Source organism: Christiangramia fulva (genome assembly GCF_003024155.1).
Lineage (GTDB): Bacteria > Bacteroidota > Bacteroidia > Flavobacteriales > Flavobacteriaceae > Christiangramia > Christiangramia fulva.
Genome location: NZ_CP028136.1, coordinates 1,440,438 through 1,555,780, shown reverse-complemented (window position 1 = coordinate 1,555,780; position 115,343 = coordinate 1,440,438). Strand labels below are relative to the sequence as shown.

At 40.9% G+C, this 115,343-nt stretch carries 108 protein-coding genes, 1 tRNA gene and 1 riboswitch (2 of these 110 cut by a window edge); of the genes, 52 read left to right on the top strand and 57 right to left on the bottom strand.

The features are described 5' to 3' along the window. The 4 genes from C7S20_RS07175 to C7S20_RS07160 form a co-directional block, all read right to left on the bottom strand. Nucleotides 1–276, bottom strand: the 5' end (the start) of a protein-coding gene (locus tag C7S20_RS07175) for an efflux RND transporter periplasmic adaptor subunit (RefSeq protein ID WP_107011845.1). The gene continues 825 nt to the left of window position 1, outside the view; only the first 276 of its 1,101 coding nucleotides appear in the window; the start codon lies at nt 274–276; its stop codon lies off the left edge, out of view. Between the two features lies 1 nt (nt 277). After that, nucleotides 278–3,388: an efflux RND transporter permease subunit gene (locus tag C7S20_RS07170; protein ID WP_107011844.1), complete on the bottom strand. Its 3,111-nt coding sequence runs from the start codon at nt 3,386–3,388 to the stop codon at nt 278–280. Between the two features lie 178 nt (nt 3,389–3,566). Further along, nucleotides 3,567–3,986: a hypothetical protein gene (locus C7S20_RS07165; protein WP_107011843.1), complete on the bottom strand. Its 420-nt coding sequence runs from the start codon at nt 3,984–3,986 to the stop codon at nt 3,567–3,569. Nucleotides 3,987–4,167: 181 nt separating this feature from the next. Continuing rightward, on the bottom strand, nt 4,168–4,317 hold the full coding sequence (locus C7S20_RS07160; protein ID WP_107011842.1) for an Arm DNA-binding domain-containing protein: 150 nt from the start codon (nt 4,315–4,317) through the stop codon (nt 4,168–4,170). Between the two features lie 40 nt (nt 4,318–4,357). Next, nucleotides 4,358–4,455: riboswitch (SAM-I-IV-variant riboswitch) on the top strand. Nucleotides 4,456–4,496: 41 nt separating this feature from the next. Between C7S20_RS07160 and C7S20_RS07155 the strand changes: the two genes are divergently transcribed. Continuing rightward, nucleotides 4,497–4,985: a hypothetical protein gene (locus C7S20_RS07155; RefSeq protein ID WP_107011841.1), complete on the top strand. Its 489-nt coding sequence runs from the start codon at nt 4,497–4,499 to the stop codon at nt 4,983–4,985. Nucleotides 4,986–5,170: 185 nt separating this feature from the next. Here C7S20_RS07155 and C7S20_RS07150 read toward each other — a convergent pair. From C7S20_RS07150 to C7S20_RS07130, 5 genes are all read right to left on the bottom strand, one after another. Further along, nucleotides 5,171–5,244 (bottom strand) — tRNA-Asp (locus C7S20_RS07150). Between the two features lie 86 nt (nt 5,245–5,330). Beyond that, nucleotides 5,331–6,260, bottom strand: a complete 930-nt coding sequence (locus C7S20_RS07145; protein ID WP_107011840.1) for a DUF58 domain-containing protein — start codon at nt 6,258–6,260, stop codon at nt 5,331–5,333. An 86-nt stretch (nt 6,261–6,346) separates the two neighbouring features. Further along, nucleotides 6,347–6,715 (bottom strand): thioredoxin, encoded by a 369-nt coding sequence (gene trxA / locus C7S20_RS07140; protein ID WP_227009153.1) that lies wholly within the window; start codon nt 6,713–6,715, stop codon nt 6,347–6,349. A gap of 223 nt (nt 6,716–6,938) precedes the next feature. After that, nucleotides 6,939–11,324 (bottom strand): DNA polymerase III subunit alpha, encoded by a 4,386-nt coding sequence (dnaE, locus tag C7S20_RS07135; RefSeq protein ID WP_107014132.1) that lies wholly within the window; start codon nt 11,322–11,324, stop codon nt 6,939–6,941. Between the two features lie 265 nt (nt 11,325–11,589). Beyond that, the gene (locus tag C7S20_RS07130) at nt 11,590–12,036 is read right to left on the bottom strand and encodes a ferritin-like domain-containing protein (RefSeq protein WP_107011838.1); all 447 of its coding nucleotides are present in this window, start codon (nt 12,034–12,036) and stop codon (nt 11,590–11,592) included. 272 nt (nt 12,037–12,308) lie between these two features. Between C7S20_RS07130 and C7S20_RS07125 the strand changes: the two genes are divergently transcribed. Then, entirely contained in the window at nt 12,309–12,896 is a 588-nt protein-coding gene (locus tag C7S20_RS07125; protein ID WP_107011837.1) for a 30S ribosomal protein S16, read from the top strand. A gap of 13 nt (nt 12,897–12,909) precedes the next feature. Continuing rightward, nucleotides 12,910–13,437: a ribosome maturation factor RimM gene (rimM, locus tag C7S20_RS07120; protein ID WP_107011836.1), complete on the top strand. Its 528-nt coding sequence runs from the start codon at nt 12,910–12,912 to the stop codon at nt 13,435–13,437. A gap of 11 nt (nt 13,438–13,448) precedes the next feature. Here rimM and ald read toward each other — a convergent pair whose 3' ends face one another. The 5 genes from ald to ahcY all read right to left on the bottom strand — a co-directional run bounded on the left by ald (nt 13,449) and on the right by ahcY (nt 22,534). Continuing rightward, on the bottom strand, nt 13,449–14,549 hold the full coding sequence (gene ald, locus C7S20_RS07115; RefSeq protein ID WP_107011835.1) for an alanine dehydrogenase: 1,101 nt from the start codon (nt 14,547–14,549) through the stop codon (nt 13,449–13,451). A gap of 105 nt (nt 14,550–14,654) precedes the next feature. Then, nucleotides 14,655–17,939: a leucine--tRNA ligase gene (gene leuS, locus C7S20_RS07110; protein ID WP_107014131.1), complete on the bottom strand. Its 3,285-nt coding sequence runs from the start codon at nt 17,937–17,939 to the stop codon at nt 14,655–14,657. A gap of 716 nt (nt 17,940–18,655) precedes the next feature. Beyond that, nucleotides 18,656–19,141: a DUF4440 domain-containing protein gene (locus tag C7S20_RS07100; protein ID WP_159039890.1), complete on the bottom strand. Its 486-nt coding sequence runs from the start codon at nt 19,139–19,141 to the stop codon at nt 18,656–18,658. Nucleotides 19,142–19,315: 174 nt separating this feature from the next. After that, on the bottom strand, nt 19,316–21,109 hold the full coding sequence (locus C7S20_RS07095; protein WP_107011832.1) for a DUF885 domain-containing protein: 1,794 nt from the start codon (nt 21,107–21,109) through the stop codon (nt 19,316–19,318). Nucleotides 21,110–21,217: 108 nt separating this feature from the next. Next, on the bottom strand, nt 21,218–22,534 hold the full coding sequence (gene ahcY, locus C7S20_RS07090; protein ID WP_107011831.1) for an adenosylhomocysteinase: 1,317 nt from the start codon (nt 22,532–22,534) through the stop codon (nt 21,218–21,220). A gap of 63 nt (nt 22,535–22,597) precedes the next feature. Between ahcY and C7S20_RS07085 the strand changes: the two genes are divergently transcribed. The 10 genes from C7S20_RS07085 (at nt 22,598) to C7S20_RS07040 (ending at nt 30,506) form a co-directional block, all read left to right on the top strand. Then, nucleotides 22,598–23,245 (top strand): 4'-phosphopantetheinyl transferase family protein, encoded by a 648-nt coding sequence (locus tag C7S20_RS07085; protein ID WP_107011830.1) that lies wholly within the window; start codon nt 22,598–22,600, stop codon nt 23,243–23,245. Further along, nucleotides 23,242–23,958, top strand: a complete 717-nt coding sequence (locus C7S20_RS07080; protein ID WP_107011829.1) for a phosphoglycerol geranylgeranyltransferase — start codon at nt 23,242–23,244, stop codon at nt 23,956–23,958. Before C7S20_RS07085 ends, C7S20_RS07080 begins: the two co-directional genes overlap by 4 nt. A 138-nt stretch (nt 23,959–24,096) precedes the next feature. Then, on the top strand, nt 24,097–24,483 hold the full coding sequence (locus C7S20_RS07075; RefSeq protein WP_107011828.1) for a VOC family protein: 387 nt from the start codon (nt 24,097–24,099) through the stop codon (nt 24,481–24,483). A 170-nt stretch (nt 24,484–24,653) separates the two neighbouring features. After that, complete coding sequence (locus tag C7S20_RS07070; RefSeq protein ID WP_107011827.1) at nt 24,654–24,914, top strand: YkoF family thiamine/hydroxymethylpyrimidine-binding protein; 261 nt, start codon at nt 24,654–24,656, stop codon at nt 24,912–24,914. Beyond that, nucleotides 24,898–25,530, top strand: a complete 633-nt coding sequence (pnuC, locus tag C7S20_RS07065; protein WP_193510797.1) for a nicotinamide riboside transporter PnuC — start codon at nt 24,898–24,900, stop codon at nt 25,528–25,530. The genes C7S20_RS07070 and pnuC overlap by 17 nt, the downstream gene beginning before the upstream one ends. Beyond that, nucleotides 25,491–26,063, top strand: coding sequence for an AAA family ATPase (locus C7S20_RS07060; RefSeq protein WP_107011826.1), 573 nt, complete (start codon nt 25,491–25,493; stop codon nt 26,061–26,063). The genes pnuC and C7S20_RS07060 overlap by 40 nt, the downstream gene beginning before the upstream one ends. Then, nucleotides 26,060–27,595: a DUF4301 family protein gene (locus C7S20_RS07055; protein ID WP_107011825.1), complete on the top strand. Its 1,536-nt coding sequence runs from the start codon at nt 26,060–26,062 to the stop codon at nt 27,593–27,595. The genes C7S20_RS07060 and C7S20_RS07055 overlap by 4 nt, the downstream gene beginning before the upstream one ends. Before the next feature lies 1 nt (nt 27,596). After that, a complete protein-coding gene (arfB, locus tag C7S20_RS07050) occupies nt 27,597–27,998 on the top strand; it encodes an alternative ribosome rescue aminoacyl-tRNA hydrolase ArfB (RefSeq protein ID WP_107011824.1) in 402 nt (133 codons plus the stop codon). 487 nt (nt 27,999–28,485) lie between these two features. Further along, nucleotides 28,486–28,818 (top strand): hypothetical protein, encoded by a 333-nt coding sequence (locus tag C7S20_RS07045; RefSeq protein ID WP_107011823.1) that lies wholly within the window; start codon nt 28,486–28,488, stop codon nt 28,816–28,818. A gap of 329 nt (nt 28,819–29,147) precedes the next feature. After that, nucleotides 29,148–30,506, top strand: coding sequence for a sigma-54-dependent transcriptional regulator (locus C7S20_RS07040; RefSeq protein ID WP_107011822.1), 1,359 nt, complete (start codon nt 29,148–29,150; stop codon nt 30,504–30,506). Here C7S20_RS07040 and C7S20_RS07035 read toward each other — a convergent pair. Beyond that, the gene (locus C7S20_RS07035) at nt 30,496–32,940 is read right to left on the bottom strand and encodes a hybrid sensor histidine kinase/response regulator (protein ID WP_227009117.1); all 2,445 of its coding nucleotides are present in this window, start codon (nt 32,938–32,940) and stop codon (nt 30,496–30,498) included. The genes C7S20_RS07040 and C7S20_RS07035 overlap by 11 nt on opposite strands. 284 nt (nt 32,941–33,224) lie before the next feature. On the opposite strand from C7S20_RS07035, the gene C7S20_RS07030 reads away from it, so the two are divergent. Further along, on the top strand, nt 33,225–35,606 hold the full coding sequence (locus C7S20_RS07030) for a TonB-dependent receptor (protein ID WP_107011821.1): 2,382 nt from the start codon (nt 33,225–33,227) through the stop codon (nt 35,604–35,606). A 57-nt stretch (nt 35,607–35,663) separates the two neighbouring features. Here the strand turns inward: C7S20_RS07030 and C7S20_RS07025 are convergent, their stop codons facing one another. After that, nucleotides 35,664–36,089 (bottom strand): Rieske (2Fe-2S) protein, encoded by a 426-nt coding sequence (locus C7S20_RS07025; RefSeq protein WP_107014128.1) that lies wholly within the window; start codon nt 36,087–36,089, stop codon nt 35,664–35,666. A 258-nt stretch (nt 36,090–36,347) separates the two neighbouring features. Between C7S20_RS07025 and greA the strand changes: the two genes are divergently transcribed. From greA to C7S20_RS07010, 3 genes are all read left to right on the top strand, one after another. After that, a complete protein-coding gene (gene greA, locus C7S20_RS07020) occupies nt 36,348–36,824 on the top strand; it encodes a transcription elongation factor GreA (RefSeq protein WP_107011820.1) in 477 nt (158 codons plus the stop codon). Nucleotides 36,825–36,923: 99 nt separating this feature from the next. Beyond that, nucleotides 36,924–37,319 (top strand): HIT family protein, encoded by a 396-nt coding sequence (locus C7S20_RS07015; protein WP_107011819.1) that lies wholly within the window; start codon nt 36,924–36,926, stop codon nt 37,317–37,319. Then, a complete protein-coding gene (locus C7S20_RS07010) occupies nt 37,316–37,729 on the top strand; it encodes an acyl-CoA thioesterase (protein WP_107011818.1) in 414 nt (137 codons plus the stop codon). The genes C7S20_RS07015 and C7S20_RS07010 overlap by 4 nt, the downstream gene beginning before the upstream one ends. Here C7S20_RS07010 and C7S20_RS07005 read toward each other — a convergent pair. Beyond that, entirely contained in the window at nt 37,716–38,873 is a 1,158-nt protein-coding gene (locus tag C7S20_RS07005; protein WP_107011817.1) for a sensor histidine kinase, read from the bottom strand. The two genes, C7S20_RS07010 and C7S20_RS07005, sit on opposite strands and share 14 nt — an antisense overlap. A 116-nt stretch (nt 38,874–38,989) precedes the next feature. On the opposite strand from C7S20_RS07005, the gene C7S20_RS07000 reads away from it, so the two are divergent. The 3 genes from C7S20_RS07000 to aat all read left to right on the top strand — a co-directional run bounded on the left by C7S20_RS07000 (nt 38,990) and on the right by aat (nt 40,950). Further along, nucleotides 38,990–39,862: a flavin reductase family protein gene (locus C7S20_RS07000; protein ID WP_107014127.1), complete on the top strand. Its 873-nt coding sequence runs from the start codon at nt 38,990–38,992 to the stop codon at nt 39,860–39,862. Nucleotides 39,863–39,869: 7 nt separating this feature from the next. Next, on the top strand, nt 39,870–40,244 hold the full coding sequence (locus C7S20_RS06995) for a DUF3127 domain-containing protein (protein ID WP_107011816.1): 375 nt from the start codon (nt 39,870–39,872) through the stop codon (nt 40,242–40,244). 67 nt (nt 40,245–40,311) lie between these two features. Continuing rightward, a complete protein-coding gene (gene aat, locus C7S20_RS06990; protein WP_107011815.1) occupies nt 40,312–40,950 on the top strand; it encodes a leucyl/phenylalanyl-tRNA--protein transferase in 639 nt (212 codons plus the stop codon). A 2-nt stretch (nt 40,951–40,952) separates the two neighbouring features. Here aat and C7S20_RS06985 read toward each other — a convergent pair whose 3' ends face one another. From C7S20_RS06985 to C7S20_RS06960, 6 genes are read right to left on the bottom strand one after another with little or no spacing between them, the layout of a single operon-like run. Then, nucleotides 40,953–41,549 carry a DNA-3-methyladenine glycosylase I gene (locus C7S20_RS06985; protein ID WP_107011814.1) on the bottom strand — a complete coding sequence of 199 codons (597 nt, stop codon included), beginning with the start codon at nt 41,547–41,549 and terminating at the stop codon, nt 40,953–40,955. 4 nt (nt 41,550–41,553) lie between these two features. Beyond that, complete coding sequence (locus C7S20_RS06980; RefSeq protein ID WP_107011813.1) at nt 41,554–42,264, bottom strand: energy transducer TonB; 711 nt, start codon at nt 42,262–42,264, stop codon at nt 41,554–41,556. Nucleotides 42,265–42,286: 22 nt separating this feature from the next. Next, nucleotides 42,287–42,988, bottom strand: coding sequence for a tRNA pseudouridine(55) synthase TruB (truB, locus tag C7S20_RS06975; RefSeq protein ID WP_107011812.1), 702 nt, complete (start codon nt 42,986–42,988; stop codon nt 42,287–42,289). Between the two features lie 3 nt (nt 42,989–42,991). Continuing rightward, complete coding sequence (locus tag C7S20_RS06970; RefSeq protein WP_107011811.1) at nt 42,992–43,774, bottom strand: undecaprenyl-diphosphate phosphatase; 783 nt, start codon at nt 43,772–43,774, stop codon at nt 42,992–42,994. After that, the gene (locus tag C7S20_RS06965) at nt 43,775–44,035 is read right to left on the bottom strand and encodes a DUF3098 domain-containing protein (RefSeq protein WP_107011810.1); all 261 of its coding nucleotides are present in this window, start codon (nt 44,033–44,035) and stop codon (nt 43,775–43,777) included. Between the two features lie 35 nt (nt 44,036–44,070). After that, on the bottom strand, nt 44,071–44,949 hold the full coding sequence (locus C7S20_RS06960) for a cell division protein FtsX (protein ID WP_107011809.1): 879 nt from the start codon (nt 44,947–44,949) through the stop codon (nt 44,071–44,073). A 176-nt stretch (nt 44,950–45,125) separates the two neighbouring features. Between C7S20_RS06960 and C7S20_RS06955 the strand changes: the two genes are divergently transcribed. After that, on the top strand, nt 45,126–45,560 hold the full coding sequence (locus C7S20_RS06955) for a retropepsin-like aspartic protease (protein WP_107011808.1): 435 nt from the start codon (nt 45,126–45,128) through the stop codon (nt 45,558–45,560). 237 nt (nt 45,561–45,797) lie between these two features. Here the strand turns inward: C7S20_RS06955 and odhB are convergent, their stop codons facing one another. The 3 genes from odhB to C7S20_RS06940 form a co-directional block, all read right to left on the bottom strand. Continuing rightward, nucleotides 45,798–47,099 carry a 2-oxoglutarate dehydrogenase complex dihydrolipoyllysine-residue succinyltransferase gene (gene odhB, locus C7S20_RS06950; RefSeq protein WP_107011807.1) on the bottom strand — a complete coding sequence of 434 codons (1,302 nt, stop codon included), beginning with the start codon at nt 47,097–47,099 and terminating at the stop codon, nt 45,798–45,800. A 51-nt stretch (nt 47,100–47,150) separates the two neighbouring features. Beyond that, on the bottom strand, nt 47,151–49,928 hold the full coding sequence (locus C7S20_RS06945) for a 2-oxoglutarate dehydrogenase E1 component (RefSeq protein WP_107011806.1): 2,778 nt from the start codon (nt 49,926–49,928) through the stop codon (nt 47,151–47,153). A gap of 166 nt (nt 49,929–50,094) precedes the next feature. Further along, nucleotides 50,095–51,069, bottom strand: coding sequence for a polyprenyl synthetase family protein (locus C7S20_RS06940; protein WP_107011805.1), 975 nt, complete (start codon nt 51,067–51,069; stop codon nt 50,095–50,097). Nucleotides 51,070–51,209: 140 nt separating this feature from the next. Between C7S20_RS06940 and C7S20_RS06935 the strand changes: the two genes are divergently transcribed. Genes C7S20_RS06935 through C7S20_RS06920 form a run of 4 tightly spaced genes read left to right on the top strand, consistent with a single transcriptional unit; the run spans nt 51,210 to nt 57,812 of the window. Next, nucleotides 51,210–51,815 carry a TetR/AcrR family transcriptional regulator gene (locus tag C7S20_RS06935; protein ID WP_107014126.1) on the top strand — a complete coding sequence of 202 codons (606 nt, stop codon included), beginning with the start codon at nt 51,210–51,212 and terminating at the stop codon, nt 51,813–51,815. Beyond that, nucleotides 51,805–53,175: a TolC family protein gene (locus tag C7S20_RS06930; RefSeq protein WP_107011804.1), complete on the top strand. Its 1,371-nt coding sequence runs from the start codon at nt 51,805–51,807 to the stop codon at nt 53,173–53,175. Before C7S20_RS06935 ends, C7S20_RS06930 begins: the two co-directional genes overlap by 11 nt. A 22-nt stretch (nt 53,176–53,197) precedes the next feature. Further along, entirely contained in the window at nt 53,198–54,367 is a 1,170-nt protein-coding gene (locus C7S20_RS06925; protein ID WP_107014125.1) for an efflux RND transporter periplasmic adaptor subunit, read from the top strand. Beyond that, nucleotides 54,360–57,812, top strand: a complete 3,453-nt coding sequence (locus tag C7S20_RS06920; protein ID WP_107011803.1) for an efflux RND transporter permease subunit — start codon at nt 54,360–54,362, stop codon at nt 57,810–57,812. The genes C7S20_RS06925 and C7S20_RS06920 overlap by 8 nt, the downstream gene beginning before the upstream one ends. A gap of 75 nt (nt 57,813–57,887) precedes the next feature. Here C7S20_RS06920 and C7S20_RS06915 read toward each other — a convergent pair whose 3' ends face one another. Further along, nucleotides 57,888–58,250 (bottom strand): toxin-antitoxin system YwqK family antitoxin, encoded by a 363-nt coding sequence (locus C7S20_RS06915; RefSeq protein WP_107011802.1) that lies wholly within the window; start codon nt 58,248–58,250, stop codon nt 57,888–57,890. A 220-nt stretch (nt 58,251–58,470) separates the two neighbouring features. Here C7S20_RS06915 and aspS point away from each other — a divergent pair, with 220 nt between their 5' ends. The 4 genes from aspS to C7S20_RS06895 all read left to right on the top strand — a co-directional run bounded on the left by aspS (nt 58,471) and on the right by C7S20_RS06895 (nt 62,632). After that, the gene (aspS, locus tag C7S20_RS06910) at nt 58,471–60,219 is read left to right on the top strand and encodes an aspartate--tRNA ligase (protein WP_107011801.1); all 1,749 of its coding nucleotides are present in this window, start codon (nt 58,471–58,473) and stop codon (nt 60,217–60,219) included. Nucleotides 60,220–60,273: 54 nt separating this feature from the next. Continuing rightward, nucleotides 60,274–62,064 (top strand): chloride channel protein, encoded by a 1,791-nt coding sequence (locus C7S20_RS06905; protein WP_107011800.1) that lies wholly within the window; start codon nt 60,274–60,276, stop codon nt 62,062–62,064. A gap of 41 nt (nt 62,065–62,105) precedes the next feature. Further along, nucleotides 62,106–62,345: a hypothetical protein gene (locus C7S20_RS06900; RefSeq protein WP_107011799.1), complete on the top strand. Its 240-nt coding sequence runs from the start codon at nt 62,106–62,108 to the stop codon at nt 62,343–62,345. Between the two features lie 92 nt (nt 62,346–62,437). Then, entirely contained in the window at nt 62,438–62,632 is a 195-nt protein-coding gene (locus C7S20_RS06895) for a cold-shock protein (RefSeq protein ID WP_107011798.1), read from the top strand. Nucleotides 62,633–62,695: 63 nt separating this feature from the next. Here C7S20_RS06895 and C7S20_RS06890 read toward each other — a convergent pair whose 3' ends face one another. Next, a complete protein-coding gene (locus C7S20_RS06890; protein WP_107011797.1) occupies nt 62,696–63,655 on the bottom strand; it encodes an NAD-dependent epimerase/dehydratase family protein in 960 nt (319 codons plus the stop codon). A 149-nt stretch (nt 63,656–63,804) separates the two neighbouring features. On the opposite strand from C7S20_RS06890, the gene C7S20_RS06885 reads away from it, so the two are divergent. The 4 genes from C7S20_RS06885 to C7S20_RS06870 all read left to right on the top strand — a co-directional run bounded on the left by C7S20_RS06885 (nt 63,805) and on the right by C7S20_RS06870 (nt 69,932). Further along, nucleotides 63,805–64,368: a hypothetical protein gene (locus C7S20_RS06885; protein WP_107011796.1), complete on the top strand. Its 564-nt coding sequence runs from the start codon at nt 63,805–63,807 to the stop codon at nt 64,366–64,368. 41 nt (nt 64,369–64,409) lie between these two features. Continuing rightward, nucleotides 64,410–64,940, top strand: coding sequence for a nuclear transport factor 2 family protein (locus C7S20_RS06880; RefSeq protein WP_107011795.1), 531 nt, complete (start codon nt 64,410–64,412; stop codon nt 64,938–64,940). A 39-nt stretch (nt 64,941–64,979) separates the two neighbouring features. Next, nucleotides 64,980–67,802 (top strand): S9 family peptidase, encoded by a 2,823-nt coding sequence (locus C7S20_RS06875; RefSeq protein WP_107011794.1) that lies wholly within the window; start codon nt 64,980–64,982, stop codon nt 67,800–67,802. A 63-nt stretch (nt 67,803–67,865) separates the two neighbouring features. Then, entirely contained in the window at nt 67,866–69,932 is a 2,067-nt protein-coding gene (locus C7S20_RS06870; RefSeq protein WP_107011793.1) for a M13 family metallopeptidase, read from the top strand. A 159-nt stretch (nt 69,933–70,091) separates the two neighbouring features. Here C7S20_RS06870 and C7S20_RS06865 read toward each other — a convergent pair whose 3' ends face one another. From C7S20_RS06865 to C7S20_RS06845, 5 genes are all read right to left on the bottom strand, one after another. Continuing rightward, nucleotides 70,092–71,003, bottom strand: coding sequence for a hypothetical protein (locus C7S20_RS06865; RefSeq protein WP_107011792.1), 912 nt, complete (start codon nt 71,001–71,003; stop codon nt 70,092–70,094). 331 nt (nt 71,004–71,334) lie between these two features. Further along, a complete protein-coding gene (locus C7S20_RS06860; RefSeq protein WP_107011791.1) occupies nt 71,335–72,129 on the bottom strand; it encodes an ABC transporter permease in 795 nt (264 codons plus the stop codon). Between the two features lie 3 nt (nt 72,130–72,132). After that, complete coding sequence (locus C7S20_RS06855) at nt 72,133–72,756, bottom strand: ABC transporter ATP-binding protein (protein WP_107011790.1); 624 nt, start codon at nt 72,754–72,756, stop codon at nt 72,133–72,135. A 58-nt stretch (nt 72,757–72,814) separates the two neighbouring features. Continuing rightward, nucleotides 72,815–73,174 carry a YraN family protein gene (locus C7S20_RS06850; RefSeq protein ID WP_107011789.1) on the bottom strand — a complete coding sequence of 120 codons (360 nt, stop codon included), beginning with the start codon at nt 73,172–73,174 and terminating at the stop codon, nt 72,815–72,817. 2 nt (nt 73,175–73,176) lie between these two features. Continuing rightward, on the bottom strand, nt 73,177–73,758 hold the full coding sequence (locus C7S20_RS06845) for a hypothetical protein (RefSeq protein WP_107011788.1): 582 nt from the start codon (nt 73,756–73,758) through the stop codon (nt 73,177–73,179). A 124-nt stretch (nt 73,759–73,882) separates the two neighbouring features. Between C7S20_RS06845 and metG the strand changes: the two genes are divergently transcribed. Both metG and C7S20_RS06835 read left to right on the top strand, forming a co-directional pair. Beyond that, nucleotides 73,883–75,958, top strand: coding sequence for a methionine--tRNA ligase (gene metG / locus C7S20_RS06840; RefSeq protein ID WP_107014124.1), 2,076 nt, complete (start codon nt 73,883–73,885; stop codon nt 75,956–75,958). Between the two features lie 48 nt (nt 75,959–76,006). Further along, complete coding sequence (locus C7S20_RS06835) at nt 76,007–76,909, top strand: histone deacetylase family protein (protein ID WP_107011787.1); 903 nt, start codon at nt 76,007–76,009, stop codon at nt 76,907–76,909. 1 nt (nt 76,910) lies between these two features. Here the strand turns inward: C7S20_RS06835 and C7S20_RS06830 are convergent, their stop codons facing one another. Continuing rightward, complete coding sequence (locus C7S20_RS06830) at nt 76,911–77,246, bottom strand: single-stranded DNA-binding protein (protein WP_107011786.1); 336 nt, start codon at nt 77,244–77,246, stop codon at nt 76,911–76,913. A gap of 226 nt (nt 77,247–77,472) precedes the next feature. Between C7S20_RS06830 and C7S20_RS06825 the strand changes: the two genes are divergently transcribed. The 4 genes from C7S20_RS06825 (at nt 77,473) to C7S20_RS06810 (ending at nt 79,363) form a co-directional block, all read left to right on the top strand. Continuing rightward, nucleotides 77,473–77,985, top strand: coding sequence for a PepSY domain-containing protein (locus C7S20_RS06825; RefSeq protein ID WP_107011785.1), 513 nt, complete (start codon nt 77,473–77,475; stop codon nt 77,983–77,985). Further along, a complete protein-coding gene (locus C7S20_RS06820; protein WP_107011784.1) occupies nt 77,986–78,606 on the top strand; it encodes a class I SAM-dependent methyltransferase in 621 nt (206 codons plus the stop codon). After that, nucleotides 78,603–78,914 (top strand): antibiotic biosynthesis monooxygenase family protein, encoded by a 312-nt coding sequence (locus C7S20_RS06815; protein WP_107011783.1) that lies wholly within the window; start codon nt 78,603–78,605, stop codon nt 78,912–78,914. Before C7S20_RS06820 ends, C7S20_RS06815 begins: the two co-directional genes overlap by 4 nt. A gap of 101 nt (nt 78,915–79,015) precedes the next feature. Continuing rightward, nucleotides 79,016–79,363, top strand: coding sequence for a DUF2116 family Zn-ribbon domain-containing protein (locus C7S20_RS06810; protein WP_107011782.1), 348 nt, complete (start codon nt 79,016–79,018; stop codon nt 79,361–79,363). A gap of 235 nt (nt 79,364–79,598) precedes the next feature. On the opposite strand, the gene C7S20_RS06805 is transcribed toward C7S20_RS06810, so the two are convergent. After that, a complete protein-coding gene (locus tag C7S20_RS06805) occupies nt 79,599–80,066 on the bottom strand; it encodes a CBS domain-containing protein (protein ID WP_107011781.1) in 468 nt (155 codons plus the stop codon). 122 nt (nt 80,067–80,188) lie between these two features. Between C7S20_RS06805 and C7S20_RS06800 the strand changes: the two genes are divergently transcribed. Then, nucleotides 80,189–82,507: a M28 family peptidase gene (locus C7S20_RS06800; RefSeq protein ID WP_107011780.1), complete on the top strand. Its 2,319-nt coding sequence runs from the start codon at nt 80,189–80,191 to the stop codon at nt 82,505–82,507. A gap of 1 nt (nt 82,508) precedes the next feature. Then, nucleotides 82,509–83,315 carry an SDR family oxidoreductase gene (locus C7S20_RS06795; RefSeq protein WP_107011779.1) on the top strand — a complete coding sequence of 269 codons (807 nt, stop codon included), beginning with the start codon at nt 82,509–82,511 and terminating at the stop codon, nt 83,313–83,315. On the opposite strand, the gene C7S20_RS06790 is transcribed toward C7S20_RS06795, so the two are convergent. The 15 genes from C7S20_RS06790 to C7S20_RS06720 form a co-directional block, all read right to left on the bottom strand. Next, nucleotides 83,312–84,067, bottom strand: coding sequence for a hypothetical protein (locus C7S20_RS06790; RefSeq protein ID WP_341476517.1), 756 nt, complete (start codon nt 84,065–84,067; stop codon nt 83,312–83,314). The genes C7S20_RS06795 and C7S20_RS06790 overlap by 4 nt on opposite strands. Nucleotides 84,068–84,130: 63 nt before the next feature. Beyond that, nucleotides 84,131–85,354 (bottom strand): GTPase HflX, encoded by a 1,224-nt coding sequence (hflX, locus tag C7S20_RS06785; RefSeq protein ID WP_107011778.1) that lies wholly within the window; start codon nt 85,352–85,354, stop codon nt 84,131–84,133. 145 nt (nt 85,355–85,499) lie between these two features. Further along, nucleotides 85,500–86,399, bottom strand: coding sequence for a DUF3078 domain-containing protein (locus C7S20_RS06780; protein WP_107011777.1), 900 nt, complete (start codon nt 86,397–86,399; stop codon nt 85,500–85,502). Further along, a complete protein-coding gene (locus C7S20_RS06775) occupies nt 86,396–86,914 on the bottom strand; it encodes a DUF2480 family protein (RefSeq protein WP_107011776.1) in 519 nt (172 codons plus the stop codon). Before C7S20_RS06775 ends, C7S20_RS06780 begins: the two co-directional genes overlap by 4 nt. Nucleotides 86,915–86,923: 9 nt before the next feature. Then, nucleotides 86,924–87,247, bottom strand: coding sequence for an SUF system Fe-S cluster assembly protein (locus tag C7S20_RS06770; protein ID WP_107014122.1), 324 nt, complete (start codon nt 87,245–87,247; stop codon nt 86,924–86,926). A gap of 7 nt (nt 87,248–87,254) precedes the next feature. Further along, nucleotides 87,255–87,677 (bottom strand): SufE family protein, encoded by a 423-nt coding sequence (locus C7S20_RS06765; protein ID WP_107011775.1) that lies wholly within the window; start codon nt 87,675–87,677, stop codon nt 87,255–87,257. A gap of 154 nt (nt 87,678–87,831) precedes the next feature. After that, nucleotides 87,832–88,128, bottom strand: a complete 297-nt coding sequence (locus tag C7S20_RS06760) for a type II toxin-antitoxin system RelE/ParE family toxin (protein WP_107011774.1) — start codon at nt 88,126–88,128, stop codon at nt 87,832–87,834. Then, nucleotides 88,116–88,298, bottom strand: a complete 183-nt coding sequence (locus C7S20_RS06755) for a hypothetical protein (protein WP_107011773.1) — start codon at nt 88,296–88,298, stop codon at nt 88,116–88,118. Before C7S20_RS06755 ends, C7S20_RS06760 begins: the two co-directional genes overlap by 13 nt. An 80-nt stretch (nt 88,299–88,378) precedes the next feature. Beyond that, the gene (locus tag C7S20_RS06750) at nt 88,379–89,617 is read right to left on the bottom strand and encodes an aminotransferase class V-fold PLP-dependent enzyme (protein WP_107011772.1); all 1,239 of its coding nucleotides are present in this window, start codon (nt 89,615–89,617) and stop codon (nt 88,379–88,381) included. Between the two features lie 24 nt (nt 89,618–89,641). Beyond that, a complete protein-coding gene (sufD, locus tag C7S20_RS06745) occupies nt 89,642–90,955 on the bottom strand; it encodes a Fe-S cluster assembly protein SufD (RefSeq protein ID WP_107011771.1) in 1,314 nt (437 codons plus the stop codon). 65 nt (nt 90,956–91,020) lie between these two features. Then, the gene (gene sufC / locus C7S20_RS06740) at nt 91,021–91,773 is read right to left on the bottom strand and encodes a Fe-S cluster assembly ATPase SufC (RefSeq protein ID WP_107011770.1); all 753 of its coding nucleotides are present in this window, start codon (nt 91,771–91,773) and stop codon (nt 91,021–91,023) included. Between the two features lie 48 nt (nt 91,774–91,821). Next, nucleotides 91,822–92,202 (bottom strand): hypothetical protein, encoded by a 381-nt coding sequence (locus C7S20_RS06735; RefSeq protein ID WP_159039889.1) that lies wholly within the window; start codon nt 92,200–92,202, stop codon nt 91,822–91,824. A gap of 24 nt (nt 92,203–92,226) precedes the next feature. After that, nucleotides 92,227–93,672 (bottom strand): Fe-S cluster assembly protein SufB, encoded by a 1,446-nt coding sequence (gene sufB, locus C7S20_RS06730; protein WP_107011768.1) that lies wholly within the window; start codon nt 93,670–93,672, stop codon nt 92,227–92,229. A gap of 39 nt (nt 93,673–93,711) precedes the next feature. Beyond that, complete coding sequence (locus C7S20_RS06725) at nt 93,712–94,089, bottom strand: four helix bundle protein (RefSeq protein ID WP_107011767.1); 378 nt, start codon at nt 94,087–94,089, stop codon at nt 93,712–93,714. A 32-nt stretch (nt 94,090–94,121) separates the two neighbouring features. Beyond that, nucleotides 94,122–94,451, bottom strand: coding sequence for a HesB/IscA family protein (locus C7S20_RS06720; RefSeq protein ID WP_107011766.1), 330 nt, complete (start codon nt 94,449–94,451; stop codon nt 94,122–94,124). A 205-nt stretch (nt 94,452–94,656) separates the two neighbouring features. Here C7S20_RS06720 and thiL point away from each other — a divergent pair, with 205 nt between their 5' ends. Then, nucleotides 94,657–95,712, top strand: a complete 1,056-nt coding sequence (thiL, locus tag C7S20_RS06715; RefSeq protein ID WP_107011765.1) for a thiamine-phosphate kinase — start codon at nt 94,657–94,659, stop codon at nt 95,710–95,712. On the opposite strand, the gene C7S20_RS06710 is transcribed toward thiL, so the two are convergent. The 3 genes from C7S20_RS06710 to C7S20_RS06700 all read right to left on the bottom strand — a co-directional run bounded on the left by C7S20_RS06710 (nt 95,709) and on the right by C7S20_RS06700 (nt 98,190). Next, complete coding sequence (locus C7S20_RS06710) at nt 95,709–95,960, bottom strand: hypothetical protein (protein WP_107011764.1); 252 nt, start codon at nt 95,958–95,960, stop codon at nt 95,709–95,711. The two genes, thiL and C7S20_RS06710, sit on opposite strands and share 4 nt — an antisense overlap. 72 nt (nt 95,961–96,032) lie before the next feature. After that, nucleotides 96,033–96,803: an alpha/beta hydrolase gene (locus C7S20_RS06705; protein WP_107011763.1), complete on the bottom strand. Its 771-nt coding sequence runs from the start codon at nt 96,801–96,803 to the stop codon at nt 96,033–96,035. Between the two features lie 94 nt (nt 96,804–96,897). Next, nucleotides 96,898–98,190 (bottom strand): aminopeptidase P family protein, encoded by a 1,293-nt coding sequence (locus C7S20_RS06700; RefSeq protein WP_107011762.1) that lies wholly within the window; start codon nt 98,188–98,190, stop codon nt 96,898–96,900. A gap of 117 nt (nt 98,191–98,307) precedes the next feature. Between C7S20_RS06700 and C7S20_RS06695 the strand changes: the two genes are divergently transcribed. From C7S20_RS06695 to C7S20_RS06685, 3 genes are read left to right on the top strand one after another with little or no spacing between them, the layout of a single operon-like run. Then, entirely contained in the window at nt 98,308–101,241 is a 2,934-nt protein-coding gene (locus tag C7S20_RS06695; RefSeq protein WP_107011761.1) for a VPS10 domain-containing protein, read from the top strand. A 12-nt stretch (nt 101,242–101,253) separates the two neighbouring features. Then, nucleotides 101,254–102,381, top strand: a complete 1,128-nt coding sequence (locus C7S20_RS06690) for a glycerate kinase (RefSeq protein WP_159039888.1) — start codon at nt 101,254–101,256, stop codon at nt 102,379–102,381. Next, nucleotides 102,382–103,719 (top strand): GntP family permease, encoded by a 1,338-nt coding sequence (locus C7S20_RS06685; protein ID WP_107011759.1) that lies wholly within the window; start codon nt 102,382–102,384, stop codon nt 103,717–103,719. Here C7S20_RS06685 and C7S20_RS06680 read toward each other — a convergent pair. The 3 genes from C7S20_RS06680 to C7S20_RS06670 are packed head-to-tail and all read right to left on the bottom strand — an operon-like array spanning nt 103,710 to nt 105,438. Next, entirely contained in the window at nt 103,710–104,000 is a 291-nt protein-coding gene (locus tag C7S20_RS06680) for a chaperone modulator CbpM (protein WP_107011758.1), read from the bottom strand. The two genes, C7S20_RS06685 and C7S20_RS06680, sit on opposite strands and share 10 nt — an antisense overlap. Then, complete coding sequence (locus C7S20_RS06675) at nt 103,997–104,920, bottom strand: DnaJ C-terminal domain-containing protein (RefSeq protein ID WP_107011757.1); 924 nt, start codon at nt 104,918–104,920, stop codon at nt 103,997–103,999. Before C7S20_RS06675 ends, C7S20_RS06680 begins: the two co-directional genes overlap by 4 nt. Nucleotides 104,921–104,931: 11 nt before the next feature. Further along, on the bottom strand, nt 104,932–105,438 hold the full coding sequence (locus C7S20_RS06670; RefSeq protein ID WP_159039887.1) for a DinB family protein: 507 nt from the start codon (nt 105,436–105,438) through the stop codon (nt 104,932–104,934). A 267-nt stretch (nt 105,439–105,705) separates the two neighbouring features. On the opposite strand from C7S20_RS06670, the gene C7S20_RS06665 reads away from it, so the two are divergent. The 6 genes from C7S20_RS06665 (at nt 105,706) to C7S20_RS06640 (ending at nt 111,874) form a co-directional block, all read left to right on the top strand. Continuing rightward, entirely contained in the window at nt 105,706–106,368 is a 663-nt protein-coding gene (locus C7S20_RS06665; protein WP_107011755.1) for a succinate dehydrogenase cytochrome b subunit, read from the top strand. Nucleotides 106,369–106,380: 12 nt separating this feature from the next. After that, the gene (locus tag C7S20_RS06660) at nt 106,381–108,384 is read left to right on the top strand and encodes a fumarate reductase/succinate dehydrogenase flavoprotein subunit (RefSeq protein WP_107011754.1); all 2,004 of its coding nucleotides are present in this window, start codon (nt 106,381–106,383) and stop codon (nt 108,382–108,384) included. Between the two features lie 70 nt (nt 108,385–108,454). Beyond that, nucleotides 108,455–109,201, top strand: a complete 747-nt coding sequence (locus tag C7S20_RS06655; RefSeq protein WP_107011753.1) for a succinate dehydrogenase/fumarate reductase iron-sulfur subunit — start codon at nt 108,455–108,457, stop codon at nt 109,199–109,201. A gap of 82 nt (nt 109,202–109,283) precedes the next feature. Further along, the gene (locus C7S20_RS06650) at nt 109,284–110,438 is read left to right on the top strand and encodes a methionine aminotransferase (RefSeq protein ID WP_107011752.1); all 1,155 of its coding nucleotides are present in this window, start codon (nt 109,284–109,286) and stop codon (nt 110,436–110,438) included. 1 nt (nt 110,439) lies between these two features. After that, nucleotides 110,440–111,075, top strand: coding sequence for a ligase-associated DNA damage response endonuclease PdeM (gene pdeM / locus C7S20_RS06645; protein ID WP_107011751.1), 636 nt, complete (start codon nt 110,440–110,442; stop codon nt 111,073–111,075). Between the two features lie 10 nt (nt 111,076–111,085). Next, nucleotides 111,086–111,874, top strand: a complete 789-nt coding sequence (locus C7S20_RS06640; protein ID WP_107011750.1) for a hypothetical protein — start codon at nt 111,086–111,088, stop codon at nt 111,872–111,874. On the opposite strand, the gene C7S20_RS06635 is transcribed toward C7S20_RS06640, so the two are convergent. After that, the gene (locus tag C7S20_RS06635; protein WP_107011749.1) at nt 111,871–113,226 is read right to left on the bottom strand and encodes a dihydrolipoyl dehydrogenase family protein; all 1,356 of its coding nucleotides are present in this window, start codon (nt 113,224–113,226) and stop codon (nt 111,871–111,873) included. The two genes, C7S20_RS06640 and C7S20_RS06635, sit on opposite strands and share 4 nt — an antisense overlap. A gap of 139 nt (nt 113,227–113,365) precedes the next feature. Here C7S20_RS06635 and mfd point away from each other — a divergent pair, with 139 nt between their 5' ends. Then, nucleotides 113,366–115,343 carry the 5' portion of a transcription-repair coupling factor gene (mfd, locus tag C7S20_RS06630; RefSeq protein ID WP_107011748.1) on the top strand. The gene runs 1,388 nt beyond the window's last position, so the window shows 1,978 of its 3,366 coding nt (coding positions 1–1,978); the start codon lies at nt 113,366–113,368; the stop codon falls past the right edge of the window.

The following is a 115,343-nucleotide window of genomic DNA, read 5'->3' as shown; positions in this document are numbered from 1 at the left end:
TTTTACCCGATCACCTATATCTTTATAAATTCTGGTGATTGCACCATTTTCCATGGCTCGAAGAGAAACAACCTGGTTGGGACGTGCTTCCCCAACAATATTGATCTTTTTTACAAATTCTCTTTTCTCTGGTGAGACGACCTCTACCTTTTCAATTTTTGAATTTATAGAATTATCAGTCTTCGCTTGATCTGCATCTTTTTGTTCCTGATTGTTACATGCTATTGAAAGCAAACACAATAGAACAAAAATGATTTTATTAAATATTTTCATCATTTTATTTTGATTTACTCGTGAATGAATACAGTATTGGAATAATATAAAAGGTTAACAAAGTGGCTGCCAGTGTACCTCCTATCACTGCAAGCGCCAGAGGTTGATTGGCCTCGCCTCCTTCTCCCATACCAATTGCCGTGGGTAGAAGTCCCAGGACAGTGGTACTCATCGTCATTATTACCGGTCTAAACCTGTCACCCGCTCCCATAATGACAGCCCTGGGAATGGACAGTCCTTTATAAGTAAGATTATTGATTCTATCTACCAGGATATTCCCATAAGATACCGCGATCCCTACCATCATGATAATACCCATCATAGATTGAATGTTGAGATTTACACCTGTTAAGAAAAGGATCAATGCAACACCTATGATCCCCAACGGAAAAGTGAGTATGATAATAAGCGGTTGAATAAAAGACCTGAAAAGAGGGGTTATAATGAGAAATGCCATTATTACGGCAAGACCCAGACCTATTCCAAGATCTCCCAAAGATTCCTGCATGGTAGCGATCTCACCGCCAAACTTCACTTCATACCCGTCTGGGATATCCTTTTTAATGACGTCAATCCTGTTCTGGATTTCTTTTGAAACTGAGCCTATATCCTGCCCATCCACATTGGCATAGACATTAAATACCCTCTGTAGATTATAATGATTTACCTCAACCGGCTTTTCGGTTTGTTCTATCGTAGAAAAATTTCTGAATGGAATACTTTGCTTTCCATTTTTGCCGGCAACGGTGACATTTCCCAGAATATTCTCCTGGTTGATATCGTCTTCTGAATAAGTAACACCCACAAAATAATGGTTCCCGTTGTTTTCGTCTATCCAGAAGGCTTTGTCATAGGTGACCGAAGAATTTAGCGCTGACACCATATTCTTAATTCCATCTACGGGCTCAATCCCCAATTGGGCAGCTTTTATCCTGTTGATTTTGATTTCCTTGGTAGGCTGATCAATACGCTGTAATACTCTAACGTCCCGGGTGGCAGCAATTTGATTGATAGTATCCCTCAATCTTGAAGAAATTTGTTTCAGAACTTCAAAATCATTTCCTACAACCTGTACATCAATGGGAGAAGGTTTTCCCTCATTAAGTGCCGCAGTTATGATCCCACCGGTATTAAAACTCAGTTCTGCTCCGGGATAAGCCGAGGAAAGTTTTTTTCGCAATCGCCTCACATATTCTTTAGTCGATATTTGATGATCTTGTTCAAGCTGGACTTTCAAAAAAGCATCCTGGGTTCCGGAATTTGGAGTGTAAACCGCAGGCAAATCATAGAACACGCCAATATTAGACACCAGCTGGTTCAAATCGTCACCCAGGTCTTCAGAGATAATATTTTCCATCCCTGCGATTACTTCTTCTGTATTTTCCAGAGGTGTTCCGGAGGGCAGGCGTACCTGAATTTCCATCTGCCCGACATCTACCGTAGGATATAATTCATAGCCTGTATTGGCCAGAAGAAACAAAGAGCCAATAAAGGCCAATGCCGTAATAGCAAGAACCGCAATTCGGTATCGAACGGCTTTTAATAAACTGCGTTGATAGTTTACTCTTAAACGATCTAAAAATTTATGAAAACGACTAAAAAACGAGTTTTTCTTTTTTGTCTGTTTAGAAGAATCCGGCAACTGATTTCTAAATAAATATGCGGCGAAAACTGGAATTAGAGTGAGAGAAAATATATAAGATCCCAACATGGCCATTCCAACTGTAATAGCTAAAGGAGAAAATAAAGACTTCGCAATTCCTGTAAGAAAAAGTACCGGAAAAAATACCACAATGATCACAAGCGTAGATGCCAGGACAGGGGTTGCAACTTCTATAGCGCCATCAATAGCCGCATTTCCAGGAGTTTTACCCATCTTTAAATGTCGGTCAATATTTTCTAATACCACTATTGAATTGTCAACGATAAGTCCCAGGACCAGAGCTATTCCGCCAAGGGTTATACTATTTATAGATTGTCCGGTTATAAAAAGTCCGATGAAGGCTACCAGAATTGAAAGCGGTAAACTAATGGCCACCACGGCAGCTGAACGCACATTGCCAAGGAAAACTATCAAAACTAAAATGACGAGGATCAAACCACTAATACCGGCTCTTGTTAAACCTGAAATTGCATTTCTTACATAGGTGGACTGGTCGAAAATCACATTCAGTTTTACATCCTTTGGCATTCGTTCTTCAAGACCTGGAATTGCCTTCTTTACAGCCTCAACCGCGCTAATAGTATTTGCGCCGGGACGTTTAAAAATAGGTAGGTATACCTGTTCTTTTCCCGAAACACGAACAATATTGGTTTGTATTGCGCTGGCATCTTTTGCTTCTCCTATATCTCTAATGTAAACGGGGTCGCCATTTTTATAGGTAACCACAATATCATTGAAATCGGCTACATCTTTAATCAATCCCTGGGCTTCAATACTATAGGTAGTCTCTCCGATTTTAGCAATTCCCGAGGGAATCATGGTAGTGTTCTTCTGAATGGCTTCCATGACCTCGGTTTGTGATATTCCTCGAGCTTCGATCTTTTCAGGATCTACATAGATATATATCCGTCTTAAAGATCCTCCATAAGCAGCAGGTGCAATAACCCCTTCAACGCCAGATAGCATTTGCCTCAGAGTGAGGTAAGCTACATCATAGAGCTCTTTCCCTGTTTTCTCTGTACTGCTAACAGTTAATAACATTAATGGCTTTGAAGCCGTTGGGTCAAAGGGTTGCACCATGGGAGGCAAAGTACCGGGCGGTTGGTAATACATATCAGACATCGCATACGAAGAAGTATTCGCCATTGCTTCTGCGGCAGAAATATCTTCATCATAAAAATTAGTAACGATACTTGTGCCCATGATGCTCTTAGACTCCTGTTTTGCAATACCGGGAGATTGTCCCGTCCACCGTTCCATACGGCTGGTGATATCCTTTTCTACTACCTCAGCCGGCATTCCCGGGTACAGGGTTAATATCTGCATTGCAGATTTTTTAAATTGCGGCAATATATCTACTGCCATACGCGGAATTAAAACCCCTGCCAAAACCACTACAGCAATAGAAAATACTATAATGAGGTAAGGGTTTCTGAATGATTTTTTAATCATTTAGAAAATATGTTTATATAAGTAAGACTTTGAAAAGCAGGAAGAAAATGCTTTTCGTTAGCGGGAAGGTTTAATTATAAAGCAGGCTGATATAGGATTGTAATAATCCCAATTATCCACAAAAAGAATGGATGTAAAATGAAATTTAAATAAGCAGCCTTATTTAATTAATAGGTGATTAAACCTTCTGAGAAGAGAAAGAATTTGGTGGCCCCCGTAACGGATTTACAACACCAGGAGGCGCAAGATTATGCCCAATAATTTCAGGATGGTTTACCGTCCTGTTAAATTCTGGAACGTAAACTAATATGTTTAAGATAATGGCACCCAGAAAGAGCGTTTCTGGCGAAATGGTTATTTTCTGACTCCCGGGATTTTCAAAAGAATCTTTAATTATCTTATGGTGTTCACATTTCATGGGAGGCCAGAAGTAGATCTTATGCCCCGTATAGTTCCTGCGCAACTCGCAGGTACTTAAGCCCTCAGCATGTTTATGATGTTCTGGGTGGAATAAATGAGTAGAGCACACACCCTGCCATGGAAATATCATCAGGAGCATTAAGCCTAAAAAAAATATGGCATATGATTTTCTGCTCATATGGCTAAGCTAATTAATAATAGTCGGTTATGAAAATTAATTAAGTAAATGAATTGATAGACATCATCAACATCAAAAATTTCTGCTGAATTTCAAGCATTAAAAAAGCCTGACCAAGTTCTTGCTTAATCAGGCTTAATTGTTTGTTTACATATTCTGAATTTTCCGCTCTATCCAGTACTTACTGTTTCTCTTTACTCCAGTAATCAGGATTAATGAATAATCCAGTCGAAAATTCTTTTCTAGTTTTATCCACTGTAATTCTACAGCTAATTGATGTAATACCTTTTTTATTTGCTTTATTCTTATGTACTAAAAATATTGTTTTCATATCTATTTAATTTGTGGTTAGTTTAAATTTTTATAAGTTTGAGCATCATTTAGAATCTCTTGGATGAGATAGCAACCAGCGATAACAAGCAACGGTGCTAAAGCAATGAGCCTTCTTTAAGGAAAAAAATGTTAACCTGCTCTTATACGCTTTTCTGAATGGTATAAAAACATACCATTATGACAGTACACCATAAATACTTAAGCTTTGAGGACCGTGAGGTTATGAAAATTAGCTTCTCCACTCTAATCATTAGAGTTGAGAGCCTTAATGAAAAATATGGTTCCCTATCAAGATTTGCAGAAGCCTGCCGATTATGGGGAGTTACTAACGGAAAGATTTACTTCCTTAGCGAAATGATGATGCCTCCACCCTCTATAAATAAAATCATAGATGAAATTTTACTTCCCATAGGTATGGAGCATAAAGTAGATTTTGCTTTTGCTTTTGAGTATATGCTTGGTGACTGTGAAATAAGTAGACAGCAAGTTGGGAAACCAATCCCAGGAATTAAAGATATCACCTGGCTCGGTAGTGAGGTAATTATCAAGGTAATTTTGTATGGTACCAAACAGATTAAGTCGGATTTTAAGTGTCCCCCTTTAATAGATTTACTCCCCCGATTTAGCACCTTTCTTTTCCCTAAAAAAGTTGACAACTTGACGTAGGTGAGAGATTGAATTGAACCAGACCAAAAACAAAAAAGCCTCTTACCGAATAAACGGAAAAAAGCTTCTCATTGGTTAGCACCTCTCAGCGCTAACTACACATCCCAGTCTCCTGGGACAAACAACACAACTACTCTTTAGTGCCAAAAAAAGCCCCTGTTTTGTAGGAGCTTATTTGTACTTTGCGGTCTGGACGAGACTCGAACTCGCGACCCCCTGCGTGACAGGCAGGTATTCTAACCAACTGAACTACCAGACCGTTGCTTTAATGCGAGGGCAAATATACTATCCTTTTTAATTTCACCAAACCTTTTTTTGAGATTTTTAGAAATTAAAAAAACTATCTTAACCAAACTTTTGTTTCTCAATTAAATAGGTGGTTAGTATGCTGTCAAAATCTTTATTAACGTCTGCAGGCATATACTTGATCCTGTATTTTGCACATTGCATTTTAAGGTCGGCAAGATACTTTTCCACCTCCTTTTTATAATTCTCACGTATATTATCAGAATACAGATCTACCTCCAATCCTGTTTCCACATCGGTGAATCGTCGTGGTGTATTCTCGAAATCAAAATCCAGCTCCCTTTTTTCATCCATCACGTGGAATAAGATCACCTCATGCCGATTGTATTTTAAATGTCGCAAGGCTTCAAATAGCTTTTCTTCCCCCGCATCGGCCTGGAACATATCGGTGAACAAAAAAATCAGCGACCTTCGCTTTAGTTTTTCAGCAATCTGGTGGAGATAAGTATAGGTATCGGTATTACGGTTTTTATGCGGATTCGATAAAATCTCGTTCATCTTGTCCAGCAGCATATGGTGATGACGCTCACTGGATTTTTCGGGGGCATAATATTCAAATTCATCGCTGTAAATACTTAGTCCAACGGCATCCCGCTGCCTCTTCAGTATTTGCATCAAACAAGCCGAAGCCAGTACCGAAAACCCTATTTTATTCAAAGAAGACAAACTCTGCTCCTTCAGTTTTGGATAATGCATCGAAGCCGAATTATCCAGGATCAAATGACAGCGTAAATTCGTTTCCTCTTCATACCGTCGCGTATAGAGCTTATCGGTCTTTGCATACAATTTCCAGTCTATATGCCGCGTGCTCTCTCCCGAATTATAGATCTTATGCTCGGCAAATTCTGCGGAAAAGCCGTGAAACGGACTCTTATGCATGCCCGAAATATAACCTTCCACCACCTGTTTTGCGAGCAGGTCAAGATGGAGAAAACCTCCGGTTTCGTGAATTTCTTTGCTTAGATCCATAGGAAAGCTGAAAATAGCGATACTATCCCAATAAAAAAAGCTCCCGGGTATGGGAGCTTTAAATATTTTATTTCAATTACTGAATACTACAGCAGTTGATCAAGTGCCTCAGCGTAAGTTTGCTTTGGAGCAACACCTACCTGGCGTCCTACAACTTCTCCGTTTTGGAAAACAAGAACGGTAGGAATATTTCTTACACCGTATTTAGCAGCAAATTCCTGGTTAGCATCAACATCAAGCTTACCAACAACCGCTTTGCCATCGTATTCAGAGCTGATTTCCTCGATGATCGGTCCAACCATTCTACAGGGTCCGCACCATGCAGCCCAAAAATCAACCATTACAGGCTTATCGCTTTTAAGCACTTTTTCTTCAAAATTCGCGTCAGTTATTTCTACAGCCATAATTATATCTGTTTTTTCTGATTTTACATTTGTTTCGTAAAAATAGTCAATAATATTCTGAAACCTTACAACCCCAATATTTTATTTAGCTATTCGCTCATTGTTGAGCTTTATGCCGGGGGCCTCCCGCCAAGGCGGGAGCCGGGCTTTCAGCTTTACACGCCTGCCTGACGGCAGCCGGGGTAGTTCGCCTCAATCCCTGCCCCATGCTTCGACTCTGCTCAGCATGACTTCATGTTTGGAGTCACATTGAACGGAGTCGAAATGTGACTAATTAATTCAGTTTATACATAAACTGTTCCTTTTCCAGCATTTCCAAAAGCTCCTGTGATATTTTTACTTTGTGCTTCCTGCTGGGCATATGCAGTTTCACCTGCTCTTTCATTTCATAGACCACAAAATTAAGTCGGTGATCCCCTTTATGGCTCTGGAATGTATCTTTTAGCCACTCTATTTTTTCAGATTTGAGATCATCGATATTCAGCTGAATCGTTAATTTCTTTGCGTATTTATCCATCACGTCATGCAGCAGGTTCATATCGGTAAACTGGATTCTCGGTTCACCTTTTTTACCGGTTTCCTTATTGGTCCAGCCTTCTTTAATATAACACCTCAAATGCACAAAATTATTGGGCACCAGGAAATGTTTCATCTTTAAATATTCCTCCCCAAAGATCTTGAACTCGAAGGAATCGTCGTAATCTTCCATCATAAAGATCGCCCAGCCCTTTCCGTTTTTGGAAACACGGTGCTGCACATCGGTGATCACCCCTCCAATGGTGAGTTCAAGATTGACCAGATTTTCAAGGTTTCTCAAATCTGAAAGTTTTGCTTTGCAGAAATAGTTCATCTCGATCTTAAAATCGTCCAGCGGATGACCCGAAATATAAATTCCCACGACTTCTTTTTCACGGCGCAGCTTTTCCATGGTTCCCCACTCTTCACAAGGCGGAACTTCCGGCTCCGGAATTTGAACTTCACTGGCTTCCCCAAACAGACTTACCTGCGAAGAATTCTGATTTTCCTGAAATTTCGCCGCGTATTTGATCACTTTTTCCAGAAAGCTCATTCCACTGCCGTCATCATGGAAATATTGCGCACGGTGTGTTCCGCCAAATCCGTCAAAACCACCGGCAAGCGCTAGATTTTCAAAAGCCTTTTTATTAGCCGAACGCAAATCGATTCTCTTGGCCATATCGAAGATCGATCGATACGGACCTTCTTTGGTCTTTCGGTTTTCAACAATCGTCCTTACCGCGCCGGCACCCACGCCCTTGATCGCTCCCATCCCAAAACGAACAGCGTTGTTCTTGTTGACCGAGAATTTATAATAAGATTCATTTACATCAGGCCCGAGTACGTTCAGCTTCATACGTTTGCACTCCTCCATAAAGAAAGTCACCTGCTTGATATCGTTCATATTATTTGAAAGCACCGCCGCCATATATTCCGCGGGATAATGTGCTTTTAAATAAGCCGTTTGATAAGCGATCCAGGCATAACAGGTAGAATGCGACTTGTTGAAAGCATAAGAAGCAAAAGCCTCCCAGTCTTTCCATATCTTTTCGAGCACCTCCTGCGGATGGCCTTTTTCTACACCGCCATCTATAAATTTCGGTTTCAGCTGTGCCAGTAAAGCGGCAATCTTTTTACCCATCGCCTTCCGAAGCATATCGGCTTCACCTTTGGAAAATCCCGCAAGTTTTTGTGACAAAAGCATCACCTGCTCCTGGTAGACAGTGATTCCGTAAGTTTCTTCAAGAAACTCCTCCATTTCAGGAAGGTCATAAGAGATTTCCTCTTCACCGTGTTTTCGGGCGATAAAACTTGGAATGTACTCCATAGGCCCCGGCCGGTATAAGGCGTTCATGGCTATAAGATCATCAAAAACCGTTGGTTTTAAGGCCTGCATATGCTTCTGCATTCCGGGAGATTCATACTGAAAGATCCCGATGGTTTCTCCTCGCTGGAACAGTTTGTAAGTTTCCTCATCATCCAACGGGAAATTATCGGGGTCCAGTTCGATTCCATGTCGGCCTTTGACGATTTTCACCGTATCCTTAATTAAGGTAAGTGTTTTAAGTCCTAAAAAGTCCATTTTCAGCAAACCGGCGCTTTCCACGACCGAGTTGTCAAACTGGGTAACATATAGATCGGAATCTTTCGCCACCGAAACCGGAACATAATCGGTAATATCGCCAGGTGTGATGATCACCCCGCAGGCATGGATTCCCGTATTTCGAACCGAACCTTCCAGCACTCGTGCCTGATTTACGGTTTCAGCTTCAAGATCATCACCTTCCGAAATATTCAGAAGTTCATTGATCTTTTCTACCTCATCTCCCCTGAATTTGCTTCGGATGGTCTTTTCATCCATCGCGAAGAGCTTCGAGAGTTTGGTATTCGGGATCAATTTGGCTATCCTGTCAGCTTCCATTAAAGGCAGGTCCAGCACTCTGGCGGTATCGCGAATTGAAGATTTCGCGGCCATGGTACCGTAAGTAATGATCTGCGCAACCTGGTTGGCACCATATTTTCCAATTACATAATCCATCACCCGGCTTCGGCCTTCGTCATCAAAATCAATATCGATATCGGGCATGCTCACCCGATCGGGATTCAGGAATCTCTCAAAAAGCAGGTCGTATTTGATAGGGTCGATATTAGTAATTGCAAGACAGTATGCCACGGCACTTCCCGCCGCCGATCCACGACCGGGTCCTACCGAAACCCCCATTTCCCTGGCCGCACGAATAAAATCTTCCACGATCAGGAAATAGCCTGGATAACCGGTATTCTCAATAACCGAAAGTTCAAAATCGAGTCTTTCCTTAATATCATCGGTGATCTCACCGTAGCGTTTTTTCGCGCCTTCGTAGGTAAGATGCTTTAAATAGGCATTTTCACCACGTTTTCCGCCGTCGGTTAAATCGTCTTCATGTAAAAACTCTTCGGGAATATTGAATTTTGGAAGCAATACATCGCGCGCCAGTTCAAAAGGCTCTACTTTATTGACAATTTCCTGGATATTTGTGATCGCTTCCGGAAGGTCCTTAAACAGACTCTTCATTTCATCAGCGCTCTTGAAATAATATTCCTGGTTTGGCAATCCGTAACGATACCCACGGCCACGACCGATAGGCGTAGCCTGTTTCTCACCATCTTTCACACAGAGCAAAATATCGTGGGCATTGGCATCTTCCTGTTTCCAGTAATAAGTGTTATTGGTCGCGATTACTTTTATTTCATGTTTTTTAGCGAAATCGATCAGCACCGGGTTCACGCGGTCTTCATCTTCCTGACCGTGCCGCATCAGCTCAATATAGAGATCATCACCAAATTGTTCTTTCCACCAGATCAGCGCTTCCTCAGCCTGATTTTCTCCTACATTTAGAATCTTGCTCGGTACTTCCCCGTACAGGTTTCCGGTGAGCACGATCACATCTTCCTTATATTTTTTTATGACCTCACGGTCGATTCGCGGCACGTAATAGAATCCTGCTGTATAAGCAAGGGAAGACATTTTTGCCAGATTGTGATAACCTTTTTTGTTCTTCGCCAGCATAACCACCTGATAACCGTTGTCTTTCCTGGTTTTATCGGTATGGTTTTCACAAACAAAGAACTCGCAGCCTATAATGGCTTTCATTGGCTGTTTTAATGGCTCCCCGTTTTCTTCAGCTTCGGCATTATGCTCCTTTACTTTTCCATTATACACTCCCACTTCTTTCACAAAATGAAAAGCGCCCATCATATTTGCATGATCGGTCAGCGCCACGGCATTCATATTTTCTTCGGCGGCAGCCTCAACAAGGTCGGGAATACTAATGGTAGATTGTAAAACCGAAAACTGCGAATGATTATGCAGATGTGCAAAAGGAATTTCATCCAGTTTTTCAAGGTTCTCCTGGATCTCTTCATGTGAAATTTCGTCGGAAGGCTGTTGTTTTTCAAGCCTTATCCTGATCTCATCAGAAGCTTTTTTGAGATTGATGTGTTTGAGCCCTATAAGTTCAATTGGCTGCGGATTTACTTCAGAAAAATTCTGAAAATAATCAGCCGGCACATCCAATTCTTCTATGGTAAAGGATTTTCTTCTAACCAGCTCCAGGAAACAGCGGGTGGTCGCTTCCACATCGGCGGTGGCATTGTGTGCTTCTGAAAAAGATTCTTCAAAAAGAAATTCATGCAGCTCGGTAAGCGTTGGAAGTTTAAATTTCCCACCACGCCCCCCGGGAATTCTGCACATTTCTGCGGTCACCTCGGTACAGGTATCCAAAACAGGCAATTCCTGAAGTTTATTCTCCACATCGAGCCGAATAAATTCAGCGCCCATGATATTTACATCAAAACCCACATTCTGGCCCACGATGAATTTGGATTTATTAAGAGCCTCATTGAATTTTTCCAGCACCTCTTCCAAAGAAATTCCCTGCTGCCTGGCCAGGTCGGTGGAAATACCATGAATTCTCTCCGAATCATAAGGAATATCAAATCCGTCAGGCTGAACTAAATAATCCTGATGCTCAACAAGTCTTCCCATTTCATCGTGCAACTGCCAGGCGATTTGAATACAGCGCGGCCAGTTGTCCGAATCGGTTAAGGGAGCGTCCCAGCGCTTGGGAAGGCCGGTGGTTTCAGTGTCAAAAATCAGGTACATTCCTTTGTGTTTTAAGCCTTTACGAAGAGTGAAAAATGGTTTTCTAAAATAAACCATCCCGGCTAAAATAAGGAACTTTATGACTGAAATAAAACTAAGTTTTCAGGAATTATTAACCATAAAAAAAGCCTCACAGAAACCTGAATTCTCAGATTGCCTGTGAGGCCTGATACGAACACTAAAACTACTACTACTTCAATCAAACATTGCTCGCATCGGTGGGTTTTCTAATTTTGGTAACCAATTCATTTCCCGAGGGAAATCATTACACCTGTTTTTCCAAAGTTTTTACTTCATTAAGAGAGGCTACAATAGCGTTCTTTTGCTTCATCAAAATATTTCCAGTGGAAGCAGGAATATCTTTCGATTTTAAGACATCTTCATATTCATCTACAGCAGCTTTTTCTCCGCGCACAGCTTCTTCCAAAACGGCCTCATCTTTATCTGACGTGAGGCTGGCTTTTAAATTCATCCACGATCTGTGGGCGTCGCCTTTCAGACTGGTGCCTTTATCGGGTTGTTCACCAAAATTCTTAATTTCGGCTTTTAGCTCATGGCCAAAATCATATCTCTCTTTGGCTCTTTGGGTAAAGAATTTCCTTAAGCGATCATCTTTAACCTTTTCCGCCGCTTTTTTATAGCCTTTCTCGGCGTCGTAATTTTTCTCCAGCAATCCATTCAGTTTACCGGATATTTCTTTTGAATAACTCATAGCACTTTTTTCAATTTTTCTTTGCCTAAATATAAGTCTGCAAGACCTACCTAACAACCTATTTAACAGGGTTTAGCACTAATTAACTGCTTTTAACAGGAGAGTACGGGATCATCGGGAAAAAAGCATTATTTTCTTAAATTTAAAGGAAAGTTTTGCGCCACTGGTTACAGAAAATAAAATCAGATAATAAACTATTGAAAAATAGAAAATTGTAGTATCTTTGCGCACTTATTAATAACCGGGGTCGCGAACCCCAAAATTTAATTTTTATGCCAGTAAAAATAAGATTACAAAGACACGGAAAAAAAGGAAAACCTTTTTTCTGGATTGTCGCTGCAGATTCACGTGCCAAGAGAGACGGTAAATTCCTCGAAAAACTCGGAACCTACAACCCTAACACCAATCCCGCAACTATCGATTTAGATGTAGACGGTGCTGTACAATGGTTGCAAAATGGTGCCCAGCCAACCGATACCGCTCGCGCGATCCTTTCTTACAAAGGAGCTTTACTTAAAAAACACCTTGCTGTAGGTGTTCGAAAAGGAGCTTTGACTGAAGAGCAGGCTGAAGAGAAATTCAAAGCCTGGTTAGAGGAAAAAGAAGGTAAAATTGGTGCTAAAAAAGAGAATCTAACAAAACAGGAAGAAGAAGCTAAAGCAAAAGCTCTTGAAGCAGAAAAAGAAGTGAACGCCAAGCGTGAAGCTGCTGCCAGGGAAGCTGAAGAAGCAGAAGCTGCGGCTAATGCCGAGGCTGAAGCTGCCGAAGCTACCGATGAAGCCACTGTTGAACAGGCTGAAGAGGAAGCTGGAGCTGCAACTGCTGAAGAAGCTAAAACCGAAGAGAAAAAAGACGCTTAAACAGCGACCGGCGATGACAAAGGAAGAATGCTTCTACCTGGGTAAAATCGTTGGGAAATTTAGCTTTAAAGGCGAGGTATTGATAAAACTTGATACCGACGAGCCTGAAACTTACACCGAAATGGAATCAGTGTTCATTGACTACAATGAAAATCTGGTTCCATTTTTTATTGATTCCTCTTCCCTTCATAAAAGTTCACTTCTGCGTGTCAAATTTGAAGATATCGAAACCGAAGAAGATGCAGAAGATCTTATTGGTGCCGAATTGTATCTTCCTCTTACTTTTCTACCCCAACTTGAAGATGATAAATTCTATTTCCATGAGATTATTGGTTTTGAAGTAATAGATGCCGGGCATGGTAATATAGGCACTATCGTTTCAATAAACGACTCCACTGCACAGGCTCTTTTCGAAATAAAAAAAGGAGATAAAGAAATCCTGGTGCCGATGAATGACGAATTCATACAAAAAGTAGATAAGCCCAACCGGAAGATTTATCTAAAAACTCCTGAAGGACTTATCGATCTTTATTTAGGTTAAAATTATTCTATTCAGGCCATCGCTTCTTTCCAGCCAAAGGCTTCGAGTATAGGTTCGCAAACTACTTTTCCGTTAACGATATTAATTCCGCGGGCAAGCGCATTATCATCGCGACAGGCTTTTTCCCAGCCGTTTTCAGCAAGTTTTAAAACATACGGCAAGGTAACATTGGTAAGTGCTACCGTAGAAGTATGGGGTACCGCCCCCGGCATATTACTTACGCAATAATGCACAATATCGTCTATAATATATGCCGGCTCTTCGTGAGTGGTTGGCCTTGTGGTTTCAAAACAACCTCCCTGATCTACTGCCACATCTACGATTACCGCTCCGGGTTGCATTTCTTTCAGCATATCGCGGGTGATCAGTTTTGGTGATCGGGCACCTGCAATAAGAATGCCTCCGATCACCAGATCACTTGTTTTTATATGCTTACGGATGTTATATTCATTAGAAAATTCGGTTACCACATGGCTGGGCATGATATCGTTCACATGCCGAAGTTTGTTCATATTCACATCCAGAATAGTGACCTGAGCTCCCAGTCCTGCTGCCATTTTTGCTGCCTGGATACCCACGGTTCCCGCCCCTAATACGAGCACTTTTCCGGGTGGCACACCGGGAACCCCTCCCAGCAATAAACCTTTCCCCTTAACAGGTTTCTCAAGATATTTTGCTCCCTGCTGAATCGCCATTCTACCCGCAACTTCGCTCATGGGAATTAATAAGGGAAGGGAACCATCATCTTCTTCCACCGTTTCATAAGCGATACAAACCGCCTTACTTTTCATCATGGCTTCGGTGAGTTTTTTATTGGAAGCAAAATGAAAAAAGGTAAAAATAATCTGATCTTCCCTTATCATATCATATTCCTGCTCAACTGGCTCCTTAACCTTAACGATCATTTCGCTTTGCTCATAAACCCTGTCTATGGTCGGAAGAATTTTCGCACCGCTCACATAATAATCTTCATCATCGAAACCGCTGTTTTCTCCGGCCCCCGATTGAACAAAAACATGATGACCTAATTTGGTAAGCTCAAGAACGCCAGCAGGAGTCATTCCCACCCTGTTCTCACTATTACTGATCTCTTTTGGAATCCCGATTTTCATATTCTAGTTTTTAGATTCCGAAAAATAATCAAAGAAAATAAAAAAACAGGGGTCAAAGTTAAAAAAGTTAACTTTTACCCCTGTTAAATAATTTTTAGAAGGGGGTTAAACTACGATATTTACAATTTTTCCCGGAACTACTATTATTTTTTTAGGGGTAGACCCGTCAAGCTGATTTTTTGTGCGGTCATCAGTCAAGACTGTTTTCTCGATTTCATCTTTAGACATATCTAAAGGCAATTCCATAGTAAAACGCATCTTTCCGTTAAAAGAAATAGGATAGTTCTTGGTACTCTCTACTAAATATTTCTCTTCATATTCAGGGTATTTCGCATAAACTACCGATTCACTATGGCCCAATTTTTCCCATAATTCTTCAGCAATATGAGGTGCATAAGGAGCAATCAGAATGGCAAGCGGCTCCAACACTTCTTTACTATTACATTTTTGAGCCGTAAGTTCATTCACGCAGATCATAAAAGTAGAAACCGAGGTATTGAAACTGAAATTCTCAATATCTTCAGTAACTTTTTTGATGGTCTTATGGAGTGTCTTTAAAGAATCGGCTGAAGCTTTTTCCTCAGAAACAGAAAATTCCTCCCCATCGTGGTAAAGTTTCCAAAGCTTTTTCAGGAAACTATGAACGCCGGTGATCCCGGCGGTGTTCCAGGGTTTAGCCTGCTCCAGAGGCCCGAGGAACATCTCATACATTCGTAAAGTATCGGCACCATAATCCTCACAGATATCATCGGGATTTACCACATTGTATTTGGATTTTGACATCTTTTCGACCTCCCGACCCACTTTATAGATCCCGTCTTCTTCGGTGATGAATTCAGCATCGGAAAATTCGGGTCTCCACTTTTTAAAACCTTCAATATCCAGTTCATCAGATGAATTTACCAGGGAAACATCAGCATGGATTGGCTGTACTGTTTTATCACTGATCAAATTTTTGGAAATAAACTTGTTCTCTCCTTCGAGACGATAAACAAAAGCGCTGGTTCCCAAAATCATCCCCTGGTTTATGAGTTTTTTAAAGGGCTCTTCCACGGTCAGCCAGCCGCGATCATATAAAAATTTGGTCCAGAAACGTGAATACAGTAAATGACCGGTAGCATGTTCGCTTCCCCCTATATATAGATCAACATTTTCCCAGTATTTCTGTGCTTCTTCAGAAACAAAACGATCTTCATTATGCGGATCCATATACCTGAAAAGGTACCAGCTACTCCCCGCCCAACCCGGCATTGTATTCAGTTCCAGAGGATATATTCCATTGTCATCAGAACCGTCTTGCTGACCTTGTTTCAGCATCTTATTAGAAACAACTTTATTCTGGTTTGTATCCCAGGCCCAGTCGGTAGCATTGCCCAGGGGCGGCTCCCCGGTTTCGGTAGGTAAGTATTTCTCCACTTCAGGCAAACGAAGAGGCAAATGTTCTTTTTCGATCATTTGTGGCAATCCGTTCACATAATATACAGGGAAAGGTTCTCCCCAATAACGCTGACGACTGAAAACCGCATCCCGCAACCTGTAATTAGTCTTTCCATAACCCTGGCCGATTTCTTCCAGTTTCAGGATTGCCTTATTAAGCGCTTCTTTATATTTAAGTCCGCTTAAAAAATCGGAATTCGCGATCACCGTTCCTTCTTTTCCGGCAAAGGCTTCTTCTGAAATATCCACATTTTCAAAAATATTCCTGATAGGCAAATCGAAATGTTTCGCGAATTCATAATCCCGCTGGTCGCCACAGGGAACGGCCATTACGGCACCGGTTCCGTAGCCGGCGAGCACATAATCGCCAATCCAGATCGGCACAGGCTCTTTGGTAAACGGATGTTCGGCATAAGCGCCGGTGAAAACACCGCTGATAGTCTTTACATCGGCCATGCGATCACGCTCACTTCGTTTCGCGGTCGCCGCGATATAGGCTTCTACTTCTTCGCGTTGTTCATCAGTAGTGATTTTTGGAACAAGCTCATGTTCAGGTGCCAGGGTCATGAAGGTCACCCCAAAAATCGTATCGGGACGAGTAGTGAAGACCTTGATCCCCCTGGCCCCAGAAGGGGGAATATTATCCTCTCCCCCGCCCTCTCCAAAGGAGAGGGAGTTTAACTTCTCCTGAATCTGGTCAGCAACTTTTTTGGGATCACGAAGTACTTCCTCATTCGAAAAACGGAGTAGATGATACCCCAATTTTTGCACCAGAACATCTTCTCTTTCTTCATCCTGAGCCTTTTGAAATTGATGTATCTCCCCATCAACTTCAACAATTAGTTTTTTTGACAGACAAACGAAATCAACAATATATTGGTCAATGGGATGCTGTCTCCTGAACTTCGCATCCAATTTTTTGGTCCTTAGCTTTTCCCATAGCAGGGATTCCGCAGAGGTAGGATTTTTTCTCATTTCCTTTGCCCTGTGAAGTAACTCACCTGCAATTTCTTTTTTTCCAGTAAAGCGTGTTTGCTCCCTTCCCTTCGGGAAGGGCTGGGGTTGGGATGAATTCAACACCTTGAATTCCACCATCGCTCCAACCGATTTCCCAATCCAGTTACGCTGGCTTTCCTTTAAACTTTCGGTCCAGTCGATTTTATCAAGATCCTGGAGAAGCCTTTCAGCAAAGGCCGAAATCCGCATGCTCCACTGGGTCATTTTTTTTCGAACCACAGGGTAACCTCCTCGTTCAGAAACACCGTTTACAATTTCATCGTTGGCCAGCACAGTTCCGAGTTGCGGGCACCAGTTCACTTCGGTTTCGGCGAGATAGGTTAGACGATATTTAAGTAATATTCGCTGCTTTTCTTCGGAAGAAAAGTTTCTCCATTCTTCGGCTGAAAAAGATTCGGTATCATCATCACAGGCGGCATTGATCCTGGTATTTCCTTCTGAAGAAAATATCTCTTCCAGCTCTGTGACAGGCCTGGATTTTTCAGCTTCAAGATCATACCAGCTTTCAAAAAGCTGAATAAAGATCCACTGTGTCCACTTATAATAATTAGGTTCGCTGGTGCGCACTTCACGACTCCAGTCGAAAGAAAAACCGATCTTATCAAGTTGCTCCCGATAGCGTTTGATATTTTTTTCAGTGGTGAGAGCGGGATGTTGCCCGGTTTGTATGGCATACTGCTCGGCCGGAAGTCCGAAGCTGTCATATCCCTGCGGGTGCAAAACATTAAAGCCTTTATGACGCTTGAAACGGGCATAGATATCGCTGGCAATATATCCCAGCGGGTGACCTACATGAAGCCCCGCACCAGACGGATAGGGAAACATGTCCAACACGTAATATTTTTCTTTATCAGAATCATTCGAAGCACGGAAAGTCTGATTTTCAGCCCAGTACTTTTGCCATTTTTCCTCGATCTTATTAAAGTGGTAACTCATCTTCTTCTCTTTCTTTTTAATCTTCGTCACCCTGAACTTGTTCCAGGGTCTAAAAATGAGAAGCTGAACCAAGTTCAGCCTGACGGTTATTTTACTTGCCTGCAAAAATACAATTTTAAACTACTTATTTAGAATGATGAAGGAGTCTATTCAAGCCTTTTAAGAGAACATAAGGGATGAAGAATTCTGTGACTGTCATTTTAGCTCTTAACGTGGGTAAAATAAGGAGGTCCCAGAGATCATAAAATTTTCTGATCCTCATCTTTTTGAAGAGTTCCAGGCCACGTTAAGTTGAAACCCTGCGTATTCGGAAGCCTTTTTTGGAAGCAATCTTCCATGGTATTTTATTTTTTATTATCTTAAGAGTGTCAACAACTAACAACCAAAAACTATGAAAGGCTCAGGTAAAGGACGACTTGTCAAAAAATATGCTGCCGACTTTATCTTTTCGGAAAAGGCGCGATTCATCATAGACGGCACTAATTTTCAAATTTCCACAGATAATCCCGAAAGCCACTTTATCAAATTTAAATTTGATAAGGACAACAAACCCAGGAGGTCGAAAAAGATCATTTTTAGATGTATCTATAAAATGATGCGTAATTTTCACTCGTCCCTTAATTAGAATTTCTCTCAACTAAAAAGTCCTTTTCGTTTCCAAAAAGGACTCTTCAGCAGTTCTATCCGCAGATAGGTCTGGATTATTTCACCTGATTTTATTCCATATTGGCAGCAGTGCTGTCAGGAGCTTTGTCGGTTATACTCATCACTTTTACCTTCCAGTCAAGGCTATCCCTTTCCCAAATTACCACGTAAGTACCTTCATATTTAGTGTCTGTACTGTCGTTTTTATAATTGTGGGAATAGGTACCGGCTTCGTAAGCAAAATGATCGTCAGAATTCTTTATTTCAGCATTTGTTTTCAGGTCTTTCATCATTGATGCACCTTTTTCATACCAGGAAGAAATACTATCCCTGTCATACATCTTTCCCCCTTCCAGCAATAAAACGGCATCATCGGCAGTCATGGCCTCAAGACTGTCTGGCTGATTGCTGTTCCAGGCATTGACCCAGTTTCGATTCATCTCCTCCGGATTGGTAAAGCTGGTTTCTTCTTCCATGTTTTCATTTTCACGGTTTTGATTATCACAGCTGGCAAAAATTAAAAGGACAAATAATGGAAATAATTTAAATACTTTCATAGGTTGGTTTTTTAAAATTACCATCTAATTTACTGAGAAATAGAAAACTAAGGTCTTTTTTGTTAAAATTTTAGGATGTTTTTTTTGGCCTGTGGTGCTGGTTCTAATTTAAAATAAATATGCCCCAAATATCGTCTCAATTTGGGGCATTCTATTTCAGTAAAATTTACCTAATTACTTGTTTTCGCTAATCCAGCGATCGATCTTATTCTCCAGCAATTGAAGCGGGATACAGCCCGTCTCCAATACCTGCTTATGATATTCACGTATATCAAATTTATCCCCAAGTTCTTTCTTAGCTTTATCTCTAAGCTCCATGATCTTCATCTGGCCTATCTTATAGGAAAGCGCCTGACCGGGATTGGCCATATAGCGCTCGATTTCTGCAGTAACGCTGGCTTTAGAATCGGCCTCGTGATCCAGCGAATATTGAATCGCTTTTTCCCTGGACCAGCCTTTACTGTGTAAGCCGGTATCGACTACCAATCGTATCGCCCGGTGCATTTCGGCACTGAGCATTCCAAAATATTGATACGGATCGGTATACAAACCGAGTTCTTTTCCTAAAGATTCAGAATAAAGCGCCCAGCCTTCACCATAGCCGCTATACCAGAGGGTTTTTCTGAAATCAGGTAAATCCTCATTTTCCTGGGTAAGCGAGATTTGGTAATGATGTCCTGGAATCGCTTCATGTAGAAAAAGAGATTCATCACTATAAATATTATAAGCACTCGCATCGGGAACCGGAACATAGAAAATTCCCGGACGGCTGCCGTCCACCGATCCCGGATTGTATTCTGCACTTGCCGATTCTTCCCTGAAAGCTTCGGTTCTTCTAATTTCGAAAGGAGTTTTGGGTTTTAGGCTGAAAAGTTTATCAAGATTCGGCTTTACGCGATCATAGATATCCTGAAAATGCGCGATCACCTCTTCCGGTTTGCTGTAAGGCATCAAATCTTTATTGTTGCGCACATAATCGAAAAATGATTTTAGATCACCTTTATAACCAACCTGCTCCTTGACTTTTTCCATTTCTTTCGAAATGCGCTCCACCTCGCTCAGACCCAGCTGATGGATCTCATCGGCAGTCATATCAGTAGTAGTGTAAAGCTTTATCTGGTGTTTGTAGTATTCTTCCCCATTTGGGATATCGGCAATTCCACTGCTTTCTCTTCCCTTCGGCAAATATTCGTTCTTCATGAACGCATGCATCTCCTTATAGGCGGGAATCACTTTTTCAGTGATCATCTTTCTGTATTCTTCGGTGATCCTTTCTTTTTCTTCTTCAGAAAAACTATCCGGAAAATGCTTTAACGGACCATAGAACAAATGATTTTCAACATCTTCTTTGGCCATGGCCTGCATCTGAGGAATCACTTTTCTGATCAACGAAGCCGGCAACACATAACCCTGCTCCATCCCTTCTTTCATATTATCTTTAGCCGATTTCATCCAAATCAGGAAACCATCCACTCTTCTAAGCCAGTCTTCATAATCTTCAACCGTTTTAAACGGCTGCGCACCAACACCGCTGGCCAGTTGTCCCATAAAAAGATTGACGGACCACATTTGGTCTATGGGCATATACTTATCTTTTTTAAACTGAAGTGTTTCCAGATTCATGTTGCACTCCCAGTTTAGAATAGCCACGCTCATTTTTTCAGATTCTGATAGCGCTGAAGTATCTAAATCATGAACCCTTTGCTGATAATACTTGTAATAATTTCTTAGACTATCCCTGTAATCTTCAGAAAGGAAATTAGGAAATTTGTCATTGTAGCGCATATCCCCGGCAGTGGTTGCACTAATAGGATTCAGCTTTAGGCCGTCTTCATAATAATTATGTAAGATGGTATCTAGTTTCGCGCTGACATTCTCATTTTGAGCTGTTTCGCTGTTTGCCTCGTTATTTTTACATCCGGCAAGAATGAACACCAGAAACAACGGAACTAAAATTTTTTTGATCATATTGAATATTTTTAAAAAAGCGGTCGTAAGATAACTATTTTCATTTTGCTCATAAAAAGGAAAAGCCCCCGCCTGCGGCGGGGGCCTTCGAAATTATATCCTAAAGATTTAATACCTGTAATATTCTGGTTTGAAAGGTCCTTTTACTTCCACTCCAATATATTCGGCCTGGTCGGGTCGAAGCTCGGTAAGCTCCACTCCAATTCTTTCCAGGTGAAGTTTAGCCACTTTTTCATCCAGATGTTTAGGCAGCATATAAACTTCATTCTTATACTTATCGGTATTATTCCAAAGTTCAATTTGCGCCAACGTCTGGTTTGTGAAAGAGTTGCTCATTACAAAACTTGGATGCCCTGTCGCGCAACCAAGGTTTACAAGGCGACCTTCGGCAAGAAGAATGATATCTTTTCCGTTGATGGTATATTTGTCTACCTGTGGTTTGATCTCCACTTTAGTATCACCAAAATTCTTATTTAACCATGCCACCGCGATCTCATTGTCAAAATGACCAATATTGGCAACAATGGTCTTATCTTTCATAGCTTCGAAATGCTCTGCCCGAACAATATCTTTATTTCCGGTGGTAGTGATCACAATATCGGCTTTTGGAAGCACGGTTTCCAATCTTTTCACCTCAAATCCGTCCATAGCGGCCTGCAAGGCACAAATTGGGTCAATTTCGGTGATAGTAACAATAGAACCTGCACCTTTGAAAGATTGGGCCGTTCCTTTTCCAACATCACCATAACCACAAACAACCACACGTTTTCCGGCGAGCATTACATCGGTAGCACGACGAATCGCATCCACAGCGCTCTCACGACAACCATATTTATTGTCAAATTTTGATTTTGTAACCGAATCATTCACGTTAATGGCCGGCATAGGAAGCGTTCCCTTTTTCATGCGCTCATATAACCTGTGAACCCCGGTGGTAGTTTCTTCAGAAAGTCCTTTGATTCCTTCAGCAAGTTCCGGATAATTATCCAAAACCATATTGGTAAGATCCCCCCCATCGTCAAGGATCATATTCAACGGCTTGCGTTCTTCTCCAAAGAAAAGAGTCTGCTCAATACACCAGTTAAATTCTTCTTCGGTCATTCCTTTCCAGGCATAGACAGGGATACCGGCAGCGGCGATAGCGGCTGCGGCATGGTCTTGAGTAGAGAAAATATTACAGGAACTCCAGGTGACCTCAGCACCAAGCTCTACCAGCGTTTCAATAAGAACCGCCGTTTGAATGGTCATATGTAAACAACCGGCAATACGCGCTCCTTTTAGAGGCTTTTGTTTTCCGTATTCTTCGCGAAGAGCCATCAATCCGGGCATTTCAGCTTCTGCAAGCTCAATTTCACGGCGTCCATATTCGGCAAGCTCAATATCTTTTACTTTATAGGCAGTATACGGTACTGTTTTAGTCGACATATTATTATATTTGAATATTAGCAATTTTGTGTCTGCAAAAATAAGGAAAAGCCTATAAAATTTATGCCTCTTTTCAAAACTATAACAGTTGACCAACACACTAAAGTCTTCATATGGAAGGTAGAAGAATCGTTTGAATGGCTGGCGGAAGGTGTTGATCTAACCAAGCATTGCCAGAAAAGAGTTTCAGGCATGAAATCGGAAATTCACCGCCGCGGATTCATGAGCATTCGGCATTTGATGGCCGAAGCCGGTTATACCGATTCCGATCTTTATTATGACGAACTGGGGAAACCGCATTTAAAGGACGAGAAATACATTTCGATCACCCATTCGTTCAATTTCACCGCGATCATTATCGGCGACGATCATGTGGGGATAGATATTGAAAAACAGCGCGATAAAATTCTGAAAATCGCCAATAAGTTTACGCCTCTCGATGAATACCATACGCTGGCCAATGAGGATGCCCTGGTCCGTAAACTCACGATCGTCTGGGGAGCGAAAGAAGCAGTGTACAAACTGATGGCCGAGCCGGGCCTTGGTTTCCTGCAGCACATCAATGTGACCGATTTCGATTTTGAAGATACAAAGACCACGGCCAAGGTGACCTTTAACGGAAAGCAATCCTGGTACGACATCGATTTCCTGGAATTTGAAAATTTCACCTGTGTTTATGCGCGACCACTAAAAAAAGAAAGATCAAAGTGATACAACTTCAGCAGTGTTATTCCGAAATCAAGCAGGCAGCAGCCGGTAACAGAAAAATGCTGGCGGTACTTATCGATCCCGAAAAGTTTGTTGAAAGTGAAGCTTCCGATTTTTTTCAGAATTTACCAAAAGAAACTTCTTTTTTGCTGGTGGGCGGCAGTACCGTAAAAAGCGGCCGCACCTGCGAAGTTGTGAAATTCCTGAAAAATATCAGCGGGTTACCCATCATTCTTTTTCCGGGTGACCAGAATCAGATTTCCCCACACGCCGATGCCCTTCTTTTTTTAATCCTGATTTCAGGAAGAAACCCTGAATATCTCATCGAACAGCAGGTACGCTCGGTAAACAGGATCAAAAACACAAATCTTGAAATCATTCCTACGGGTTATATTCTTATTGACGGCGGAAGGGAATGCGCAGTGCACCGGGTAAGCAATACCAAACCTTTACCGCAAAACGACATTGAAAGCATTGTTAATACAGCTCTTGCCGGACAATATTCCGGAAATAAGCTTATTTATCTTGAAGCCGGAAGCGGTGCAAAAAATCCTGTATCTGCGGAAATAATTAAAGCGGTTCGAAAGGAAATTTCCATTCCTTTGATCGTGGGCGGCGGAATTAGATCTGCGGAACAGCTGAAAAATGCGTATGATGCGGGAGCCGACCTGGTAGTGATTGGAACTGCCTTTGAAAACGGCAGTTTTGAGGAGTGAAATTCTCCTACCTTCAAAATTCCTTCACGAAGACCTGTAAAAAAATAAATTCTTCTTCCGATTCAAAAAATTGCACGGGCGATAAAAACTTCGAAAATTCTGTGGTAATTTTAATGGTTAACTATTAATCAATATGTTATGAAACCTAAAAATCCTGTCGTCTGGTTTGAAATCTATGTAAATGATATTAAGAGAGCACGAAAATTTTATGAAACTGTCTTCAATTATGAATTTTCAGAATTAGGAAATCCTGCTGATGAGTCCTTCCAGATGCTGGCTTTTCCCAGCGATCCCGAAACCAAAAATATGGCGGCAGGAGCTCTTGTTTACCATAAAGACACTTCTGCAGGCGCAAACAGCACCATTGTTTATTTCCACAGTAAAGATTGCAGCGTAGAGGAAGCCCGCGTGGAAAATGCCGGCGGCGAGGTTTTCAGGCCCAAAATGTCTATTGGCCAGTATGGTTTTATCAGCCTTGTTAAAGATACCGAAGGCAATATGATTGGTATCCATTCAATGGAATAAATTCTATTTTTCCCAAACTTCAATAACCACCCGAAGCCTTCTCCTCTAACAATTGTGATTTTCACAAATTGGTTGTCTTAATTTTTCAGGATCTCTTCGGAAAAATTTAAAAATTATAATTTAAGACTCCCTAAGAATATGGCTACCTTTGAAGGGCAAAAATATTTCCGATGAAAATTTCAGTAGAATTAACCCTTACTCCAATTCAGGACGATTTTGAACCGGCGATCATCAATTTCATCAAAAAGATGAGGGAATCGGGTCTTACCGTAAAGGAAAATCCTTTAAGCACACAGGTTTACGGCGATTACGATGAAGTGATGAGCCTTTTAAACAAAGAAATAAAAAATGCTTTTGAAGCGATCGAGCGCGGACTCATTTATGTTAAGATCGTAAAATCTGACCGAAGCGACTATGCAGCAGATTTTTGATTTTTTCCTTGATCCCTATAAAAATGCCTCGCTCACCTCGATAATCCTTGAAATAATAGTTTTCGTTTTTGGGATCCTGAGCGTTTATTATTCAAAAAAGGAAAATATCCTGGTCTATCCCACAGGCCTCATTGCGACCGTGCTAACCGTTTATCTGCTATACAAAGCCGGTTATTACGGTGACATGATGATGAATTTTTATTACTCGGTTATGAGCATTTACGGCTGGTGGAACTGGTCCCGTAAAAAAGGTGGCGAATATGTGGTGCCCATAACACGCACCAATACCCGTGAGAAAGTCATCGGTTTTGGTTTATTCCTATTAACCATGCTGGTCACCTACGGAGTTTATCGGGCTTTTGGCTATGAGATAGAAACCGCAAATTATATAGATATTTTTACCTCAGGCGTGTTCTTTACCGCCATGTGGTATATGGCGATTAAAAAACTGGAAAACTGGACGCTGTGGATCTTTGCCGATCTTATTACCGTGCCGCTCTACGCCTACAGAGGGCTGGGAATGCTCGCCCTGCAGTACGTTATTTTCACCATTCTGGCTATCCAGGGTTATATTGTATGGAAGAAAAGCTTAGACAAAGGCCATGTAACTGCCTGAAAATTGTACTTTTTGGACCGGAATCTACCGGAAAGACCACTCTTTCAGAAGATCTGGGCAGATACTTCGGTGAACCGGTGGTGCCTGAGTTCATGCGTGATTATCTTCAGAAAGTATGGGATAATGAAAAACGCATCTGCGAACCTCGCGATATTCTTCCAATTGCAAAAGGCCAGATGCAGCTGGAAAACCAATTTTCCGAAGAAGCTGAAAAGCTACTCATCAGTGATACGAACCTGTTGGAATTAAAAGTATATTCCGAAGCCTATTATCAGGGATACTGCGACCCCCAACTTCTTAAACCTGCGTTAAACAACCACTACGATTTCTACTTTTTGACGTATATTGATGTGCCCTGGACTCCTGACGATCTTAGGGACAAGCCACACGACCGTGAAGGCATGTTTCAACGTTTTGAAAATGAGCTGAAACGGCAAAATTTCCCTTACATGATCTTAAAAGGAAACCGGGAGGAACGGCTGCAAAAAGCAGTAGTAAAAATCAACCAACTCTTAAAAAGTAAAATATCGTGAATTTCAGTGAAAAGGATATTCAGCAAATAGAAGAAAAAGGATTAAGCACTTCTGAAGTCGAAGAGCAGATCAGGATTTTCAAAAGAGGCAATATTAAAGTGAATATCACAGAGGCTGCCACCGTTGGGAAGGGAATCAGCAAAATTGATGAAAAAGAGAAAAAAGAGCTAATCTCCTTTTACGATTCTGAAAAAGAGAAGCACAGCATTCTCAAATTCGTTCCGGCATCAGGTGCGGCTACAAGAATGTTCAAGGCCCTTCATAATTTCAATGACGAATTTGACCCAAAAAAACAAAGTCTTAAGGAATATCTTGATGAAAAAGGAGACCAGGATCTCCAGCGTTTTTTCACCAAAATGGAACAGCTGCCGTTTTACGATCATGCGATAGAAAAGGCGAAAAAAAATTATCCTGATTTCGACAAAAAATCAGATGCTGAAAAAGACAAGATCTTCGTGGAAATCGTTTTGGAACCCGAGGGGCTTTACCTCAGCAACCTCCCCAAAGGCCTCGTGCCTTTCCACAAATATGATACTCATATTGCCACCGCCTTTGAAGAACATCTTTTTGAAGCCGCTAAATATATAACGGTAAATGGGATCGCGAAACTTCATTTTACGGTGGCCGAAGGCGATAAGGAAAAATTCCAGCGGGAATGGAGACAGATACAGGAGCGAATCGAAAGGAAAACGGGTGTAAAATTTGATATACAATATTCCTATCAGGATCCTAAAACCGATACCATTGCAGTAGACGATGATTTTGAACCTTTTCGCACCACTGAAGATGAACTATTCTTTCGTCCCGGCGGTCATGGCGCATTGATCGATAACCTGAACAATCTTCAGGAAGAAATTGTATTCTTAAAAAATATCGATAATGTGGTCACCGAAGAACATGTTGATTTTGTATCCGATTTCAAAAAAATGCTCGGTGGGAAATTGTTCAGGATACAGGAGGCCATCTTTGAATATTTAAATATGCTCGACAGCGAAGAGGTTTCAGAAAATAAACTTTCCGAGATCATCAGCTTTTTAGAAAAGGAACTTTTTATCAAATCGGAATCCGGCAATTTTTCAGCTTCTAGAATAAAAGAAATCCTTCACCGTCCACTTCGTGTTTGCGGAATGGTTAAAAATGAAGGCGAACCCGGGGGCGGCCCATTCCTGGTAAAAGACGCTGATGGCGATATTTCTCTTCAAATAATTGAAGGAGCGCAGATTGACGAAGACAATCCCGAACAGGTAAAAACGGCCAAAGAAGCTACGCATTTTAGTCCGGTAGATATTGTGTGCGGGCTACGGGACCACCAGGGGAAAGAATTCGACCTTCATCAATATGTTGATGAAGACATGAGTTTTATCGCCGATAAGACTAAAGACGGGAAACCGCTGAAAGCACTGGAGCGTCCCGGCCTCTGGAACGGCGGAATGGCAAAATGGAATACCGTTTTCGTGGAAGTACCCGTGGAAACCTTCAATCCGGTTAAATCAGTAGCCGATCTTTTAAAAGATTCTCACCAGCCAGGCTGATATGGACGAAGAAAAGATCGTCAGAGAACTTGATTTCAAAGCTGTAAGAAGCTCTGGCCCGGGAGGGCAGCACGCTAATAAAACAGCCACCAGGGTGGAACTGAGCTTTGATCTTCAGAATTCTGAAGCTTTAAATGAAGATGAAAAAAGCCGAATTTCGAGGAAATTGGCGAATCGCATTAATAGTGAGGGTATTTTGAAAATGGCCAGCGAAGAAAGCCGGAGTCAGCACTCCAATAAGGAGATCGTGATTCAGAATTTTCTCAACGAAATAAAAGGAGCGCTGAAAAAACCTAAAAAGAGGAAAAAGACGAAACCCACCAGAGCTTCAAAAATTAAAAGATTGAAAGAAAAAAAGAAAAAAGCCGAGATAAAGGCAAACAGGAAAGATCCTTTGAAGTAAGAATTCGGGTACAAATTCCTCAGGTTGCGTGGGGATTCCACACAAATTACCCGCTTTTTAAAAATTCCAATATTTTGCTTCGACTAAAGCAACATTCTGTATATCAGCAACTAATACATAAAAAGCCCGTAATATTTCTCGCGGTATGATTTTTACATTAGTGATTATAGGTTAGTATTGGGAATGGAATAAATTGCTGACCGGCTTTTATTCTGTTTTATAATTTAGATTTTCGGATTGAAAAGGCTCCACTCGGAGCCTTTTCTATTTTACCATATTCCGTGGAATTTAAAAAGCCTGGAAAGTGAGTAAAAAATTCTACAACTATTGTTGAAACAATTTCAGTTTTCTACATAAAATTTTTAACACAACCATAGGCATGGTCTTGTAAACCCCTCACCTACAAGGTGTTTAAAAAAAACTATTCGAAATGGTATAATTTTTACTCTATACCTGTCAAGACTTAAAAACTTTAAACTAAAAAAAGATGAAAAAGATTTTATTGACCGCAATGACTGTAGGAGCCGTGTTTTTTGGAAGTCAAAACATGAAAGCCCAGGAAACCGAAACAGAAACCGAGGTAACAGTACAAACAAGCCAGGATGAATACACTGAAGTAGATGTTGAGAATCTTCCGCAGGCAGTAAAAGATGCCATTGGTACTGATTATAAAGATGCAGTTACCGAAAAGGCCTGGGTAAAAACCAAAGATGAAGAAAAAATCTATAAGCTTAGCCTAAATGTGAATGGTGAGACCCAGGAGGTTTATATTGACCAGGATGGGAAATGGCTGGAAGATGATGATGACAGCCAGAAGTAATTTTTAGTCCCTTTAAAAAGAGAGACCAACTCGGGGACGGCAGATTAATGATGGAGGAAAATTTAATTTACCCCAGCGAACATGAATAAAGCGACCCATTTCAGATTCAACTGAAGACCAACAACTAACTAACACTAAGAGCGGTCGCTTTACTCATGACTACATCAAGAGCCGATTTGGGAAATCTGCCAAATGGAATTTAAGACAGATTCAATAAAATAATTTGTCAGAAAAAAGAAGAGAGGTGTTTTGCCTCTCTTTTTTTTATGTTTTCTTTTAAAACCAAATGCTTTAAAGATTGTTACCTTTGTTAAGATTAAATTTGAAATATGTCTAAAGTACTGGTTGTAGAAGACGATGTCGCCTTTGGCACCATGTTAAAAACATTCCTGGAAAAAAGAGATTATAAGGTAAATCTCGTGTATTCGGCTGAAGAGGCCTTTAAAAGCATTTCCTCTACTAATTTTGACCTGGTTCTTACCGATGTACGCCTGCCCGATTACGACGGACTCGAAATTCTTAAAAAAGTTAAAGAAAAAGATGCATCCACGGCAGTGATCATCATGACCAGTTATGCCGAAATAAGTATGGCCGTAAAAGCTATGAAAGAAGGAGCTTTTGATTATGTTTCAAAACCTTTCAGGCCTGAATCCATACTTCAAACTATTAAAAATGCTCTTTCTACCACTCAGGTAAAACCGGAAAAGACTGAAAAAACTAAAAAACCCGTTAAAAAAAGCAGTAGTTCTTCCGTAGAAAACCTGGACCTCATACAGGGTGTGAGTGAACCTTCGCGGCGCCTGAACGATTACGTTGAGCTGGTTGCCCCTACCAATATGTCGGTTTTGATCACTGGCGAGAGCGGAACCGGTAAAGAGCAGATCGCCAAAAGCATCCATCTTCAAAGTAAAAGGCATAATGCGCCGTTCATAGCTGTAGACTGCGGGGCAATTCCCAAAGAGATCGCTTCGAGCGAGTTTTTTGGGCATATTAAAGGTTCCTTTACGGGAGCAATTAACGATAAAACCGGGCATTTTGAAGCTGCCAATGGGGGAACGCTTTTTCTTGATGAAATTGGAAATCTCTCCTATGAGCTACAGGTGCAGTTGCTGCGAGCGCTTCAGGAAAGAAGGGTAAAACCCGTGGGCAGTAACACCGAAATTGAAGTAGATATCCGCGTGGTAACTGCTACTAATGAAGATCTGTCAAAAGCTGTTAAAGAAGGAGAATTCAGGGAAGATTTGTACCACCGGCTGAACGAGTTTTCAATAAAAGTTCCGGCGTTAAGGGAGCGCAGGGAAGATCTTATGCTCTTTGCTAACCACTTTCTTGAAGAGGCCAATGAAGATCTGGAGAAAAATGTTTTGGGTTTTACCGATGAAGCCATTCATGCTTTCAGAAATTATAACTGGCCAGGAAATTTAAGGGAGTTGAAGAATATGGTCAAAAGGGCGGTGCTTCTCACTAAAGACGATCTTATTCCGCTTAAGGTGTTGCCACATGAAATTGCCTCTTCCAGCCGTACTTCTGAAAATGATTACGGACTCTTCAAAAATAAAAATGAAGAACAGCTAATTTTAGATGCGCTTGAAAAAACCGGCGGCAATAAAAGTAAGGCGGCAAGAATGCTTTCTATCGACAGGAAAACCCTTTATAATAAACTGAAACAATACGGCATCAAACTGTAATTTCTGCTTCGAGGTCTTTCATAAGTGATCGCAGGCTTTCTTCCATACTTTCAAATTCACTTTTTCCCACTTCTTCATGGCTCTCAAGTTTCTGTAAAGTAGGGGTAATATGTATGGCGCTCATCTGTCTCAACATGGGTAGCATCCGATGCGCTATTTTTCCCAATTGCTCCTTATCTCCAGATTTCTGAGCTTCTTTCAGTTCGTCTATACCCTTTCCTGCACCTTCAAGGAAGGCCTGGATTATGGTTTGCATGGCAGATTTATCCTTTCCTGAAAACTCAAAGATTTCGCTGAGATCATAATTGGCGTCAGCTTTTTGGACTTTTCGGCTTTGTGGTTTTTCTGAAATTTCCTTAACCTCCAACCGAAGCAGTTCTGCCACCACCTTTTTCAGATCTTCAGGCTGATAAGGTTTGTGAAGGCTCCTGTCAAATCCGGCACTGGTATAGGTCTCAGCTTTTACTTCCTTACGTCCGGAAAGGGCGATCACTTTTAAATGATTTAATTTTTCGTCCTGCCGAATTTTTTCGATGAGGTTAAAGCCATCCATGACCGGCATTTGTATATCGGTCAACACAATATCGTATTGATTTTTTTGAAGTTTTCCCCAGGCCAGTTTACCGTTCACGGCAGTATCTGTTTTTAAGCCCATTCCTTTACAAATTTCGGAAGACAGCGATAGTTGTCCCGGTTCATCATCGACCACCAGAGCCTTTTTTCCCAAAGTTCCCTGAACCTGAATTTCTTTTCTTCCAGAAGGCTTGGGCTTGTTTTCTTCTTCCCTTTTTTCCGAAATTTTAACGGGAATGAAAATACTAAAGGTACTTCCCTCTCCCTGCCGACTTTCCACTTTTATTTCACCTTCCATCAATTCGGTAAGGCGTTTGGTAATCGCCAGGCCAAGGCCGGAACCGCCAAATCGTTTTTCAATACTGCTGTTTTCCTGAGAAAATTCCTCGAAAATGCTTTCCAGCTTTTCTTCTGAAATCCCAATACCGGAATCTTTTACCGAAATTCGCAGTATTTTGGTGTTCCCCGATTTCTTCTCCAGGCTGCTACTCACCACTATGCTTCCCTCATCAGTAAACTTCCAAGCATTTGATAAAAGGTTGGCAAGGATCTGCTTGATACGAAAGGGATCGCTTTTCACCTGCACATCTGTTTCGGCCGAAAGACTGGTTTCAATTTTTACATCTTTTTTCTTTTCGGCAGGAATTACATTTCCAATGGTATCTTCAATAAGTTTCTTCGGATTAAAAGGAAGTTCTTCCACCAGCATTTTCCCGGCTTCCAGTTTAGAAAGATCCAGAAGATCATTTACCAGCCGAAGGATAAATTCTGAAGATTTCTTGATTTGATGAATATAATGCGCCTGCCTTTCATTCACACCGGTTTTCAGCATGAGATCGGTATATCCCATCACGGTTGTCAGCGGGCTTCGAAGATCATGCGTGATCGCAGCCATAAATTGTTCCCGGCTAACAAGAAGGGATTCCGCAAATTGTTTGGCCTCTTCAAGCTGGGCTCGGTAACGCTGACTTTTAGTAATATCCCTTAAAATATTGACGATAAAAAACAGGATTATTATGCCAATGACAAGGCCGCCACCGATAATGATATCGGCAGTTTTCTGCAAAATATTCTGAAAATTCTCAGCCCTATCCATTGAATTCTGACGTTCCTTGATCTCCAGATCAGAAAGCAGGTTGCGCAACCGCTGATTAAGAATCATATCGTTGTTAAGCAGCTGAATTTCTTTTCGATTTACCTCATTCTGAAACTGCCGGTTGGCATACTCCAGTTCGGTTAAAACTTTTTTAACAGATTTTACAATGGAATCCAGGCGCTGGTTGGTGAGCTGCTCGGCATTGTCTTTTCTCGAATACTCCAGTAATTTAATAAGAACATCACGCTGGTATGGTTTTAAGTTTCGGAAGCGGTTTTTATAATTATAATCTGAAAAAGAAGCATCAATATTTTGCAATTCCCGGAGCGCTTTTGAATAGTAATTGGTGTTTCTTTCGGAACTGCGAAGACTGTCTAATTCCCGCAGGTTTTCACTTTTTTGGTCCAGCAGTTTAGTGATGCTGTCTACTTCATTTTCCAGCGCCAGATTTTGATATTCGGCCTTTAGTTTAAAAAGTTTTGATTTGATCGTATCGATCTGGTTCTTGTAACGGTCGAGCTCCTCCTCTTCCCCGGTTTGTATAAGACGGCGACTGATATTTTCTGACTGGTTCAGGTCTGTGGTGATCTCACTTACCAGAATAAGCTGCTTGTTATTTTCTGAATTCGACTGGGCAATTTCAGAATACTGCTTTACCTGGCTGTAAATGAACCAAACCGCCACCGCGGCCAAAATGGCCACGATAAGATAGCCGGCAATAACTTTAACGGTAATAGATCTTCTATGGGTTCCCATCTGCTCCATAAATGCTAAAATTAAGCCAATTCTGCTAAATGAACAGAATTCTATTGTATTTCTAAAAAAGCTTTTTACTTTTGCGCAGTAATCTCATAAGGGGTGCACCGCTGCTGGCGGGGCTGAGATCATACCCAATGAACCTGGGCGGGTAATGCTGCCAAGGGAATCGCGCAAAGCGCAACGTATGACTCCTGAAATTTCCAGAAAAGATCTGGCAATCTCAGGATTTTTTTTCAAATTTTTTTAATCATAAGAATAATCGCCCCTTTTATTCGTAAAAGTAATTACGAATGAAAAATGTATTATTTTTTGCAGGCCTGCTGTTTCTGTCCATACAGGCTTATGCTCAGGAATTCACCATCTCCGGAAAAGTGACAGAAGATGGAGTACCGGTAGAAGAAGTCTCGGTTTACCTAAAAAGTACCGGCGCAGGAACGCTCACCAATGCCGATGGTTTCTACAGCCTAACACTGGAAAAGGGAACTTACACCCTGATTTTTTCCTACGGAAATAAGAAGATCAGGAAGATCAGTTTAAATGAAGACATGGTTGTAAATGTTGATCTTTCGGGTGCCGAAGAAAGCCTGGAAGAGGTTTTTCTTTCTTCGGTTAGAGTAAATGCCGAATCGCCCATTACCTACAGCAACATGACCAATGAGGAGATCGAAGACCGAAATCTTGGTCAGGACATCCCCGTTTTGATGAATTATATGCCCAATGTCGTTACCACTACCGATGCCGGAGCGGGCGTTGGTTACACCAGTATACGGGTTCGGGGAAGTGATGCTACCCGGGTGAATGTGACCATCAATGGCATTCCCTATAATGACGCGGAAAGTCAGGGTGCTTTTTGGGTAGATCTACCCGATTTTGCCTCTTCTGTTCAAAACCTTCAGCTGCAGCGTGGAGTGGGAACTTCTACCAATGGTGCTGGTGCTTTTGGTGCAAGTTTGAATATTCTTACCGATTCCTATAAAGAAGAAGCACAGGCCGAAATTGCCAACAGCATCGGATCTTACAACACCTTCAAACACACATTGAAATTCAGTACCGGACTTCTTAACGATCACTGGGAAATAGCCGGAAGAGCCTCCAAAATAAGAAGTGATGGTTATATTGACCGCGCTGACAGCCATATGAAAGCGTATTTTCTTCAGGCTACTTATGTAGATTCTAATTCCCTAGTGAAGGCCATTGCATTTGGCGGTACCGAGAAAACGTACCAGGCATGGTACGGCATTGATGCAGAAACTTTGAAAAATGACCGTACTTTCAATCCTGCCGGAATGTACACCGATGAGAACGGGAATATACATTTCTACGATAATCAAACCGATAATTACAAACAGGATAATTACCAGCTTTTGTGGAATCAGGATTTTGGAAAACACTGGTCCTCCAATATCGCATTTCATTACACCTACGGCCGCGGTTACTATGAAGAATTTCATGAAGATGCCAGTTTGAACGACTACGGGCTCCCTTCTTTTATAGCTAACGGTGAAGAAGTTACCACTTCAGACCTTGTGGGCACCAAATGGCTGGACAATGACTTTTACGGAAGCGTTTTTAGCCTAAACTATAAATCTGACAATTGGGATATGACTTTTGGCGGCGGTTGGAATAATTATGAAGGGAATCACTTTGGTAACGTGATCTATACGAGATTTGCCCGAAACAACGACCCTTACGAGCCGTATTACGAAGGAACTGCAGATAAAACAGATTTCAATATTTACGGAAAAACCAATTTTGCCATCACCCAAAAGCTGGCCGGTTATGTAGATTTGCAGCTTAGAACGGTGCATTATCAAACAGATGGGATCCTTGATGAGGGAGTTCCATTTATCAATGATGATAATTTTAATTTTTTCAATCCAAAGGCGGGGCTTACTTATGAGCTGAACGAAGATAATCAGCTTTATCTTTCTTATGCCCGTGCCCATCGTGAACCTAACCGCTCAGATTATGAAAATGGGGATCCAGAGCCTGAAGAACTTAACGATTTTGAATTAGGCTGGAGATTAAGTAAATCTGATATCCAGGTTAACACCAATCTTTATTATATGGACTACCAGAACCAGCTGGTATTAACCGGCGGCATTGATGACGAAGGTGCTTTTATCAGGGAAAACAGTGGTAACAGTTACCGCTTGGGGCTGGAAATAGATGCGACGATCGGCATTTCGGATAAATTCAGCATTCAGCCGAATATATCTTTAAGTCGAAATAAAAATGTGGATTTTGTCTCCACTTTTAATGGAGAACTGGTGAATTACGGCAACACTGAAATTTCTTTTTCCCCGGAAATTGTGGCAGGAAACATCCTTAATTATCAGCCGGTTAATGGTCTGGAATTGAAGCTGCTTTCAAAATATGTAGGGGAGCAATATATGAGTAACATAGAAGCCGAAAATTCTAAACTGGACAGCTATTTTATAAACGATTTCAATGTCCAGTATACGCTGAAGAATCCGTGGATCTTTAAAAAGGTGGTTTTGACGGGATTGGTGAATAACATTTTTGGTGTGAAATATGTTTCCAACGGTTATTATTACACTTATAATGTGCCTAATGCAAATTTCCCCTCGGGGGTACAAACTTTTGATGGTGCGGGATATTATCCACAGGCGACCACGAATTTCCTGGCGGGCCTTACCCTGAAATTCTAGAATGTTAGTTTTATAGTTTAAAGGCTGTCTTTAAGAGATTTTAAAGACAGCCTTTTTTCAATTCCAGACTTCTACAATATTCCCTGATCTCTGCACGCGGTAGGGCTTCATGGTATATTTCCCCTCGCCTTCACTTAATTCACCGGTAATAATATTGTACTTGTTGGTATCACAACCGCAACTGGCTATCACGCCTTCTACGGTCATAGCCGAACAATCACTGGGCGGATGATTGGGATCGCTCAATTCAAAAGCGACCAATTGGTTCCCATTCAGGTTATAGACCACAATACCTTTTACTCCATAATTATAGGTTACAAAATGATTTCCGGGAAACTGAAGATTGTTATACTCCGGCAGACTAAGATCCAGCTGGAGCCTGAAATTCAGGTTGGGAAGGTTTGGATTTCCGCGGAAATTATCTTCTCCGGAACAGCCAGAAATAAGAATTATAAATAGTAATAAAATCGTTGTTTTCTTCATAAAAAGATTATTAGGTCCAAAATAATATAATTGTTCCGAATCATTAAATTTCTTACATTTGTTAGAAGAAATCCCGGTGAAAATGGGATTTTTTCTATTAATGATGCAATAGTTCATTCCCGGCACCTAAACTTAAAATAGAACCGGGCAATCCCTCACACACTTAGGGATTCGACATTATACAAGTCATTAGAAAGGTATTTTTTCGGCTTTCAGGGAAATATCCCTAAGGCCGGCAATTCCTAAAACGAGAATATTATGAGTAAAGTATCTTATTACACCCCGGAAGGGTTAAAAAAACTTAAAGATGAGCTGAATCATCTTAAAGATGTAGAGAGGCCACGCGCTTCTCAGGCTATAGCAGAAGCAAGGGACAAAGGCGATTTGAGTGAAAACGCTGAATATGATGCCGCAAAGGAAGCTCAGGGCCTGCTGGAAATGAAAATATCAAAAATGGAAGAACTTGTATCCAATGCGAGGCTTATTGACGAATCGCAACTGGATACCTCGAAGGTGCTGGTGCATTCTCATGTGAAGATAAAGAATACCACCAATGGTGCCGAGATGAAATATAAACTGGTAGCCCAAAGCGAAGCCGATCTTAAATCGGGTAAAATATCTGTAGATTCACCTATCGGAAAAGGCTTGCTGGGCAAAGAAGTAGGTGACATTGCTGAAATTGAAGTGCCTAATGGCACGGTCAAATTTGAAGTAATTGATATTTGGAGGGAATAATTCCCTTTCAAATAAGTTAAAATAAAATCCTTTTCTTTCTTCTAATCTTCGGAATTAAGAAAAGGATTTTTTAATTTTAAAGGAAACCAACCTAAGTGTATGTCAACAATTTTTACAAAAATCGTCCGTGGCGAAATTCCGTCTTATAAAGTTGCAGAAGACAGCCAGTTTTTGGCTTTTCTTGATGTTAATCCCAATGCTAAAGGCCATGTTCTTTGCATTCCGAAAAAGGAAATCGACAAAATATGGGATCTTGAAGAAGAACGGTACCGCGCCCTGATGCGTTTTGTAAGATGCGTGGCTACCGCACTGGAAAAAACTGTTCCCTGTAAAAGGGTGGGAATGGCCGTAGTGGGCCTGGAAGTACCCCACGTACATGTTCATTTAATTCCTCTCAATTCAATGAAAGACATGGATTTCTCTCATAAGGTAAAGATGGAAAAAGAAGAATTTGAACAACTGGCCAGTGATATTCAATCGAAAATGGACCTGTGAAAGATCTTTCTGATTTTAAATTAAGCCTGGAAATTCGCATAGACTGGAGTGATCTTGACATGTATCAGCATGTCAATAATGTGTCCTATATGCGGTATCTCCAAAGCGGAAGGGTGAATTTCTGGGAAGCTTCAGGTATTTACGAGCATTATAAAGATTCAAAAAAAGGCACCATGCTGGTTTCCACGCACTGCGATTTTAAAAAATCATTGTACTATCCGGGAAAAGCCATCATTAAAACCAGGCTGGACTTTATCGGAAACACCAGTTTTGGGCTCGAGCATGTGGTTTTAAATCAGACTGGAGAAATTTGTGCTGTTGGAAAAGACGTCGTGGTATGTTATGATTTTACAAAAGAGGAAACTTTCCCGGTTCCCGACTGGCTTAAGAAAATCATTAAAAAGTATTGACCTTTTTAAGGCTTACCTGGAAGGTTGTCCCTTTATTGATCTCACTTTTCGCCACTTTTATTTTTCCTTTGTGGTATTCTTCAACGATACGTTTTGCCAGTGAAAGACCCAAACCCCATCCTCTTTTTTTAGTGGTTTGCCCGGGTTCAAAAATTGAGCGGAACCTGTTCTTTTCAATTCCTTTTCCCGTATCGCTAATATAGATATGAGCCTGCTTAAGATCCTGTTTGATATCTATATGAAGTTCTCCTTTCCCCCTCATGGCATCAATGGCATTCTTTACAAGGTTCTCGATGGTCCAGCTGTAAAGCTGTTCGTTTAACATCACATAAATTGGCTGCCTTGGCGCATGCAGACTAAAATTAATAAGATTTGAGCTGCGGCTTTGCAGATAGTCAAAAGTCTCCCGCGTGGCCCTAACAATATCTGTTTTATGCAGGTTTGGAGAAGAACCAATTTTCGAAAACCGCTCGGTTATGGTCTTCAGCCGGTCGATATCTTTTTCCATTTCGGTGACGTAAGCCGGGTTTACTTCTTCAGCCTTTAAAATTTCAGTCCAGCCTATCAAAGAGCTAAGAGGCGTTCCAATTTGATGTGCCGTTTCTTTGGCCATTCCGGCCCAAAGTTTATTCTGTTCACTATTTTTTGTAGTGGTATAAAAAAAGTACACTACTCCTACGAAAAGAAATCCTATTAAAGTCAGCCCAATAGGATAATATTTCAGCTTGTTCAGGGCAGGGGAATTCCCGTAATATAGATACTGCACCTGTCCGTCGCCAAGATCAACTGTTATAGGTTCATTTTCATCTTTCAGGTCTTCCAGATATTCCTTAAGCCTTTCGGGATCATCAAGAATTGCCGGTGCTATATTTGTAGTATAAGCGATCTCCCCATGTTCATTGGTATGAATGATGGGAATAGTAGTATTATTATTGAGGATTTCAAGAACAAGGTCCAGATCGGCATCTTCGGGAGCCTGGCTCAATTCTTCCTGAGCTCGCGCCCAAATATTCATTTTCGCCCGTTCGTCCTCCTTCAGACTTTGAAAAAAGATACTCGTATTCCACAATACAAGCACTATTACAACGAGGCAGGAAATTATGATAAACCAGCGGTTAAAGCTGCGTTCGTCGGGTAGATTCATGAATTTATAGCTGCGTTTCTTCAATTAAAGATAAGCGTTTTTATATGATTTTTATTGTGAAGGATGCCGCTTTTCATTCCTTGCTCATTTCGTTATCTTTGCGCAAATTGATTCCTATGTTCAGTATAGAACCTAAAGATGTAAGTGTTGGCAAACTGCATCAATACCTGTTAGGTGCCGTAGGGCCGCGCCCCATAGCTTTTGCAAGTACCCTCGATGAAAACGGAAGGCCAAACCTTTCACCCTTTAGTTTTTTCAATGTTTTTGGATCTAATCCACCGGTGCTGATCTTTTCTCCCGCGCGAAGAGGAAGGGATAATACCACCAAACACACCTATGAAAACCTCAAGAGAACAGATGAAGTAGTGATCAATATTGTAAATTTTGATATGGTGCAACAAATGTCATTGTCGAGCACCGAGTACGATCAGGGCGTGAATGAATTTGAAAAAGCCGGCCTTACCATGCTCAAATCGGATATTGTGAAACCCTTTCGTGTAGCCGAATCTCCTGTGCAGTTTGAATGTAAGGTGCATGAAATAGTGGAAACGGGCGAGCAAGGTGGCGCAGGAAATCTTATTATTTGTCATGTTCTGAAAATGCATATTAAGGAAGAAATTCTCGACGAAAACGGTTATATTGATCAGCATAAAATAGATCAGGTAGCCAGAATGGGCGGCAACTGGTACACCCGAGCGAATATGGGGATGTTCGAGGTTCCAAAGCCTCTAAGTACCTTAGGAATTGGTGTTGATCAGATCCCTGGAAATATCAGAAAAAGCAAAACCTTAACAGGTAATGACCTGGGGAAACTTGGAAATGTGGAAGCACTTCCCATAAAGGAAGAAATTGAAGAATTTCTAAATGAGAACCGGGAAGACAAAGCCCTAATTGAAGAGGGAGATATTGAAAAAATTCATAAGAAGGCGCAGCAGTATCTTGAAAAAGATGAACCTGCAAAGGCCTGGAAATTATTATTAGCAAAATAAATAGAAGATGGAAGTACAAGGAAAAATTAAACTAATTGGCGATACAAAGGAATTCGGCAGCAGAGGATTTCAAAAACGGGAGCTTGTAATAACTACTGAAGAACAGTATCCACAGCACCTGCTTATTGAATTCGTTCAGGATAAATGTGCGCTGCTTGACAGCTATAAAGTTGGTCAGCCGGTAAAAATCGGAATTAATCTGAGAGGACGTGAATGGGTAAGCCCGCAGGGAGAAACAAAATATTTCAACTCGATCCAGGGCTGGAGAATTGAAAATCTTCAGGCACAGCAACCCGGTAGCGGACAAAACGTACCGCCACCTGATAATTTCGAACCTGCCAATGATTTAAATGAAGAAGATTATGACGATCTTCCTTTTTAGAAAAAATTTTAAATAATGGAAAGTCCGGTTTAATAAAAAGCCGGACTTTTTTAACAAAGAAAGAAGTTTGTATTTCTTAAGACCACAGGATGACTTTCCCCCCGTTGAGCTGGCAGGTGAAGATGGTCTTCTGGCTGTGAGCAGTAACTTAACGGTAAAAAGATTAAAAGAGGCCTATTATTCGGGAATCTTTCCGTGGTATAACCAGGGGCAGCCGGTACTTTGGTGGTCTCCAGATCCAAGAATGGTACTTTTCCCGGAGAAGTTGAAAATTTCAAAAAGCATGCGCCCTTATTTGAATCAAAATAAATTTCGGGTAACTTTTGATCAGGAGTTTGAAAGGGTAATTTCAGAATGTGGAAAAATAGACCGTAAAGGCCAGCATGGCACCTGGATCACTCCTGAAATAAAACAGGCTTACAGCAAATTATTCCTGGAAGGCCTTGTAAAATCGGTAGAAGTATGGGATGGTGAGAAGCTGGTAGGCGGCGTTTATGGCGTTTATCTGAAAAACAAAGGAGTTTTTTGCGGGGAAAGTATGTTTTCAAAAAAAAGCAATGCCTCAAAATTTGGATTTATAAAACTTGTTCAAAAACTGAAGAAGGAAGGCTTAAAACTTATTGATTGCCAAATCTATACATCACACCTTGAAAGTTTGGGAGCCGAAGAAATTCCCCGTTCAGAATTTTTAAAATATCTTCAATAATTCTAAGCCTCATTCATTTTCTTCCCCAATTCTTTAATTTTCTGATGTCTAAAGCAATCTACCTCGTGATCGTTCACCATTCCCGTAGCCTGCATGTGGGCATAGATGACGGTAGAGCCCACGAATTTAAAGCCTCTTTTCTTAAGATCTTTGCTTAATTTCTCGCTCAAATCTGTGGTGGCGGGGGCCTCTTTATAGTTATGCAGCTCATTTTGAACAGGAGAATGATCAACAAAACCCCAGATGTATCTACTAAAGGAACCGTATTCTTCCTGTACCTCCATAAATCTTGCTGCATTGGTAACCGTTGCGCGTATTTTCATCCCGTTGCGGATAATTCCTTTATCTTCCATTAAAGTTGAAATTTTAGTTTCATCATATTGCGCAATTTTCCGGTAGTCAAAATGATCAAAAGCGGTTCTAAAATTTTCACGTTTTCTCAGAATAGTGATCCAGCTAAGACCGGCCTGAAAAGTTTCAAGAGTCAAAAATTCAAAAAGTTTATCATCTTCCAGAACAGGAACTCCCCATTCTTCATCGTGGTAAGCTTCATAGAGCGGGTCTCCCACACACCAGCCGCATCTTTTAATTTCTCCCATCTTTTTATGATCTAAAATAATAAGTGATCGTTCCGGGTTGCGCATGCTGCCCGGCGAGTTTTGTAAATCTCGCGCCGGCAGCATATTCAAGGGCACGCTCGATCAGGCATTCATTACTTGATGTAGAACCGTTTTTATTGATAGAAAGATCGGTAACATACCCGTTCTCATCAACGCTGATATTTACCACAATTTTTCCGGCCGTATCACAGGTATAAACAGGATTGGGAATTTTAATGGCATTCCTTCCCTTCAATGAAAATGAAATGGAACTGTAATCATACGCGGCCGATTGCTGGCCTTTTTGTTCGCCAGATTTATCACCTTCGGAAGCATTTTGTTTTTTCTCCGCATTTTTTTTCCTGATAGAAAAGTCGCCTTCAGAAGTCCCCGACTTTTCATTTTCAAGTTCTTTCTGTTCGGCTGTATTTTTTTGAAAAATCTCATCCAGCCTTTTCTGAAAATCGGCCTCCCGATCTTCTTTATTTTCGTTAAAAGCCTGGTTTGTCTGGATTTTACTTTGCTGCGATGGTTTGACCTCCTCTTTGGGAGCCTCTTCTTCCTTCTCTTCCATTTTTAACTGATCCAGGCTGACCAGCATTTCTGAAGTTTTCCTGTTTTTATTAGAAAGGTTCAGATTGTAGAGGGCAAGGAACAAAACCGCGAACAGCAGGGATGTTATTATAAGCGCTTTATGCCTGTCGAAAAAATCCATATAAACAAAACTACTTCAGGGCCTAAGGTGATTGCCGTGAAGGTAATAATTTTTCAAAAGAAGCAATGTCCATTCCATTTTCTACTGAAAAATCACCAATTTTAGTCCGTCGCAATTCCGAAAGATGGGCGCCGCTTTCCAGAGCTTCTCCAAATTCATGCGCGAGACTACGAATATAAGTCCCCTTGCTGCATACCACGCGAAAATGGACTTCAGGAAAATCTTTTGTCTCTATTTCAAATTCTGAAATTTCAACCTCTCTTTTCGGAATATCCACTTCCTCTCCTTTCCTCGCGTATTCATAAAGCCTTTTCCCTTCCTTCTTTAATGCCGAAAAAACCGGGGGCTTTTGTTCAATTTTTCCTTTGAATTTCGCTGCCGTTTGCTGCAAAAGTTCTTCTGAAATATGCTCCACCGAAAAATGCTGATCAATTTCGGTTTCGAGGTCATAAGACGGGGTCGTGGAACCAACGGTAATCGTGCCGGTATATTCCTTTATCTGCCCTTGCAGTTCAGGGATTTTTTTTGTGAATTTTCCTGTACAGATAATAAGCAAACCTGTTGCCAGGGGATCAAGTGTTCCGGCATGGCCCACTTTGATCTTTTTAATTCTGAAGCTTCTTTTAATAAGCCATCGTACTTTATTAACAAGCTGAAATGACGTCCAGTTAAGAGGCTTATCGAAAAGTAGAATCTGCCCGTTTTTAAAATCTTCCAGCTCCATCGGTTAAACACTTAACGGATTTATAAAAAAATGATACGCGAAGATGAAAAGTCCGAACACAATGCGATAGTATCCAAAGATCTTAAACCCGTGTTCACTCAGGTAATCGATAAAAGTTTTGATGGCGAGCATTGCCACTAAAAAGCCAACCACATTTCCTATTATTAACAGATTCACCTGTTGTGAATCTAAAACAAATCCAGCCTCGTAGTAATCGTAACTTTTCTTTAGTGTTGCGCCCAGCATAGTAGGAACGGCGAGAAAAAAAGAAAATTCAGCTGCGGTGGTTCTAGAGAGTTTCTGCGTCATTCCTCCAACGATGGTGGCACCACTTCGAGAAACCCCGGGCACCATGGCAAGGCATTGAAAAAAACCAATTTTTAAGGCGGTTAAATAAGAAATTTCGTTTTCTGAAGATCCACTAAACCAATCGTCTACTTTTAAAAGAATGAATCCGCCGAGAATTAAAGTCGATGCTACTACCAGCGGACTTTCCAAAAGCTCATCTATAAAATCATTCAGTAAAAGGCCTAAAACCACGGCCGGTAAAAAGGCCACGAAAAGCTTGTAATAAAAATCCATACTCTGGAAAAACCGCTTCCAGTAAAGCACAATTACCGAAAGTATGGTTCCCAGTTGGATTACAATGGTAAAAAGTTTGGTAAAAGGATCATGAGCGATACCAAAAAAAGAAGAACCTATGATCAAATGGCCTGTGGAAGATACCGGAAGAAATTCTGTTAAACCTTCGATTATAGCGAGAACTACCGCTTCAATATAATTCATCTACTCCTCCTTCTTATTTGGATTCAATAGAATCGCATAGGCTTCAATTCCAAAACCAATAAGAACAAGAGCGGGAGCAAGCCTGATTCGTCTAAAGCTGTATATCGCATCACTGAATTCATTGGGATTATCGCTGCCACCGCCTGACATCAGGATAAAACCTATAGCTATAACGGCCAAGCCAATGAACATGAACATATAATTCCTTTTTCCAAATACGAAGCCGGTATTAAAACTTCCTTTTCCTTTATTTTCAGACATTTTTTTACTTTTTTCAGCTTACAGAATTAAGCTTTTTAATAATATAATTCATCGGTTTTCAAATTAAGAAAACGAGAGGTGGCAAAATAGGTGCTTAACCAGGCGATGATAAGGCCAGCGACAAAAACTCCCACGAAAAGAACCGTGAGCATTTTTACATCACTCAGTAAATTCAATTCGGTAAAGCTATTATTTAGATAGTAAAGTACTGCCGCCATTCCTATTAGAGCAACCGCCGCACCGATCATCCCCAATTTCATACTCTGCCAGATAAACGGTCTCCTGATGAAACCTTTGGTGGCTCCAACCATCTGCATGGTTTTAATGGTAAATCTTTTTGAATAAACCGAAAGCCTGATAGAGCTGTTGATCAACAGTACCGCTATGAAGGTAAATAATGAACTGGCGATCAAAATCCACAAACTGATCTTCTTCACATTCTCATTAAGCAAAGCGATAAGCGGTTTATCATACACCACCTCATCAACGAATTTTTTGGCAGTAAGATCAGAAGCAATTTTTTCAACCTGTTCCGAAGAAACAAAATCGGCATTCATATAAACATCTATCGAATTTTGGAGCGGATTATACCCCAGGAAATCCATAAAATCCTCTCCGATCTCTTCGCTGTGTTCTTTAGCAGCCTCTTCTTTAGACACGTAATTGGCAGATTTGGTATAGTCGGCCATGGCAAGGCTTTTCTTCAGTTGCTCCACCTCAACTTCCTTCGCATTATCTTTTAAGTATACGGTAAGAGCGATCTGTTCCTTGAAATGATCGGCTACTTTTTTGGTATTTAGTACCAAAAGTCCCAGCATTCCCAGTAAAAACAGCACCAGGGAGATACTTATCACTACGGAAAAATAAGAAGATATAAGTCGGCGTTTCTGATACCTTTCAAAAGATGTGGTCATAAAAGACTTCAGATTTTTTGTAAAAATAAGAAAGTTCAGCTTTCCCTTTCTTTAAAACGCTTAAAGTTTCAGAATTATTGATAAGAGCCAAAATTTTTTGCGCCGACAGGTTTCTATTTCAAAGTTTCCTCCCTTTTTTGAAAAACTGAAAAAGCTATATTTGTAAAAAAAGAGCTATGTCTTTAAAAAAGCTTCTAAAAGAGAAGGGCTACCACCGTATCGACCTTGAATTTACCAAAACAAGCCATCTTGAACTCGTTGCGAAAATCAATGATATTGAAGGGAATTTTATTCTGGATACCGGCGCTTCCAGTACCTGCGTGGGCCTTGAAGCTGTGGAACATTTCAAGCTACTGGCCGAAGACAGCGATGTAAAAGCAGCCGGCGCCGGCGCTACCGATATGCTTACTCAAATCGCGCAAAAGAACAGCATTGAGATCATGGGCTGGAAAAAAAAGAAGATAGACCTGGTTCTTTTCGATTTAAAGCATGTTAACCAGGCCCTTACCGATCACAAAGCCGAAAAGGTTCACGGCATCATTGGTGCCGATATCCTCAAAAAAGGGAAAGCCATCATCGACTATAAAAACAAGGCTTTATATCTCAAGTAGGGGAAATTTCCCCTTTTCTGACATCTGAAAATAGAATAAATTTGAAGAGCTTACCAATTAATTTATTCGATAATCAAAAACAGGATCTTACATATATTTTCAATTGTTTTTCTAAGCATCCTTATTATAGGAGTCCTGTTTTTGAATGCTATCCGTTTGTTAGTTTTGTTTTAATTTGTTAGAAAATAAAAAAGGTCCTGAATCGGGACCTTTTTTATTCTATTCATCGCCTGAAAACTATAGTTCCAGAGCTCTTTTAACATCGTTATCCATCAGTAATTCTTCAGGATTTTCCAGGGCTTCTTTAACGGCAACAAGGAAACCAACAGATTCCTTTCCGTCAATGATCCTGTGATCGTAAGAAAGCGCCACATACATAATAGGTCTGATCTCAACATGCCCATCAACAGCAACCGGTCTTTCCACAATATTATGCATTCCCAGAATAGCGCTTTGCGGCGGATTGATAATTGGCGTAGAAAGCATAGAACCAAAAACCCCACCGTTGGTAATGGTAAAAGTTCCCCCGGTCATTTCATCAACAGTGATCTCACCGTCACGGGCTCTTAAAGCCAGCCTTTTTACCTCAGATTCCACTCCGCGGAAACTCAGGTTCTCGGCATTTCTAATCACGGGAACGGTAAGACCTTTAGGTCCTGAAACCGCAATACTGATATCTTTATAATCGTGGCTGATCACATAATCACCATCGATCATGGAATTCACAGCCGGAAATTCATCCAGCGCACGTATTACCGCAAGCGTGAAGAAAGACATAAAACCGAGGCTAACCCCGTGTTTGTCTTTAAACTCTTCTTTATATTTTTTACGTAACGCGAAAATAGGAGACATATCCACCTCATTGAAGGTAGTTAGCATCGCAGTATCATTTTTGGCGCTTACCAGTCGTTCCGACAATTTGCGGCGGAACATTGACATTTTCTTACGCTCCTCCCCTCTTTTTCCCGGTCCCGGACTGCCCATAGAAGCCTTGGCCTGTACCGCATCTTCTTTAGTGACACGACCATCTTTGCCCGAACCTTTCACATCTTTAGCTGAAATTCCCTTCTCATCAAGTATTTTTCTGGCTGCAGGAGAAGGACTCCCTGTCGCATAATTTTTTTCGTCCTGTTTTTGATCAGGAGTACTCCCTTTGGAAGGCTTTTCGGTTTTAGAAGGCGCTTTATCGCTATCTTTTTTATCTTCCTTAGATTCCTGGCGTTCCTTTTCTTCTTCCTCGGCGGTTTCTTTTTTATCGGCTTTTTTAGACTCCTCAGCCTTTCCTCCTTCTGAAGGATTTTCGGCTTCGGTATCAATATGGCATACTACCTGCCCGACTTCCACCACATCTCCTTCTTCCGCTTTAAGGGTGATAATACCGCTGGCTTCTGCAGGAAGTTCAAGCGTGGCTTTATCGCTATCTATTTCGGCAATTGCCTGGTCTTTTTCTACGTAATCCCCGTCTTCTACCAGCCACTGTGCGATTTCTACTTCAGTGATGGACTCCCCGGGTGAAGGAACTTTCATTTCTAAGGCCATGATTCTTCTTTATTTTGGTTCCTGATGTTACAAATTTCAGGAAAATGGTTCTTAATTATTTTCTTCTTCGTCTAAATCTTTTTCAAAAACACTGGCAATTACACGTTCATGACGTTTTTTGAAACGTGCTGAACTACCTGCCGCGGGAGATCCGTAAAATTTACGGCTACAAACCCGGAATTGTCTCGCCTCCGGGAAATGCAGTAACATATGGCCGTAAGCTCCCATATTCCTGGGTTCTTCCTGTGCCCACACGATATCATCTGCATTCTTATATTTTTCAATAATCTCTTTCATTTTGGAGGTTGGCAACGGGAATAATTGTTCCACACGCACCAGGGCCACATCTTTGCGATCTTCTTCCTCTTTGCGTTTTAAAAGATCGTAATAAAATTTACCAGTACAAAAAACCAGGCTTTTCACCTCTTCTGCCTTCGCGTTCACATCATCGATGACAGGCTGAAAACTGCCATTGGCAAACTCCTCTTTGGTAGAGATCGCTTTTGGATGTCTCAGCAGACTTTTTGGCGTGAATATGATCAAAGGTTTCCTGAATTTCACCTTCATTTGCCGTCTTAGCAAATGGAAATGGTTAGCAGGCGTGGTAACATCAGCCACATACATATTATCTTTAGCGCAAAGCTGAAGGAATCTCTCCATTCTTCCTGAAGAATGTTCCGCGCCCTGCCCTTCATAGCCGTGTGGAAGAAACATCACCAAACCGTTCTGTAATTTCCATTTATCTTCAGCAGCTGAAATATACTGGTCAATCATGATCTGAGCACCATTCACAAAATCGCCAAACTGTGCTTCCCAGATCGCAAGTGTTGTAGGACTTGCCATGGCGTATCCATAATCAAATCCAACAACTCCATATTCTGAAAGCGGAGAATTATAAATAAAGAAATCTCCTTTTCTATCTTCAATATTATTATGAAGGATGATCTCCTCCTCACTATCTTCAACTTTTAACACGGCATGGCGGTGAGAAAACGTGCCTCGTTCACTGTCCTGACCGCTAAGACGCACATTGTAGCCTTCGGTCATCAGGGAGCCGTAAGCTAAATGTTCAGCCATTGACCAGTCCAGCTTATTATCTTCAAAATACATTTGTTTACGCAGGTCTATGATCTTCTTGATCTTGCGCATGAATTTTTTATCTGAAGGCAATTTTGAAACCGCTTCGGCAATTTTGTCCAGTTTCTTCATATCGAAAGTAGTATCTACCTCCTTCATCATTTCATCTTCCTGAACATTATTGAAGCCCTGCCATTCATCCTGCATAAATGGAGTAATGCGGGTGGTTTTCTCCTTACGGGAATCTTCAAGTTTTTCTTCGAGCGATGCTTTATAGGTTTCTTCGAGATTCTTCAGGTATTCATCATCAACTACTCCTTCATTTTTCAGTTTTTCGAAGTAAATATCCCTCGCGTTCTGATGTTTTGAAATAGCCTTGTATAGTTTTGGCTGTGTAAATCGAGGTTCATCACCTTCATTGTGACCATATTTTCTATAGCCAAGAAGATCGATAAAGACATCTCTTTTAAATTTCATGCGGAAATCTAAAGCGAAAAGAATCGCATGAACCACGGCCTCTGCGTCATCGGCATTCACGTGAAGCACCGGCGAAAGTGTTACTTTTCCAACATCGGTACAATAGGTTGAACTTCTCGCATCCAGGTAATTGGTGGTAAATCCAATTTGGTTATTTACCACTATATGAATAGTTCCGCCAGTTCTATAGCCTTCCAGCTGGGCCATTTGAATCACCTCGTAGACCACACCCTGTCCCGCTATCGCAGCATCCCCGTGAACAAGAATAGGCAGCACCTTTGAATCGTCACGCTCATAGCGGCGATCCTGTTTTGCCCGGGTGATCCCTTCAACTACAGAACCTACGGTTTCAAGATGCGAAGGGTTTGGGGCGATATTGATATTTATTTCTTTTCCGGTATCGGTTGTACGGCAGGAAGTCCAGCCCAGGTGATATTTTACGTCCCCGTCAAAAATATCCTGCTCGTAATCTTTTCCGTCGAATTCTGAGAAAATATCTTTGGCGCTTTTACCAAAAATATTGGTAAGTGTGTTCAGCCTTCCGCGGTGGGCCATACCCATCACGAAATCTTTCACACCAAATTCGGCAGCCTTTTCAATCAAAGCGTCCAGGGCAGGAATAAGGCTTTCTCCCCCTTCAAGGGAAAAACGCTTTTGCCCCACATATTTTGTGTGCAAAAATGCTTCAAAAGAAACAGCCTCATTCAGCTTTTTCAGAATTTGCTTTTTTCGTTCAGCGTCAAATTCGGGATGATTTTCATTGATATTGAGCTTGCTTTGGATCCACGCGATCTCCTCTGGTTTCCGAATATACATATACTCGATACCAATCGCATCGCAATAGACCTTTTTCAAATGCTCTATGATCCTCTCTAAAGTAGATGGGCCAATTCCAAGGATTTCCCCGGCATTGAAAGTAGTTTTCAGGTCTTCTTTCTCCAGACCGAAATTTTCTATGTCAAGGGTCGGAGTGTATTTTCTCCTTTCCCGCACCGGGTTCGTTTTTGTAAATAGATGTCCTCGTGTACGATATCCGTCAATCAGTCGAATCACCTGGAATTCCTTGATTACCTGGTCTGGAATTTCTCCTTCAGCAAATTCAATATTAGCTTCTTTGAGAACTTCTTCAGATAAACCATTCTCCATTCCAAAATCAAAACCTTGAAAAAAAGCCCTCCAGCTGGGCTCTACACTATCGGGATTTTGTAAATATTGATCGTAAAGTTCTGCGAAGTAAGCAGTATGCGCGGCATTTAGAAATGAAAATCTCTCCATAAATTGAAACAAATGTTTCTTCAGTTTTTAAAAGCAAAGCAAAAATACAATTTTTAAAAAAAACGACTTGCAGGTATTATGATAATTATCTATTGAATTATAGGTATTTTAACAAGCCTTTTGGAAGTGTTTTCACTAAAAAGAAGTGAAAAATTGCATTTTTTGGCTATACCTTCCTGTTCATAAGCATTTTTCCAAAGTCTCGGAGCGGTTCTTTTTTTTCTTCGGAAAGTGGCATGGAATCCAAAACCTCAAAGGCTTTCTGAGTATATTTTTCGATCTCGAGCCTGGTAAGTTCAGCGGCTCCGCTGCTTTCAAATAGCGATTTCACGCTTGCAATTTTTTCTGAATTATCCTGGGGCCTGATGGAATAAAGATGTCCGAGTTGTTCAGCTTCGACCCCTGCAGCTGTTTCAAGGGTCTTTAAATAAAGGAAAGTCTTTTTATTTTCAATAATATCGCCTCCAGATTGTTTTCCAAAAGTTTCTATATCGCCAAAAGCATCAAGATAATCATCCTGAAGCTGAAAGGCAATTCCCAAAAGTCTGCCGTACTGATATATTGATTTTTTGCATTCTTCTGTCGTTCCCGCAACGATGGCACCCATTTGAAGGGCCGCACCAACCAGGACCGCAGTTTTGTATTCTATCATTAGGAGATAATCATCAATACTTACGTTATCCCGCGTCTCAAAATCGATATCATACTGCTGCCCTTCACAGACCTGCATAGCCGTTTTAGTAAAAAGAGTGGTCAGCTCTTTAAAAGTTTCGCCCTCGTAACTTTCAAAAAGCTGGTACGCATTGATCAGCATGGCGTCTCCCGAGAGAATACCGGTGTTTAAATCCCATTTTTCGTGAACCGTCGCTTTCCCCCGGCGAATAGGAGCATCATCCATAATATCATCATGGATGAGGGAAAAATTATGGAATATTTCAACCGCCAGTGCCGCATCCAGGGCTTTTCGGTAAGTACAGCCGAATATTTCAGCCGACATCAATACCAGAACAGGCCTTAGTTTTTTACCGCCCTGGCCTAAAATATAAACCATGGGCTCGTAAAGATTCACCGGTTCTTTTACGAGGACTCTTTGCTTTAAATAATCTGTGACAGCCTGGCGATACTCGGTTATGGAAAGCATTTTCAGAAAAATTTTCCGCTAAAATACCAATAATGAATAGAATTAGAATTTTATGCTGGTGTTAAATAACAGTAAAACTTTGGAAACTATTTTTGTTTTTAAAGTTTCCTATGTTACTTTTGCGCCACAAATTTAAAGACGTGCGAGAAAAGATTTTGAATGCTGCTGCAGAAATGTTTCTGACTTATGGTTTTAAAAGCGTTACCATGGATGATATTGCCCATAAAATAGGGGTTTCCAAAAAGACGATCTATGCTAATTATTCCACAAAGACCAAACTGGTGCAGGCCACCGGGAATCACCTTTTAAATACTATTTCAAAAGGGATCGAAGATATACGAAACCAGGAATTAGATCCTGTGATCGAAAATTTTGAGATAAAGCGATTTGTTAATCAGCACCTGAAAGGAGAAAAAACCTCACCTCATTTCCAGCTGAAAAAATATTACCCCAAGATCTACGAAAACCTGCATAACAGCCAGTTTAAAGTTTTGCAGGATTGTGTGAGTGAAAACATCCGCCGGGGAATTGAATTGGGATATTACCGTAAAGACCTGAACCTGCAGTTTATCACCCGCATTCATTTTATAGGAATGCTCGGGATAAAAGACAAAGATATTTTTCCCATAGAAGAATATGATGAAGCGGCATTGATGAGTGAATTTCTTGAATATCATTTGCGCGCCATCTGCACCGAAAAAGGATTAAAAATTTTAGACGATTATATTCACAAAAATGAGAAATAGAACCTATTACTTATTATTCCTGTTGCTTCTGCTAAGCATCCCGGGATTTTCTCAGGAAAACAGCCTTAAAACCTATAGTTTTTCCCTGCAGGAAGCGATACAATTTGGTATTGAAAACAATTACCAGTCACAGATCGCTCAAAAAGATGTAGAGAAGGCCCTTCAGCAAAAATGGGAAATCATCTCCCAGGGACTTCCACAAATTACCGGTAGTGCAGATTACCAGAACTATTTAAAACAACCTGTCACCCTTCTCCCTGCCGAGATCACAGGTGGCGAACCTGGCACTTTTGTACCGGTTACTTTTGGAACCAAGCAAAGCATGAATGCAACCGCAACCTGGAATCAGCTCATCTTTGACGGTTCTTATATTGTTGGAATACAATCGGTGCAAACCCTTTTGCAAATTTCAAAGAATGCGAAGACAAAGACCGACCTGGAAGTCAAAAAAGCTGTAATCAACGCCTATGGAAATGTTCTTCTGGCCCAGGAAAGTGTGGATATTCTTCAAAAAAATGTGAAAAGTCTTCAGAAGACCTATAATGATACCAAGAAAATCTATGAAAACGGATTAACTGAACAGGAAGATGTGGAGCAGTTGGAAATAACCCTCCTAAACCTTAAAAATCAATTGAACCACAGCGAACGCATGCAACAAATAGCACATGAACTGCTAAATCTAAGCCTGGGAATCCCGGTTGAGAATAAAGTGATCCTGACCGATGATCTGGACCAGCTGGCCATGAGATATTTTGACCCGCAGCTGTTAAATGATTCTATCCCCGTTGAAGAGAACATTGATTACCGCATCGCAAAGAATTCTGCAGAATCGGCTGAAATCCAGATAAAACTTCAGAAGGCGAAATCACTTCCAACTTTAACAGGTTTTGTGAATTACGGCTACCAGGGTTATAGCAATGATTTTACATTTCTGAACAGTGACCAGAACTACTTCAACCAGTCTATTCTGGGAGTAAGCCTTAATATTCCAATTTTCAGCAGCGGGATGAGAAGCTCCAGGACAAAACAGCGGGAAATTGAATATAAACAATCTCTTTTGGAACTTCAACGCACCGAAAATGAAGTAAAAAGAAAGATACAATCGGCAAAAAGCGATTATGAATTCAGCCTGGAAAACTTTCAGAATGCCCAGAAAAATCTGGAGCTCGCGCAGCGAATTGAAAATAAGAATCAAATCAAGTTTTTCGAAGGAATTTCCAGCAGCTTCGAATTAAGTGAAGCCCAACGTCAATTATATTCAGCTCAGCAAAATTATTTGCAATCTATGCTGGATGTAATCACAGCGAGGGTTGAGCTTGAAAATTTACTTGATACCAGAACTTACGACAATGAAAACTAATCTCCCTTACCTAATAGTACACATGAAAAAGATAATATTGTTTTCCATTTTAACACTGCTTGTCATTAGTTGCGAAAAAAAAGAACAATCTGTAGAAAACGTTATTGAATCTAACGATCTCCAGGAAATAAGAGCCAAAAAAGCCGAACTCAGTTCTCAACAAAGTGAGCTTGCCTCCAAAATCAATAAACTGGATGAAGCGATAAGAAGACTGGACAAAAGCCGGCAATTGCCTTTGGTAACTCTGGACACCCTTCACTCGCAGACCTTCAGGCATTATGCTGAAGTTCAGGGTGATGTGGCTACCGACGAGAATATCATTATTCATCCTGAATTTTCGGGAATCCTTAGCCAGGTAAATGTAGATGAAGGCGACCAGGTAAAAAAAGGAGAAGTGCTGGCGCGAATTGACGACGGAGGTCTTTCCAGCCAGTTAGCCCAACTCGAAGCTCAGGCCTCTTTGGCAAAAACTACTTATGAGCGTCAAAAACGTTTGTGGGAACAAAATATTGGTTCAGAGATTCAGTACCTCGAAGCAAAAACAAATTATGAATCTGTACAAAATTCGGTTAATCAGCTTAAATCGCAATTAGCAAAAACTGTGGTGAGGGCTCCTTTCAGCGGAATTATAGACCAGGTATTTGCTGAAGAAGGAGAAGTAGTAAGCCCGGGGCAACAACTTTTCAGACTTATAAACCTGAATGATATGTATGTGACAGCCAATGTACCTGAAAATTACCTCTCCAGAATTAAAAAAGGAACAGAAGTTAAAGTGAATATCAGCGGCCTGGATAAAGAAATTGAAGGCAAAGTCACCCAGGTGGGAAACAATATCAATCCTAATAACCGAACCTTTGAGGTAAAAATTTCTATTCCGAATACCAATGGAATGATCAAGCCTAACCAGATCGCGACCATAAAACTCAATGATTATACCGCAGAAAATGCTGTAGTAGTTCCTGAGAGTACGATCCAAAAAAACGCTCTTGGGGAAAGCCTTGTGTATGTCCTGAACGCAACTTCAGACAGTACGGGAACAGCAAAAAAGACCATCGTCCAAACTGGCTATGTTTATAACGACAGCATTGAAATAACCAAAGGACTTGAAAAGAACCAGATCCTTATCGTAGAAGGCGCGAGAAACCTACGCGAGAGCCAGGAAGTGAAATTCAGAAAAACAGAAAATGAATAAAATAGATAGAGAATTTAAATTATCATCCTGGGCTATAGACAACAAGATGACCGTCTATGTCATCATTGCCATTCTCATGATCGGTGGGTTACTGTCTTATTACGGGATGCCACGGGAATCTTTTCCGGAAGTAATAGAAACTAAAATTTATGTAAGCACGATCAATCCCGGGAACTCTGCCGAAGATGTTGAAAAATTTGTCACCGAACCACTGGAAGAAGAATTTCACGATGTTGGAGGCGTAAAGGAAATAACCTCTACCACGCTGCAGGATTATTCGCTGATCATTGTAGAATTTGAAGAAGATGTAAGCGTTGATGCTGCCAAGCAGAAAATTAAAGATAAGGTCGACCAGGCAAAAGCCAAAACTACCTGGCCCAATCTTGATAATGGCGGCAAGGTAGAGCCCAATGTTTTCGAGCTTAATTTTTCGGAAGAACAGCCAATTCTGAATATTAATCTCACCGGAGATTATTCGGTTCAGCAGTTAAAAGATTATGCCGAACAGCTTCAGGAAAAAATAGAATTACTTCCGCAGATAAAAGAAGCAAGCATACGTGGAGCCGAAGAAATGGAAGTCGAGATCGCTGTAGATCTTTACAAAATGGCCGCCGCGAAAGTGAGTTTCAATGATATTATTAGTGCCGTAAGTTCGGAGAACAGAACCATTTCGGGAGGAAATGTTGTTACCAGTGGTGTGCGAAAGAATATCAGGATCATTGGTGAAGTTGACGATCCAGAAGAGCTGGAAAATGTTGTGGTAAAAAGAGATGGCGGTAATATCTTCCTCAAAGATATTGCGACCATTCGTTTTCACGAGAAAGATCCAACCACTTTTGCTCGCGAATATGGTGAGCCGGTGGTGATGCTGGACGTAAAGAAACGAAGCGGGAAAAATATGATCGAAGCCGTTGATGAGATCAAAGAACTTATCAAACAGGCCGAGAATTCATATTTACCAGAAAGCCTGCACATAAGTCTGACCAATGACCTTTCCACAAACACAAGAAACCAGGTGAACGATCTTGTAAATAACATCATTTTTGGGGTTATCCTGGTGGTACTGGTACTGATGTTCTTTCTGGGCTTCAGGAACTCACTTTTCGTGGGGCTTGCGATTCCGCTTTCAATGTTCATGTCTTATATCATACTTTCCAGCCTGGGATATACCCTCAATACCATGGTGCTTTTTGCCCTTGTAATGGGTCTCGGGATGCTGGTAGATAATGGAATCGTGGTTGTCGAGAATGTTTACAGTCTCATGGACGAAGGTATGCCTCGCCTACAGGCCGCTAAACAGGGGCTTGGAGAGATCGCCTGGCCGATCATTGCTTCAACGGCTACTACGCTGATGGCTTTTTTCCCACTGGCATTATGGCCGGGGGTGATAGGCAAGTTTATGGTAATTTTCCCAATTACGCTCTCTATTGTTTTGGGATCGTCATTATTCGTCGCCCTTATTATTAACTCGATGCTTACTTCCCAATTCATGAAGACCGAGGAAGGGAAAATCTCGAAAAAACGATTGATAAGAATAAGCTTAGGAATGGGTGTTTCTGGAGCCGTTCTTTTGGCCGGAGGTTATATTATAGGCATGGGAGTATTGCGCGCCATAGGAAATTTATTACTTCTTGCGGTGATCCTCCTTTGGTTTTACAAGTACATTCTGTCTAAAGCGGTGGCCTATTTTCAGTTTAAATCGCTGAAAAAACTCGAATCGAATTATGCAAGGCTTTTAAAATATGCTCTAAGAGGTAAAAAAGCCTATACCTTTTTCTTCGGAACGATCCTGTTACTCATTCTGTCCTTTATATTATTCGGTCTCGTGCAGCCTGAAGTATTGTTCTTTCCGGAAAATCAGCCCAAACAGGTGATCACTTATATTGAATATCCCGAAGGAACCGATATTCAAAAAACGAATGAGCTCACCAAAAAAGTGGAGCAGCGAATTTTTGAGGTGATCAAGAAGTATGAAGATAAAGATGGCTACAATTTCATGGTCGAATCGGCGATCAGCCAGGTAGGAGAAGGCGCAGGAAATCCTATGACCAATGGTGGTCAACAGGGGGAAATGCCCAATCGTGGAAAAGTAACCCTGGTGATGCGGGAATTCAAAAAAAGGCGCGGTGTTCCAAGTAGCCAGGTTCTTTCAGAAGTACGGGAAGCCGTAAAAGGTTTCCCCGGAGCGTCTATCATAGTAGAAAAAGATGCGGCAGGACCACCATCGGGATATCCTATTAATATGGAGCTTCAGGGCGAGGATTACGAAAAGATGCTCGCACAGGCTGAAGACCTGAGAAATTATATTCAAAATCTGAGCATCGCCGGGATAGAAGAACTTAAGATCGATGTAAATAAATCTAAGCCGGAACTTGATGTAAGAGTTGACCGGAAAAAAGCCGGACAACTTGGTGTTTCCACCGCACAGGTAGGCCAAACCCTGAGAAGGGCTATCTATGGTGAAGAAGTTTCAACCTACAAGGAAGGAGATGACGATTATGAAGTAAACGTACGTTTGAACGATAAATACCGCTATGATGAAAATGCGCTTTTTAATCAGCCCATAACTTTCAGGGATCAGAACACGGGAAAACTGGTCCAGGTGCCCATTTCATCCCTGATCGAAACTAAGGTAGCTTCCTCTTTCAGTTCAATTAACAGAAAAGACCTGAAAAGGGTCATCACCATTTATTCTAATGTTCTGGAAGGCTACAACGGAAACAAAATAGTAGAACAACTGAAAGCTGAGCTTAAAAATTATGATCTTCCCGAGAGCATGTCGCTAAAATTTACCGGTGAACAGGAAAAACAGGCTGAAAATATGAGTTTTCTTATCAAAGCATTACTGATCGCCATTGGAGGCATCCTGCTCATTTTAGTAGCGCAGTTCAATTCGGTAAGTAAACCGCTTATCATAATTATGGCTGTTGTGCTAAGTTTAGTGGGAGTATTCCTCGGGCTCATTATATTCCACATGGATTTCGTTATTATCATGACGATGATGGGAATTATCGCGCTTGCCGGAATTGTGGTGAACAACGCGATCGTACTTATAGATTATACGCAGATCCTCATCGACCGGAAGAAAGAAGAACTGAATCTTGGAAGAGAAGATCTTCTTACGCGTGAACAATATTTTGATTGTATCGTAAGGGGTGGAAAATCCAGGTTAAGACCTGTACTTCTTACCGCGATCACTACTGTTTTAGGATTAATTCCTCTGGCTGTGGGACTGAACGTGGATTTCTTCGGATTGATGACCGATTATGATCCAGGCATCTATATTGGAGGAGATAATGTTATCTTTTGGGGACCTTTGGCCTGGACAGTGATCTTCGGGCTGGTTTTTGCAACTTTCCTAACACTAATCGTAGTGCCGGTAATGTTCTACCTGGTCAACCGCGGAAAAGTAAAGGTGAAAGACAGTAGATTCTCACGGACTTAACAATATTATGTACTAACAAAAAAACACCCTGCGCAATAAAGAGCAGGGTGTTTTTATATAAGTAAATTATTTCTTTTAATGGCTGTTCACAAGAGAACTAGAACTTTCCCAGCTATTAACAGATGCAATAGTATTGTGATCGTAGTTTACTTCAGTAAGTTTATCACCTGACCAAAAAAACCAAATTCCATCTTTTTGTCCGTTGTTGTACTGGGCGATGGCTGTCTTTTCACCGTCTTTGTTGTAAGAAATCCATTCTCCGTGGAGTTTACCGTCCTTGTACGTACCTTCCTGTCTAATATTTCCATCATCATAATAAAAAGTTCCTTTTATTAAATCACCTTGTTTTTCAAAAACAGGCTTTGGCGCTGTTTGGGCCATAGCGGTAGTTCCAATTGCAAAGAGAGCCGCTGCTAATATTTTTGTAATTGTCTTCATCTTATTGTGCTTGTCTTACAAATATACACAAAGTTTACAATAAATCAATATTTACATAACATTAAGTTAACATTGGAAACCCGATTTATTGTAATTCAGCGATTTAAATCCTTAACGAAGGAAGAAATAAAGGATAAATTCCTGTAAATTTCGCAGATAATCTTGAAAGAAAACATTAGAACTTCTTACTTTTGTGCCCGTTTTAAATTCCAGAAATAGAATGTACAGAAGTCACACCTGCGGCGAATTGAATGCATCTCATATTGGCAAAAAAGTTACTCTTGCCGGATGGGTACAAAAAATTAGAAATAAAGGTTTTATGATCTGGGTAGATGTCAGGGATCGTTATGGAGTGACACAGCTGATATTCGACGAGGAACGTTCTGCCCGGGAGCTTATGGAAAAGGCTGGAAACCTGGCCCGTGAATTTGTTATCCAGATCGAAGGTGAAGTGATAGAACGGGAATCTAAAAATCCCAATATGCCTACAGGCGATATTGAGGTTTTAGTACAGGAACTTCAAATCCTGAACCCTTCCATTACCCCTCCCTTTACCATTGAAGATGCCACAGACGGAGGAGAAGATCTTCGGATGAAATTCAGATATCTTGATATTCGAAGAAATCCGGTGAAGAATAAACTGGTTTTCAGGCATAAAGTGGCTATGCAGGTTCGAAATTACCTTTCTCAAAAAGGTTTTATCGAAGTGGAAACACCCTATTTAATAAAATCTACTCCCGAAGGAGCCCGTGATTTTGTGGTTCCAAGCCGGATGAATGAAGGTCAGTTCTACGCACTTCCGCAGTCACCGCAAACTTTTAAACAGTTGCTGATGGTTGGCGGCATGGATAAATATTTCCAGATTGTAAAGTGTTTTCGCGATGAAGATCTTCGTGCGGACCGCCAGCCGGAATTTACGCAAATCGACTGTGAAATGGCATTTGTGGAACAGGAAGATATTCTTAATATATTTGAAGGTTTGACCCGCCATCTTCTAAAAGAGATCAAGGGTATGGAAGTGGAGAAATTTCCGCGTATGACTTATGCCGAAGCAATGCAGAAGTATGGAAATGACAAACCCGATATACGATTTGGGATGGAATTTGCCGATTTAAATGAAGTTGCCCAGAATAAGGGTTTCAGGGTTTTCGATGAACAGGAACTGGTAGTGGGAATTGCGGTTCCCGGAGCTGCTTCCTTTACCCGAAAAGAAATCGACAAACTTATCGAATGGGTGAAAAGACCTCAAATTGGTGCAAACGGACTTGTTTGGGCAAAATATAATGAAGACGGAACATTGAAATCTTCTGTAGATAAATTCTATTCAGAAGAAAATCTGAAGGAATGGGCCGATAAAACCGGAGCAAAAGCAGGAGATCTGATCCTGGTGATGGCGGGCGATGCTGAAAAGACCAGAACACAGTTAAGTGCACTAAGAATGTATTTGGGCAATGAACTTGGATTAAGAAAAGCCGATGAATTTGCCCCACTGTGGGTACTGGACTTCCCTCTGCTGGAATGGGATGAAGAAACAAAAAGATATCATGCCATGCACCACCCCTTTACTTCGCCTAAAAAAGAAGACATTCCCTTACTGGAAACAAATCCCGGTGAAGTGAGGGCAAACGCCTATGATCTGGTTCTGAACGGAAACGAAATCGGTGGTGGGTCTATAAGGATCCATGATAAGGAAACTCAATCTAAAATGTTTGATTTTCTAGGTTTCACTCATGAAGAGGCAAAAGAACAATTTGGATTTTTAATGGATGCCTTTCAATATGGAGCTCCTCCACATGGAGGGATCGCTTTTGGCTTTGACAGACTTGTTGCAATATTAGGAGGTCAGGAAAGCATTAGGGATTTCATTGCGTTCCCTAAAAATAATGCGGGAAGAGATGTCATGATAGATGCTCCTGCAAAACTCGACGAGCAACAACTTGACGAATTACATCTTAAATTAAAATTATAACTAAACTTCCCGCCTGTAGCGGGATTTTTTAGCAACAAACTTAATTCTACAAAAGTGTCGAATTTTAATAAATCTTTGCTTCACAGGTTTCTTACCTGGAAATCAAAGAACCTGACTCATCAGCAATTCCTGATGATGTTGAGCGCGGTAATTGGTTTTGTAGCCGGCTTATTCGCTGTAATTATTAAAAACCTTACCCATCTTATCCAGCATTTGCTGGAAAGCGAATTTATCATCAAATACCACGATGCCTTTTATTTTATCTTCCCCGTAATAGGCTTACTGATCGTTTACCTGATCATTAAGTTTGTTTTGAAACGCAATGTTGGGCACGGCATACCCACAACTCTGTATGCTATTTCACGGCAAAAAGGTATCATGAAAAGATTCCAGATGTATGCATCTGTGATCACTGCACCAATCACCGTGGGTTTTGGAGGATCGGTTGGACTGGAAGGACCTACCGTTGCGACGGGAGCTTCCCTGGGTTCAAATATTTCACGGCTGTTCCTTATGAATCAGGCTACGCGAACACTATTAATAGGATGTGCTGCTGCCGGTGCCATGTCGTCGATCTTCAAAGCACCCATCGCGGCAATTATTTTCGCTATTGAAGTTTTCAGCCTGGATCTTACCCTATCATCGCTTTTGCCATTGCTTCTGGCTTCGGTTTCAGCAATTATTACCTCTTATTTTTTCTTCGGAACGCAGAGTATACTGCCTTTTGAACTGAAAGATTCTTTTCAAATTTCTGAAGTCCCCTATTACATTCTGCTTGGAATATTAGCCTCAGGTTGTTCCCTTTATTTCACAAAAGTATATTTCAGCTCAACCAAAATAATGAAGCGCATAAGTTCGCCTTTTGCGAGGATGCTTGTGGCAGGTCTTATTTTAGGGGTTTTGATCTACTTTATCCCTCCTTTGTACGGTGAAGGATATAGTGTGGTAAACAATTTGCTACATGAGAACTATATGAATGCTCTGGGAACCAACCTTTTTAATGCGTATCTGGAAAATATATGGGTTGTGGTCGCACTTTTGGCCGGCCTGGTCCTCTTTAAGATCGTTGCAACTTCCATCACTTTTAGTGCGGGAGGTGTTGGAGGTATATTCGCCCCAGTAATGTTCATGGGAAGTTCTATGGGACATTGCTTTGCATTGATCCTTAATCATAGCGGACTTTTAAGACACCCTATTTCAGTAAGTAATTTTACCCTTGTAGGAATGGCAGGATTAATGGCCGGTGTTTTACAGGCGCCTTTAACGGCAATCTTTTTAATAGCCGAACTTACCCACGGCTATGAACTTTTTATCCCGCTTATGATCACCGCTGCCATTTCTTTTATGATCACTACCAGGTTTCAGCCTCATTCGGTATATACTCTTGATCTGGCGCAAAGAGGTGACCTGCTTACTCACAATAAAGATCATACTATTCTCACCCTGATGAATATATCTCAGGTCATTGAGAAAAATTTTATTCCACTGGAAATCAATATGACCCTTAGGGATGTGATACATAAAGGCGTGATAAAATCTTCCCGAAATATTTTTCCCGTAATTGACAAAAATCGTAACTTCATGGGAATCATACTGTTGGATGATATCAGGCCTATCATGTTCGACCAGAAAATGTATGACGAGGTGAAGGTTAGTGACATTATGCAGCGCGCGCCTGAAATCATCGATATTGATAAAGACGGGATGAAACAGATCATGAACAAGTTTCAGAAAAGCGATGCCTGGAACCTGCCCGTTATCAAGGAAGAAAAATATGTGGGCTTTATTTCAAAATCGAAGTTGCTCACGGCCTATCGGAAAAAATTAATAGAAGTTACTGTTTAATCCCCTGAGAAAGATCTCTGGCGGTTCAAAACTTTAAAATAATGAAATTATTCATGAAAATTCTTGGCATCTCTATTTTAATAGCGATTGGAGTAGGTTTTTATTTCCGCTTAAGCGGTAATGAACTTACCGGCGATCGTATCATTGGAATTTCGGTCCTGGTAAGTTCTTTTATACTTATGCCAATCTTCCTGTATGTGCGATGGAAAGGTAAACGATTAAAAGATTATACTCTTTCTCAGGAGAATATGGAAAAAATGAGAGACCGCGGCATCGAATAAAAAGCTCTAAAATTTTCTTAAAAAAAACTGGTTTTCAGTTGTTTCTATCAATTATTCCTGTATGTTTGTGCATTATTAATTATTATTTTTTTATGCAAGGCACAGTTAAATTTTTTAATGAATCAAAAGGTTATGGATTCATTACCAACGACGACACCAAAAGAGACATTTTCGTACACGTTACCGGTTTGAATGGTGAAACTATTCAGGAAGGTGATAGAGTAGAATACGAAGAAACAGAAGGAAGAAAAGGAGTGAACGCTACAGAAGTACGCGTGATCGAATAATATAATTTTTTTCTGATTGAATTGTAAAAGCCGCTAAAAAGCGGCTTTTCTTTATTAATGTTGTCAGGCCTTCTCCTGAAGCCTGTGCTCCACACCTTCGATCATGATATCGGTCATTTTCTCAAGATCATAGTCATGCTGCCATCCCCAGTCTTTTCTCGCAGCCGAATCATCGATACTTGATGGCCAGCTTTCGGCAATTTTTTGCCGGAAATCGGGATCGTAATTAATTTCAAAATCGGAAAAATGCTTTTTGATTTCTCCTGCAAGAATTTCAGGAGTAAAACTTATCGCGGCGAGGTTATAACTGGAACGTATATGTATGTTTTCTTCAGGGGCCTGCATAATTTCAATGGTTGCTTTAATGGCATCATCCATAAACATCATGGGTAAAGCAGCATCTTTGGCAAGAAAACTGGTATATTTTCGGGTTTTAACGGCTTCATGGAAAATATCTATGGCATAGTCTGTAGTTCCTCCACCGGGGAGCGTTTTATAACTAATTATACCAGGATACCGTATGCTTCGCACATCAACCCCAAATTTATTGTAGTAGTATTCACACCATCTTTCACCCGTTAATTTACTAATACCATACACTGTTGTTGGCTCCATGACGGTGGTTTGGGGAGTAGCATCTTTGGGCGTACTGGGACCAAATACCGCGATACTTGATGGCCAGAATATTTTATTGATCAAACCTTCTTTGGCAAAATTGAGAACATGAAAAAGGGAGTTCATATTGAGATCCCAGGCTTGCATAGGTGCCTTTTCTGCCGTGGCACTGAGCATCGCCGCCATGAGGTACACATCTTTTATCTGATTTTCCCTGATGATGTTTTCCAGCTGTTCTTTATTTTTCGCATCGGCTTTTATAAAAGTTCCTGACTGCATCAGTTCTTCTGCTCCTTCACGAATGTCACTGGCGATCACTTTATCCTCGCCATAAATTTCCCGAAGTTTAAGTGTAAGCTCGGTACCAATTTGTCCGCAGGCACCAATGATCAAAATCCTTCCCGACATGAATTATATTTTTATGCAAATATATTTATTTCTATAGAGGAATTCGCAAAATTAGCTTTTCTTAACGGTGTATTTTTTAGAATTTTTCAAGCATTGGCTTCAGTATTTAAATCAATAAATATGAATAACTTTGTGACAACTTCGAAAATATGCGATACTGGCTTTACATACTTTTGGCAATAGGAGTTCTTTCCTGCAAAAATCAACAACAGCAAGAAGATGCTTCTACAACAAAAAAAGACACCACCCGGTTTCAAGCAAAAATTAAAACTCCAGAAAAACCAATTTCCCTCGAGCCCGAAGCACGGAAATATGCTCTGCAATGGGTTGAATTTATAGCTGCCCAGAATGAAATAGATAAATTAGAAAATTCTACGGTCGAAGATGTCATAGATAACTCGAAGGCCATTTCGCAGATCATGCAGTCCCTTCAGATTTCGGTTCCCGACAGCCTCCAGTCTATTCCGGTTAAAGCCCGATTAAATGTCGTGAACACAAAGGCACAACTACTCGACCAGTATTCCCATAAAAGAGAACCTGATCCTAAAGTTATTGCCCACACAGCTTCAGATCTCTATGAAGAATTCAATAACCTGAAATTACAGATGAATGAGATCTTCAGAAAAACCTTGGAAGATTTTGAAAAAGAACTGGATGAGTTGGAAGAAAGAGAAAAAGATTCCCTGCCCGACAGACTAAAAACAAGCTTTTAAAAAAGCCTTAAAAATCGTACCTTGAAAAAAACTTCTTTCGCATGAAAAGATCTCTTCTACTGGCTTTTTTTCTTATTGGAATTTTTAGCCTCAATACGATTAATGCACAGGTTAAGATGACTGAAGAGAATATACGTGCGGCAAAAAAACAAATCAATTCCAGCCTTGATAATTGGCATAAAGCGGCAGCGAATGCCGATTTTAAAGGATATTTTGCACTCATGACAGACGATGCCGTTTTTATAGGCACAGATCCCACTGAACTATGGAATCTTGAGGAATTCAAGACTTTTTCAAAACCCTATTTTGATTCAGGCCAGGCCTGGAATCTTACTCCAGTTGAACGTCATATTTATCTTGCCAATCATAGAAGAATTGCCTGGTTTGATGAATTATTAGATACCCATATGGGAATTTGCCGTGGCTCGGGTATTATGGAAAAAATAGATGGCCAGTGGAAGGTCCAGCATTATGTTTTATCTCTCACCATTCCCAATGATAATGTTCAACAGGTTACTCTAATCAAGAAAGATTTTGATAAAAACCTTCTTGCAAAACTTCATAATAATTAGACCAATACCCATTTCCATTTTTTAAAATTCTTACACAACATGAAATATTTTGTTGCCCTTCTTCTATTACTTACATTTAATTTTCCGGCACAATCTCAACAAAAACGTCCACTTTCACATGAAGATTATGATCTTTGGAAAAATATTGAAAATGCTGAAATAGCTAAAGACGGTGATCTCGTAGTAAGCGTGGTTACCACTACCACCGGCCGTGGCGATGGTTATTTGAAGATCATGAACATCAAAACCGGCAGCAGCAGGAAATTCCATAATGCTTATAAAGCAAGTATATCTCCAGATGGCAATTATGTGTTTTTCCTAAGAAAACCCGATTATGCACGCCTTCGACAGGAAAAGAAAAAAGAGGTGAAAGAGGAGGAACAATCTAAAGACGCCTTTTTTATCTATGATGTGAAGAAAAACAGTTTAAGCGACAGTATTCAACGGGTAAAAAATTACGAGATCCCTTCGGAATATTCAGGATGGGTAATTGTTGAAAAACTGAAAGATCTAAAGGAGAAAAAAGCCCGGGATACTGCTTCCAAACCGGCGCCAAAAATCGACAGTCTTAAAATAATAAATAAAACCCTGGCTTTAGAAGGCAATTATGCCCTGGTTTACAATCTGAAATCGGGTGCCGTCGATACTATTTTTCAAATAAAAGAATACAAACTGGCCAATAATGAGCCGGCATTGTTTTTTTCAAAAACACGAGGTGATAAAAAAGGAGATCTGGGGGTATACGAATATGAACTTTCAGGAATGAAAAGCAAAATGATCGATACCGGACGTTTCGCATATGATAAACTTGCGGTTAGCAATGACGGAAAACAGTTTGCTTATCTTTCGGCTAGAGATTCCACAGCGACAGACAGCCTTCAATTTGAGCTTTTTTATAAAAAAGAAGGAAAATTGAAGCAAATTACCGATACCCTTGGCAGGAATCTAAAAGAAAACTGGATCGTAAGTGAAGCTCAGGCGCCATTTTTCTCGGAACATGGCGAACGGCTTTATTTTTATTCACGCCCGAAAAGGGATTTCGATATTGATACCTCCATGCTAAAAGAGGAAATTCCCGATGTGGATGTTTGGACTTATAAAGACAAACTTATTCAGCCCGAACAAAAGGTCAATTTAGAAGAACTTAAGAACAAGGCTTACCTTTCTTATCTGAATACCGATAATAATCAAGTGGTTGCCCTTCATAATAAAGATCTGGAATATGTAGATCTCGATGGTGACGCTGAACAACGCTACATTCTGGGCTACACCGCCTCACCCTATGAGGTTTCGCGATCGTGGAAATATCCATGGGCACGCGATTTTTATATTGTCGATACCAGAACCGGGGAAAAACGCCTGGCTTTAAAAGAATCGGCTGCCCGACCTTACCTTTCTCCTGATGGAAAATATGCCGTTTATTTTGACCTTGAAACCCAGGATTGGTATTCTCTTGATCTTGAAAACAACACTAAAACGAATCTAACCACCAATGTGCAGGTTCCATTTCAGGATGTTGAGAATGATATTCCTGCGCCCGCCGGGGACTACGGTTTTGGCGGGTATACCGAAAATGGCGAAGCCCTGGTTTTTGATCAATTCGATATTTGGAAATTAGACCCATCCGGTAAAGAGGCTCCTGAAAATATCACTAATAACGGAAGAGAAAATAATATAAGGTACCGCAGTCTTCGTCTTGACCGGGAGCATCAAAATCTGGCATCTTATTTTGACGGCGATCTGCTCGTCACCGCTTTTGATAAAAATGACAGGACCGATAAGCTTTTTCTGCTGAAACTGAGAAATGAAAAAATGAAAAAGCTTCTCGATCCTCAAGGAATGTTGCTAAGTGGGTTTACACTTGCTGAAGATGGAGAAAGTTTTCTTTACAAGAAAGAGGATTTTCAAACCTATCCCGATCTTTATTTATATGAAGACGGGAAATCTGTAAAACTCACCGATGTCAATCCGCAGCAAAAAGATTTCAAATGGGGAACTTCTGAATTATTTTCATGGAAAGCCTATGATGGTACGAAATTGGAAGGAATAATCTACAAACCAGAAGGTTTTGACCCCAATAAAAAGTACCCTATGATCACCTATTTCTACGAAAGAAAAAGTGACAATCTTAATAATTATTACGCGCCACAACCCAGCAGGTCTATTGTAAACATGTCTTACCTGGTAAGCAATGGCTATGTAGTTTTCGTGCCAGATATTGTCTATAAAGAAGGACATCCGGGAGAAAGTGCCTACAATTGCATTGTCTCGGGTGTTGATGCGGTACAGAAATTGGGGTATATAGATCCAGAACATATGGGAATCCAGGGTCAAAGCTGGGGAGGTTACCAGGTAGCTTATCTGGTTACCCGAACAAAAGATAAATTTGCCGCTGCGATGGCAGGAGCACCGGTTAGCAATATGACATCGGCTTACGGCGGAATTCGTTGGGGAAGCGGGCTTAGCCGTGCTTTCCAATATGAACATACTCAAAGCCGTATAGGGAAAAATTTATGGGAAGGCCTCGATCTTTATCTGGAAAATTCCCCTTTATTCGGTATTCCCGATATCCAAACACCATTGCTTATCATGCATAATGATGCCGATGGCGCTGTGCCTTATTACCAGGGAATTGAAATGTTCATGGGGATGAGAAGGCTCAACAAACCCGTTTGGCTACTGATTTATAACGACGAGGCTCATAATCTGAGGAAAATAAAGAATAGACAGGATCTTTCCATAAGAATGATGCAGTTTTTTGATCATTTCCTTAAAGAAGAACCTGCGCCGGTTTGGATGACTGAAGGTGTGCCTGCCATTATGAAAGGCAAGGATCTTCAGTACGATCTTGAAGGAAATTAATCTTTTATATTTCCGTTCTTTTAATATTTTAGCGAATCAAATTTTCAAAACACTTTAATTTATATGAAAAAAATAAGCAGTTTGCTTCTTTTATCAGTTTTTGCCACCGGTCTTTTTACAGCCTGTGACAATGACGAAAAGAAAGCAGAAAAAGAAGAAGTTCATGGAATAAATACAGCCTATATGGACACTACCGTGAGTCCGAAGGATAATTTTTTCCGTTATGTAAACGGAGCCTGGCTCGATTCAACCGAAATTCCCAGTGACCGTACCCGTTGGGGAAGTTTCGATGAGCTTCGCCAGCGTACCGACGAAGAAAGCCTTTCTCTTTTGAAGGAAGCCGCCTCCAGCGATAGTATCGCGGAAGGAAGCGACGAGGCCAAGGCCGTCAAACTTTATAAAACCATAATGGACACGGTAAGCCGAAACAAACAGGGTATTGAGCCTGTGAAATCTTACCTCGCGAAGATCGATGAAATTAAGAATAAAGAAGATCTTCAGCAATTCCTTATAGACATGAGCGAATATGGCAGTGCCGGATTTTTCACTTTTGGCGTAAGTGCTGATAAGAAAAATAGCAATATGAACGTCGCTTACCTCTATCCTTCAGGACTTGGGTTGCCAGACAGGGATTATTACGTGAAAGACGACGCTGATTCAAAAGATAAAAGAGAGAAATACAAGGCTTATATTACAGATATGCTTCAGTATTTAGATTATTCTGAAGAAGAAGCTGCGAAAGCCGCCGAAAACATTCTAGCTTTTGAAACCGGCCTGGCAAAACCTCGCCTAGACAAAGTAGAACGTCGTGATGCCAGAAAGACGTATAATCCGATGCCGGTGAGTAAACTTCAAAATATGGTTCCCGCCTTTAAGTGGAATGCTTATTTCGATGGTATAGGCGCGAAAGATCTTGACTCTATTATCGTGTCTCAGCCGCAATACATGAAAGCGCTTCAGGATATCATCGCTCAAAAATCGGTTGAAGATTGGAAAACTTATTTAAAATGGAATCTTTTCAATGATGCCGCTCCAACGCTTACCACAGAACTGGAAAGAAAGAACTGGGAATTTTATGATAAAACACTTCGCGGTGCCCAGGAACAAAGACCTCTTGATGAAAGAGCGCTTGCATCGGTAAACGGTATGATTGGTGAAGCTCTTGGAAAATTATATGTTGATGAGTATTTCCCCGCCGAAGCTAAAGAAAAGGCTAAGGAAATGATTGACAATATTATAAAGGCTTATGACACAAGAATCCAGAACCTCAGCTGGATGAGTGAAGATACCAAGAAAAAGGCATTGAATAAACTCCACAGTATTACTGTTAAGGTAGGTTATCCTGACAAATGGGAAGATTACAGTGAGCTTGTATTTAAAAACCCTCAAGAAGGAGGCTCCTATTTTCAAAATGCTCTGAATGCGCAAAAATGGAGGGTTGCCGATAATCTTTCAGACCTTGGAGAGCCTGTAGATAAAACCGAATGGGGAATGAATCCTCAAACGGTAAACGCCTACTATAATCCAAGTTTCAACGAGATCGTTTTTCCCGCAGCTATTCTTCAGCCTCCCTTCTACGATTATAAGGCTGATGCCGCTGTAAACTATGGCGGAATTGGAGCCGTGATCGGTCATGAGATCTCTCATGGATTTGATGATAGCGGAGCTCGTTTTGATGCCGAAGGAAACCTGAACAACTGGTGGACCGAGGAAGACCTGAAGCAATTCGAGAAATTAGGCAGCGAATTAGCCGACCAATACAGCGCTATCGAGGTGCTTGACAGCGTTTATATCAACGGTAAATTCACTCTTGGTGAAAACATTGGTGATCTTGGAGGTGTGAATGCCGCTTATGATGGCCTGCAGCTTCATTTGAAGGAGCATGGAAATCCAGGTAAGATCGACGGATTTACTCCCGAACAGCGGTTCTTCCTTTCCTGGGCTACAGTTTGGAGAACCAAAATGAGAGACGAAGCTCTTAAGAATAAAATTAAGACTGATCCTCACTCTCCGGGGCAGTACAGGGCTTATGTGCCACTTCAGAATGTGGATGCATGGTATGATGCATTCTTAATAGAAGAAGGAGATTCAATGTATGTAAAACCAGAAAAAAGAGTAAGAATCTGGTAAGGAAACAGAATTTTTAAAGAATAAAGGCCGGCTAAAAACCGGCTTTTTTTGATGACCAAAAGTTAAAGAACTTAGCAGGAATTTATTTTCAATTTTATTTGTTTTACAATAAAAAAAGAGGCTAAAAAAAGCCTCTTTTTAATTAATACTCAAATCTTTTTACCAGCAAATGGTTGCGTGCAGAATTACGCTAATTTTTCCATCTGCATCAACATCCCCGCTATTAGTATACTGTCCAGGGCCAGGTCTTGTGATGGGAAGCTGATCAGCTGAAAAAATTTCATAACTACCCATACTATATCCGGAAATTAGATTGAAGGAAGCTTCTACTATTTTAGAATCGCTCAAAGTCAGGGTTACGGTTCCTACCTTAGTACCTTTAGTAATATCATTTTGACCTGCACCTACGTAGACATCCATCGTATATGAAGTAGCTGATCCAAAGTCAAGTTCTTCATACCAGCCCCAGTTTTTTGGCGTGGTATAAACATCGTTTAAGGGAATACTATAATTGGCATAATAGGCGTAAGCTGACTCACAGGTAGAAGTATCTTCAAGTTGACATTCCTGAATGTTATAAACGTAGTAGTAACCTTGTCCTCCACCGGTTCCAAATTGAGTTCCGGTTACCCAAATAGCACTACCATCTATAGTAGCACGGGCTAAAATATTTATTTTCCCATCTGGATAATTCTCAATAAAATTACCATTACCATCAGTATGGTAAATAGGATAAGTATATGTCTTTAAGGCTACCGAAGGATCATAATCATATTTTGCCATATTATTTATTGCGGTTCCTGTTAATCCAGCCAGGCCGCCGTCTGTAAATACACCTAACCTAATCTGGCTAATAGTCTTTGGCGAATTAGCCAGTACAGTAACATAAATATTGGTATCGTCGTTAGTGACTTCCAATGTTCCGCTTGTTCCAAAATTTGATGTAAAATTCTCACACCCCTGTATTTCTACAGTATAATCAAGAGTTTTTAATTCCCCTTCGCCGCCCTGCTCATCGGTTGAGCATGCTCCCATAAATAAGATCAATGGGAGTAAATAAATTTTTTTCATCTTTTTAATTTTTTAGAATTGAAAAACAAATCTATTTAAAAAAATGATCTGTAAAACACTGTAAATCAGTATTCGACATCGATACGAAAAAAACGATTAAAAGGAAGGAAAAGTAAGTCAGCGCATAAAAATAATGTAAGAAAATGTAGGTAGCTTTTTTAAGCAATAAGAAATTTGTTATTGAGGATTATCAATATTGGGGAAAAGCATTCCCTATTTATTCACTACCAAAATAATAACGGTTATACGGTTTCATTTTTTCGATGAATTACCTGCCAACCGGAAAATAAAATTCAATAATTCCAGATTTCTTCCCTTGAATTTCCTGTGGTTATTTTTCTTTTAATATTGATTCATCCAGCTTATCACCTGGCTCAAATACCAGATAATTTGAAAATTTTATCCCTAAATATACTGAAAGGATCGTCCCTGAAAAGATTGCCAGCATGATCATTATCTGGTATTTAATTGCAATCAGGGGAGAACTACCGCTTAAGATCTGCCCGGTCATCATGCCCGGTAAAGAGACCAGCCCGATGGTGGCCATACTTGCAAGTGTAGGATTAGCAGATTTTTTAAGTGCATCTTTAAAAAAAGGAAATAAAGCTTCTTTCCTACTGGCACCGTTTGCTAAATAAAACCGATAGCGTTCTCGGTGGTCTATCAGGGAATAATAAAAAGTATTGATCCCAATCACATTGCTTCTTAGACAATTGCCCAGTACCATCCCTGTAATGGGAATGGCATATTGAGCCGATAAAATTTCCGGTAGCCGGATGATCAGCCTCAGGAAAAATAAATCTATAAGGGCAATCCCTAAAAAAGTCGCCCCAAAAATAGACACTAACAGTTTTGGAGTGATGCGCAGTTCACTGCGATCAATAGTAGCAAAATCGGATACTATTATCATCACCACGATCCAACCCAAATTTATCCAAACATTGTCAAATTTAAAGAGGTATTCAAGATAATAACCTACAAATAAAAGTTGTAGGGTCATGCGCAGGGTCGCCACGCCCATTTTACCAGGAAGCCCGGTTTTGTATTTCCACAGGATAGCTCCCGGCACAATAAGCACCGTAAATGCAAGGCCTAATCGCCACCATGAAATATCTATGATCTCCATAATTTAAGTATCCAGATCTATTATTTTTGAACAGCGATCGATCCACCATTGATCATGCGAGGTAGAAATAATCATCTTTTCTTGATCCTCAAAAAGAAGTTCTGAAACCTTTTTCTTCGATTGCTCATCAAGGGCCGAAGTGGGTTCATCAAGAAAAATGAGTGGTTTATCGAGTAAATAGCAAAGGGCAATTCCTACCCTCTGCCGCTGTCCGGTCGATAAATTTTCGAAGTTCTCGCTCCATATTTTCTTCGGAAGTCCCAGCCTTTCGAAGATTGAGAATATTTTCTGCTCTTCAGGACAGGGAGGATTATTTTTAAACTGAAAAGGATAACAGAAAACTTCTTTCAGTTTTCCCTGGCCAAGATCAAGATCCTGAGGAAGCCAACAACTATTTTGCCTTAGAAATTTAAGCTGAACGAAGGTTCTTTTTTTATCATTTATAAAAATTTCACCCTTTGTTGGTCTTTCAAAACCCAGTAAAAGCCTGATAATGGTCGTTTTTCCCGATCCTGATTCCCCTCTAATTGCAATGCGATCCCCCATTTTCCCTTCCATTGAAAAATGGCTGATAACGGGCATATCTTTGCCATAAGAAAATGAGATATTTTCGATCCTGAGCCTCATGTAAAGAAAATTCTTCTATTGTGAATTTAAGCCGTTAAATTAATGCTTTAACCGTTCCTCAGAAATATAAAAAAGCATCCTGGATATGCTCAATACGAGTGCCGGCCTTATTCTTCACAATGGCAAGGATGTCAAATCTCACGTCAACATCGAGTTCATTTTCTTCCACGTAATGATTTACAGCTTTAACCAGCTGCTGAATTTGCTTTGGTTTCACAAATTCCTGAGGATCTCCAAATTCGGGAGTACTCCTGGTTTTTACTTCAGCCGCTATTAAAGTATGATCCCTTTTGGCGATGATATCTACCTCTGCCCTTTGATAGCGATAATTTCGTTCGAGTATTTCATATTCTTTCAGCCGCAGATATTCAACTGCCAGATCTTCTCCTTTCTTACCAAGTTTGTTGTGTTCAGCCATGATCAGTTTGAATAGTCCAGCATAATGGAAGCCACTTTGAGGTCAAGATTTTTTATTTCTTCAGGCGTGGCTTTAATAATATGGTCGCCATAATAATCCTGAACATTCCCGGCATTGGGAGCCAGGAAAACATGAAGTCCGCTTTTTTCCAGTTTTCCACCGTTCCAATCCACAGCTCCGCTATAATCCCATCCAAAGCCATAAAAAGAAATAGTCTTTCCATTCATTTTGTTTAACCGTTCGTAAGTGGTTCCAATTTTAACTCCACTGTCGGTCGTCCACCTTCCATCTTCTGAAAAATGGATTCTTTTAATATTTGTTTTTTCGGGACTCTGCCAGGTTATCAAAAGTTCATCAGGGGTATCAGGATACAGAACCGTATAGGCAAGTTCGAGTGTTCCCTCTTCCATCATATCGGTGCCCTCTTCAATATTCGCGTCAGGGTAAAACTCTTTGATCTGGGAATTGTTCATTTCGCCAAGATTCTCCACACTAAATTTTTTAGCCTCTTCAAAACTTGCTTTTTTTGAAGAATTACAGGCAGCCAGCGCCACAATTGCCAAAAGAGCGATTACCTTTTTCATACTTGAATGGATTTCAGATAAAAGTAGGAAGTAATTTTTGGCATAAACTCCCTTTTGCAAGAATTTAACGCGTATTCGAATGGCTTTCCTTAACTTTACGCCGCTTAAAAACAGAGATAGAAGAATGGATAAAAATCCTCAGAGATATACGATAACAGCTGCTTTGCCCTACACCAACGGGCCTATTCATATTGGTCATTTAGCCGGTGTTTATGTACCTGCCGATATTTACTCGCGTTTTTTAAGAATGCAGGGCCATGATGTTGCTTTTGTTTGCGGAAGTGACGAGCACGGAGTGCCTATTACCATCAAAGCAAAAAAGGAAGGTGTTACCCCGCAGGATGTGGTGGATAAATACCATGCGATCATAAAAAAATCTTTTGCCGAATTCGGGATACAATTTGATAATTATTCACGTACCTCGGGAAAAACACACCACGATACCGCTTCTGCATTTTTTAAAAAAATGTATGATGACGGAAAATTCATCGAAGAAACTACCAAGCAATTATACGATGAGGAAGCAGGACAGTTTCTTGCAGACCGTTTTGTAATAGGAACCTGCCCTAAATGCGGAAATGAAGAGGCCTATGGCGACCAGTGTGAAAAATGTGGATCTTCATTGAACGCAACCGATCTTATCAATCCGAAATCGGCAATTACCGGCGCTACTCCTACTCTTAAAGAAACCCGCCACTGGTTTTTACCTTTAGATCAATATGAAAACTGGCTGAAAGAATGGATCCTGGAAGGCCATAAAAACGACTGGAAAAGTAATGTTTACGGACAGGTAAAAAGCTGGATAGACGACGGTCTTCGCGCACGTGCAGTGACCCGCGATCTGGACTGGGGAATACCCGTTCCTGTTGAAGGCGCGGAAGGGAAGGTACTCTACGTCTGGTTTGATGCGCCCATAGGCTATATTTCATCTACCAAAGAATGGGCTGAAAGGGAAAATAAAGATTGGGAACCCTACTGGAAAGATAAAGACACGCGGTTGATCCATTTTATAGGAAAAGACAATATCGTCTTTCACTGCATTATTTTCCCAGTGATGCTGAAGGCGCATGGCGATTTTATTCTTCCCGAAAATGTCCCTGCGAATGAATTTTTAAATCTGGAAGGCAAAAAACTTTCCACCTCTAAAAACTGGGCGGTATGGCTGCATGAATACCTGGAAGATTTTCCCGGACAACAGGATGTATTAAGATATGTGCTTACGGCAAATGCTCCTGAGACCAAAGACAACGATTTTACCTGGAAAGATTTCCAGGCCAGAAATAATAATGAGCTGGTAGCGATCTTCGGAAATTTTATCAATCGCGTCGTGGTGCTAACCAACAAATATTACAACGGATTGGTTCCGGAACCCGGAGCCTTTTCTGAAGTTGATGAAAAAACCATTACCGAGCTGAAAGCCTATCCCGCAGTGATCGCCAGTTCCATAGAAAAATACCGATTTCGGGAGGCACAGGGAGAGTTAATGAACCTTGCACGCCTTGGAAATAAATACCTCGCCGACGAAGAACCCTGGAAGCTGATTAAAACAGATGAAGAGCGGGTGAAAACGATTATGTATGTGGCCCTGCAGATCGCTTCAGCTCTGGGAACTTTGAGTGAACCTTTTTTACCTTTCACTTCAGATAAACTTAAACAGATGCTGAACCAGGCCGAAATTGAAGTTTCTGATATTCCCGCATGGGATCTCATCGAGAGTAAAGAAGCATTGATTCCTGCCGGTCATCAGATAGGAAAAGGCGAATTGCTGTTCAGCAAAATCGATGAAGACCAGATTCAGAAACAACTTGATAAATTACAAGCTACCAAAACCGCGAACGAAATGGAAAACGCGCAGGCAGAACCTCAAAAAGATACGGCAACTTTTGATGATTTCACCAAAATGGATCTTAGAGTAGGAACTATTATAGAGGCCACGAAAATGCCAAAAACAAAAAAACTAATGGTACTCACAGTGGACACGGGATTAGATAAAAGAACAGTGGTTTCTGGTATCGCCGAACATTTTAAACCAGAAGATATAGTAGGAAAAAAGGTAACCGTTCTGGTCAATCTCGCTCCAAGAAAACTTCGCGGAGTGGAAAGTGAAGGTATGATCCTGATGACCGAAAACGCCGAAGGTAAACTGGTTTTTGTGAATCCCGATGAGGATGGTGTCAAAAACGGAACAACCATAAATTAAAAGCAAACCTTAAAGGTTTTGAAAACCTGTAAGGTTCTACCTCTTCTAATGCTGAAGATTGCCTATCATCCCATTTACAAGCATCCGCTTCCTGAAGGTCATCGTTTCCCGATGGAAAAATATGAACTTCTCCCCCAACAGTTGCTACATGAAGGCACCTGTACCCAAGAGAATTTTTTTCAACCAGATTTTCCTGAAGAGAAATATATACTTGCCGTTCACGATCCTGAATATGTAAGAAGGCTAAAAGATCTCAAACTTGATAAAAAGGAGATCAGAAAATCTGGTTTTCCCTTATCGCAGGGACTGGTTGAGCGGGAGCTTATCATTGCCGATGGCACCATTAAAGCCAGTGAATTTGCTCTGAAAAACGGAATTGCCATGAACATCGCCGGCGGCACTCATCACGCTTATACCAATCGAGCCGAGGCTTTTTGTCTTTTAAACGATCAGGCGATCGGGTCGAGATATCTTCAGAATACAGGACTGGCAAAAAAGATCCTGATCGTCGACCTGGATGTGCACCAGGGAAACGGGACGGCCGAGATCTTTCAGAATGATCCTTCGGTCTTCACTTTTTCCATGCATGGGAAAGGAAACTATCCCTTTAAAAAGGAAAGGTCTGATCTTGATATCGAGCTCGAAGACGGTACTGGTGATGAAAACTATCTTTCAAAGTTAAAGGAAATACTTCCGCAGCTTATCGAAGAAACTAAACCCGATTTTATCTTTTACCTCAGCGGTGTTGACATTCTTGAAACCGATAAACTCGGTCGCCTTGCCTGTAGTATTTCCGGATGTAAAGAACGCGACAGGTTCGTTCTCCAAACCTGTCGCGACCTTAATATCCCGGTGGAATGCAGTATGGGAGGCGGCTATTCAAAAGATATCAAACTTATCATAGAAGCACACGCCAATACTTACCGACTGGCCCAGGAAATTTATTTTTAGTTTACTTACTTCCCAAAAGCAGCAGCTCATTGCAAACCACTTCGGTTATATAGCGTTTATTCCCATCTTTATCTTCGTAGCTTCGGGTGGTAAGCTTGCCCTCGATCCCTACTTCTTTTCCCTTGGGAACATAATTCTCAACCAGCTCGGCGGTCTTACCCCAGGCCACGATATTATGCCACTGCGTATCGGTGATCTTTTCTCCTTTGGCATTGCGATAATTTTCATTGGTGGCCACCGAAAATTTGGCAAGCTTTTTACCCGATTCAAGATTTACGATTTCTGGATCATTACCTACGTGACCAATTAACTGTACTGTGTTTCTTAAAGTGCTCATAACTATAGAATTTATTGCAGTCGAAAATCATTAGTTCATTTCAACGAGACAAATGTGCGACAGCAATCATTCTGTAATCGTCTGAAAAATATTTGCTTACGTTTATTTGCGTTTGTAAGCGTTTGTAAGCGTTTGTAAACGAATAAATACCTCGCAAGATTTAAACCTTTCGGGCTGGAAGGAATCAAAGTATTAGATTATTTTTAGCATCTTCAACTTATAAGAAATGAATAAACGTAAAACCCGCAATAATTTTAGGACCTATCACCGCTACCTCGGATTTTTCCTCGCCGGAATCATGGCCATGTACGCGATTAGCGGAATTGTCATGATCTTTCGCACCACCGAAACTTTTTTAGTGGAGAAAACCGTTCAGAAAAAGGTCCCGGAAGGATTAAATGAACAGCAGCTCGGTCAAACACTGCGGATCAAAAATTTTAAAATCGATAGAACCGAAGGAACAAAATCTTTTTTTAAAGAGGGAGTGCTCGACCGCTCAACCGGAATTGCAACCTACCAGGTGAAACAACTGCCGGCGGTTCTTTCCAGTTTTACAAAATTACATAAGGCAAATACGCGACAGCCATTGTTCTATTTCAATATATTCTTCGGACTCTCCCTCTTGTTTTTCGTGGTTTCGGCTTTCTGGATGTTTGTGCCTTCAACCAAAGTGTTTAAAAAAGGGCTCTGGTTTTCGGTAGGCGGAATTGTTTTGTTACTTATCCTTTTATTTGTGTAGATGAGCGTAAAGTCGGCATATAATCTTTGGTCTTCCCAGTATGATTCGAATAAGAATAAAACGAGGGATCTGGACAAACTGATGACCGAAAAAATGCTCTCCAAAATTCAGTTTTCGGAAGTTCTCGAAATTGGCTGCGGCACAGGAAAGAACACAGGGTTTTTAGCCCAAAACGCTGATCAGCTTACCGGCATTGATTTTTCCGAAGAAATGCTGAAGATCGCCCGGAAAAAATTTCCTGATAAAAACGTTCATTTTATTGATGCCGATATTACCAAGACCTGGCCGGTAGCCGATTCTTCGGTAAATCTGGTCACTTTCAACCTTGTGCTGGAACATATTGAGGATCTGGATTTTCAGTTTTCTGAAGCTTTTAAAAAATTGAAATCAGGTGGTTATCTTTTTATTTCTGAATTGCATCCTTATAAACAATATAATGGCACCAAAGCAAGATTTGATACTGCCGAAGGCCGCACCGAATTGGAAACTTTTACCCATCATATTTCAGATTTCACAAAAAGCGCTACTTCTGCTGGATTCAAATTTGAAAAAATGGAGGAAGGCTTCGATGACGGTGCCGAAACACCTAGACTCATCAGTTTCTTATTTTTAAAAACATGATCGAAAAAACTCCAGAACCACCTTATTATGCAGTAATCTTTACTTCCCTGAAAAAAGATGATTCAAAAGCTTACGCGGAAATGGCCGAAAAAATGGAAAAACTGGCAAAAGAACAGCCAGGATATCTTGGTTTTGAATCGGCACGGCAGGAAATTGGCATCAGTGTTTCCTACTGGGAAGACCTGGAAAGTATTAAAAACTGGAAGGAAAATTCAGAACATTTAATTGCACAGGAACTGGGAAAAAAGGAATGGTATGAAAAATACAGCGTTCGCATCGCCAAAGTTGAAAGAGATTATCATTTCTAAACTTTTTTCTTTGCAGTTTAAAAAACTTCCTTTCCACTACTATTTCTTCTTAAGCACTAATTTTCAGTATCCTATATTTTAATTTTATTTATCTTTAAAATATGGAAAAACATTGCCTGGAATGTGGCGAGGTGATTCGCGGACGAACCGATAAAAAATTCTGCAGTGATTACTGCCGAAATGCCTATCATAACAAAGCCAATAAAGACACCAGTAATCTCATACGAAATGTAAATAATCTCCTTCGCAGAAATCACAGAATTCTTGAGGAATTAAATCCCGATGGGAAAACTTCGGTCTCCCGAAGCAAACTGCTTACCAAAGGTTTTAATTTTGAATATTTTACCAGTATTTACACCACGAAAGCCGGGGCACAGTATTTCTTTATCTATGACCAGGGTTACCTTCCACTGGAAAACGATTTTTATGCGCTGGTGAGAAGAAAGTGATCAGCCAATTTGTAGTTTTACGTATATAAGTTCATCCTTTTTAAAAACCTGATTTTCCGTAGAAAATGAGGAAATTAATCCTTTTTCACAGTAAACCGGGAGTAGTCTTTTCAAGTAGCCAATGCTTGTAGTTGGAATGCTCAAAAAAGGCAAAATAAAGCCTTAAAGCCAATGAGCTTTTTAAATTTTTAGATGAGATAGCCATGCTGCAAAACGAGCTTAGAAAAAAATAAAACTAATATTGCCAGGTATGACCTTTAAGTTTTAACGCGGCCCGCAGAACATCACGCTGACTAATCTGCCCTACGAGTTTTCCGTCTTCCACTATGGGGAACCGGCGAAATTTAAGTTCAATAAATTTCTTCGCGGCGTCAAATACATTCATATTCCCATCGATGGTTTCCACATTGCAATTCATGCGTTTAGCAACGGTTTGGTCGCTCATAGGCATATTATAATAACGGCTATCTGAAATTTGTTTGATACAATCTCCTTCAGAAATAATCCCAAGCAGTTCATTTTTTTCATTGACTACACAACCGCCGGAAATACCGTTTTTAATGAGCTTATCCATGGCATCCATGATATTTTCTTTCTCTCTGAAAGTAATGAGTTTCTTACTCATATAATCTTTTACAAGCATTGGTGTGCTCTTCGGCTTCGGGGGTGCAGCCCGTCGTCCCATAAAACTTTTTATCCCCATTTTATTAAGTTTTTGATTAGTAATTACTTAAATATAATGAATTTTAGAAAAATACTTCTTTTAAAGCGAATTTTGAAGAATAATAAAAACTTGATTACCTTTAATTAGTTTCAATCAAATACATGAACCGAAGATTTTCCGGCCTCCTTTCCTTTTTACTTCTGGCTTTTGCTATCTGGCTCAGTTTTCAGTTTGATCAGCCTGACAATAATCCTGATGAAAAAGTCCCTTTAACGCAGTTTTCTACAAAACGGGCTTTTGAGCATGTTCAGGCGATAGGTGAAAAACCTCATTACCTGGGCAGCCGCGCCCACAGCGAAGTCCGAAACTACATTGTGAACCAGCTTCAGGAAATGGGACTTGAGGTACAGACCCAGGAAGGATATGTACTCAACAAACACGCAATACTTACGAAACCTACCAACATTCTTGCCCGGCTTAAAGGGTCGGGAGACGGCGAGGCACTGCTTTTAATGACCCATTATGACAGTGCCCCCCATTCATCTTTTGGTGCCAGTGATGCCGGAAGCGGAGTAGCTACAATTTTAGAAGGGATTCGGGCATTTCTTGCGCGAAACAGCAGTTTTAAAAATGATATTATCATTTTATTTACCGATGCCGAGGAACTTGGGCTCAATGGAGCCGAATTATTCGTAAAAGATCATCCATGGGCAAAAGACGTTGCGCTGGCACTAAATTTCGAGGCCAGAGGCAGTGGCGGAAATTCATTTATGCTGCTGGAAACCAACGATAAAAATGCTAAATTAATAGAAGCTTTTAAGAAAGCAAATCCGCGATTTCCGGTGACGAATTCACTGGCATACAGTATTTATAAAATGCTGCCTAACGATACCGATCTTACGGTACTCAGGGAGCAGTCAAATATCAACGGCTATAATTTCGCTTTTATCGATGATCATTATGATTATCATACCGCGCTTGACAAACCCGAAAATCTTGATAAGGAAACACTCGCCCAGCAGGGAAGCTACCTCATGCCGCTGCTGGATTATTTCAAAGATGCCGATTTAGAAAATTTAAACAGCGACCGGGATCTTATTTATTTCAATCTTCCCTTCGGATTACTGGTTACCTATTCTTTTGACTGGATCACGCCTATGCTGGTATTGGCCATCCTCACTTTCCTGGTGCTGATGGTCTATGGGATCAAAAAAGAAAGGCTTGATTTTGTCGATTTTCTGAAAGGTTTTCCACCTCTTTTGTTAAGCCTGCTCCTGTCGGGATTTTTTGGCTGGATCTTCTGGAAGCTCTGGCTGCTCATTTATCCGCGGTATAACGAAATGGAACATGGTTTTACCTATAACGGCTACTGGTATATCGCCGCGGTGATCTTTCTTGCCTTCGGAATTTGTTTCCTGATCTATAACGCTTTCCGAAAAAAGCAGAACACAGCCGGAATTTTCCCAGCTGCCCTGCTGGTATGGATTGTTTTATGCTGGGTAATTTCGGTTTATCTTAAGGGAGCTTCGTATTTTATCATTCCCGTTTATTTTGGTTTAGTACAGTTCGCCATTATGATCTTTTTTAAAAAACCAAACAGGATCATTATGGCTGTCTTATGTTTTCCGGCAATTTTTATTCTGTTCCCGTTTATTTGTAGCCTTCCGGTGGCGCTGGGACTAAAAATGCTCTTTGTAACAGCGATCCTGATCTCCCTGTTATTCCTCTTATTTTTACCCGTTTTCGGATATTTCAAGAGACTTAAAATGTTCGGTATTCATAGCCTGCTTACCTTCGCGGTACTCCTGATAATCGCTCATTTTCATGCCAATTTCAACGAAAAAAGGCCTAAACCCAACAGCCTGGTTTATATGCAGGATCTCGATGATCATACCGCTCACTGGTATTCTTACGATCATAAAATCGATGCCTGGACCTCAAGGATCTTTGGTGAACATCCAAAAGTGAAATCCAATCAGGAAATGAATTTTCAGAGCAAGTACGGCAGCAATTTCACTTTTGAAGCAGAAGCCCCTTTTGTTTCAATACCGCAGCCGGATATTATTCTGAATAAAAAGGAAATTGATTCTGGTAATGTTGAATCCTATTCAATGAAAATTGCACCCAACAGGGAGATCAATCGAATAGATATCTATGAAATAAATGATGTAAAATTCAATGATTTCAAAGTAGATGATCTGGAAGCCGGAAATGTTGATTTTAAAGATCACTCTTTCCACATGTTCAAAAAGCGCTGGCAGGAAAGAATTCTCACTTATTTTGCTTCAGGAAATGACACACTTAAGCTGGAATTTAGTGTTCCGAAAGGAGAAAAACCTAAATTTATCATTTACGAATCGGCTTATGACCTGCTTCAGAATAAAAAACTAAAGGTGGAAGAAAGGACCAAAAATATGATTCCGCGGCCTTTTGTACTTAATGACGCAAGCATACTTAAAAAAACGGTGACGATAGAATAATATGAAGATTTCAATACTTGGATGTGGATGGCTGGGGAAAGAACTGGCCAAAAAATTAATTGCTGAAATGCATGAAGTGCGGGGATCGGTTACCAGCATGGAAAAAATGGCCGAATTGCGAAAAGACGGTATTCTCCCTTACCAGCTAAAGCTTTACGAGAAAGGCGTACAGGGTGATCTAAGGTCTTTTTTATCGGGTTGCGAAGTCCTTGTGATTTCAGTCCCTCCCGGTCTGCGAAGTCATCCTGAGATCAATTACGTCAGGAAGATTCGGAATCTTCTTCCGTATATTGAAAACAATGCACCGAAAAAGATCATTTATACCAGTTCAACTTCGGTGTATCCCGATACGGAAAATTTTCCGGTCTACACGGAAGAATCTGAAACTGACAACTCCAGTGACAAAGCCATTCAACTCCATAATGCTGAATTGCTTTTTCTGAATAACCAAAAATTGAACACTACAGTATTAAGATTTGGCGGACTCATAGGCGGAGGTCGTCATCCGGTAAAATTTTTATCGGGAAGAAAAGGGATCCAAAATCCGGAAGCCCCGGTGAACCTCGTGCATAGGGATGATTGCATCGCCGCGATACAGAGTGTGCTAAAAAATAAAGGAAAAACCTCAGTTTACAATTTAGTTTACCCTGAACATCCTTCAAAAGAAGAATATTATACTTCTATCGCCAGAAAAAAGAACCTTCAGCTTCCAGAATTTGATCATTCTGCGACTTCTAAAGGAAAAATTATCAGTTCAGAAAAAATTCAGAAGGAATTAAAATTTAAGTTTAATACCTCAATTCATTAATATTTGTCATCCTCAGCAATACTTTTCTTCTGATAAGCATCAGCATAGGGCGACCATATCTCGTACATGGGATCGCCTTTTGAGCTTTTGCCTATATGATGCCATTCGCCGTCTTTAAAGATATAATCGAATTGCAATTTGGCTCCGACACGATTTTTATCCCGGGAGAAATTCTCGATATTCTCAGTGTATTTCCCGTCTTTTGCCTGGTAGGTTCCGGCGCCACTTCCAAAGAATTCTCCGGTTTTTGAATTAAAAGCCGCCCACTGAAAGCGATCGCCGCCAAGTATCTTAATGGTCCTGCGATCTCCGGGAGTGCTTCGGCTAATTTCTCCATCGCTTTTCCTGCCAGTGATGACCCAGTTACCGGTAAGGTCATTTTTAGCATCGGAAATTCTTTCCCAGATCTCGTCGTTGGTAACATCGTTGATCTGAATTTTATCCTTATTGATAAAAGTAAGTTTAGGATCCAGAGTTGCACCCACTAAATCTTTATCGCGAGTGGTAAAATCTATAATTTCTTTATAATCTCCGGTTTGATATTCACCGCCTTCGGCCCATAAAAATTCGTCAGTAGTATTATTTTTAGCATTTTCGGCGAAATAATTATCTTCATAAATACGAATCACCTCCACGGTATCCAGCTTCAATCCATTTTGTTCAACCAGACGCCAGGAACCTTCCAGCGATTGAGCGGAAAGCTCAAAACCTAAAATTAAAACAATTAAAAAAGTCAGTTTCTTCATCATCATAAGTTTTTGATACTTATAAATTTAAAAAGAATCTGACTTTTTTGAGTTAAAGCTTTATTAAGCTTATTGTTTCTCTTCTCCGTATTTGTCGTATTCAGGATAAAGGAAGTTATTGTAGGGAAAGCGGGTAATGTGGATTTCTCTCACGGCTTCGTAGACCTTCTTTCTAAAGTCTTCAAGGTTTTCTTTATTTAAAGCCGAAATAAAGATCACATTATCACCCATTTTGTTCATCCAGGTCTTTTTCCATTCCTTTAATGAATAATGAGCAGAGGTTCTTTCGGTCATCAGGTCGTCTTCTTCAATTTTCTCCTGCTCATAAATATCGATCTTATTAAAGACCATAATAATGGGTTTATCCAGACTGTCTATCTCCCGAAGAATTTGATTCACCGATTTTATATGCTCTTCAAAATTCGGATGGGAAATATCAACCACATGCAACAATAAATCGGCTTCGCGTACCTCATCCAGCGTTGATTTAAAAGATTCTACCAGCTGGGTGGGAAGTTTTCTAATAAAACCTACGGTGTCTGTCAGTAAAAATGGCAAATTTCTAATCACAACTTTTCTTACAGTGGTGTCAAGTGTTGCAAAGAGCTTGTTTTCGGCAAAAACTTCGCTTTTACTTATGGTATTCATCAATGTTGATTTTCCAACATTGGTATAGCCCACCAGGGCGACACGCACTAATTGGCCGCGATTACCGCGTTGCACTTCCATTTGCTTATCGATGGTTTCCAGCTTCTTCTTCAGCAAAGCTATTTTGTCGCGAACAATACGACGGTCGGTTTCGATCTCGGTTTCACCGGGTCCTCGCATTCCAATACCACCACGCTGTCTTTCTAAGTGAGTCCACATCCCGGCTAGCCTGGGCAATAAATATTCATATTGGGCGAGTTCTACCTGAGTTCTGGCATAACTTGTTTTGGCACGTTGCGCAAAAATATCAAGAATAAGACCTGTTCGGTCCAGAATTTTGCATCGCAAGATCTTTTCAATATTTTTTTGCTGGGCCGGGGAAAGTTCGTCATCAAAAATTACAGCTCCGATCTCATGCTCTTTCACAAATTCGCGAACCTGATCCATTTTACCTGAACCGATAAAAGTTTTAGGATCGGGACGCTCGAGTTTCTGAGAAAAGCGTTTGATCACTTCACCCCCGGCGGTATAGGTAAGAAATTCGAGTTCATCAAGATATTCTTCCAATTTGTCCTGATCCTGATCTTTGGTCACGATCCCAATCAGAACGGTCTTTTCATATGTTAAATCGGTTTTTTCAATCATAGGCTGTAAAGGTACGGAATAGTCTGCTCTTGTATAAAATACAGGATTACTTCAACAAAAATTTAACTGAAATAAATTCTGTTTGAATAATTTATAATAAGCTAAAAAAAAGGAAAATTACTATGGCTATTTTAAGATCTTAAAGTTAAAATCCGAAATTAATTCCCAGGCCGAATACTTCCCTTATCTGGAAAGCCGCTACCGCATTATCATCATAGATCGCCTGGAAAAGCAGATTTGCAGAAAGGAATTTATTGATTCCCATTTCCAGATTCATCAGGTAATCGATATCAATATTTCCCGGTTGATCCAGATAATTTGAATACAGGTTTAGATTGTTTTCCATTCTCACATTCTCAAAAAGATCAAATGCGGCAAGCGCGCTTAACGAGGCTCCAAATTCAAATCTTGTAGATTTTCCCGCGTCTACTCCAAAATAATCTCCGTCAACATAACCCGGCTCAGAAGTGAAGGCATCATCAACGAAAATAAACCTTGAGGTCGCCGGCGCCAGGTTTATCATCAAATCATCGCTTTTCTTCCACATAATTCCGGGTCCGGTTTGAAGATAGGCCGGAGAAAAGATATGAGTGGTTTCGGTACGGATGCTTTGTCCGGAGTCAGGATCTTCAGAATATTCATAGCCTTTACCCATTTGGGTTCTGAAATTGAGAAACCAGGAATAATAAAAATTAGATTCGTGAATTTCTTTTCCGGCGATGGAATTCAATTCGAAGCGGTCACTGGTCTTCCGCGCAAATTCATCTCCTTTAACTTTAGTGATTCCGTAATTGGCAAGGATCTTATTATTCCAGGAAAAATCGTCTTTTCTATAGTTGAAATCGTAATTGAAGGTAAGATTCGCTGCCACACTTGAAGTTCCCCCACCTGTCCATTCTTTATTAAAAGCCGACTGGTTAAAAAGGAGCTGGATTTTTCCCTGAGTATTCCAGCCGTTCGGCGGAACCGAATCTTTTGCTTTTTCCTGCGCATTAATATTATAAAAACTGAAAAGGATAAACAGAGCAGGTAATAATTTCTTCATAACTTATTTTTTGGTTTTTTATAAAGAGGAACCGAAGAGCAGGCCTCGCCGTAGAAAAGGCTTTTTACCACCGGCTGAAGTTTTTCAATGAGAAAAAGATAGGCGTTCTTTGGAACGGGTTTTCGGGAACAGCCCTTCACGATCACCGGTTTACCGGCAAGATCAGAAACATCGAGTTTTGAGATAATTTCGGAATAAAGAATCGTTTCCAGGTCTTCCAGATCTCCCGTGATCACCTTTTTTGCGTAAGGCTGAAGATACGAGGTAAGAAGCATATAGGCCCAGGCAGGCACGATGGCTTCGGTCGAACAGGTTAGCGCGACAAATTTTCCTTCATAAAAGCTCCAGTCATGATCTTTCGCGGCAGCGCGGAATTCTTTTTCCCTTAGTACAAACCCTTCATGCAGCCAGTCGCTCAGATCAAACAAAACACGATCACCTGCCGGATAATAATCTTCCAGATTGAAAGTAACCAGTTTGCTTTCGGCAACCTTATTAATAATCTCGTCTGCCATGGAAAAGTTTTAAAGAAGTCCGAGTTCCAGCTTTGCTCCTTCACTCATTAAATCCTGGCTCCATGGCGGATCAAAGGTGATCTCCACTTCACAATCGTTAACCGAATCGAGAGATTTCACTTTTTCTTCCACTTCCTGAGGCAGCGATTCCGCAACCGGACAGTTAGGTGTGGTCAGGGTCATTAATATTTTTACATCGTAATCTGTACTTACCATCACGTCATAAATGAGTCCCAGTTCATATATGTCTACCGGAATCTCAGGATCGTAAATGGTTTTCAGAACATTTACGATCTTTTCTCCTAATTCCTGGGTGTTTATTTCCTGTTCCATTTCCATTTTAGTTCAATTGTGTTTGGTATGCCACAGCATACATCTTTAATTGTTTGATCATGCTTACCAGACCGTTAGCACGGGTAGGCGATAAATGCTCTTTTAACCCGATCTCATCGATAAACTTCGTATCGGCTTCGATAATTTCAGAAGGGTGCTGATTCGAAAATACACGAATGAGAATTGCCACAATTCCCTTGGTGATGATCGCGTCGCTATCGGCCGTAAAAACCAGTTTATCCCCCTCAAGTTCGGCATGTACCCAAACTTTGCTCTGGCAGCCCTTGATCAGGTTTTCATCTACTTTATATTTCTCGTCAATAAGAGGAAGGGATTTCCCCAGTTCGATCATATATTCATAACGCTGCATCCAGTCGTCAAACATGGAAAACTCGTCTATTACCTCCTGTTGTTTTTCCTGAATTGTCATAGCCTAATTTTATGCAAAAGTACAATAAGAAGTACTGCTATTCAACATTTTCTCTAAATGATAAGATAACCGTTTTCAATGGGAAAAAGATAGTTTTTATCACGCTTGATAATTAATAATATGGCCCCTAATAAGAACCCCAGAAAGACAGGTGTCAGATAGTTCTTCTTAAAAGATCACGAGCAGAATGGTGCACCGTTAAAATATCCAACCTTTCAGGATTAACCACTTTATAAATTATTCTATAGTTACCTTCAATTACTTCCCTAATATTTTGTTGATCTATTTCTTCTACAACTTTTCCTGAATATATCTGGGATTTTAAAGTTTGGGTGCGACTGATAATTTTTAAAACCTGAAGTTTTGCGTATTTTTTTGAATCTTTTGAAATATATTCGGCAATATTCTGAAGATCATTTTTTGCCTGGATGGTCCAATTTATTTGAACCATTGTTCTACTGCTTTATTTAAATCGGTTTCTGAAATTACCTCTCCGCCCTCAGATTGTTTGTTTGCATTATTAATTTTCTCAATAATAATCAAACGCTCTACAAGCTGATCAATTGAAAATTCCTCCGGAAAGCTTTCGATATGTTTTTTTAGAACTTCTTTGGTCAACATAACTTCCTGATTTTTTATACCTAAGATACTATTTTATGTCGTTACCATTAAGTATTTTTAAGCTTGCAAATAAGTTAGACTTACTGAAGCATCATTTTCGCCTTTTTTACACCTTCCACAAAACGGTCTATCTCTTCGAAAGTATTGTAAAAAGCAAAAGAAGCCCGAACGGTACCGGGAATTTTAAAGAAATCCATTACCGGCTGCGCACAATGATGGCCGGTTCTTACGGCAATTCCCATTTTGTCGAGTAAGGTACCGATATCGTATGGATGAAGTCCCTCAATATTAAACGAAATTACGGCTGTTTTCTCTGCGGCCTCGCCATAGATCTTCATGCCGTCGATCTCCTTCAACTTTATGGTAGCATATTCAAGCAGTTCATGTTCGTAAGCAGCAATCGTATCAAAACCAATTTTTTCCATATAATCTATGGCAGCTCCAAAAGCGATGCCTCCGCAAATATTAGGTGTTCCAGCCTCAAATTTATGAGGAAGATCGGCATAAGTGGTCTTTTCAAAAGTCACGGTGGCAATCATTTCCCCGCCACCCTGATAAGGAGGAAGTTTATTGAGCCATTTTTCTTTTCCGTACAGCATCCCAACTCCCGTAGGACCGCACATTTTATGAGCTGATGCTACATAGAAATCGGCATCCAGATCCTGCACATCAGCTTTAATGTGAGGTGCCGCCTGGGCTCCGTCAACCAAAACCGCAGCGCCATTTTCATGAGCCAGCGAAATGATTTCTTTTACCGGGTTTACTGTTCCCAAAGCATTTGATACGTGGTTTACAAATATCAGTTTGGTTTTGGAGCTGACCAGCTTTTCAAATTCTGAAAAAATGAGTTCTCCTTTTTCATCCATCGGAATCACCTTCAGGATAGCACCGGTCTTTTGGGCAAGCATCTGCCATGGAACAATATTGGAATGATGCTCCATCGCCGAAACAAGAATCTCATCTCCTTTTTGTAATTCGGCAGCAAATCCGCTGGCAACAAGATTAATGCCGTGAGTGGTTCCCGAAGTAAATATGATCTCGTAAGATTTCACCGCATTGAAATGCTTCTGAACTTTCTGCCGTGCCTGCTCATATTTATCGGTTGCTTCCTGCGAAAGCGCGTGAACGCCACGGTGGATATTAGCGTTATAATTAGAATAATAATCAACAATGGTATCGATGACCTGCCTGGGCGTCTGGGAAGTCGCAGCATTATCGAAATACACCAGAGGATACCCATTCACCTTGCGGTTAAGAATAGGAAAATCCCGGCGGATTTTTTCAACCTCAAATTTCGTCGCTTGAGTTTGCTGATCCATCCCTTTAAATTTTAAGATTTTTGATTACAGATTAAAACCAAGATCTACTTCCAGTTTGGTAGCGATCAGTTTATTGATACGTTTTTTAACTTCAGGAATTTTTACACTTTCCAGCACATTATTGGCAAATGCGTACATTAACAGTCCGCGTGCCTCTTTCCTTGGAATCCCTCTGGATTGAAGATAAAATAATGCATCTTCGTCTAGCTGACCAATGGTACAACCATGGCTGCAACGCACATCATCGGCAAAGATCTCCAACTGAGGTTTGGAATTTATCGTTGCTTTATCATCAGCCAGAATGTTGTTATTAGACTGGTAGGCGTTGGTTTTCTGGGCTTCCTTCTCAACGATCACCCTTCCATTGAAAACGCCGGTGGAACGATCACCGTAAATCCCCTTATAATCCTGATGGCTTTCGCAGTTCGGCTCGATATGATGAACAAGCGTGTTGTGATCTACATGTTGCTTATCTTCAATGATCGTCACTCCTTTCAAAATCGAATTAATTCGTTCTCCTTTTTGGAAAAACTGCAGATTATTTCTGGTCAGTTTTCCTCCGAAAGAGAAAGTATGCACTGAAACATTGCTTTCATCCTTCTGTTCAATAAAAGTATTATCGATCAGCGAAGCCGAAGATTTGTCATTCTGAATCTTATAATAATCAACGATCGCCCTTTTTTCAGCAAAAATTTCGGTTACTGAATTTGTCAGAACCGGATGATCGGTGAGGCTCTGATGTCTTTCAATGACCTGAACCTGGGAGTTTTCATCAACAACGATCAGATTTCGTGGCTGCAATAAAAGCGATGGTTCATTGCCCGTAGAAAAATTAATGATCTGAATGGGTTTATTTGCCTGCCTGTTTTTATGAATATGAATAAAGGCTCCTTCCCTGGCGAAAGCGGTATTCAAAGAATTTAAACCGGTTTTAGGAGCAACTTTGCTAAAATAATTCTCGATCACCGGGCGGTATTTATCCTTATTTAAAGCCGAAGACATCAAACAAACATCAATTTTGTCATGAGTGGTTTGCGAAAGATGTGAAGAATAGATCCCGTCAACAAAAACCAGGTCATAAGTATCGATATCGTGAATAAAATATTTCTTGATATCCCTGTAATCTATGGCATCTTCCTTTTTAGGAAATACACTATAATCCTGTTTTAACACCGGATTGAGGGAAGTATATTTCCAGTCTTCCTCCTTTCGATTGGGAAAACCGAGCGCTTCAAAATCTTTGATCGCCCTGTTCCTAACATTATATAGAGTATTATCTGAATCCAGACCTTCCTCAAAAGCAAGGAATGATGATATGAGTTTATCTTTTAATTCCATTTTTTGTCAATTTCGAATTCAAAATTCAAAGTTCAATATTGATCCTTGAATTTTAAATTTTGAATTTATACAGCTTTTTCCTGTCTCACCCAGTCGTAACCTCTTTCTTCCAGTTCGTAGGCGAGTTCTTTTCCGCCCGACTTTACGATCTTTCCGTCTACCATCACATGCACTACATCGGGCACGATATAATTCAGCAAACGCTGATAGTGTGTGATCAAAAGCACAGAATTGTCCTCCCTTCTAAGCTTATTCACTCCTTTAGCCACAACTTTCAGGGCATCAATATCAAGACCTGAATCGGTTTCATCAAGTATAGAAAGTTTAGGATCGAGCATGGCCATCTGGAAAATTTCATTTCTCTTCTTTTCTCCTCCTGAAAAACCTTCATTTATAGAACGGGAAAGAAATTTGCGATCAATTTCCAGCATTTCTGATTTCTCTTTGATCAGCTTAAGCATTTCATTCGCCGGCATATCTTCTTTTCCATGAGCCTTGCGTTGAGCATTAATCGCAGTTTTCATGAAATTGGTCACTGAAACTCCCGGGATCTCCACGGGATATTGAAAAGAGAGGAAAATTCCCCTGTGGGATCTTTCTTCCGGATCAAGCTCGCTTAGATCTTCTCCTTCGAAAATAATCTCTCCTTCGGTCATTTCATATTCTTCACGACCCGCTATCACCGATGATAAAGTACTTTTACCAGAGCCGTTAGGTCCCATGATCGCGTGCACCTCCCCCGCATTGATTTCAAGATCAATTCCCTTTAAGATTTCTTTGCCTTCAATATTGGCGTGTAAATTCTTTATTTTTAGCATGTTTCTATCTATTCTGAATTCGCAAAAGCGAAAATTCCTGTTTTGATATTATTTTTTGATGGTATCGTTTTCCTGCTTTGGCGTTTCTATTATTTGCCGAATTTCAATTATCTGAGGCAACCCATTTTGCTGCGCATCCGGAAGTAACTTCGCCTTGATTGTGACGGGGATCATTTCAAAATCATCCGATTTAAATGGAGCTACTTTCGCAGCCAGGTCTTTTGACATAGAGTCAATTTTTACCCCGTATATAAAATCTTTTCCTCGCAGCATGGCGGCATCTTTTCCAAAAACAAATTGGCCGCTTAGAATCTGAATACTATCAGGAACTTTGACGGTTTCAGGCTGAGTTAGCAAATCCTTCCGATCGCTGTTCTCACAGCCCAGGATCATCAAACTCAATAACAAAATTGCAAATAACTTCTTCATGAAAATTTTACAGATTTTCAATGATTATCCTACCGATCCTTCCAGTGAAATCTCAAGTAACTTCTGAGCTTCCACCGCAAATTCCATCGGTAATTTATTCAGTACCTCGCGGCTGAACCCGTTCACAATTAAAGCGATAGCCTTTTCGGTATCGATTCCCCTCTGGTTACAGTAAAAGATCTGGTCTTCCCCGATCTTACTGGTAGTTGCTTCGTGCTCTACCTGCGCGCTCTTATTTTTTACCTCGATATATGGGAAAGTATGCGCTCCACATTTATTGCCCATCAGCAATGAATCACACTGCGAAAAATTTCGGGCATTGTGAGCACGGGGATGGATTTGTACCAGTCCGCGATAGGAATTTTGCGATTTTCCAGCAGAAATACCCTTGGAAATTATGGTACTTTTCGTGTTTTTGCCAAGGTGGATCATCTTAGTTCCGGTATCAGCCTGCTGAAAATTATTGGTTACGGCAATAGAATAAAATTCTCCTACCGAATTGTCTCCTTTCAGCACACAGCTTGGATACTTCCAGGTAACTGCAGATCCGGTCTCGACCTGAGTCCAGGAAATTTTAGCGTTCTTTTCGCAAAGTCCGCGTTTGGTAACGAAATTGTAAACCCCGCCTTTTCCTTCTTTACTTCCGGGATACCAGTTTTGAACGGTACTGTATTTTATTTCAGCGTCATCAAGAGCGATTAGTTCCACCACGGCAGCATGTAATTGATTTTCATCACGCGTTGGGGCTGTACAACCCTCTAAATAACTTACATAACTTCCGGGCTCGGCAATAACCAGCGTTCTTTCGAATTGTCCGGTTCCTGCCTGATTTATACGGAAATAGGTGGAAAGTTCCATCGGGCAGCGCACGCCTTTGGGAATATAACAGAAAGATCCGTCACTAAATACCGCTGAGTTCAAGGCTGCATAAAAATTATCCTTTTTTGGAACCACAGAGCCGATATATTTTTTAACCAGTTCGGGATGTTTCTGGATCGCTTCTGAGATCGAACAGAAAATTATCCCTTTTTCGGCGAGTGTTTTCTTGAAAGTAGTGGTCACAGAAACCGAATCCATCACCACATCAACCGCCACCCCGGCAAGCTTTTTCTGCTCATCTATTGAAATACCCAGTTTTTTGAAGGTATCCAGCAATTCCGGATCTACCTCATCCAAACTATCATATTTCGGCTTTTTATTAGGCGCCGAATAATAAGAAATATTCTGAAAATCAGGTTTTGGATATTTCACATTGGCCCATTCGGGTTCAATCATATCTTCCCAGGCGCGGTAAGCTTCCAGTCTCCATTCCGTCATCCATTCCGGTTCGTCCTTTTTCTTTGAAATCGCCCGAACGATATCTTCGTTTAAACCAACAGGAAAAGTATCAGATTCTATATCAGTATAAAATCCGTACTCATACTCTTTGGTCTCGAGCTCTTTCTTTAAATCGTCTTCAGTATATGCCATGTCTCTTAAATTCAGTTAATAAGTTAAAGAGTCAAAAAGTTAATTAATCGAACTCCTTTTCTTAATGAATTTGATGTAGTTAGAAAGTTGTTTTGAAATTTCAATTATTTCAGATTTCAATTCTGAATATGAATCATAAGACAGAATCTTCACTTCATACATCACGTTCAAAATATTTCTAACTTCACCTGCTGAAGCTTTCGAGAAATAAAGAAATCTAACATAATCTTTATCTGATTCCCTTTCAAAACCCTCAGCTATATTATTTGAAATTGAAAGAGTCGCTCGTTTGAGTTGGTCTATTAAAGCGAACTCTTTATTTAAATTTTCAATTTTTATTAATTCAAAGATCTTTACGGTGAATGAAACAGTCTTTTTATAAACTTCCAGATCTTCAAAAGTTTTATACTGCTCCATTTCCTCCTTTACTCCTTACCTCTTTCGCTTAATTAAAGCGAAAAACTCTCCCCGCAACCGCAGGTTCTTTGAGCGTTCGGGTTATTAAACACAAAACCCTTGCCGTTCAGCCCTCCGGAATACTCTAAAATGGTTCCGGCGAGATAAAGCACGCTGCGTTTATCAACCACGATCTTCACTTCATTGTCTTCAAAGACTTTATCGCCCTCAGCCTGGGACTTGTCAAATTTCAATTCATAGGAAAGGCCGGAGCATCCTCCACTCTTCACCCCCACCCGAACATAGTCGGCTGTCGGGCTAAATCCCTCTTCGGTCATCAGGGCCGAAATTTTCTTTTTAGCTTCTTCGCTAACTCTAATCATCGTTTACAAAGATTAATTCTAAATTAGGGGACAAATATACTACAAAGCATGCGTTTTACCATAGAGCTTGCATATGTTTTAAGAATTGATTCATAGAAGTCTTCAATAGAATTTTTACCCCCGAAAAATCAATTTCTTAAAGCTTTCCGCCTAATGCGCCTCTTTGTATTTTATATGCTTATTTTTGCACCAAAATTCAGTTGTTATGTTTGAGAATAGTCACGAAAGCAGGACAAACCTTTCAGAATTAGGTGAATTTGGTCTCATTGACCACCTTACCAAAAATTTCAGTCCGAAACTGGAGTCCACAGTAAAAGCCGGAGGAGATGATGCCGCAGTGCTTAATTTTGAAGGAAAAGAGACACTTATTAGTACCGATCTTCTTTTGGAAGGCGTGCATTTTGACCTTTCTTATATGCCCCTGAAACATCTGGGCTACAAGGCGGTGATGGTCAATTTATCGGATATCTACGCGATGAACGGGACTGCCAGCCATGTAACTGTTTCCATAGCTGTTTCCAATCGTTTTCCGGTAGAGGCCCTGGAAGAACTGTACGCGGGAATCCAGCTTGCCTGTAAGATCTATAATGTGGATATGATAGGCGGCGATACTACCTCATCGACCTCGGGACTTATGATCAGCGTTACCGCCGTAGGTTATGCTGAAAAGGAAGAAATTGCCTACCGCAGTGGTGCCAAACCTAATGACCTATTGGTTCTCACCGGCGATATTGGCGCGGCATACATGGGACTTCAGGTTCTGGAACGCGAAAAAGAGGTTTTTAAAGCCAATCCAAATGCCCAGCCCGATCTTGATCAATACACTTATATTATCGAAAGACAACTGAAACCTGAAGCAAGAAAAGATATTCCGCCTTTGTTAAAAGCTCTGGAGGTGAAACCAACCTCAATGATCGATATTAGCGACGGACTTTCTTCAGAGATAATTCACCTGGGTAAAAGTTCGAAAACAGGAATGAATCTTTTTGAAGAAAAAATCCCTCTTGACCCGGCGGTTATTTCGGTTTGTGAAGAATTTGAAATTGACAGTACGACTATTGCTCTAAGTGGCGGAGAAGATTATGAACTGCTTTTCACTATAGATCAAAAAGATTTCGATAAGATAAAAGGAAACCCAAACCTCACGGTAATCGGGCATGTAACTGAAGAAAAAGAAGGCATGCATTTAATTACCAGGGCAAATCAGAAATTACCGCTGATCGCAAGGGGCTGGAATTCAATGAAAGAAAAAGACAATTAAGAAGCTTTCGCATAAAGACGTCGTTTCCGTCTTTGATGGATCTTTGCAAGATAATCGTTAGTTTCCTTGAATTTTGGTGTCAACCTGGCCAGGAAACCATCGGCAGTATCGGTCATTTCCATCCCACACTTCGCACACCGGTATTCGTGCACGTGATTGGTTATGTTCTTCGATACTTTAAGTTTGTGGCCAAAAATACTGCAATGAACCTTTGCCAATGAAAATAAGGTAGGGGTTGATTTTTTCATATAAGGTTAATTTTCTGATTACTAGATTCCTAAAATATAAAAAAAAGTTAATGGTTCGACAAAAAGCGTTAATTAATCGATGAAATGCATATTTTTTCTTAAATTATAAGCATCTTCTATATACGAATTATGTCCATTTTCGGTGGCATAAAAATTACAATCGCATTCTTCGGCAATTGATTTTAACTCATTGAAATCCAATATTGGATCTTCTTCTCCTGCCACAATGGCCTTTTGAATGGACGCCGATCTCAGGAGCGATTTATGATTTGTACGAATTTTCATTCCGCGTAAAGCCGCCTGAATATTTTTTACTTCCATCTTCATCGCCCGGTTTTTCAAATCTTCTATTTCAGGACAAAACTTTACTTTGCTCTCCCTGCTAAAAAGATTCGGAATTGCCATATTTATATAGGCTTTTTTATTTTTACTCACCAATTCCACGGCTTTTTCCCGGGCCTTCTTTTTTTCCACAGAGTCATCAACAGGTGTTGAATTTATCAGCATAATGCTCTTTACCATCTTAGGAAAATTATTCAGAAATTCCAAACTCACATAACCTCCCATACTATGACCAGCAATGCTAATGTTCTCAACTTCAATTTCATCAAGAACTTTTTTTACGGCATTTGCCATTTCGGCCATGGTATGAACATCTGAAAATCCTTCTGATTTCCCATGGCCGGGTAAATCGATGCAAATAACCTGCCGCTCCTTTTTTAATTCCTTCGCCAGGTCGTTCCAGATGCGGATGTCTTCCAAAAAGCCATGAAGTAAAACCAGTGGATTCCCCTCTCCCTCACTGCTGAAATTGATCTTCGCTCCTTCAAAATCTATCGTCATAAGCTAAAAAAATAAAAGCCACCTGTTTAAAGAATAAAAATTCAGGAACAGGTGGCAAATTTTATAGTTTAAATTTTCTTTAAGAAAGAAAGGATCAGGAATTCATGATCTCCTCGATCTCTTCTGCCTCAATAGGAATATTTCTCATCAAATTGAAAGGCTCACCTTTTTCCTGAATCACCACATCGTCTTCCAGCCGTATTCCAAAACCTTCCTCAGGAATATAAATTCCGGGCTCCACGGTAAAAACCTGATTTGCTTTCATCGGCTCGGTCAAAATTCCGTAGTCATGAGTATCAAGGCCAATATGGTGAGAAGTTCCATGCATAAAGTATTTTTTATAAGCAGGCCAGTCAGGATCTTCATTTTGAACATCGGCTTTGTCAAGAAGTCCTAAATCCAGCAATTCTGAAGTCATCATTTTTCCAACCTCCACATGATATTCTTTCCACATAGTTCCGGGAACAAGGAGTTTGGTAGCCTCTTTTTTTACCTTGTTTACCGCATTATAAACTTTTTTCTGACGATCGGTATACCTCCCGTTCACCGGAATGGTTCTGGTAAGGTCACTGGAATAATTTGCATATTCAGCACCGGTATCAAGAAGAATAAGCTCTCCGTCCTTACATTGCTGATTATTCTGAATATAATGTAAAACGCAGGCATTTTTTCCGCTGGCGATAATTGGCGTATAAGCGAATCCCCGGGATCGGTTCCTGATCATTTCATGGTAGTATTCGGCTTCGATCTCGTATTCCCAAACTCCCGGCTTCACGAATTTAAGGGTTCTGCGGAAGGCTTTTTCGGTAATATTACAGGCTTTTTGCATCAATTCAAGCTCGATAGGATCTTTAACCGACCTTAATCTCTGAAGAATCGGATTTGCCTTGGCGACCTGGTGAGCCGGATATTTTTCCTTGCACCATTTTATAAAACGGGCATCCCTTGTTTCGGTTTTATGCGCCGCACGATAATGTTCGTTGGTATTAAAATAAACCGTATCACATTGCGTCATCACCTCGAAAAAGATCTTTTCAAAATCTTTCATCCAGTATACTGTTTTGATGCCGCTGGTTTCGTAGGCCGCATCTTTGGTAAGTTTCTCCCCTTCCCAAACGGCGATATGCTCATTGGTTTCGGTTAAAAAAAGGATCTCACGATGCTTTTCTTCCGGAGCATCGGGAAAAAGCACGAGTATGCTCTCTTCCTGGTCAACGCCACTCAGGTAAAACAAATCGCGGTTTTGTTCAAAAGGCATGGTGCTGTCGGCACCAATAGGATAAATATCGTTTGAATTAAAAACCGCAAGGCTTTTTGGTTTCATCTGTTCCATGAAATTTCGCCGGTTTTTAACGAACAATTTTGAGTCGATTTTATCGTATTTCATAAGTTTTTGTTTCGATTTCTTCAAAATTAAAGGGAATAAGTCGCAAAAGCTATTAAAGCGATTTAAAATTTCAGGTATTGAGAGCTTTTAGTATTTTTAGCGGACATTAATCAGATCATGAAAAGAAAAAACATCTCTCTAAGTTTATTTTTACTTTTAAATTCAGCATTCCCTTTTTCACAACAAAAACCTACTTCGGCTAAAGACCTGCAGGATGCCTTGCAAAAAAAGGAACAGCTTGCCCAAAATTCAATAGTTAAAAATCTTCCACTTAAAAATATCGGTCCGAGTGTCATGAGTGGCAGGGTAACCGATTTTGCGGTAAATCCCGATGATCCCACCGAGTTTTACGTCGCTTATGCCACCGGCGGACTTTGGTATACCAATAATAACGGCACCAGTTTCACCCCGGTGATGGACAATGCGCCAATGCTGAATATAGGCGATGTGGCCGTAGACTGGAAAAACGGAACTATCTGGGTGGGAACCGGCGAGGTGAACGCCTCTCGTTCTTCGTATGCGGGAATGGGTTTGCTTAAAACTGAAGATAATGGTAAAACCTGGCAATTCATGGGCTTACCAGATTCGCATCACATTAGCCGGATTTTGATCAACCCGAAAAATCCTTATGAAGTCGTGGTTGGCGTTGCTGGACATCTTTATTCGGGAAATACTGAAAGAGGAATTTATAAAACCAGCAATGGAGGAAAAACCTGGAGCAAAAAGCTGTTTATAGACGAACATACGGGGATTATCGATATGGCTGCAAATCCCGATAATTTTAATGAATTATACGCTGCCGCCTGGGACAAAGACCGGAAAGCATGGAATTTCAGGGAAAGTGGAAATGGTAGTGGAATCTATAAAAGTACCGATGCAGGCGATACCTGGAAACTGGTTTCCGATAAAAATTCGGGATTTCCTACCGGGGATGGCGTGGGAAGAATAGGTCTTGCGGTGTATGATACCAATACGCTTTATGCCATCGTAGACAACCAGAATCACCGCGAGAAAAAAGAAGAAAAAGAAGAAGAGAAAAAAGGACTTCAGAAAGAAGATTTCCAGAAGATGAAAACTTCAGCTTTTCTGAAACTTGAAAATGAAGAGCTTGAAAGCTTTTTGCGGACTAATGATTTTCCGAAGAAATATTCCGCGGAAAAAGTTAAGGAAATGGTTCGTTCCAATGAGATAAAACCTTCTGATCTCGCTCTTTATCTGGAAGATGCGAATGCAAACCTGTTTGACACCCCTGTGATTGGTGCACAGGTTTATAAAAGTACCGACGGCGGAAAAACCTGGAACAAAACCCACGATGATTATCTGGACGACCTATATTACAGCTACGGTTATTATTTCGGGATGATCCACGTAGATCCGAATAATCCAGACGCGATCTATATCTACGGGGTTCCAATCGTGAAATCTAAAGACGGCGGAAAAACCTTTACTTCCATAGATGCTGAAAATGTACATTCAGACCATCATGCTTTATGGATAGATCCAAAAAAATCTGGCCATCTTATCGATGGTAATGACGGTGGGATCAATATTTCTTACGATGATGGAGAAAACTGGCAAAAGAACAATTCTCCTGCGGTAGGCCAGTTTTACAGCGTAAATGTAGATGATGAAAAACCCTATCGCGTCTATGGCGGACTTCAGGATAATGGTGTGTGGGTAGGACCTCATACCAATGAAGAAGGTCCGGCCTGGACAGCTACCGGCGAGTATAATTTCAAGTCTATCATGGGCGGTGACGGGATGCAGGTTGAAGTTGACAATCGTAACCCAGATATTGTTTACACCGGGTTTCAGTTCGGAAATTATTTCAGACTTAATAGAAAAACCGGGGAGCAGACTTATATCCAGCCCAAACATGAATTAGGTGATCGACCATACCGTTTTAACTGGCAGACACCAATTTTGCTTTCACCACACAACCAGGATATTCTATACATGGGCGCCAACAAACTACTAAGAAGCATGGACCAGGGCGAGAACTGGCAGGTGATCTCAGAAGATCTTACCCAGGGAGGCCGGGAAGGTGATGTGCCTTACGGAACATTGACCACCATCAGCGAATCACAATTCCATTTCGGATTGATCTATACCGGAAGTGACGATGGCTTGATCTATAGAACAAAAGACGGCGGCGGAACCTGGACGCCAATCAATCAGAATTTACCCAAAGATCTTTGGATTTCCCGTGTGATCGCTTCAGAACACAAAAAAGACAGGGTTTATGTGACGCTGAACGGATATCGTTATGATGATTTTAAACCTTATGTATATGTTTCCGAAGATGACGGAAATAGCTGGAAAGATATTAGTTCAAATTTGCCATTATCACCTGTGAACGTGATCCGCGAAGATCCGAACAACGAAAAGGTGCTTTATCTGGGTACAGATAACGGACTATATGTTTCTCTTGATCGTGGCGAAAGCTGGCAGGCATTCGATGCCGGAATTCCCAATGTTCCTGTTCATGACCTGAGAATTCAGAAAAGAGCTAAAGATCTTGTGGTGGGAACTCACGGAAGATCGATCTATATTGCAGATATTGCTCCGGTTTCAAACATGAACAAAGACGAGATGAAAAATGCCCTCACTGTCTCCTCGCCGGAAGAAATAAGGTTCTCCAGCCGCTGGGGAAACTCCTATAGCAAATGGATGGATCCTTACACACCAAAGCTGCCCATAACCTTTTATACTGCAAAGGGCGGAACTGCAAAAATCTCTGTTGTTTCTGAATCAGGTATTGAAGTTCAACATCTGGAAGTGAAGAGTGACATAGGTTTTAATACTACCGACTATGATCTCACAATCACTGAAGATGCCGCGAAAAAGCTTGAAAAAGAGGATGAAAAACTTGATATGAAAAAGGCATCCAACGAAAAATATTATATCCCAAAAGGAAAATATACCATCAAACTGGAACTCAACGGCAAAACAGCAGAGACCAAATTTGAAGTCGATGGAGGCCAGGGCGAAAGAAGCCGTGAGGCTATTTCTGTTCCCGGAGAACCGGAAATGGAGTTTGAAGAATTTTAAAAAAGTAACATTTTGAAAATCCTGATCGTTCCCGATTCATTTAAAGGTAGTCTTTCAGCTAAAGAAGCTACTGAAGCGATCGCTGCCGGTCTTAGCGCAAGCCGGGATGATCTGGAAATTGAAAAATTACCATTTTCAGATGGTGGTGAAGGAGCTTTCGAACTTCTCACCGCCCTGGAATTAGGAAAAACCGCGGAAGTGGAATGTCGGGATCCGCTGGGAAGGACTTTGAAGGCACCGTATTTTTTATTTTCTGAAAATACATCTACCTGGATCGAGCTTTCCCAGGCTTCGGGATTGACGCTTTTAAAGGAAGAGGAACAGAATCCGCTGAAAACCTCCACTTACGGCACCGGATTGCAACTGAAAGATGCACTGGATCGAGGAATCCAAAAAATTTTCCTCGGGATTGGCGGTAGCGGGACCCATGATGTTGCATCGGGGATTTTCATTGCCCTTGGAGGTAAATTGTTGAATAAAGAAGGAAAAGAATTGGCTGCTTCGGGTGAAGCGCTCATAAACTGCGCTTCCATAAATTCCGAAAATCTGCATCCCGCTTTAAAAGATACCGAGATCGTAGTCGCCTGCGACGTGACTAATCCCCTTTTAGGAGAAAATGGAGCAGCGAAAACTTATGCCGAACAGAAAGGCGCTGATTCTGAAACCATCGAAAAACTGGAAAAAGCCACCGCAAAATTCGCCGATCTTCTGGAAAAGGAATTCGGCAGAAGAATAAAAGAAATACCTGGCGGAGGCGCAGCAGGCGGAGTTTCGGCAGGGATGAAGGCTATCGCCAATGCCGAACTCAAACCGGGTTTCGAAATTCTAAGCGAGCTGGCGAAGCTGGAAAAGAAGATAAAAAATGCCGATTTGGTCATTACCGGCGAGGGAAAGACCGATGCCCAAAGCAAACACGGAAAATTACCCTTCAAGATCGCCAACCTGGCTAAAAAACATCAAAAACAAGTCTGGCTTTTGGCAGGAGCCATTACACTTAATAAAACCGAGCTTGAAAAAGCAGGTTTCTCTAAATGGGCAGCAATTAAACCCGGGGATATGCCTTTAAAAGAAGCCCAGTCAAGAGCTTTTGAATTGCTTAAAGAAAAAACCGAAACTATTTTTAAAGAAACAACAATATAAATGGGCCCGGAACTTTTAGCGATTTTAGGTGTTATCGTCTGGATTATCCTGGGCACAAGTTATCTAAAATGGCATCCGTTTATCGTGCTGCTGCTTGCAGCTTTGGGACTTGCTTTTCTACTGGGAATTCCCGCGGCAGAAATCCCTGGGGTTATCAGCGATGGTTTTGGAAGCATGTTCGCTTCTATTGGTTTACTCATTCTTTTTGGTGCCTGGATTGGGGTTTCACTTGAAGCAACGAATGGAACCACAGCTATTGCCCACGGCATTTTGAAGGCTTTGTCTAAATTACGCATGCAATATGTATTGGGTTTCATGGGCTACCTGACCTCCATTCCTGTCTTTTGCGACGCCGCCTTTGTGATATTAGCTCCAATTGCAAAAAAGCTAAGCAGGGGAAGCACCCGTTATAAAAATGCGCTGGTAGTTGCCCTTTCCACAGGTTTATTCTCATCGCATGTACTCGTCCCTCCAACACCGGGGCCCCTTGCCGCGGCGGCTAATCTTCATCTGGAGAACATCTCTTTATTGTTGCTTTTTGGAGGTTTACTGGCCTTTATTCTGATGTTAAGCGGCGCTACTTTTGCCTATTTCATGGCCCCGAAACATTCAGAAAAGGAAAAACCAATCACCGCAATGGAAACCAATGATGATAAACATCTTCCATCATTTTCCAGTGCAATACTTCCGCTGCTTATTCCCATTCTATTGATGGCATTTTCATCTATTTACCCATTATTAGTTCAGGCAAAAGAAAATACAGTTTCACAAATTATTGAATTCACGGGCTCACCAAGCATAGCTTTATTACTGGGAGCATTAGCAGGTTTCTGGATGTGCCGTAAGAATGGAGTTAACCTAACCGAAGTGATTGAAAAAGGGATTAGGCAGGCTGCTCCTATTTTGCTGATCACAGCAATGGGCGGAGCGCTGGGAAAAATTATAGGATTTGCCTCACTTACTGATAACCTTGACTTCGGACTGTTCCAAAACTCCTGGGGCCTCGCACTTCCTTTTTTTATGGCTGCTTTATTAAAATCGGCACAAGGTTCCTCTACTGTTGCCATCATTACCGTTTCATCAATTATGTTCCCGCTTTTAGGAGTTTTGGGACTGGATTCTGAAATAGGAAAAATATGGGTGATCCTGGCCATTGGCTCCGGTGCGGTCACTGTCTCGCATGCCAATGATTCTTATTTCTGGATTGTTAGCCAAATGGGAGATCTTCCTGTAAAAAAGGCCTATAAAACACATACACTTGCGACCCTTATCCAGGGGATCACCGGTTTAATTGTAGTACTTGGAGCCCATGCGATCTGGCAATTTTTTTACTCGTAAAGCCCGAGTCTATTCCGAAGTCTTCTGTTGTCTTTTTGAAGTTTTTCGATTTGTCGAAGCAGGTGATGAATGGCTTCGAGGCCTTCCATATTGATCTCAAGATCCCGGGAAAGCCTGATCATGCGTTCAAATTCACCAAGCTGTTCATCGGGAATGTATTCGGTTTCTTCAATTTTTACGATCTCTATAATGCCGCTTTCAAAAAGGGTACTTACAAACTGACGTTCCACTTTATAGCGTATACAAATCTCTTTCGCAGGAATTAAATTGTCTTTCCTCATAATCCTGTTTTTTGAAGTTCCCTGAATAATCTCTGCTGCTCAGCATTTAAATGTTTCGGCATTTTCACCTTATAAGTTATAAAAAGATCACCGTACTGGCCTTCTTTTTTATATTTTGGAAATCCCTTGCCTTTTAATTTTACCCTGGTATCATTTTGTGTGCCCGGTTTCACATTGAGTTTCACTTTTCCGTTAAAGGTATTCACATGTATCTCGCCGCCCAAAACCGCTGTGGTAAGATCGATTTCCTGATTGGCGTAAAGATTTTCCTTTTCTCTTCGGAAATTGGTGTTATTAATAATATTAAAAGTTATGTAAAGATCTCCCTTCGGGCCGCCCTGAACGCCCAGTCCTCCATGGCCTTTAATCTTTATCGTCTGCCCGTTTTCAACGCCGGCGGGAATGGTTAATCTTATATTTTTGCCATTAACGGTAATGGTTTGTTTATGGCTCGTATAAATATCGCTTAAATTAAGCTGAAGCTCGGCATTGTAATCCTGGCCCTTGAAATGCCGACCCCGCCCGGAACCGTGTGCACGCGCACTGCCCCCGAACATCTGCTCGAAAAAGTCGGAAAAAGTATCGTCATCAAAACTGCCTGAATAATTGTATTGCTGCCCGCCACCGCCAAATCCTCCAAAGCCACGACCTCCGGAAGCCTTTTGTTGTCTTCGAGCCTCTTCGAACTGATCGGCGTGCTGCCAGTCCTTTCCGTATTGGTCATATTTTTTGCGTTTCTCGGGATCACTTAGAACTTCATGAGCTTCGTTAATCTGTTGAAAACGTGCCTGGGCTTCCTTGTCGTTAGGATTTAGATCGGGATGGTATTTTCGGGCCAGCCGCCGATAGGCCTTTTTGATATCGGCTTGAGATGCCGATTTATCAAGTTCCAGTAACTTGTAGTAATCTATAAATTCCATTAACTAATTTTTTAGGATTTAAAAACTCCTGAATGTTTTTCCTGGTTTTTCAATTGGCTTTGTATAAGGCCTATTTGTCCTAAATGATAAATATCATGCTGAATGATTCCTTTTAATAAAAAATCATACGTGTAATCTCTGCCGGCCACTTTCTCATCGAGAAAATGATCGCTTTTATCTTTCAGAAAATCATAAATATCGTTTTGAGCAACTACCAGCTCATGTTTCAGATCTTCCCAGTCTTTCCTGGATTGTACCTCAACCTCCGGCCAGTCCTGCTTTGAATCAATCTTTATGTTAAAACTGCCATTTGACCTAAGTTTTTCTATCGCAAAATTTTTCCATGAAATAAGATGAGCTACTATCTGCGCGACATTGTGAGATTCCGGAAGGCAGGTCTTATCTCCAATAATATACGACACATTTTCAAGTTTCCTCATCACCGATTCCCCATACCAGGGTTCGCCTTCAAAAACTTCAGAAAGAGAAGCTATAAGTTGGTCAATTCTTTTTCCCATGGGTTTCCATTTCAGGAATGAAATTACAAAAATTGCTTGCTCTGCTTCGTTAAGCTTTTGCCAAAACCAATTAAAGAATTTTCTTTGGAATCCAATAAAATCAGCTTTCCCTGTTTTAAAATTCAAAACTCTTAAACTCAAATATTCAACAAATTATAAAGTACTTTGAATTAGTTCTAAATAGAGACTAAAACAAGTACCAAAGTTTGTAAGTAATTAATTCAAACAGTACTTTTGTTGTTAAATTTTCATAAAACATTCATAGCAATGGGAGGATTCCTTAAATCTTCAATAGCAAAGAAATTTGCTATGGCCTTATCAGGTCTTTTTCTGGTCTTTTTTTTACTTCAGCATTTTACAATAAACTTTACTTCGGTCTTTGGTCCCGGCCTTTTTAACCAGTGGTCGCATTTTATGGGTACCAATTTCTTTGTGCAAGCGCTGTTGCAACCAATCCTTATTCTCGGTATTATCTTTCACTTCGTGATGGGATTCATCCTGGAATATCATAACCGTCGGGCGAGACCGGTAAAATATAAAAAATTCAATGGCAGCGCCAATACAACCTGGATGTCCAGGAACATGATCTGGACAGGGCTTGTGGTTCTTGCCTTTCTCGGACTTCATTTTTATGATTTCTGGTTTCCGGAAATCGCTCATAAGTATATTGAAGTAAATCCGGATGATCCCAGCAGGTATTATCCCGAACTGGTAGCCAAATTCCAGGATCCATGGAGGGTAATTCTATATGTGATTTCATTTATATTCCTGAGCCTGCACCTGACTCACGGTTTTTCGTCTTCTTTCCAATCGGTAGGATGGCACAGCAAGAACCGTGAATGGATAAGAAAAAGCACCGTGGCCTTTTCTATCATCATCCCTCTCGGCTTTATTTTTATTGCCGTTTTTCATTACTTTAATAACGTTTAATAGGAAAGATTTATGTCAGTTTTAGATTCACATATACCGGAAGGCCCTTTAGCTCAAAAGTGGACCAACCATAAGAATAATATTAACCTGGTAAACCCTGCGAATAAACGTAATATCGATATTATTGTAATTGGGACAGGGCTTGCCGGAGGTAGTGCCGCAGCAACTCTCGCTGAGCTTGGCTACAATGTAAAGACCTTCTGCTACCAGGATTCTCCACGGCGTGCGCACTCAATCGCCGCCCAGGGAGGAATCAACGCTTCAAAAAATTATCAGGGAGATGGGGATTCAGATTACCGCCTTTTTTATGACACTGTAAAAGGTGGTGATTACCGTTCCAGAGAAGCAAACGTCTACCGTTTAGCTGAAGTTTCAGGTAACATCATCGACCAGTGTGTGGCTCAGGGTGTCCCTTTTGCCCGTGAATATGGGGGTTATTTAGATAACCGCTCTTTTGGGGGTGTACTGGTTTCCCGTACTTTTTACGCAAAAGGTCAAACAGGCCAGCAATTGCTGCTTGGTGCCTATGCCGCTATGAACCGCCAGATCAACCGCGGAAAGATCAAGGCTTTCAATCGCCATGAAATGATGGACCTTGTTCTGGTTGACGGGAAAGCGCGTGGGATCATCGCAAGGAACCTGGTAACTGGAGAAATTGAAAGGCATTCGGCTCACGCCGTTGTGCTTGCTTCGGGAGGTTATGGAAACGTATTCTACCTTTCAACCAACGCAATGGGTAGTAACGTGATGGCTGCCTGGAGAGCCCACCGTAGAGGAGCTTTTTTCGCCAACCCATGTTACACACAAATTCACCCAACCTGTATTCCGGTTTCAGGGGATCATCAGTCAAAGCTTACCCTGATGTCGGAATCCCTTCGTAACGACGGTAGAATATGGGTTCCGAAGAAAAAAGAAGATGCCGAAAAAGTTAGAAAAGGGGAATTAAAGCCCACTGAAATAAAAGAAGAAGATCGCGATTATTATCTGGAAAGAAGATATCCGGCTTTCGGTAACCTTGTGCCTCGTGATGTGGCTTCAAGGGCTGCCAAAGAGCGTTGCGATGCCGGATTTGGAGTAAACAAGACCGGACAGGCCGTTTTCCTTGACTTCGGAAGCGCCTTCGAAAGATATGGTAAGGAAAAAGCCTATTCTTCAGGACATAAAAATCCATCACAGGACGAGATCCTGCGTTTAGGTAAAGAAGTGGTTGAAGCCAAATATGGTAACCTTTTCCAGATGTATGAAAAGATCACCGCGCAAAATCCTTATGAAACACCAATGATGATCTATCCCGCGGTTCATTACACCATGGGCGGACTCTGGGTTGATTATAATTTACAAACAACGATTCCCGGGTGCTATGCCGCCGGGGAAGCCAACTTCTCTGATCACGGAGCGAACAGATTAGGTGCTTCTGCCCTTATGCAGGGACTTGCAGACGGTTATTTCGTTCTGCCTTATACCATTGGTGATTATTTAGCCGATGATATCAGAACAGGAAAAATCCCTACCGATTCTCCTGAATTTGATGCCGCTGAAAAAGATGTAAAAGACCGCATCGATAAACTGATGAATGCCGGCGGAAAACATTCCGTGGATACTTATCATAAAAAGCTAGGCCACATCATGTGGAATAAATGCGGAATGGCCAGGAATGCTGAAGGCCTCAAAGAAGCTATTAAAGAAATAGCAGAATTAAGAGAAGATTTCTGGAAGAATGTTCATATTCCGGGAGAAGCCAATAATAAGAACTCCGAGCTTGAAAAAGCGGGACGCGTTGCCGATTTCCTTGAATTGGGAGAATTATTCGCCAAAGACGCGCTGCATAGAAATGAATCCTGCGGAGGCCACTTCCGCGAGGAATATCAAACCGAAGAAGGTGAGGCTTTACGGGATGATGAAAATTTCAAATATGTAGCTGCCTGGGAATTCACAGGAAATCCGGGGGATGCCAAATTGCATAAAGAAGAATTGACCTTTAAGAATATCGAACTCAAAACCAGAAGTTATAAATAACAGAATTGAGAATTCAGTATCGAGTATCTAGCACTCATTTCTAAATACTCAATACTCAATACTAAAAAATATGAAGCTTACTTTAAAAATATGGCGACAAAAAAACGCCGACGCTCAGGGAAAGTTTGTTGATTATCAAATTGATGGTATCGACGGAGACATGTCTTTTCTTGAAATGCTCGACGTGCTGAACGAACAGCTGGTTGCCAAAGGTGAAGATACTGTAGAATTTGACCATGATTGCCGTGAAGGTATTTGCGGATCGTGTTCATTACAGATCAACGGGGAACCACACGGACCTGAAAAGCTTGTTGCGACCTGTCAGTTGCACATGCGTTCTTTCAAAGATGGGGATACTATTGTGATTGAACCATTCCGTGCGAAGGCATTTCCGGTGATCAAAGATTTGGTGGTAGACCGTTCATCTTTTGACCGGATTCAGCAGGCATGGGGATATATCTCGGTGAATACTTCCGGAAATACCATCGATGCAAACACTATTCCTGTAGAAAAAGCAAAAGCCGATGATTCATTCAACGCGGCGACCTGTATTGGTTGCGGTGCCTGCGTGGCGGCCTGTAAAAATGCCAGCGCGATGTTGTTTACCTCAGCGAAGGTTTCTCAATATGCTTTGCTTCCGCAAGGCCGTGTTGAAGCAACCGAAAGAGTAAAAGCAATGGTTCGGCAAATGGATCTTGAAGGCTTCGGAAACTGTACCAACACCGGTGCCTGTGAAATTGAATGTCCTAAAGGAATTTCTCTCGAAAATATCGCACGCATGAACCGTGAGTTTATGGGCGCCACGACAAAGAGCTAAGAAGTTCTTTAACACTATAAAACTGTCCCAAATTCCTTTCGGAGTTTGGGATTTTTTATGCATCTTATTTAAAATTTAGTCTATGGCGGAAATTACCAGAATCTCTTCAAAATTACCCAAAAGTGAGGTCAGTATCTTCACCGTGATGAGCAAAATGGCAGTTGATCACAATGCCATTAATCTTTCACAGGGATTTCCAAATTTTGAGACCGATAAGGAACTGAAAAACCTTGTTACGCAAGCGATGAAAGAGGGTTATAATCAGTATCCGCCAGCTAATGGTGTTCACGAACTGAGACAGGAAATTTCCAAAAAAATTGAAGGTCTTTCCGGAGTTGCTTACGATCCCGTTTCAGAGGTAACGGTAACTTCAGGAGCCACCGAGGCTTTGTTCTGCGCGATCAGCGCATTTGTTGAAAAAGGAGATGAAGTAATTGTTTTTAAGCCCGCCTATGATACCTATGAGCCCACAATTCTGCTCAATGGCGGAAAACCGGTTCAAATTCAGCTTAAGGGAAAAGAATATAAAATCGACTGGGAAGAGGTCAAAGAGGCCATTACTTCGAGGACGAAAATGCTCATTATCAATACCCCGCATAATCCTACCGGCACGATACTTTCTGAAGCTGATATGAAAGAGCTGGAAAGTTTACTTCAGGGTACCGATATCCTGCTTTTAAGTGATGAAGTCTATGAACACCTGATCTTCGATGGTGAAGAACATCAAAGCGCATCAAAATTTCCAAAACTGGCAGAAAGAGCGATCGTTTGCTCTTCCTTCGGAAAGACTTTCCATAATACCGGATGGAAAACGGGCTATTGCGTGGCGCCGGAACCTTTAATGAAAGAGATCAGGAAGATTCACGAGCTCACCACTTTTTCGGTAAATCACCCCATGCAAAGAGCCTACGCCGAATATTTGAAGAATCCGGAGCATTATCTTCAGCTTGCCCATTTTTACCAGCAGAAAAGGGATTTTTTCCTTGACCTGATCAGGGATTCGAAATTCAGCTTTACTCCTTCAAAAGGCACCTATTTTCAACTACTGAACTTTGAAAAGATCACTACCGAAAATGATGTAATTTTCGCCGAAAGACTGGTGAAAAAGCATAATCTGGCCTCAATCCCTGTTTCCGTTTTCAATATCGACAGGAAAGACCATCACCAGCTGCGGTTCTGTTTTGCAAAGACCGGGGATACCTTAAAAAAGGCTGCAGAAATCCTCTGTAGTTTTTAATATGAATATCCACCTACAACTCTGGGAACAGGATTTCATCCTTCATCCAAGCGGAGCGGTTTACTGGCCGGAGCAGGAAATGCTGCTGATCTCTGATGTGCACCTGGGTAAGATCTCGCATTTTAGAAAACACGGCAGTGCCGTACCATCAAAAGCCATTGCTGAAAACTTCAGAAAAATGGATCTGCTTTTAAAAGAATTCGATCCTGAATTCCTTGTTTTTATGGGCGATCTCTTTCACAGTGCCCTGAATATGGAATGGGAACTTTTTGCCGAGTGGATATCAAAACTCGACCAGCAGATCTTCCTGATTGCGGGCAACCACGATATTATTTCTCCTCTAAAATATGAGCTTCTGGGAATTTCGATGTATTCTTCCCTGAAAATTGAGAATTTCAAACTCACTCATCATCCTGAGGATTCACAGCATCTGTTCAATATTTGCGGCCACATTCATCCCGGTTATAAAATGCGAGGTCTCGCCCGACAAACACTCCGGTTACGTTGCTTTTTTCTTCGGAAACAGCAGCTTATCCTCCCCGCATTTGGTGAATTCACAGGCAACTATTTCATGAAACCCGAAGAAGAAGACCAGATTTTCGCGATTACCGGAAAAGAAGTAATTTTAGTGAACTAATAGCCGCACCATGATAAAACGTCTTGCAGTCTTTAATCTCCTTTCAGTCATACTAAGCATTTTAGTCAGCTATATTTCCCAAACCGGAATAATCAATGGCAATACGATGGGGACCATCAGTCACAAATATTCCAATCTTTTTACACCCGCCGATTATGCTTTCTCTATTTGGGGCTTGATCTATTTGGGACTTTTGGCGTTTTCAATTTTTATGATTCACCAGGCGTATACTGACGGAAAACATACCGAATTTATCCGAAGAACCTCATTTTGGTTTGTTGTGGCAAATATTGCTACCTGTCTCTGGGTTTTCGCGTGGCTATATGAATTTCTTGCCATATCGGTGGTTCTTATGTTCCTTATTTTGCTTAAACTGCTAAAAATAATCCTGAACAATGATATGGAACTTTGGGATGCTCCTTTTAAGGTGATCGCATTTTACTGGTGGCCTATTTGCTTTTATTCTGGCTGGATCGCGGTTGCTTTAATTGCCAATATGGCGTCCTATCTCACCGAATTGGGCTGGGACGGCAGCTTTTTTTCCCAACAGGACTGGACGATCATTATGATCGCGGTTGCTGTCGCCATAAACCTTCTGATGATTTGGTTAAGAAATATGCGCGAATTTGCCCTGGTTGGAGTCTGGGCTCTGGTGGCGATTTACTTTCGGCATACCGGCACTTACGATCAGATCGCCTGGGCGGCAATGGCCGGAGCCGTGTTGTTGTTTCTGAATATTTCCTATCACGGATTCATTAACCGAAAGGAAAATCCGCTTTACCGAATGATCAAAAGCTAAAGCATGGATTTGATATCGCTGGCCCAGCTGGGATAGGTAAATATCATGCCTTTCAAAGTTTCACAATCCAGTTTTCCGCACATCGCCATCACGAACAAATTGATCATTTCTGAAGCCTCTGCACAAAAAAGATGAGCCCCAAGAACCAATCCCGTTTTTTTGTCTATAATGGTTTTAAAGGCATAGTAATCTGAATTGATCCTTTTGGCATTGAACCAGTCAGGAACACGTTTGTGATTGACCTTATAATCATATCCTTTTTCCTGTGCTTCCTTTTCATCCATCCCGACGGAAGCCAGGTTCGGAATGGTAAAAACAACCGAAGGCTGAGGCGGATAGTGCGCGATTTTATTAAAATCCAGATCGAGAAGGTTCGCGGCCACTATTCGAGCTTCCTGGGAAGATAAAGGTGTTAGCGGCAAAGCCTCACTGTCCGAAACATCCCCGCAGGCATAAACATTTTTGTTAGAAACACTCTGTAGATGCTCATTAACCACAATGCCTTTTTTTGAAAATTTCACATTTCCTTTTTCGAGATCCAGTTCGTCGATGGAAGCAACGCGGCCGGCAGCATTTAGGACCATTCGGGCTTTAACCTCCAGCTTTTTCCCTTTTCTTTTTGCAGTTACACGGTAATTTTTCTGAAGTTTCTCAATAGATTCTACCGCTGAGTCGAAAAGGAATTTGATCCCCATCTCTTCCGAAGCTTCCTGGAGATAGTTCGCCATATCTTCATCAAAAGGCTGTAAAATACGAGATTCCATATCTACCACCGTCACCGCCACTCCGCAACGGGCGGCGATATGGGCAAATTCCATCCCCACATACCCGGCACCGATGATAATCATACTTTCGGGCAATTCTTCAAGTTCAAGAAAATCATCACTATTTATAGCCAATTCCCCACCGGGAATTTTAAGCTCCAGAGGTTTATTACCGGTAGCGATCACGATCTTATCGGCGGTTACTGTTTTTCCTTCTACCGAAAGTGTGGACTCCTCAATAAATTTAGGCGACTGGTGATACAGAGTAATGCCAAGTTCCTTCAGTTTTCTTTCGGTGGTGAACGGTACGGCATCGGTAAAGGATTTTTTGAATTTCATTAGCTCTTTCCAGCTAAATTCGGGCATTTTCGTAATTCCATGTCCTTGCATTTTTTCTGCCCTCTCAAGAATTTCGGTAAGACCAAGCAATACTTTTTTCGGATCGCATCCCCTGGTGGCGCAAGTCCCACCAAATTCCCTGTTATCGGCAATTGCAACTTTAAGTCCGTTTTCCGCGCATTGGGTGGCCACTCCTTTTCCAGCGGTGCCGGTTCCAATCACAAATACATCAAAATGCTCTATCGCCATACTGAGGTTTTCGTTGAAATTACTTATGATCTTTGAGAATTTGCGTTATGAAAATGGTAAAACTGGTTAAATGCTATTATATCGTTAAAAGTCTGCCTTCCTGTTGTATGGCTCTGGTGATGAAATTATCTTTGCGGCAATGAGTACCGAATTTATCGCCCAGAAGTTTTTACAATCCCCGCTTCAGCAGGAATTGGGGGATGCTATTTCCAAATCTGAAAAATTACATCTCAAAGGCCTTATTGGATCGGCGCTTTCTTTTGTCGTTTCAAACGCTTTCAAAAATTCAGAAAAACCTTTTCTACTTATCTTTAACGACAAGGAAGAAGCTGCTTACTACCTCAATGATCTCGAGCAGCTTATAGGCGAGAAAAACGTGCTTTTCTATCCAGGGAGTTACCGCAGGCCTTACCAGATCGAGGAAACCGATAATGCCAACGTGCTGTTGAGAGCCGAAGTGCTTAACCGCCTGAATTCACGAAAAAAACCAGCGGTTATCGTCACTTATCCCGATGCGATCTTCGAGAAAGTCGTCACCAAAAAAGAACTTGATAAAAGCACATTAAAAATTTCTGTTGGCGATGAACTTTCCATAGATTTTGTGAATGAAGTGCTTTTCGAATACCAGTTCAAAAGAGTCGATTTTGTGACCGAACCGGGAGAATTTTCGGTACGTGGGGGAATTATAGACGTTTTTTCTTTCAGCCATGATGAACCTTACCGGATTGAATTTTTTGGCGACGAGGTAGACAGTATCCGTACTTTTGATGTGGAAACGCAACTTTCTACCGATAAAAAGAAAAAGATTTCGGTGATGCCGAATGTGGAAAACAAGCATCTGGACGAGGTTCGCGAAAGCTTCTTAAAATATATCTCCTCCCAAACGGTCGTTTTCATCAAAAATCTGGACCTGTTTTCGGCCCAAATGGATAAACTTTTCAGCAAGGCAGAAGAAGCTTTTAAACAACTTCCGGAAGAAGTAAAACACAGTGCTCCAAAAGAGCTTTTCTGCAATGCCGAAATGATCAAACGAGAGTTGCTTGAATTTAGCACTGTAGAATTGAGCAATCAGGCTTTTTTAAATCCGAAGAAGCTCATTCAGTTCAACACGAAACCGCAACCTTCCTTTAATAAACAGTTCGATTTACTGATAGAAAACCTGATCGAAAATCAGGAAGCAGGTTATACCAATTACATTTGCTGCGTAAGCGAGCAGCAGGCAAAACGTTTTCACGATATTTTTGAAGACCAGGAGAAAAAGGTAAAATACCAAACTCCTATTTTCTCTATGTTCCAGGGCTTTATCGATGAAGATTCGAAAACTGTGGTTTATACCGATCATCAAATTTTTGAGCGCTACCACAAATTTCATCTGAAAAATGGCTACGCCAAAAAACAGGCGATCACCCTTAAAGAACTTACCAATCTTGAAGTTGGCGATTATGTGACCCATATTGACCACGGAATTGGAAAATTTGGCGGACTTCAGAAAATCGATGTGGAAGGTAAAAAACAGGAAGCGATCAAGCTCATTTACGGGGAACGCGATATTTTGTATTTGAGCATACATTCGCTTCATAAAATTTCAAAATATAACGGCAAAGACGGGAAGGCTCCGAAGATCTACAAGCTGGGAAGCAATGCCTGGAAAAACCTTAAAAAGAAGACCAAGGCGAGAGTCAAGCACATCGCTTACGACCTGATAAAACTTTACGCCAAACGAAGGCTGGAAAAAGGATTTCAGTACGGGCCGGATTCCTATCTGCAGCTTGAACTGGAAGCCTCATTTATCTACGAAGACACTCCGGACCAAAGTTCGGCTACCGAAGCGGTGAAAAAAGATATGGAAAGCGAAATGCCTATGGACAGGCTTGTTTGCGGTGATGTTGGCTTCGGAAAAACAGAAGTCGCCATACGCGCGGCTTTTAAAGCAGTAGATAATGGAAAACAAGTCGCAGTTTTGGTTCCTACTACAATTCTTGCTTTTCAGCATCACCAAACCTTTTCCGAAAGACTTAAAGATTTTCCGGTTAGAATAGATTACCTGAACCGATTCCGTACAGCCAAAGAGCGCAGGGAAACTCTTGAGGATCTTGAAAACGGTAAAGTGGATATCA

What these genes read in the sequence shown, in the direction of transcription:
- C7S20_RS06725 (WP_107011767.1), bottom strand. Translation starts at nt 94,089, where the DNA reads ATGGAGCAGTATAAAACTTTTGAAGATCTGGAAGTTTATAAAAAGACT.
- C7S20_RS06845 (WP_107011788.1), bottom strand. Translation starts at nt 73,758, where the DNA reads ATGAAAAAGGTAATCGCTCTTTTGGCAATTGTGGCGCTGGCTGCCTGT.
- thiL (WP_107011765.1), top strand. Translation starts at nt 94,657, where the DNA reads ATGTTTGAGAATAGTCACGAAAGCAGGACAAACCTTTCAGAATTAGGT.
- C7S20_RS06985 (WP_107011814.1), bottom strand. Translation starts at nt 41,549, where the DNA reads ATGGGAGAAATTAAAAGATGCGGCTGGTGTGTGGGAGACCCGCTCTAT.
- C7S20_RS06700 (WP_107011762.1), bottom strand. Translation starts at nt 98,190, where the DNA reads ATGAAATACGATAAAATCGACTCAAAATTGTTCGTTAAAAACCGGCGA.
- pnuC (WP_193510797.1), top strand. Translation starts at nt 24,898, where the DNA reads ATGCAGCAGATTTTTGATTTTTTCCTTGATCCCTATAAAAATGCCTCG.
- C7S20_RS06705 (WP_107011763.1), bottom strand. Translation starts at nt 96,803, where the DNA reads ATGACGATAGATTTTGAAGGAGCGAAGATCAATTTCAGCAGTGAGGGA.
- C7S20_RS06895 (WP_107011798.1), top strand. Translation starts at nt 62,438, where the DNA reads ATGCAAGGCACAGTTAAATTTTTTAATGAATCAAAAGGTTATGGATTC.
- C7S20_RS06835 (WP_107011787.1), top strand. Translation starts at nt 76,007, where the DNA reads ATGCTGAAGATTGCCTATCATCCCATTTACAAGCATCCGCTTCCTGAA.
- C7S20_RS06660 (WP_107011754.1), top strand. Translation starts at nt 106,381, where the DNA reads ATGTCAGTTTTAGATTCACATATACCGGAAGGCCCTTTAGCTCAAAAG.
- sufB (WP_107011768.1), bottom strand. Translation starts at nt 93,672, where the DNA reads ATGGCATATACTGAAGACGATTTAAAGAAAGAGCTCGAGACCAAAGAG.
- truB (WP_107011812.1), bottom strand. Translation starts at nt 42,988, where the DNA reads ATGGAGCTGGAAGATTTTAAAAACGGGCAGATTCTACTTTTCGATAAG.
- C7S20_RS06760 (WP_107011774.1), bottom strand. Translation starts at nt 88,128, where the DNA reads ATGGTTCAAATAAATTGGACCATCCAGGCAAAAAATGATCTTCAGAAT.
- C7S20_RS06685 (WP_107011759.1), top strand. Translation starts at nt 102,382, where the DNA reads ATGGGCCCGGAACTTTTAGCGATTTTAGGTGTTATCGTCTGGATTATC.
- C7S20_RS06940 (WP_107011805.1), bottom strand. Translation starts at nt 51,069, where the DNA reads ATGCTTTCCATAACCGAGTATCGCCAGGCTGTCACAGATTATTTAAAG.
- C7S20_RS06735 (WP_159039889.1), bottom strand. Translation starts at nt 92,202, where the DNA reads ATGAAGAAGTTATTTGCAATTTTGTTATTGAGTTTGATGATCCTGGGC.
- C7S20_RS07035 (WP_227009117.1), bottom strand. Translation starts at nt 32,940, where the DNA reads ATGGAGCAGATGGGAACCCATAGAAGATCTATTACCGTTAAAGTTATT.
- C7S20_RS06880 (WP_107011795.1), top strand. Translation starts at nt 64,410, where the DNA reads ATGAAAAGATCTCTTCTACTGGCTTTTTTTCTTATTGGAATTTTTAGC.
- rimM (WP_107011836.1), top strand. Translation starts at nt 12,910, where the DNA reads ATGACAAAGGAAGAATGCTTCTACCTGGGTAAAATCGTTGGGAAATTT.
- C7S20_RS06915 (WP_107011802.1), bottom strand. Translation starts at nt 58,250, where the DNA reads ATGAAGACAATTACAAAAATATTAGCAGCGGCTCTCTTTGCAATTGGA.
- C7S20_RS06860 (WP_107011791.1), bottom strand. Translation starts at nt 72,129, where the DNA reads ATGGAGATCATAGATATTTCATGGTGGCGATTAGGCCTTGCATTTACG.
- C7S20_RS06920 (WP_107011803.1), top strand. Translation starts at nt 54,360, where the DNA reads ATGAATAAAATAGATAGAGAATTTAAATTATCATCCTGGGCTATAGAC.
- C7S20_RS06780 (WP_107011777.1), bottom strand. Translation starts at nt 86,399, where the DNA reads ATGAAGAAATTATTACCTGCTCTGTTTATCCTTTTCAGTTTTTATAAT.
- C7S20_RS06825 (WP_107011785.1), top strand. Translation starts at nt 77,473, where the DNA reads ATGAATAAACGTAAAACCCGCAATAATTTTAGGACCTATCACCGCTAC.
- greA (WP_107011820.1), top strand. Translation starts at nt 36,348, where the DNA reads ATGAGTAAAGTATCTTATTACACCCCGGAAGGGTTAAAAAAACTTAAA.
- C7S20_RS06720 (WP_107011766.1), bottom strand. Translation starts at nt 94,451, where the DNA reads ATGATTAGAGTTAGCGAAGAAGCTAAAAAGAAAATTTCGGCCCTGATG.
- C7S20_RS06750 (WP_107011772.1), bottom strand. Translation starts at nt 89,617, where the DNA reads ATGGATCAGCAAACTCAAGCGACGAAATTTGAGGTTGAAAAAATCCGC.
- metG (WP_107014124.1), top strand. Translation starts at nt 73,883, where the DNA reads ATGGATAAAAATCCTCAGAGATATACGATAACAGCTGCTTTGCCCTAC.
- C7S20_RS06890 (WP_107011797.1), bottom strand. Translation starts at nt 63,655, where the DNA reads ATGTCGGGAAGGATTTTGATCATTGGTGCCTGCGGACAAATTGGTACC.
- C7S20_RS07085 (WP_107011830.1), top strand. Translation starts at nt 22,598, where the DNA reads ATGCCTCTTTTCAAAACTATAACAGTTGACCAACACACTAAAGTCTTC.
- C7S20_RS07095 (WP_107011832.1), bottom strand. Translation starts at nt 21,109, where the DNA reads ATGATCAAAAAAATTTTAGTTCCGTTGTTTCTGGTGTTCATTCTTGCC.
- C7S20_RS06850 (WP_107011789.1), bottom strand. Translation starts at nt 73,174, where the DNA reads ATGGCTGAACACAACAAACTTGGTAAGAAAGGAGAAGATCTGGCAGTT.
- C7S20_RS07165 (WP_107011843.1), bottom strand. Translation starts at nt 3,986, where the DNA reads ATGAGCAGAAAATCATATGCCATATTTTTTTTAGGCTTAATGCTCCTG.
- C7S20_RS06965 (WP_107011810.1), bottom strand. Translation starts at nt 44,035, where the DNA reads ATGTCTGAAAATAAAGGAAAAGGAAGTTTTAATACCGGCTTCGTATTT.
- C7S20_RS06995 (WP_107011816.1), top strand. Translation starts at nt 39,870, where the DNA reads ATGGAAGTACAAGGAAAAATTAAACTAATTGGCGATACAAAGGAATTC.
- C7S20_RS07170 (WP_107011844.1), bottom strand. Translation starts at nt 3,388, where the DNA reads ATGATTAAAAAATCATTCAGAAACCCTTACCTCATTATAGTATTTTCT.
- C7S20_RS06885 (WP_107011796.1), top strand. Translation starts at nt 63,805, where the DNA reads ATGCGATACTGGCTTTACATACTTTTGGCAATAGGAGTTCTTTCCTGC.
- dnaE (WP_107014132.1), bottom strand. Translation starts at nt 11,324, where the DNA reads ATGTACCTGATTTTTGACACTGAAACCACCGGCCTTCCCAAGCGCTGG.
- C7S20_RS07040 (WP_107011822.1), top strand. Translation starts at nt 29,148, where the DNA reads ATGTCTAAAGTACTGGTTGTAGAAGACGATGTCGCCTTTGGCACCATG.
- C7S20_RS06710 (WP_107011764.1), bottom strand. Translation starts at nt 95,960, where the DNA reads ATGAAAAAATCAACCCCTACCTTATTTTCATTGGCAAAGGTTCATTGC.
- C7S20_RS06875 (WP_107011794.1), top strand. Translation starts at nt 64,980, where the DNA reads ATGAAATATTTTGTTGCCCTTCTTCTATTACTTACATTTAATTTTCCG.
- C7S20_RS06775 (WP_107011776.1), bottom strand. Translation starts at nt 86,914, where the DNA reads ATGGCAGACGAGATTATTAATAAGGTTGCCGAAAGCAAACTGGTTACT.
- C7S20_RS07005 (WP_107011817.1), bottom strand. Translation starts at nt 38,873, where the DNA reads ATGAATCTACCCGACGAACGCAGCTTTAACCGCTGGTTTATCATAATT.
- C7S20_RS06810 (WP_107011782.1), top strand. Translation starts at nt 79,016, where the DNA reads ATGGAAAAACATTGCCTGGAATGTGGCGAGGTGATTCGCGGACGAACC.
- C7S20_RS06815 (WP_107011783.1), top strand. Translation starts at nt 78,603, where the DNA reads ATGATCGAAAAAACTCCAGAACCACCTTATTATGCAGTAATCTTTACT.
- C7S20_RS06655 (WP_107011753.1), top strand. Translation starts at nt 108,455, where the DNA reads ATGAAGCTTACTTTAAAAATATGGCGACAAAAAAACGCCGACGCTCAG.
- leuS (WP_107014131.1), bottom strand. Translation starts at nt 17,939, where the DNA reads ATGAGTTACCACTTTAATAAGATCGAGGAAAAATGGCAAAAGTACTGG.
- C7S20_RS06855 (WP_107011790.1), bottom strand. Translation starts at nt 72,756, where the DNA reads ATGAGGCTCAGGATCGAAAATATCTCATTTTCTTATGGCAAAGATATG.
- C7S20_RS06670 (WP_159039887.1), bottom strand. Translation starts at nt 105,438, where the DNA reads ATGGGAAAAAGAATTGACCAACTTATAGCTTCTCTTTCTGAAGTTTTT.
- sufC (WP_107011770.1), bottom strand. Translation starts at nt 91,773, where the DNA reads ATGCTAAAAATAAAGAATTTACACGCCAATATTGAAGGCAAAGAAATC.
- C7S20_RS07130 (WP_107011838.1), bottom strand. Translation starts at nt 12,036, where the DNA reads ATGAGTTATTCAAAAGAAATATCCGGTAAACTGAATGGATTGCTGGAG.
- C7S20_RS07100 (WP_159039890.1), bottom strand. Translation starts at nt 19,141, where the DNA reads ATGAAAGTATTTAAATTATTTCCATTATTTGTCCTTTTAATTTTTGCC.
- C7S20_RS06695 (WP_107011761.1), top strand. Translation starts at nt 98,308, where the DNA reads ATGAAAAGAAAAAACATCTCTCTAAGTTTATTTTTACTTTTAAATTCA.
- C7S20_RS07015 (WP_107011819.1), top strand. Translation starts at nt 36,924, where the DNA reads ATGTCAACAATTTTTACAAAAATCGTCCGTGGCGAAATTCCGTCTTAT.
- C7S20_RS06795 (WP_107011779.1), top strand. Translation starts at nt 82,509, where the DNA reads ATGAAGATTTCAATACTTGGATGTGGATGGCTGGGGAAAGAACTGGCC.
- C7S20_RS07030 (WP_107011821.1), top strand. Translation starts at nt 33,225, where the DNA reads ATGAAAAATGTATTATTTTTTGCAGGCCTGCTGTTTCTGTCCATACAG.
- pdeM (WP_107011751.1), top strand. Translation starts at nt 110,440, where the DNA reads ATGAATATCCACCTACAACTCTGGGAACAGGATTTCATCCTTCATCCA.
- arfB (WP_107011824.1), top strand. Translation starts at nt 27,597, where the DNA reads ATGGACGAAGAAAAGATCGTCAGAGAACTTGATTTCAAAGCTGTAAGA.
- C7S20_RS06925 (WP_107014125.1), top strand. Translation starts at nt 53,198, where the DNA reads ATGAAAAAGATAATATTGTTTTCCATTTTAACACTGCTTGTCATTAGT.
- aspS (WP_107011801.1), top strand. Translation starts at nt 58,471, where the DNA reads ATGTACAGAAGTCACACCTGCGGCGAATTGAATGCATCTCATATTGGC.
- ald (WP_107011835.1), bottom strand. Translation starts at nt 14,549, where the DNA reads ATGAAAATCGGGATTCCAAAAGAGATCAGTAATAGTGAGAACAGGGTG.
- C7S20_RS07145 (WP_107011840.1), bottom strand. Translation starts at nt 6,260, where the DNA reads ATGGATCTAAGCAAAGAAATTCACGAAACCGGAGGTTTTCTCCATCTT.
- C7S20_RS06680 (WP_107011758.1), bottom strand. Translation starts at nt 104,000, where the DNA reads ATGAGGAAAGACAATTTAATTCCTGCGAAAGAGATTTGTATACGCTAT.
- C7S20_RS06640 (WP_107011750.1), top strand. Translation starts at nt 111,086, where the DNA reads ATGATAAAACGTCTTGCAGTCTTTAATCTCCTTTCAGTCATACTAAGC.
- C7S20_RS06870 (WP_107011793.1), top strand. Translation starts at nt 67,866, where the DNA reads ATGAAAAAAATAAGCAGTTTGCTTCTTTTATCAGTTTTTGCCACCGGT.
- C7S20_RS06805 (WP_107011781.1), bottom strand. Translation starts at nt 80,066, where the DNA reads ATGGGGATAAAAAGTTTTATGGGACGACGGGCTGCACCCCCGAAGCCG.
- C7S20_RS06945 (WP_107011806.1), bottom strand. Translation starts at nt 49,928, where the DNA reads ATGGAGAGATTTTCATTTCTAAATGCCGCGCATACTGCTTACTTCGCA.
- C7S20_RS07070 (WP_107011827.1), top strand. Translation starts at nt 24,654, where the DNA reads ATGAAAATTTCAGTAGAATTAACCCTTACTCCAATTCAGGACGATTTT.
- C7S20_RS06675 (WP_107011757.1), bottom strand. Translation starts at nt 104,920, where the DNA reads ATGGAATTTATAGATTACTACAAGTTACTGGAACTTGATAAATCGGCA.
- C7S20_RS06635 (WP_107011749.1), bottom strand. Translation starts at nt 113,226, where the DNA reads ATGGCGATAGAGCATTTTGATGTATTTGTGATTGGAACCGGCACCGCT.
- C7S20_RS06755 (WP_107011773.1), bottom strand. Translation starts at nt 88,298, where the DNA reads ATGTTGACCAAAGAAGTTCTAAAAAAACATATCGAAAGCTTTCCGGAG.
- C7S20_RS06790 (WP_341476517.1), bottom strand. Translation starts at nt 84,067, where the DNA reads ATGATGATGAAGAAACTGACTTTTTTAATTGTTTTAATTTTAGGTTTT.
- ahcY (WP_107011831.1), bottom strand. Translation starts at nt 22,534, where the DNA reads ATGTCGACTAAAACAGTACCGTATACTGCCTATAAAGTAAAAGATATT.
- C7S20_RS06830 (WP_107011786.1), bottom strand. Translation starts at nt 77,246, where the DNA reads ATGAGCACTTTAAGAAACACAGTACAGTTAATTGGTCACGTAGGTAAT.
- hflX (WP_107011778.1), bottom strand. Translation starts at nt 85,354, where the DNA reads ATGATTGAAAAAACCGATTTAACATATGAAAAGACCGTTCTGATTGGG.
- C7S20_RS07025 (WP_107014128.1), bottom strand. Translation starts at nt 36,089, where the DNA reads ATGAAGAAAACAACGATTTTATTACTATTTATAATTCTTATTTCTGGC.
- C7S20_RS06865 (WP_107011792.1), bottom strand. Translation starts at nt 71,003, where the DNA reads ATGAAAAAAATTTATTTACTCCCATTGATCTTATTTATGGGAGCATGC.
- C7S20_RS07000 (WP_107014127.1), top strand. Translation starts at nt 38,990, where the DNA reads ATGTTCAGTATAGAACCTAAAGATGTAAGTGTTGGCAAACTGCATCAA.
- C7S20_RS06955 (WP_107011808.1), top strand. Translation starts at nt 45,126, where the DNA reads ATGTCTTTAAAAAAGCTTCTAAAAGAGAAGGGCTACCACCGTATCGAC.
- C7S20_RS06650 (WP_107011752.1), top strand. Translation starts at nt 109,284, where the DNA reads ATGGCGGAAATTACCAGAATCTCTTCAAAATTACCCAAAAGTGAGGTC.
- C7S20_RS06970 (WP_107011811.1), bottom strand. Translation starts at nt 43,774, where the DNA reads ATGAATTATATTGAAGCGGTAGTTCTCGCTATAATCGAAGGTTTAACA.
- odhB (WP_107011807.1), bottom strand. Translation starts at nt 47,099, where the DNA reads ATGGCCTTAGAAATGAAAGTTCCTTCACCCGGGGAGTCCATCACTGAA.
- C7S20_RS06820 (WP_107011784.1), top strand. Translation starts at nt 77,986, where the DNA reads ATGAGCGTAAAGTCGGCATATAATCTTTGGTCTTCCCAGTATGATTCG.
- C7S20_RS06665 (WP_107011755.1), top strand. Translation starts at nt 105,706, where the DNA reads ATGGGAGGATTCCTTAAATCTTCAATAGCAAAGAAATTTGCTATGGCC.
- C7S20_RS06770 (WP_107014122.1), bottom strand. Translation starts at nt 87,247, where the DNA reads ATGGAACAGGAAATAAACACCCAGGAATTAGGAGAAAAGATCGTAAAT.
- C7S20_RS07045 (WP_107011823.1), top strand. Translation starts at nt 28,486, where the DNA reads ATGAAAAAGATTTTATTGACCGCAATGACTGTAGGAGCCGTGTTTTTT.
- C7S20_RS07060 (WP_107011826.1), top strand. Translation starts at nt 25,491, where the DNA reads ATGGAAGAAAAGCTTAGACAAAGGCCATGTAACTGCCTGAAAATTGTA.
- C7S20_RS06930 (WP_107011804.1), top strand. Translation starts at nt 51,805, where the DNA reads ATGAGAAATAGAACCTATTACTTATTATTCCTGTTGCTTCTGCTAAGC.
- sufD (WP_107011771.1), bottom strand. Translation starts at nt 90,955, where the DNA reads ATGGAATTAAAAGATAAACTCATATCATCATTCCTTGCTTTTGAGGAA.
- C7S20_RS07155 (WP_107011841.1), top strand. Translation starts at nt 4,497, where the DNA reads ATGACAGTACACCATAAATACTTAAGCTTTGAGGACCGTGAGGTTATG.
- C7S20_RS06980 (WP_107011813.1), bottom strand. Translation starts at nt 42,264, where the DNA reads ATGGATTTTTTCGACAGGCATAAAGCGCTTATAATAACATCCCTGCTG.
- C7S20_RS06765 (WP_107011775.1), bottom strand. Translation starts at nt 87,677, where the DNA reads ATGACAATTCAGGAAAAACAACAGGAGGTAATAGACGAGTTTTCCATG.
- C7S20_RS06900 (WP_107011799.1), top strand. Translation starts at nt 62,106, where the DNA reads ATGAAATTATTCATGAAAATTCTTGGCATCTCTATTTTAATAGCGATT.
- C7S20_RS07160 (WP_107011842.1), bottom strand. Translation starts at nt 4,317, where the DNA reads ATGAAAACAATATTTTTAGTACATAAGAATAAAGCAAATAAAAAAGGT.
- C7S20_RS07075 (WP_107011828.1), top strand. Translation starts at nt 24,097, where the DNA reads ATGAAACCTAAAAATCCTGTCGTCTGGTTTGAAATCTATGTAAATGAT.
- C7S20_RS06960 (WP_107011809.1), bottom strand. Translation starts at nt 44,949, where the DNA reads ATGACCACATCTTTTGAAAGGTATCAGAAACGCCGACTTATATCTTCT.
- C7S20_RS07125 (WP_107011837.1), top strand. Translation starts at nt 12,309, where the DNA reads ATGCCAGTAAAAATAAGATTACAAAGACACGGAAAAAAAGGAAAACCT.
- C7S20_RS06800 (WP_107011780.1), top strand. Translation starts at nt 80,189, where the DNA reads ATGAACCGAAGATTTTCCGGCCTCCTTTCCTTTTTACTTCTGGCTTTT.